The following is a 108,267-nucleotide window of genomic DNA, read 5'->3' on the forward strand; positions in this document are numbered from 1 at the left end:
TCTCCAGTTTCTCCGTGTTGTATCTGCTTATTATACAAAAAAGTACCCCATAGGTAGACTTTTTTTAATGTGTCTACTCTATAGGGTACATTTTAAAAAATGGGACAGCCTTTTTTTTCACTTAGTATTCTTTCACAATATTGTAGAAGGTATCTCTTTCTACTGCTTTTCTTCCTGCCCCTTCGATCAGCCAAACAAGTTCTTCACGTGTTAGTGCGCTTTGTGTTAAGGCTCCAACCGCATGGCTGATTCGTTCTTCCGTCAATGTTCCATGGATATCGGAAGAACCAAAGTTCATAGCTAATTGGGTTAATTGGGTACCAATGTTAATCCAGTAAGCTTTAATATGTGGGAAGTTATCGAGCATCAAACGGCTGATGGCGATGGTTTTTAGGTCATCGAAAGCAGAGGTTCTCCGCTTAATTCCGGCATTTTTGCTTTTGGGCTGAATAGCCAAAGGGATAAACACCAAGAATCCATTGGTCTCATCCTGCAGTTTCCGTACACGATCCATATGGATCAGACGTTCTTCGTAGGATTCAATGGAACCATACAACATTGTGGAATGGGTTTTTAAACCGAGCTCGTGTGCAATTCGATGAGTATTTAACCATTCATCTGTGCTAGCCTTCTCCGGACTCATTTTCTCCCGGTAATTCTCGGTAAGAATTTCCGCACCGCCGCCAGTTAAAGACTCAAGACCTGCCTTCATTAGTTCTTGTATAACCTCTTTTACGCTTAGACCGGAAATTTGGCTAAAAAAGACAATTTCTGCTGCCGTATAAGCCTTGATGGTTACATCCGGATAATGTTTTTTCAAGGTTCGAACAGTATTCACATAATACTCAAAAGGGACTGTGTGATTATGTCCGCCGACAATATGAAACTCCCGAATCGATGATTGGAAGTTCTTTTCCACGTAATGAAGAAGTTCTTCTTCATTCATTGTGTAGGCACCCTCTTCACCAGGGTCGCGACGGAAACCACAAAATTTGCAATGGGCTTCACAAACATTCGTAGGGTTAATGTACATATTTTGAATGAAGAAAACACGGTTGCCATTTCTCTTTAAATTAAAAGTGTTGGCTAATTGCCCAATGGTTAGTAAATCATTCGAATGATAGAGGGTTAGCCCGTCATCGATCGTTAGGCGTTCCCCAATTTTGACCTTTTCGATGATTGGTAATAGTGCTTTATCAGCAGCTTCTTGTAATAATAGGCTCATTTACCTTTTTCACCTCAATATTCTTTATAAATTGTCCTGTCTAGTTTTTAATCACTTACTCATTATAAGTTTAAATGGTGGGGGAGACAAGGAAAATACATGTTGGCGGATAATGGGTAATATATATATCAACGGTATTCACCTTGAGGAAAGGGGAAATTACCTGTATACTTTTAAGTATAGAGGTGTAAGATATTGATTAGTTTTTGGCCTCAGACGAGGAGGGGTAAAATGATTAAAATCAGTGAAGATGCAGTAGGTAAGATTAAGGAAATACTTGCTGAGCAGAATAACGAGAATTTGTTTTTGCGCGTTGCTGTGAATCAGGGGGGCTGTAGTGGTTTTACCTATGGCATGGGATTTGATGAAGAAGAACGCACCGGTGACAAGGATTTTGTTATAGATGGATTAAGGGTTGTAGTCGACGAGGATAGTGCAAAATATTTATATGGTGTGGAAATTGATTATAAAGAATCAATGGTGGGCGGCGGGTTTACCATTGAAAATCCCAACGCAATTGCCACATGCGGTTGTGGTTCCAGTTTCCGTACGGCAACAGATGAAGGAAAAGCGGAGAAGTGTGATTAATGATAAAAAAAAAACCGGCCAGCGGAAATGCTGGCCGGTTTTTTTCAGGAATTCCTTGCTCCGAGAAGCATGGTGTAGGCAACATAGCTTGCCATCGCAATGAAGGATAATACCGCACCAATCATCCCTTCAATTGAACCACCTGTTCCGACTAACAATAGGATTGGTATGGCAAAAGTTACAACGACAAGAAAAGCGATGTAAATGATATTTGTTGTTGTTCGTGACATGTTCATGTCCTCCTAAACAGAATCTGTATCCTTACTTTTTGTTTAGAAAAACATTACTATGCCATGAAAAAAACACCAGTCCTTAAAGATTCATCGAACTACTGTGTCCAGGTTGTAGCTTGGCTTCTGGATCAATATAGGATTTTGCGTTGTTAACAGCTGTAGGGGCTTCCCCAAAGCCAACGGCAATTAATTTTACTTTTCCCGGATAGGTAGCGATATCGCCTGCAGCATAGATTCCTGGAATATTGGTTTCCATCTTGGAGTTGACCAGAATGCTTCCTTTCTCCAATTCCAGCCCCCAGCTTTTAATTGGACCAAGAGAGGAAACAAATCCAAAGTTAACAATGACTGAATCTACTGCTAATGTTTGTTTTTCCTGTGTTTTGTTTTGCATAACAGTCAGTGTTTCTATCGTATCTTTCCCGTTAAGATCCTTGATTTCATACGGGGTTAAAACCTTCACCCTGGAGTTCATCAAAGTTTCTACACTATGCTCATGCGCACGGAATTTATCTCGACGATGAATAATATGGACTTCTTTGGCAATCGGTTCTAACATCAAAGCCCAGTCCACAGCCGAATCGCCTCCACCGATTACAGCTACCTTTTGACCAGCAAACAAATTAAGGTCATTGACAAAGTAGTGAAGGTTTTTCCCTTCATATATTGAAGCTTTCGGATGCTCCAGGCGCCGTGGTTCAAAAGCACCCACCCCCGCTGTAATAATCACCGCTTTTGCCAGGTGAATACCTTTATCCGTGGTAACCACGAATTGATCTCCTTGTTTTTCAAGATTTAAAACTCGTTCTTCTAAAGAAATGGTTGGTTCAAAGTACATAGCCTGTTCTTTAAGTGCATTCACCAATTCCTGGGCGCGGATTTTTGGGAATCCAGCTACATCATAAATATATTTTTCAGGATAAAGAGCGGCAAGCTGTCCACCTAATTGAGGCATGCTTTCAATGATTTTTACTGAGCATTGGCGCATTCCGCCGTAAAAAGCAGTGAAAATCCCCGTTGGTCCACCGCCAACGATTAAAAGGTCATAAACTTTTTCATCACGATAAAGATTCATCATCTGACACCTCCGGAATAATCCTACTAAAGCTCTTTACTTTATCTAGGGCAACGTTAAAGAGGTAAAAAGAATATGAATTTTTCTATCTTTATGATTTCATTGATTCTAATTATAACTTCGGTAACATTTTCTGGAAAGACTAAAATGTAATCCAAGTCTGATTTCCTTGTTTTAATAGTGAAAATACATCTAATTAGTTGTTAATATTCTGAATATAACTTTGTGCAATTTTTCACTTGAAAACTCTGCCAAAAGGTTTTATGATTAGATTGTGAACGAATTGTGAAAAAATGAGCATAGGATTTTCGGTAAAAAAGGAAAAACCTTTTAGGGTTTCATTTCACTCTTTGTAAAATACTATACAAAAAGGTATGGGGTTAAGTGAAATAGAATACCTTAACAAACAATATATAGAAACTGGATGTGATGGGATGAATAAGAGGATCGTAATTTTAGGTGCCGGTTACGGTGGGATGATGACAGCTACAAGGCTTCAAAAGATGTTGAACTACAACGAAGCAGAAGTTACATTGGTAAACAAGCATGATTATCATTATTTAACAACCTGGTTACATGAGCCAGCTGCAGGTACCCTTGATGCTGAACGCTGTCAGATTGAAATTGAATCCGTGATCGATACCAACCGGATTAACTTTGTAAAAGGAACTGCTGAGTCTATTGATCCCAACGCGAAATCCGTAAAATTAACGGATGGGCAAACGCTTGAATATGATTATCTAGTAGTGGGCCTCGGTGCAGACCCAGAAACATTCGGAATCCAAGGATTAAAAGAATATGCTCTAGGTATTCGAAGCATCAACAGCGTCCGTTTAATCAAAGAACACATTGAATATATGTTTGCGAAATATCGCAGTGAACCAGATAAATTGGAATATTTAACAATTATTGTAGGTGGTGCAGGATTTACAGGTATCGAATTTGTCGGAGAATTAGGTGATCGCATTCCTGAACTATGCAATCAATTTGATATCGATCCTTCCCTCGTAAAAATATACAGCATTGAAGCAGCTCCAACCGCATTGCCAGGATTTGATCCGGAATTAGTTGAGTATGCAATGAACATATTGGAGCGCAAGGGTGTTACCTTCAAAATTAATACACCAATTAAAGAATGTAATCCAGATGGCGTTATTTTGGCAACTGGTGAAGAAATTAAAGCTGGAACTATCGTATGGACCGGTGGCGTACGCGGAAACGCAATCGTAGAAAATTCCGGTTTCGAAACGATGAGAGGTCGGGTAAAAGTCGATGATTTCCTTCGTGCACCTGGGCATGATAATGTATTCATCCTTGGTGACTGTGCATTGATCATCAACGAAGAAACCAATCGTCCATACCCTCCAACAGCACAAATTGCGATGCAACAAGGGCAAACCTGTGCGGAGAACCTCACCTCATTAATTCGTGGAGGAGAATTGAAGAAATTTACTCCAGAAATTAAAGGGACTGTAGCTTCTCTTGGTAAAGGCGAAGCAATGGGGATTGTAGGTTCTAAGAAAATTTATGGTTCCACAGCATCTGTTATGAAGAAAGTCATCGATAACCGTTACTTGTATCTATTAGGCGGAATGGGACTATTGTTGAAAAAATCTAAACTTTAGGTGATGTCGAATGCGGCATGCAAGTGTTCAGGTTAGAGCGAAGCTGACGAAAGAAGAGCAAGAAAGGTACGAGCAGCTCTTTGAAGTAGGAAAATTCCTTGAGGATTCAAATCGTTACGATTTGGCCTATGCAGTACAAAAGGAAATAGAGTATCTAATCCTCCCAGCGATCGAACGGCTAAAAGAAGGCAGCAAAGAAAGAGACCGCATCAATCAAGCCTATTTGCATCAGATGAATAATCAATAAAAAACAGCCCTTTTGGGCTGTTTTTTCGTGGATTGGTGAGGGGGCGTAGAGTCTGTCTTTTGAGTGGAACTTAGGAGCTAAGTTGACCAGTCTATCGGATTCAAGTAAACTAGTTCTTATGAAGAAAAATGGAAGGTGATTTACGGTGAACATTGCCCAACTTATTATTTCGGTTCCTTTATTTTTGGTATTGGCGTTCGGAATAGGATTTATTATAAATATGTTAATTAAAACAACATGGCTGCCTTTGGCCGTTTATGTTTTAGTTCTCATTTACTTATTTGTTAAAATGGGTGCGCTGCTTCCGGTAGATTATATAGTGCTCACTTCGGGTCTGCTTGGTGCGATCTTAAGTGGAGTTACAATTAAAACTCTCAGAGCAAAAGGGTATCGGATGTTTTAAAGATAGAAGAAGGGCTTCTTCTCAACTGTATCTAAGTTGATGAAGAGGCTCTTTTTTTATTTCACCAGTTCGATTTGGACTGAAAATCTAAGATCCCTACGAGTTGAGTCCTAAAAACGTCTCTGTTCCCTCCTACATCCCCAGAACTAGTATATATTCCTGAAAAATGGAGACCATGAAATTATGGAGAGGAACTAAGAAGGGGAGTAGAGAATGAAACTCGTACATACAACGTATGTTGTAACCACGATTTTATTTGTTTTGGCTGCTTCGTTTTTACTAACGGAGCAATCTGTGCCAAACCAGGATATACAAGTGAAGGTTGAGGAACCAGCGGAAAAGCCGGTGGTGCCTGAACAAACTGAACAAATGCCTGAAGTGGCGAGCGAGCATGATTTATTGGCCCACTTACCAAGTGTGGATGTTGTGGCTACAGGTTATTATGCAGGCCCGGAGTCGACGGGGAAGGATGTAGGCCATCCCCAATATGGGATTACATACTCGGGAGTTAAGGTTGTTCGGGATGTGTACTCGACTATTGCGGCCGATTTAACCATGTTTCCGTTAGGAACGATTCTCTATATTCCCGGATATGGGTATGGGGTCGTAGCTGACATTGGTTCAGCTATCAAAGGAAACAAGATTGACCTATATTTTGATACGATTGACGATGTTTATAATAAGTGGGGAAAAAAGTCCCTTGATGTCTATGTCGTCAAACGTGGTGAGGGGATCCTCACAGAAGCGATGATGAAGGACCTAAACAATAAACAATTAGTCCGCGCTAACGTTCAGTTGAATTAATAGGAAAAGGCTGTTCGAGATCGATAAACCGATGGAGACAGCCTTTTTTCTTCTATAGATCAAAACAAGTGGACAAAGCAAGTGCCATTATAATTCCAACACTGCCGCCCACTAACACTTCTGCAGGCTGGTGGCCGAGAAGCTCTTTTAATTTTTGGCGGTTTTGCTCGCGAAAAGGTTTGATACGAAAATGTTTTAGATCTTCTTGAAGGGATCGGAAATCCTCGAGTAAACTATTTAACAAGGCTGCGTGCTCGCCAGCATGTCGTCTTACCCCAGCAGCATCAAACATGACTATGACGGCGAAGACAACGGATAATGCGAAAAAAGCACTATGAAATCCCTCTGTCATCCCGATCGCTGTGGCCAGACCTGTCACCGCAGCAGAATGGGAACTTGGCATCCCGCCTGTACTAAATAATAGGCCCCATTGCCAGGTACGATGGGTGATAAAGTGTAAAGGAACTTTGATAGCTTGGGCAATGCCAATTGAGGCCAGAGAGGCCCACAGAGGGTAGTTCTCAAGTAATGACATGGATATAAAATCTTCCTTTCTGTAACCTGTCCTCTTCTTATTTTATCAAAAAACGCTAACAATCCTCTAGTTTTCTTTCTAATCTCCAAAATATGAATGATAAACAATAAAACAAAGGTAAAGTTCGCCTTTTAAATATTTTTTCTTTCCTTTTGTCCGGTATTATCGTATAATGTTCCTACAAAACGAATATGATGAACTCGTATAATAACAGGAATAGGGCCTGTGAGTCTCTACCTTTCCACCGTAAATGGAAAGACTACGAGTGAATACCAATAATTTTGGGGAAATGGACCCGGAATATTTGTTTTCACTCGAAACAGATATTCCGGGTTTCCTTTTTTCTAAAAAGCTTTGGAGGATTGAACAGTGAAACTACTGAAAGAAAAAATTCAACAAGAAGGCATCATTTTGTCTGAATCAGTTTTAAAGGTCGATTCCTTTTTGAATCATCAAATTGATCCAGATTTAACAGTGGCCATGGGGAAAGATTTTTATCAGCACTTTTCCAAAGGAAAAAAGGTGACAAAAGTTTTAACCATTGAGTCCTCTGGGATTGCAGTAGGACTTACAACGGCTTTAGAATTTGGAGTTCCCTTGGTATTCGCTCGTAAGAAGAAATCATTAACCATGAACAATGAAGTTTTTGTATCAAAGGTTTACTCCTTTACTAAACAAGAAACGAATGAAATTACGGTCAGCAAGAAGTTTCTTTCTGCCGATGACCATGTACTGATTATTGATGATTTTTTGGCTAATGGCGAAGCGGCGTTGGGACTAGTATCTATCGTTCAACAAGCTGGAGCGAGTCTGGCGGGAATGGGGATCGTGATTGAAAAGGCCTTTCAAGATGGGGGTCAAAAGCTAAGAAATGCTGGATTTCATGTTTATTCCTTAGCACAGATCATCCGTTTGGACCATGAGAAAAAGAAAATCGAATTCCGTGAGGAGGCTTTAGTATAATGGGCAAAAACAATCCGGGAAAGGTGTTTTCACTGGGATTACAGCATGTATTGGCCATGTATGGGGGAGCGATTATTGTTCCTTTGATTGTTGGCGGAGCATTAAAACTAAATATGGAACAAATGGCTTATCTGGTTGCTATTGATTTGCTGATGTGTGGTGTAGCGACATTGTTGCAGGTTTGGAAGAATAAGTATTTTGGTATTGGTTTGCCCGTTGTGTTAGGCTGTGCCTTTCAATCAGTGGCTCCGATGATCGCCATCGGCTCTTCGTATGGCATGTCTGCCATTTATGGCGCCATCATCGGATCTGGAATCTTCGTGTTGCTTATATCTGGTGTATTTGGGAAATTAATGAGATTTTTTCCGCCAGTTGTCACTGGGTCCGTTGTGACGATTATTGGAGTTACCTTGATTCCTGTTGCTTTTAACAACGCAGCGGGTGGAGTGGGAAGCCCAGACTTCGGAAATATCGAAAATCTATTGCTTGCTTTTGGAGTATTAGCCTTTATTATTGTTATTAATCGTTATTTTAATGGTTTTATCCAGGCAATCTCTGTGTTGTTAGGGATGATTATTGGAACTGTTGCTGCTTATCTTATGGGGAAGGTGGATTTATCCCCTGTCGCCGATGCATCTTGGTTTTCCGTTCCACATCCGCTTTACTTCGGGACCCCAACCTTTGAGTGGGGGGCTGTACTCACAATGTGCCTTGTCATGATTGTTACCATGGTTGAATCCACGGGCGTATTTTTAGCCTTGGGGAAAATCTGCGAACGTGACTTGAACTCAGCAGATTTAACTAAAGGGTATCGTGCGGAAGGATTAGCGATCGTTCTTGGGGGGATTTTTAATGCCTTTCCTTATACAACTTTCTCGCAAAACGTAGGATTAGTTCAACTTTCAAAAGTAAGAACGCGAGACGTAATTGTCGTCGCCGGATTCATTTTAGTTGTTTTAGGATTCCTGCCAAAGTTTGCAACACTGGCTACTCTCATACCGAATCCGGTTTTGGGTGGAGCAATGGTAGCGATGTTTGGCATGGTGGCTGCTTCAGGGATTAAGATGCTTGGTGCTGTAGATTTCAACCGCAATGAGAATCTTCTAGTAATCGCTTGTTCAGTTGGAATGGGATTAGGGGTGTCCGTTGTACCGGATTTCTTTGCTCAGTTGCCATCAAGCATCCGAATTCTTGTGGATAATGGGATTGTCGCAGGAAGTTTAACTGCTATTATTTTAAATATCTTCTTTAATATGGGACTTTCAGAAAAAAAAAGTACGGTATCGAACAGTAAACATGTCAAAGCAAGTTAAATATCGATAGAGGTCGGCTTCATTATGAAGCCGACTTTTTTATTCGATATCTTCTTCAACGAGGACTTGATGGGTAAATTCCCCCAAAATATTCGATACATAATAGGTTTATGTGTTACGATAAACTTATCTAAAACGATACAAGAGGAGGGCGCATATGTCATTTCAAAACCCCGGTTTGGAGGAACGCAGGGATATTTTAGTAAACGCCAAAACGATTGCGGTTGTTGGTCTCTCAGATAACCCTTATCGCGCCAGTTACATGATTAGTCAAGCCATGCAGCAAAGCGGTTACCGGATCATTCCAGTGAACCCATCAATCACAGAGGCTCTTGGTGAAAAAGCAGTCCCATCACTAACAGATATAGAAGAGCCGGTAGATGTTATAAATGTTTTTCGCCGCAGTGAACATATCATGCCCATTGCAGAAGATGCAGTAAAGTACGGGAAATGTAAAATCTTTTGGCTTCAATCCGGGATTTACAATGAAGAGGCGGCAAATTATTTAAAGCAACATGGATTCACAGTAATTATGGACCAGTGTATTAAGGTGGATCACGCGATTTTGGTTCGTCCAAATAAGAATCGTTGATTTAATCGGAAGTCATTCAAAATCAGGTTAGGGGCTAATATAATTAGCAATTCCCCTTTTCTTATGTCCGAAGAAACAGTAAACTTAAGATATCTAAACATTATAGAATTGTGAGGGATTCTTATGAAAAAATATGAAATTGCTGTGTTGCCTGGGGATGGGATCGGTAAAGAAGTGGTTCCTCCTGCCTTGGAAGTCTTACAGACGGTAGCTGATATTCATGGTGGTTTTCAATTTGAATTTACTGAATTCCCGTGGAGTTGTGACTATTACGCAGAACATGGAAAGATGCTGCCTGACGATGGTTTGGAAATTTTAAAAGGGTTTGAAGGAATCTTTCTTGGTGCGGTAGGGAATCCCAAAATTATTCCGGACCACGTGTCTTTATGGGGGCTTTTAATTAAAATTCGCCGGGAATTCGAGCAGGTTATTAACATTCGTCCAGCAAAGTTCTTTAAAGGATTAAGATCTCCTTTACTAAATCCTAGTGACTTCGACCTCATTGTTGTCCGTGAAAATAGTGAAGGGGAGTATAGTGAAGTAGGTGGTCGTATTCACAAAGGTGAAAACGAAATGGCCATTCAAAATGCTATTTTCACCAGAATTGGATCTGAAAGAGCGATGCGCTTTGCTTTTGAATTAGCGAAAAAACGTCGCGGACATGTAACCTCGGCAACGAAATCAAATGGAATTTTCCACTCTATGCCTTTTTGGGACGAAGTATTTAGCGATGTAAAAGCAGACTATCCGGATATTAAAACAGATGCTTATCACATTGATGCGTTGGCAGCGTTTTTTGTGACTCGTCCACAGATTTTTGATGTCATCGTCGCCAGTAATTTATTTGGGGATATCCTCACGGATATTGGTGGGGCCATTATGGGAAGTATCGGTATAGCTCCTGCTGCCAATATTAATTTGAACGGAAAATATCCATCGATGTTTGAACCGGTTCATGGCTCCGCCCCAGATATATACGGAAAAAACATCGCTAATCCGATCGGACAGATCTGGACAGCGAAAATGATGCTAGACCACTTCGGGTATGATGAAGCTGGTAAGCTGTTGCTCGATGCCATCGGGGACAGTATCAAGTCGGGCCACATCACACGAGACATTGGTGGGCAGCTCTCTACACGTGAGGCAGCAGATGCAATTATTAATAACTTTAAGAAAAGAGCAAACTAAGATTTCATCATAATAGGGAAGTGTAGGAAATGCAAAATAGAACGATCTTTATGGCTGGACATGCCAAATTGCCGCAGGGAATGGCAGCGAAAAGCGTATTCGAAACGTTAACCATTACAGCTGAGTTGGACTGCAAATACGGGGTAATTATTGATGCTTCATGCACTTTGGCTACCGAGCATGGCCGCGATTTTGTGGGTCGTTTGTTAAGAGGATATAGCTTAAGGGACGATTACGAAACATTGGTTAAAAACTTTCAGGAACATTATAAAGGAAAAGCGCAAAATGCTCTCCTTGCAGCATTGAAAGATTTACACGCACAATTCGAAATCCATGACGCTAAGAAAAATTAATCGCACTTAAACTTATCAACCCCCTGGTAGCATTAAATACCAGGGGGTTATTTACGCACTTGCAAAATATTTTTAGAATGTTTCCAGTTTTCTTGTATAATGATTATATAATCTATTATTGGAGGGGAAGATATGCTTTCATTAGATGGAAAGGTCGTATTAATTACAGGAGCAAGTTCCGGGATTGGACGAGCTTCGGCGGAGCTCATGGCAAGTCTTGGAGCGAAAGTTGTATTAAATTATTTGCATAACGAACAAGGGGTGCATGAAGCACAGGATAGAATTAAAGCAAACGGAGGGACCGCCCTGGTGATCAGAGCAGATGTTACGAAAAAAGCGGAGGTTGATCGGATGGTAGCGGAAGCTTTAGAAGCTTTTGGTGCCATTCATGTACTGGTGAATAATGCAGGAGCGGCTATCAAAAGGAGCCCGTTTATGGAAATAACCGAAGAGCTGTGGGATCAAACCTATGATTTAAATGTGAAAAGCATTCTCCTTTGCTCGCAGGCTGTCTTGAAGGATATGCTTGCCAGGGGCAGCGGAAAAATCATTAATGTGTCCTCTGTTGCAGCAAGAATCGGAGGTGGGGGAGAGAGTGTTCATTACGCTTCAGCAAAGGGGGCTGTGAGTACGATGACAGTCGGCATGTCAAGAGAATTTGCTGCCAAAGGCATCATCGTGAATGGCGTCGCACCCGGCGTCATTGAGACCCCTTTTCAAGAAAAATATTCGACGAAAGAGCGTCTCGACCGGATTATTCCTACGATTCCTTTGAAGCGTTCCGGGACATCAGAAGAAATTGCACAGTCGATTGCTTTCCTGGCATCAGATGCTTCAAATTACATATTAGGAGAAATCATAACTGTCAGTGGGGGCAGATAATGAAAAACATAGAGTAGTCAAACTAGGAGGAGGGGTGGAGATGGAGCAAAAACCAGTTCTTTTGGAGAAGTACGGACATATAGGAATCATTAAATTAAACAGACCCAATGAGCTCAATGCCCTCAATTTTTCCTTGTTGGTTGAATTAGGAGAGATCATTGAACAGTTGAAACAGAGCACGAAGGAAATTCGAGTTGTCTTAATTACTGCAGAAGGGCGGGCGTTTTGTGCAGGAGCGGATTTAAAAGAACGCAGAACATTGAACGAACAGGAGGTTCGGCGAAATCTGCGAACGACAAAGGACGTATTTTCGGCGTTGGAAAAACTGGAACAACCCACAATTGCTGCCATCAATGGATATGCCTTTGGAGGGGGGCTCGAGATGGCGCTTGCCTGCGACTTTCGCTTTGCTGTTAAGGAAGTGAAACTAGGATTGCCAGAAGTGAGTTTGGGGATTATTCCGGGAGCAGGCGGGACCCAGCGATTGGCACGTTTAATTGGTGTATCCAAAGCGAAAGAATTGATCCTGACGGCTAGAAAAATATCAGCTGAACAGGCGCTTTCATACGGAATCCTTACTGGTACAGCAGATTCACACGCGAGTCTTTTAGAAATGTGTACCGAATTGGCCAACGAAATTGCCAGAAATGCACCATTGGCAGTATATCAGGCGAAATTTGCGATCAGCAAAGGAATCGACACCGATTTACAAACAGGTTTAGATCTGGAAGCAAAGGCTTACGAGGTCATTATACCGACAAAGGATCGGATGGAGGCTTTGGAAGCTTTTAAAGAGAAGAGAAAACCAAATTTTCGTGGTGAATAAACTTAAAAGGGAGCCAAAGGTGTCATACCTTGGCTCCCTTTTTTCTTACTTTTCCTTAACTACATAAGTACTTTCCAAAAGTTACAATATCTTTACTTAGTTTCGTTTTAATACGAACCTTTAGAAATATTGTATAATTTGAACAAGAGTAAATTATTTAAACAGAGGGGGAAGTTTAATGTTAAAAAGAAAGACACGCCTGTATTCGACAGCATTTCTTACACTATCTTTAGCTTTATCTTTAACCGCATGCGGAGGTGGCAGTGAACCATCCTCTACTGAAGCACCAAAAGACTCAGGAAATTCAGGGAATCAAGCTTCCTCGAGTAGTTCCTCTGAAAAAAGTGGTGAGCCTCGCTTATCCTTCCGGATTGCTTTCCCTTCTGGTAAGGGGTCTATGCTGTATGAAGCAGCTGATTTGTACAAAAAGAAAGTCGAGGAAAAATCCAATGGAGCCATTGAGGTTAAGATATTTCCCGATGGTCAGTTAGGAAAGGATTTGGCTGTATTAGATGCGCTGAAACTTGGTTCCATTGAAATGTCTGTTCCTTCTTCAGTTATGGCGACAAAATCCCCTGAATTTGGGGTGTTTGATATTCCGTTCTTGTTTGAGGACCGTACAAAGGTAGCACAGATTGCTCATGGAGAGATTTGGGAGAAAGATCTAAAAGGATTACTTCCACAGCATGGACTTGTTGGTTTAGGCTTCTGGGAGAATGGTTTCCGCCAAATTACGAATAACAAGCATCCAATCAACACCCCAGCCGATCTTGCTGGACTAAAGATTCGTGTGCCAGATAGTAAAGTTCGCGTAGCGATGTTTAAAGAAATTGGCGCTAACCCGACGCCGATGGACTTTAGTGAAGTATTTACAGCCTTACAGCAAGGTGTTGTAGATGGACAAGAGAATCCACTTCCAACAATCAAGGGCGGGAAACTTGAAGAAGTGCAAAAGTATATGTCGATTACCAATCATACTTACACACCGGCCTTCCTAGTAGCGAGTAAAGTATGGTTTGACAAATTATCCCCTGAGGACCAAAAGTTTTTAACTGATGTGGCTAATGAAGTTGGTGATGATATTCGTAAGCTCGGCGAAGAAGAAGATACAAAACTGCTTGACTACTTCAAGGAAAAAGGGCTAGAGATTAATACTGCTAATATTAAGTCTTTCAAGGAAGAAACAAAACCGGTTGTTAAATTGCTTGAAGACAAGATCGACCCAGCATTTATTGAGAAAGTGGTCAAGGCAGCCGAATAGGAACTGATTGGAAATATCCAAGGTCACCCTAAGCAGAAAAAGGGTGGCCTTGGTACTAGGGGAGGTTATGTGAAAGATGGAATCCTTGGTTCAAGGAATTCTCAAATGTGTTAAAGCAATTATTGTTGTTCTAATGTTTGGCATGATTATTACGGTAAGTTATGGGGTGTTCACTCGCTATGTTTTGCATGATGCAGCGGTTTGGACAGGGGAAATATCAGGGTATATTCTAGTTTGGATTACCTTTCTCGGTTCTGCTTGGGCGGTGTTTGAAAAGAGTCATATCTCTTTCGATGCCCTTCTTGAAAAAATGCCAAGAACGATCAACATCATTATTCAACTAGTCTTTAACCTAAGTATGATTACTTTTGTAGCTATTCTTACTTATTATGGATTTATTGTTACAGGAAATGCGCTGCATGATGAAATGCTGACATTACCTTTCACTAAGGCATTAGTTTATGGGATTGTACCGGTTAGCGGAATACTGATGATTTTAGCCTTTTTAATCCAAATTGCGCAGCTCTTTTCGGTTAAGGCTGACGAAAGCGCTACCAAATCCACAACCGAGTTCAAGATTGATACATTACAGTAGAAGGGAGAATAAGATATGGCCTTAACGATGATTGGCGGTTTGCTAGCCTTGGTTATTTTTGGAATGCCAATTGGATTTGCACTTGCAGTAATTGGCCTCATTCTACTGTTGATCGCAGGCACGGTCCCACTTAATATTATTCCTGTTGTGGTCACAGAAGGGGCGAATAATTTTCCCTTGCTTGCCATTCCATTATTTATGGTTGCTGGGGAATTGATGAATGCTTGTGATCTTTCTAGAAGATTAATAAATTTTGCTTCTAGTTTAATCGGTTTTGTAAGAGGAGGCTTAGCCCATGTGACCGTTGTTACCTCGATGTTCTTCGCTGAGATTTCCGGATCCGCTGTTGCCGACGCGGCAGCCTTAGGTAGTGTCATTATTCCAGAGATGAAGAAAAAGGGGTATCCGGCAGGATTTGCAGCTGCCCTCGTATCATGTGCCTCAACGATGGCGATTTTGATCCCTCCGAGTATTTCCATGATTTTGTACGGGGTAATTGCCCAGGTAAACGTAGCCAAGATGTTTATGGCAGGGATCATTCCTGGTCTGATGGTTGGGATATCCTTGATGGTTTTGTCCTATATATTTGCGGTCAAGAAGGGATTCCAAGTAGAAACAAAGTTTTCTCCTAAAAATGTGTGGGTTTCATTTAAAGAGGCTTTCTGGGCATTAAGTTTGCCGATCGTTATTTTGGGAGGGATTCTTGGCGGGATCTTCACCCCAACAGAAGCGGCAGCAGCAGCTGTTGTAACTGCATTATTTGTAGGTATGGTCATCTATAGAAAATTGACTTTTAAAGAATTGCCACATGTAATGTTAGAGGCAGCGAAGCAAACCGCGATCGTTATGTTCATCATTGCGACCTCAGCACTTGTCGGATGGTTTTTGACCAACGAGCAGATACCGCAAGCGTTGGCAGAATCTATTATGTCCGTAACGCAAAATAAATGGCTTATTCTGGCTTTGTTTAACATTTTATTCCTAATTGTTGGAATGGTCCTTCATGCCTCAGCTGCGATCATCATGCTTGTTCCGATCTTAATGCCTTTGGTTCACGAGGTTGGCATTGATCCGATCCACTTTGGGATTGTTTTGACTATGAATCTAGGAATCGGTCAGCAGACACCGCCTGTTGCTTCCGTGCTACTGACAACATGTTCAGTGGGAAATGTAACATTGATGCAAGTATTGCCTTATTTAAAATATTTCCTTGCTGCAATGCTTCTAGTACTTGCGCTTATAACCTATATTCCATGGCTAAGTTTGGTTGTACCTGATATAATAGGAATGAGTAATTAGAATAGGAGGAAAATGATGAATTATTCGTATGAGGGAAAGAAACCAAAGCTTGATGAAACTGTATACGTTGCACCAGGAGCACAGTTGATTGGGGATATTGTTGCCGGAAAAGAATCTAGTATTTGGTTTAATACTGTACTTCGCGGTGATAACGCTACTATAACGATAGGTGAAAGAGTTAATATCCAAGATGGATCAATCTGTCATGTTGATCCGGGTATGCCCCTTACTCTCGAAGATGATGTTTCGGTAGGGCATCAGGTTATTCTTCACGGTTGCACAGTAAGAAAGGGTGCTCTTATTGGAATGGGAGCTACCATCCTTAACAATGCTGAAATAGGAGAGTATGCGTTGGTTGCAGCGGGTTCACTGGTGTCCGAAGGGAAGAAAATTCCCCCTCGTACACTTGTAATGGGTGTACCGGCGAAGGTTGTGCGTGAACTTACGGAAAAGGATTTAGAAATGTTAAAGTCAACGACTAGACATTACGCGGAAAAAGGAAAAAAATATATTGCCGAAGAAATTTTTTAAAAAAAGCTGCAGCTTAATTTAAGCTGCAGCTTTTTTTTAAGTGCGAATCACCCGATAAAGCTTCGTCGGCCGGCCCTGGCTTGAATACTTTAAATCTAAAATAATTTCATTAATTTCAGCGAGGTATTCTAGGTACTTCCGCGTAGTAATCCGTGATAACTGCACGTAATTGGAAATATCTTGTGCGGAAAGGGGCTGATCGGAACCTTGCAGGGTTTCGCGAATAAGATTAAGAGTTATTGGGTCAATTCCTTTCGGTAATGATTCTTCTTCTTCCTTTTCCTTTTCCTTTTCTTTTTCTTTATCCGCAAAAGATTGAAGGGAATCAATTCCCCTTTGATTTAACGGCTGCATGGTACGAAACATTGTGTAACGTTTCTTATATATAAGCAGGGCGTTATGTAAGCGGTTAAAATCATAGGGTTTCAAAATAAAATCAACAACCCCAAGACGCATTGCTTCTTCAACAATTTCCGGTGAATCAGCAGCTGTTATCATAATGACGTCACATTTGATTCCAGCAGCTCGAATTTTTCTAAGCAACTCCACTCCATTGAAAGATGGCATGTATACATCCAATAAGAGCAGGTCAACGGGTTCTTCCTCTAAGATATGTAATGCGTCAGTACCGTTCCTAGCTACTCCGGCAAGCTGAAAGGAATCTATCTTTTCCAAAAACTTACGATTAATGTTCAATACCATAGGGTCATCTTCAACGATTAGTGTACGTATTAACATAATCTCCCCCCTTAATTCTATCTATTAGCTTGATTTTTTAAGATGTTTTGGTAGTCGGACAACAAAGGTTGAGCCTTCCCCAACAATTGAATGAACGTCTATTTTACCTTTTGCCACTTGTTTAACTTGATTCATAATGAGATGAAGACCATAGCCTCTATCCATTCCCTTTGAAGAGAAACCTTTTTGGAATATACCTGGTAATAGTTCTTCAGGGATGCCAGGTCCATTGTCTTCTACGATTACAATAATTTCGTTTGGCTTATCTAGGAAAGTTACATTAATTTCTCCGCCGCCTTCATTTAAGGCTTCCATTGCATTTTCAAGCAGATTCCCCAGAACAAGGACCAACATTTCACTAGGTATTTCTTTGGGGAGCGGATTAAGGTGACTTGCCGGGTCGATCGTAATTTTAATATTTAATTCTTCTGCCTGTTGAATTTTCCCTAGAAGCAATCCCGATGTTTTGGGGTCTCGAACATGGCGATTAAGAAATTGTAGAAGTTTTTGTTGTTTACCGGTTGTTTGGATAATATATTGTTTTGCTTCCTCATATTCTTGTAGTTCTAATAAACCTGATAGTGTTTGTAGTTTGTTCATAAACTCGTGGGTTTTGGCCCGAAGTCCGTCCACATATTTTTTAACACCAGTTAGTTCCTCGGCAAGCTCGCGGATATCTGTCATGTCACGAAAGGTAGCAACCGCCCCGAAAGACACCGAATTCACCTTAATTGGTGTACGATTCGTAAGTATGGGAATTCCGTTTACTACAATTTTAATATCTTTCTCTGATTCCTCTGTCATAATGACTCGCGGAAGCGCGGAATCCTCTATGACTTCAGTAATCTTTTTGCCTACGGGATTTTCTGTAATTGAAAGCATGTTTCTTGCGGCCTGGTTAACAAGCGTAATACGGGCATTCCGGTCAACTGCTATGACTCCCTCACGCAACGACTCTAACATCGCTTCCCGTTCTTGAAACAGCTTGGCAATTTCGTCGGGTTCAAGACCATGTAGAATTGCCTTAATCTTTCTGGCGAGGAGAATAGATGCAAGAATTCCGAAACTTAAAGCGATGATCAGCCAAAATAAAAGAGGGTTCACATATTGCTTGGCAATGGTAAAAATGTTTTTTTCAAACATTCCAACAACAACAACCCCCAATTGTTCATTAAGTACGGGATCAATAACCGGGACAAAGGCGCGAATGGAGGGGCCTGATACTCCCACTGCTTTTGAAATATATTCTTCTCCTTTTAGTGCGGGGGCTTCATCGCCACCTGTGATGGTCTTTCCTATAAGATCCTGATTGGGGTGGGTGTAGCGAATACCTTGATTATTAATAACGACAATAAATTTTGCATGTGTTCTTTGCTGAAGTACTTCTACGATTGGCTGCAGCGTGAAGGATGGATTATTGCTCTTCAGTCCTTCCCGTACTGCTGGCATCAAAGCGATGAAGTGGGCAATTTCCATGGCGTTGTTGCCGACCTCATATTCAACCGACTTAATGACAATTTGTTTGAATGAAAAACCAATAATTAATAGGATTAGAATAATTACGAAAATGAAGATCACTGAAATCCTCAGCTGTAAGGACGGATGTAAAAACCTATTGCTTAGCATAAGCCCCTCCAAACTGTTTTTGTAACTTAAATCTATTAAAGATAAGTAATTTTCTATGGAGAAAATTAAGACTCTTATTTATAATCAAAACATACACTAGAATGGGTGATAAATCAAGAAAGTTATGAGGAGGGATCGACTTGAATCAAAAAACGAAACCGGTTATGGGCTTGCTTCATGGCGAGGCTACGGGAATTGGGTCTGAATTAGTAGCAAGAGCTTTGCAAGAAAAGGAAGTACGAGAATTAGCAACATGGGTGCTAATTGGGGATGAACGAGTGTTTCAGTTAGGTGAAAAAATTGCCGGAGCCCCCATCGGCTATCAAAAGGTAGAGAGCTTCGATGAAATAGACCTAACCCAAGACGCGGTATGGTTGATTGATAAGCCAAGCATAGACCCGAATGACATTGAACTTGGAAAACTATCGGCAGAATCAGGACGAGCTACCGGAGAAACATTAACTTTTGCTGTACGATTGGCACAGGATAATAAGTTGGATGGTGTTGTCTACGCACCTCTAAATAAAGATGCCCTTTACAAAGGTGGATTCCGCTTCCAAGATGACATTCATTTGCTAGCATCCCTCTTCGGATACGAATCTGGATTTGGAGAAGTGAATGTGATGGAGAACCTTTGGGTTACACGAGCTACTTCTCACATTCCTATAAAAGATGTGGCAGAAAAGATTACGAAAGAGAGAGTGTTGGAAGTTATTCAATTTGCCAATGGAGTTTTGCGGAAAGCAGGATTTTCTAATCCTAGAATTGCTGTTGCCGCACTTAATCCACATGCGGGTGATGGTGGGCTAATCGGTAGGGAAGAAATTGAAGAGATTACGCCTGCTGTGAAGATCGCGCAAGAACAAGGATTAAATGTAGAAGGTCCCTATCCGGCAGATACGATTTTTCTTCGCTTAAAGAACAACCCCTTTGATTGTTTCCTGGCTATGTATCATGACCAGGCCCAAACCGGCATGAAACTGATGGGGTTCCACAAAGGGGTAACGGTTAGTGCAGGGTTGCCTGTCGTTCTAACGACACCGGCTCATGGAACGGCATTCGATATAGCTGGAAAAGGATCGGCCAATCCGGGAGCAATGACCCACGCAATGAAATTAGCCGTCAGACTAGCAACATTGTAATTGTTCTAAAAATTGCTATAATTAAAACAAGAGGTTAAAAGAGTTGTATAAAAAATTATGGTTATCAAATAGGAGGTGGATTTCATGCTTCCATTGGAAGGCATGCGTGTCTTAGATATGACACAAATTATGGCGGGCCCTTACTGCACCATGGTGTTAGGTGACCTTGGAGCCGATGTAATGAAGATTGAAAGAATCCCTGGCGGCGATGACACAAGGCGAATGGGGCCTTTTGTTGAAAATGAAAGTGTCAGCTTTATGATGATTAATCGAAATAAGAAGAGTTTGACTTTAAATCTAAAAACTGAAAAAGGAAAACAAATTTTCTATGAACTAGCAAAAAAAGCAGATGTAATCGTAGAGAATTATAAACCCGGGGTTGTAAAGTCTCTAGGTATTGATTATGAAACAATCGAGGCTATGAATCCGGGAATTATTTATTGTTCTGTATCTGGATATGGACAAACAGGACCCTATAGCCATAAGGGCGGATTTGACATTATGGCCCAGGGGATGACAGGACTAATGAGCATGACAGGTGAGCCTGGCGGGCGGCCAGTGAAGGCTGGCATTGCCATGAATGATATCTCTGCCGGTGTAACAGCTCTATATTCCATTTTGGCAGCGTATGTTCATAAAATGAAAACAGGGGTTGGGCAATATATTGATGTTTCCCTGGTAGAATCAGGATTGGCCTGGAGTGTCTGGGAATCCGCAGCCTATTTTGGCGCGGGTGAAGTGCCAACCGCGACTGGATCACGACATCGGATGAATGCCCCTTATCAGGCTTATAAAACAAAAGACGGCTATGTATTGGTGGGTGGCGCAAACCAGAGAAATTGGGAGAAATTCTGTAAAGGTGTTGTGGAAAAACCGGAATGGATCGATGATCCTCGTTTTCTCACAACGGTAGAACGGGTGAAGAATGTCGAAGAACTAGAACAGTGTATAGAAGAAATCTTTATTCATGAAACGACCGCATATTGGGTTAATAAATTAGATCAGGCTGAGGTCCCAGGTGGACCGATAAATACCTATGATCAAACACTTAATGATCCCCATATTTTGGCTCGAGGAATGGTTCAAGAATTTGAGCACCCGCGAGCAGGGAAGATGAAGACCCTTGGCATTCCTGCAAAATTGTCCAAAACCCCGGGGCAAATCCGAATGGCTGCACCGATGCTTGGACAGCATGCGGAAAAAATTCTAAGCGAAGATTTAGGGTACACACCGGAAGAAATACAACAACTTCGTGAAAATGGTGTCATTTAATTAGACTGATTATTTAAATTGGATTTTATTATTTTTTAATTATCAATAATCAATAAACCAAGTGAATCAAAAAGGAGGAACTATGGGAGCGCTTGACGGATTAAAGATATTAGATTTGTCGCAAATTTTGGCTGGACCCTATTGTACGATGGTTCTTGGGGATCTTGGGGCAGAGGTAATTAAGCTGGAAAAGTTGAATGGCGGTGATGATACCCGTCAGATGGGACCGTTCGTTAATGGGGAATCAACATCATTCTTTCAGATCAATCGGAATAAGAAGAGTATTACTGTAAATTTAAAGACAGATGAGGGAAAAGAAGTTTTCTACCGATTGGCGAAAGAAGTGGATGTGATCGTAGAAAATTATCGACCTGGTGTTGCTGCATCCTTAAAAATCGGCTATGAGGATATCAAGAAGATCAATCCGGGAATTATCTACTGTTCTATTTCCGGATACGGTCAAACAGGGCCGTATTCTCATAAGGGCGGGTTTGATTTAGTTGCCCAAGGAATGTCAAGTCTTATGAGCATCACGGGAGAAAAAGGGGGGCGTCCATTAAAGTCAGGTGTAGCGGTTTATGATATTGGAGCGGGAATCACTGCTGCCTACGCAATTTTGGCTGCCTATGTTCATAAGCTAAAAACAGGAAATGGCCAGCATGTGGACCTATCCTTGGCAGAAATAGGATTACCGTGGTTTGCCTGGGAAGCCGCGGCATATTTTGCAAACGGGACCATTCCCACAGCAACTGGGCATCGTCACCGGGCACTTGCACCATACCAAGCATTTAGAACAAAGAGCTCCTATTTCATGTTAGGGTGTGGCAATCAGCGCAATTGGGAGAAGTTTTGTATAGAAGTCATTGATCGTCCGGGATGGATCCGTGATCCAAGGTTTATTGATAATAAAATGCGCATAGAAAATATAGAGATTTTAGAGAAAGAAATTGAGAGTATTCTGATCGAACATGACACTAAGTATTGGACAGAACGGTGTGAAAAAGCCGGCGTTCCTGCTGGTCCAATTAACAACTTCGATGAAGCGATGAATGATCCACATTATTTAGCACGTGACATGGTACAAGAAGTGGACCATCCTGTGATAGGGAAGATGAAGATGATCGGGATTCCAACCAAGCTATCTGAAACACCAGGTGAGATCCGATCCGCATCCCCTGTATTGGGGCAACATACCCTGGAAGTCCTTAGGTCGCTTGGTTACACGGAAGAAGAAATTAATCAATTAGAGGGAAACAAGGTAATAAGTAAAGCTAATGTCAACGAAACACTATGATCATAAACAAAAGGGGGCCTTTGGGTCCTCTTTGTTTTATAGAATAAACTTTACAATTCAAAAAATAATGCGTTAATAAACTATTGACATTCGACAAAAAACATCATATATTTTTAATATAATCTGATATACCAAACATCATATTTGAAGTTTTAAGGAGAACATCATGGCAATTAAGAGAATTGAACCGGGAGAGATTAAGTCTTTACGGGATATTGTGCTGGAGTCTTTAAGAGATGCGATCATTAGTGGGGAGCTAAAGCCTGGTGAACATCTCAAAGAAAGAGATTTGGCCGGGCAAATGGGGATTAGTACCACACCGATCAAGGAGGCACTAAGGATTCTCGGTCATGAAGGTTTGGTTGAAACAGTGCCTAGGAGAGGGACCTTCGTTTCTACAATGGTTGATTCATCTGTGGAAGAATTATTGATGCTTAAAGCATCCCTTGAAGGTTTATCAGCGAGACTAGCAGCTATGAAGATGTCTGAGGAGGAAATGGAAGACCTTCGCAGGCAAATTCAATTGATGGAAAAGCTCTCCTGTGCCAAGGAAGAGAAACGAGAACAGTTAACGGAAGAAAATGAGAATTTCCATGTGATGATCCGTGCGGGGGCAAAGAATTCAATCATTACTCAAATGATTATGAATGTCGTTGCCTATGATCAGGCCATTCGTAAAAGAGCATTGCAATTCAACGTCGAAGTTGAGGAAGGGTTCAGCGAACATCGGCAAATTTATGAGGCCATTCAGGAAAGAAATGCGGAGTTGGCTGAACAAAGAATGAAGAATCATATTATGAGAACGGCTGAAAATGTTTTAAAAAATTTAAAAAATAGATAGTTGCTTTTTGCTTTGAAGGAGGTGAACGTTGGGCAAAAAGTGGAAGCGGTTGCAAGGAATATTTGATAGGAATATTTATATCAAACAGAAGGGGGATTAGAACAATGAAAAAACTATCCGGAGTTATTCTAGCTACTATTTTAACATTTTCGGCAGCATTGGTTGGTTGTGGTTCACAGCCTGCAGAACAAACATCTGCACAACAACCTGCAGCGCAGCAGGAGAAAAAAGAAGAAAAGAAAGAAGAAAATAAGGATTTTCCTAAATTTGTGAAGATTGCAGGGGCAACAAGTGGCGGTACATACTTCCTAATGGCCAATGCCATGTCCCAATTATTAAATGAGAAAATCCCTGGAATTAATGCTACAGCTCAATCAACAGCTGGTTCTCCAAAAATCTTGGAATTGCTTGACACGAACGGTGGAGAACTTGGTGTTGCCCAAGCAGGTGTAGCAGATGAAGCCTTCAATGGTAAGGGTCAGTTTGAAGGGAAAGCGATGAAGAATATCTCACAGGTTGCCTTCATGTATCCAAATGTTATGCAATTAGTGGTGAGAAAAGACGCTGGAATTAAGACCCCGGCTGACTTGAAGGGTAAAGCGGTAGCTGTAGGGGCTGTAGGAAGCGCTACGGAAATCAACTCCAAGGATTTGTTTGTAGGGGCTGGCTTTAATTACCCAGATGATATTACCCCGGAATATACGAGTGAATCCCAATCAGCAGACTTACTAAAAAACAAGCAAGTAGTTGCGGGGAACATGATTGCTTCGTTAGGCTCGTCCGCAATGTTGGATATTATGAGTACGGGGGAATTTGAAGTTTTGCCAATTCCTGAGGACATGATTAAGAAACTTCATGACGAAGTAAATGTTGCTTACTTCCCATATGAAATCCCAGCCAACACATATCCAAACCAAACAGAACCGATTAAAACCTACGCTGTAGCAAACTGGTTGCACGCGCGTGCTGATGTTTCGGAAGATTTTATTTATGAAGTGGTGAAGCAATTATATGAAAACCACGATTACTTAGTTAATGCACATAAAGTAATGGAAAACATGACTCTTGAGACCGCTTTAAATGGACAAACCATTCCGTTACATCCAGGTGCTGTGAAATACTTTAAGGAACAGGGGATTGAGGTAAAACAATAGACCCGATCACTGAACTAGATATTGAAAAAGAGGACCTTACTATTCGTAGTAAGGTCCTATCAAAACTCTGTATATAAAGATAGATCACGTAATAGACCTCGAATTGAAAGAAGGTGTTTCTAATGAGCATGAGAGAAAATAACAGCAAAGAGGATGCAGTTGTAGAAGAAAAACCTTTGGGTACTGTTGACGTTGAAGAGATTGCGAAGAAGTTTGACGTCGAATCCAGATATCGAAATCTGACAGGAAAAATTGGTTTAATGGTTGCCTGGATTGCTGTTGCTATGTCGGTATTCCACCTTATTACTGCCGGGCTTATCCCAATGGTAACAAGTAAACACCGAGCGATCCACCTTGCTTTTGGACTTGTCCTCATCTTCTTAATGTATCCGGCAAGAAAAAAATCGGATCAGAGTAAACCAACCATTTTTGATTATTTATTGGCCATCCTTGGTGCAGTGGGTGCCGGATACTTGGCTGTTATGTTTGATAGCATAGCACAAAGAGGAATGTCATCTACAACGATGGACTTAGCCATGGGATTACTTACTATGGTGATCATATTGGAAGCCGCACGCCGTTCGATTGGTAAAGAGCTTCCTATTTTATCTTTAATTTTTCTTGCTTACGCTTATTTAGGACCTTACTTACCCGGACCTCTCGCTCATCGTGGATATTCCATAAAAACATTAATTGAACAAATGTATCTTGGAAGTGAAGGGATTTTCGGGATTGCATTAGGTGTTTCTGCTAGTTATATCTTCTTATTTATACTGTTTGGCGCATTTTTAAATGGTACAGGAATGTCTGCTTTTTTTACAAACGGATCGATGGCTTTGGCTGGCCATAAGCCAGGAGGACCAGCGAAAGTTGCTATTCTAGCCAGTGGATCACTGGGGATGATTAATGGAAGTGCGGTAGCGAACGTGGCTACGACGGGAGTGTTTACAATTCCTCTGATGCACAGCGTTGGTTACAGAAAATCGTTTGCCTCGGGTGTGGAGGCAGTAGCTTCGACTGGTGGACAAATTATGCCACCGATTATGGGTACAGCCGCATTCATTATGGCGGAATTTCTTGGAATTCCCTATTCTGAAGTAGTTATTGCAGCAATCATTCCTGCTGCGCTCTATTATGTAGCTCTTTGGTTTATGGTTCATTATGAAGCGATGAAGTCAGGGTTAAGAGGTATTCCAAAGGATCAGCTTCCTGATTTCAAAAAATTATTTGTTCAAAGGGCACACTTACTGCTTCCTATTTTTCTCCTAATGTATATGCTGTTTGATGGGTATACACCTGTATATGCTGCTTTCTACTCGATTATCTCCACTTATGTGATTAGTTTCTTGCGTAAAGATACAAGAATGGATTTAAAAACCTTGTTCCAAACACTAGAAAGTGGTGCAAAAGGTGCGATAGGTATAGTAGCGGCTACGGCGGTAGTAGGGTACATTGTAGGTGTCGTTTCACTTACAGGAATTGGATTGCAGTTAGCTAATATGATTCTGGTTGCATCGAATGGTATTTTGTTCCTAACCCTATTTATGACGATGGTTGCATGTATTATTTTGGGGATGGGCCTTCCTACCTCAGCATGTTATATCGTGGGAGCAACAGTTGCTGCACCAGCTCTTACTCAACTGGGAATTGAACCCATTACAGCGCATATGTTTGTTTTGTATTTTGCTTGTCTTTCAGCGATTACTCCTCCTGTTGCACTTGCTGCTTATGCCGGTGCAGGGATTTCCGGCTCCAATCCTTCGAAGGTGGGATGGATTGCATTTCGATTAGGGATTACCGGGTTCTTGGTTCCTTTTATCTTTGTTTATTCACCAGGCCTTCTGTTGCAAAATCCGAATTATTTGGTTGTTGGATGGGCCATTATTACAGCAATGGTCGGGGTGTTTGCGCTAGGTACTTCTGTTGTCGGGTTCTGGCGTGACAATTTGAACATGGTAGAAAGAATCTTGCTCTTTGCCGCTGCGATCCTGATGATCAAGAGTGGAATTAAAACGGATGCGGCTGGTATAGCAATTCTGGCACTTGTTTTATTCCTTCAATTAAAAAGATTAAAAGGATCTGCTTCGTTTGCAAAGAATGCATCCGAAGATACGACACGTGCAACTTAAATTTATTATCAAGTTAAATGAGCGGGATGAATACTTCCATCCCGCTTCACACAAACATATATTTAGTTAGAAGACAAGGGAGTGAGAGAGTTTGAATGGAGTAAAGGTGACGGCAACTGAGTTAAAAGGACTTAGCAGTGCGATCCTCGCTAAATCCCTTCCACAAGAAGAAGCAACAATCATTGCAGAGACATTGGTTGATGCTGACCTATGCGGGGTTAATTCACATGGGGTATCGCGCATCGCAGATTATTTGAGACGATTGGAAGATGGACTGATTGAAAGAAAAACAGAACTTACCGTTGTTCATGAAACAGCTACGACGGCTTTGCTTGATGCCGCTAATGGGTGGGGACAAGTAGCTTCATATAGAGCGATGAATACTGCCATTGATAAGGCTATTGAATATGGAACTGGTTTTGTAGGGGTCAAGGGCTCCAACCATAATGGGATTGCTGCTTACTATACACGATTGGCAGCTGAACGTGGATGTATTGGAATCGCAATGACGAATACATCTGCTACAATGGTTCCTTGGGGGGCGAAAGAACCTTCTTTGGGAACAAACCCGATCTCAATTGCTGTTCCGGTTGGGCCAGGGAAGGATCCGGTTGTGTTGGATATGGCAACAAGTAATGTTGCCCGTGGGAAAATTATTTTAGCGCAAAAGAAAGGGCAAACCATTCCTGAAGGATGGGCTATTACGAAGGATGGTGAAAATACAACGGATCCAAATCTAGCGATCGAAGGATATATGCTTCCTATGGGACCGAAAGGATCAGGATTGGCAATTATCGTAGATATCCTTTCCGGTGTATTAACTGGTGCCTTGTTCGGAAAACAAGTCCCACGTATGTATGAGGATCCTATACCACAGCAAATTGGGCATTTCTTTGGTGCCATTCAGGTTGGAGGATTTATCGATCCTTCTTTATTCTATGAGAGAATGGAAAAAAAGGTGGATGAAACGATTACTAGTGAACCAATAAAGGGCTTTGATAGAGTCTACATGCCCGGGGAAATCGAATTAACTAGGAAAAGAAAACAAGAGGTGGAAGGAATTCAACTGCCTATAGAAATTTATCAAGAATTGAAAAAAACAGCAGAAAAATATAGCGTAAATATAGATGATTTTATAAAGACTTAATAGTATAATATATTTAGTGATATATCAGATATCAATATAGTTAACATGAAATTACTTACTTGAAAAAAGTGAGTTTAGGAGGAAAATGGATGGCTGTTAATTACCGCGAGTTTGCCAAACGTTTCGAAACGATTTCGGCGATTAGTATGACCCCGTTCTTCCCAGATACAAAGGAAATTGATTGGGATGGCGTGAAAGAAAATATTAATTTTCTGCTTGATCATGGTGCCCAAGTGATTGTTCCATGCGGAAATACAAGTGAATTTTATGCTTTGACACTAGCTGAGGCAAAGGAAGAAATTCGTAGGGTTGTAGAATGGGTTGACGGAAGAGCACTTGTCTTGGCGGGGATTGGGTATTCAGCTGAAACAGCTATAGAACTTGGGAAGTACGCCCAGGAGGTTGGAGCAGATGCTGTAATGATCCACCAACCGATACAGCCGTATGTAACAGATCGCGGAGCAGTTTCCTACTTTAAGAAGATCATTGAATCTCTTGATATCCCATCTGTCCTGTATTTCAAAGACCCTCATCTGAGTGATCAGGTATTAAAAGAGCTGGCTTCTTTAGAAAAGCTTGTGGCAGTAAAGTATGCAATTAATGATCTGCCGCGTTTTGCCAAAGTGACTCGCGACATTCCGGCCGACGAATATAATCTCACATGGGTCTGCGGAACAGCAGAGAAATGGGCACCCTTCTATTTTCATGCTGGTGCAAAGGGATTCACATCTGGTTTAATTAACGTATATCCAGAAAAATCCTTTGAGATGCTGCTGGGACTCCAACAGGGGGATACCGAAGCGGTTTGGCGAGTATGGGAAGAAACATTGGAATTTGAGAATCTACGCGGTAAGTACAATAACGGAAATAACGTTGTTGTTGTAAAGGAAGCCATGAACCAGATTGGATTGACAGCGGGAGTTACCCGCGAACCTGTTGATCCGCTTGATGAAGGAGATAAGCAGGCGGTGACACAACTGCTTCAAAAATGGGGTTTACTGAAAGTTCAAGTTTAATCGGTGAAAACCAAAAATGAGGAGGAATATGTAATGAAGATGACGGCAGCAAAAGCAATTGTCGAGGTAATGGCTCAGGAAGGTGTAACAAAGGCGTTTTGTGTTCCAGGAGAAAGTTATTTAAGTGTAATGAACGAGTTGTATGAACATCCGCAAATTGAATTGATCCATGGACGTCATGAAGGTGGTGTTTCCTTTATGGCAGAGGGATACGCAAAGGCCAGTGGAAAAGTAGGCGTATGCTTTGCAACACGTGGACCTGGAGCAACGAATCTATCAATCGGGTTACATACCGCGAACCAGGATTCAACACCATTGGTTGCTTTCATTGGTCAAGTAGAAAGAGAATTTTTGGGCCGTGAAGGATTCCAGGAGATTGACCTTGCTGCTTATTTCAGCCATTTAGTGAAATGGACTGTTGAACTAGATAATGCATCCCGTGTACCGGAACTCGTTCATCGCGCATTCCACATGGCAAGGTCTGGCAGACCAGGACCTGTTTTGGTTTCCTTGCCCCAGGATGTATTAGATGAAGTAGCTGAAATGTCGTTCCAGGATGCTGTGGTTTATTCCGCTCCACGTCCAGACCGCGAGGCTGTTTTGGAAGCGAAGAAATTATTGGAATCTGCGCAAAGACCTGTCATTATTGCAGGAGGCGGGGTGACTGGGACAAAATCGGCACCTGAATTAGTAGCCTTGTCGGAAAGGCTTAATGTTCCTGTAACTGTATCATTCCGGCGTTTTGACGCTTTTCCTAACCAACATCCGCATTATGCCGGACACGTGGGGATCGGACCAGCAGAGAGCCTTCTAAAACTTATTAAAGAGGCTGATGTTGTTTTGGCCATCGGAACCAGATTTTCTCAAATTACATCCCAGGATTACACCTTGTTAAATCCAAAATCAAAGTTAATCCATGTTGATATTTCCCAAGATGAACTGAACAAAGTCTATCGCCCTGCTCTTGGGATAGTAGCTGATTCAAAACGCTTTATGCAAGATTTAATGTCAGAATTGGATGCAGATAATACGTACCCAGAGCGGACAGCGTATGTCCAGCAGGCACATCAAAACTATCTAGCAACAGCTACGCCTCAGAGAAAGAATGTGGAAGGGTTTGTTTCACTAGATAATATGATCATTGATTTAATGGAACAATTACCTTCCGATGCAATCCTAACTAGTGATGCGGGTAATTTCTTTGGCTGGATGGCACGCTATTACAGCTTCCGTGAAGAGGGAACCTTCGTAGGGCCTACATCCGGAGCAATGGGTTATGGACTTCCTGCCGCCATTGGTGCAAAGGTAGCCAAGCCGGAGCGTACGGTTGTTTCCTTCTCAGGTGATGGAGGCTTCATGATGACGATGCAGGAATTGGAGACAGCAGTACGTCACCAAATTCCGGTGATTGCGATCGTTGCTAACAATAACCGGTTTGGAACGATACGTATGCACCAGGAGAAGATCTTCCCCGACAGAGTAATTGCAACAGAGCTTTCTAATCCAAACTTTGGAGAGTTCATGAGGAATGTGGGGGGGCATGGTGAAGTCGTACAAAAGAGTGAGGATTTCCCTGCTGCCCTACAGAGAGCAATCGCTTCCGGAAAGCCTGCTGTCATTGAAGTAATGATTGACCCTAACCAAATTACAGCAACAAAAACAGTCGATGAGCTGCGTGGTGCTGTGGTTAAAAATTGAATAATTCGCTATAATCAGGGTGATCAATCATCATATTTAAAGGATGGGAAAAGATATGATTAAAAAAGTTGAACACGTAGCCATTATGGTAAAAGACATGGATGAGGCGATTGCCTATTATTCGGAAATGTTTGGTTTTAAGCTTCGCGATCGCGGTCAAAGTCCAACAAAGGATATGGCTTTTATCTATCATGAGAATCAACCGGGATTTGAAATTGAATTAATTCAAGACCTTGTTCCGTTAGGTGATTACTCCGATAAGGGGATTGTCAATCACTTGGCTTTCACTGTGGATGATATTGAAAAAGCCATGGCTTACTATGGAGAGAAGGGAATTCAATTCACTACCGAAACTCCGAACACAGGGGTTGGCGGTTCAAAAACGCTCTTCTTTTATGGACCAAGTCGGGAATTGCTGCAATTTGTCCAACCAGCAAAAAGATAATAGAATCTCTTGAAGGGAAGGCCAACCTTGTGTTGGTCTTTTCTTGAAAAAAGAAAGTCGATGGAGTGGAGGGATTATCCATGCAAGTGCAGCCGAGATTGCTTCACAGTGCGAAGGAGAAAGCGGCGGTAAAAAGTTGGTTAATTCTTGCCATGTGTTTCGCCTATTTAATCTACTTTTTCTCGTCCTCCTATTATTTTCAGATCTTTTTAACCGTATTAAGCATAGTCGTATTTTTTACCAGTTTGACTTCCGCTAAGCCTGCTCCACGGGTCTTAGGGTTTATCATGATGCTTGTCGGCGTGATCTTGAATTTTATTAAGGGTAGTGGTGTGGAGGGAACCATGGATGGAATTCTATCCAATCTTCCATTATTAACCCTTGTCATTCTAGTTCCACTAATCTCCATTCCATTCAAGATCGGAGGATTTTTTCATTCCGTTCATTATTTTTTGGAGATCCTGGCGCAGGATTCAAGAAAAATGTTCGGTAGCATTACGGTATTTCTTTTTTGTATGGGTCCAATTCTTAACATTGGGTCGATTCGCGTCTTGCACGAGATGATTCAGGATTTAAAATTACGTTCAATTCTTCTAGCTAAAGCGTATTTGGTCGGTTTCTCAACGGTTATCCTTTGGTCGCCGTATTTTGCCTCCGTGGCTATGGTCCTTTATTATCTGGACTTATCTGTCACCGAGTATTTGCCTTATGGTTTGACTTTGGCTTTTATCCAACTTCTTGTAGGAAATGGGCTCTTTCAAATCTGGTACCGAAACCATAAAGAAGAGGCAAATAGCAAATCAGATCAAGAAGCAACCAATCCAAAGCAGATCGACATTCACCAAAACAAGATTCATCGTAAGAAGATGATGAAATTATTTCTGATTGTCGTTGGGCTATTCTGTTCCATTTTTCTAATCGAACATTTGACGAAATGGCCAATGCTTGTCCTGGTCAGTTTAACTTCCCTTTTGTTTCCGCTTCTATGGGGTCTATTTCAAAGGGAGTGGGGGGAAATGAGGTATTATTTTGGGTTGTTTAGGGATTTTTCTGTTCCAACCATGAATAATGAAATTGTCATGTTTATCGGTGCCGGAGTGTTCGGGAAGGCGCTAGTGGGAACCACCATCGCGGATGGTATTCAAGTTTTCCTCAATCAAGTGGCTGGTACTTCATTTATGCTCTTTATTTACACCGTTTTACTCATCCTTCTGGTTTTTACTTTTATTGGACTCCATCAAATTGTGGTTGTCACGGTGTTGCTGACACAATTTGATCCAGTTGCTCTTGGTACAACACCACAGGTGTTAGCGTTACTCTTAATGGTAGGTTGGTCGATGTCAGCCGTTCTAAGTCCTGTAAACCCGTTGAATTTGCTTGTTAGCTCTTCTGTGAATGAGCCTTCCCTAGCAGTTGGGATGAAATGGAATGGCGTCTATCTATTTTCCATGTTTGTCATAGGATCCTTGTTCATTTATTTCTTGCATTGAGGATTAGATTGACTGTTGGACTTCTTCTCTACTAATATATGTTTTAAACAGTCTAGCGGTATAAGGGGTAGTGGGAATCCATAGAGAGAACTCTCCCCTTGGAAAAGGAGTCATACTCAATGGCGTTAAAACCAATTAAAAAAAGGCGACTATTTGAAGAAATTATTGTTGCAATTGAGCAATACATTCGTGAAGAAAATATACAGCCCGGCGAAAGACTGCCGTCGGAAAATGAATTAGCCGCCATCTTCAATGTGAGTAAAACGGCAGTAAGGGAAGCAATGAGCGTACTGAATGCAAACGGGATTATTGAAACACGCCCAGGTGCTGGGATCTTCCTTAAGGATATTCATGGTGAAACGATTGTAAATCGGGTCACTGTGAACTTAATGGAGAAGGGGCAACTGCAAGAGATCCTTGAGTTTCGCCGAGGACTTGAAGTTGAGGCTACTGCCTTAGCCACCTTACGCGGAACGGAAGAGGATTTTCAGGAGATTAAAAAGGCGCATGAAAATCTGGTTACTGCTAACAGAGAAGGAAGGATTGGTGTGCGTGAGGATTATCTTTTTCATTACTCGATCATTCTTGCTTCCCATAACTCCATTTATAAAGATGTTTTTGATGCTGTCTCTGAAAAGCTAGAGGAAGGAATTCGAATTAGTAAGATGCAATCCATGCAGATACCGGGTCGATTCACGCAGGGTTATAAAGAGCATGAGGAGATTATTAACAGCTTGCTTTTGCGAGATCCTGAATTAGCCTCCAAGGCAATGCGAAACCACCTCGTACGAAATGAGCAGAAAATTTGGAGTAACTTTAACAGATTATAGTTGTGGTATTTTTGGAAATTTAATATACTATTCATATAATGTGGACTGTTCATTTGGTCAGACCACCATAAAATAATGCTAACTGAACTATAGGTGAAACTTTACAACTGGAAACGGATAAAGGCAGGTGTGGTGATGGAAACCAGGAAAATTCTCTATTTTGATAAGGTATTCCCAGAGTTTAAGCAAGTATTGGATGAGAACAAGCCTGAAGGGTTTGAGCTTTGGTATTGGGCAGAAATGACCGAAGAACAAAGAAATGAAAAACTGCCACTAGCGGATTACCTGCTTGTCGCTACAGAGAAGTTAAATGAACATCTTCTCGAACAGGCCAAAAATGCAAGGTACATTCAAAAGACGGGGATTGGCTACGATAATATCGATCTTGCCGCCACTGAAAAATTACAACTACCCGTCGCGAATACGCCTGGCGGAAATGCGACAGGTGTTGCGGAGTTAACCATTCTATTAATTCTTGCTCTCTATCGAAAATTGCCTACTTTAAACAAAGCAACCAAAGAGGGACAGTGGCTGATGTGGGAATTAAGACCAACTTCCTTTGAAATGGAAGGCAAGACACATGGTTTCATTGGATTCGGAAATATTGGGCGAGAAGTTGCTAGACGTTCACGTGCATTTGGTACGAAGATTGTCTACTATGATAAATTCAGAGTTTCTGAAGACAAGGAAAAGGAGCTAGATGCTACCTATATGTCCATGGAAGAGGTGCTGGAAACCTCTGATATGATCAGCCTGCATATCCCACTTTTACCAGATACAAGGGGAATCATCGGATCGAAGGAACTACAGATGATGAAGTCTTCCGCGATTCTGATTAATGTTTCAAGAGGCGGAATTGTGGAAGAAGAGGCACTGTACCATGCTCTAAAGGATCGTGTGATTGCAGGGGCAGGAATTGATGTATGGGAAAGTGAGCCAACCAATTCTGATAATCCTTTACTTACGCTAGATCAGGTCATCGCAACCCCACATATTGGTGCAGGAACAAAAGATACTTTAGATCGAGTTTTGCAAATTGCCTTTGGAAATATGGTGAAAGTAGAGCAAGGGGAACATCCAAATCATGTGGTCAACGGAATTCAGGAAGCAAGAAGCTTGAGATAAACGAACAAATAAAGGGGAGAAAAAACATGCGTCTAGCTACGATTAAGAAAAATGGTGTCGAACAGGCTGCTATTGTTACCGAAAGCGGTGTCGTTCTTGTAGAAAGCCTAAATCAAAAGGTTGGTTCAAATTGGTCTACTCAGCTGTTTGACATCATTAAAAATGGTGAATTGAATGATCTAAATGCCTGGTATCAAAATGAGGGCAAACAGGTTCTTGAAACCTTAAAAGATCAAGAAATTCCTACTGCAGAAGTTGATTTTGCACCATTATACCGTCATCCTCGCAAGATTTGGGGTATCGGATTGAACTATGTTGAGCATGCTGCAGACTTGCATGAAAAGGCACCAAATACCGAACCAGCTAGTTTTATGAAGCCAGATACGTCCATTATCGGTCCAAACGACACGATTGAAATTCCTCACCAGTCTGCACGGACAACGGCGGAGTCTGAACTGGGCGTTATTATTGGGAAGGTCTGCAAGGACGTTTCTGAAGAAGATGCTCCTAACGTGATTGCCGGTTTTACAACCATCATTGATATGACCGCAGAAGATATTTTGGAAAAAAATCCAAGATATTTAACGCGTTCCAAGAGTTTTGATACATTCTTCAGTTTTGGTCCGCATCTTGTAACTCCGGATGAAGTAGATGAAGTATTGGATCTGAATGTTTCCACTGTAATTAATGGGCAGATTCATCGCAAGAACGTCGTATCCAATATGACCTTCAGACCTTGGCACTTGGTTTCTTTTCATTCGAAAGTAATGACGCTTCTTCCTGGGGATATTATCTCAACCGGGACACCAGGTGCTGTTGTGATTCGTGATGGGGATATTGTAGAATGTCAAATTGATGGTTTTGAAAAACTAGTAAACTCTGTAAGAGATCTGAAAATAAACCGTTAATTATTTCTAGCTTTTGAAGTAGAATGAATCTATTACTGATATAAGGTAGTAAACGAGACTCTTGGCTATGTTAACTACCCATTAAAAGGAGGATTTATCGATGGATTTAAACCTGCAAAATAAAGTGGCGCTTGTTATTGCGTCCAGTCAAGGATTGGGAAAGGCAATTGCTAAGCAATTGGTTTCTGAAGGTGCAAATGTCATGCTGACAAGCCGTGACGAGACCAAATTAGCAGCAGTTCAAGAAGAACTGCAAAGCCTTGGAAAAGGAAAAGTATCCTATTTTCCATCAGATATTACAAAAGTTGAGGATATCCAGGCACTTGTACAGAAAACGCGCGATACCTTTGGGAAAATTGATATTTTGATCAATAATGCCGGAGGCCCTCCTGGAGGAACCTTTGAACAATTCTCAGATGAACAGTGGCAGAAAGCTTTTGAATTGAATTTGCTCAGCTATATTCGCATCATTCGTGAAGTGCTTCCAGACTTGAAAAAAGAAGGCGGAAGAATTATTAATATTGCCTCTACATCTATCAAGGTGCCTATTCCTGGATTAATTCTTTCCAATACCTTCAGAACGGGTATTGTTGGATTAGCTAAGTCATTGGCTGAAGAATTGGCTCCATATAATATCCTTGTCAACACTGTGGCTCCTGGTCGTATTGCGACAGATCGCGTGGCTTATTTGGATCAGCTTAAGGCCGACAAGCAAGGTGTTAGCTTTGAACAAATTCAAGAACAATCCCGCAAGACGATTCCACTTGGTCGTTATGGGGAGCCAGAAGAATTTGCAAAAGTCGTTACGTTCCTAGTTTCCGATGCATCTACATATATGACTGGAAGTTCATTCGTAGTAGACGGCGGAATGGTGAAATCAATCTAAATTTAAAGTAGGTGATTAAAGAATGGAAAATATCAAAAACATTTATTGTGTAGGGCGTAATTATAGATTGCATGCTGCGGAACTTGGGAATGCTGTTCCCACCTCTCCTTTTCTTTTTGCTAAGCCAAGCTATGCATTGGTTGAAGCAAACGGAGAAGAAATCGTCCTGCCAGGCAATCGAGGAGAAGTGCATTTTGAGCTAGAGCTTGTTGTGCGGATTGGCAAAGCTTATGAAAAAGGGATGACAGTCGATGAACTAGTTGACCAATTTGCCCTAGGGATCGACTTCACATTACGCGATGTGCAAAGTGAATTGAAGAAAAAGGGACTTCCATGGCTACTTGCGAAGGGGTTCCCAAATTCTGCCGTGTTGACAAAGTTCCAACCGTTCAACGGTGTGGATGAAACGAAGAAGACTGATTTTTCCATGTTGAAAAACGGGGAACAGGTTCAACGAGGAAACATCAAGGACATGATTTTTGATCTACAGACGATCATTGATTTTTCCGCGGAGCATTTCGGTCTTGGAGAAGGGGATATTCTCTTCACTGGAACACCTGAAGGGGTAGGACCTATTGCCTCTGGTGACCAAGTGGCGCTTCTCTGGGGAGATAGCGTATTGGGCGAAGCAAAAATTAAATTAGGTTAATGGAAAAGGGTGTCCCGAGAGGTCGGGGCACCTTTTTTTATGTCATGATGACCAAAATGCCTTTAGGAAGAAGTGAAAATGGTCATCATAACCAAGTCTCATGCCAGCCTAGAAAACCACTCTCTCAATCCCAACTGATTCCCTTGACGATAAAGCATAATCAATTCTTCAAGATCCGGTACCATATCAGAAGAAAAATAATCATTCCCCCATAACAAATCAAAGATATCTGTGAAAAGTGATACATAATATGGATTTTCTATTTGCGTACTAATGGAAACAATCCATTCTTTCAAAGACATCCAAGGATTGTCTGTTTTCCTCATCTCACCATCAATCTGCTTTTGAAGCGACAAAAAAACAATGGTTTCGGCGCACATGATCAGTACTCCGAAATAATGTCTCTGAGCAGCCTCATGTAGTGGTTGTGCGATGACTAAGTGAGGAATTAAAAAGGGAGGTGGCTCAGCTACAAAGGTACCTTCACCTTGTTTGGATTCCAAAAATCGCAGTAACTCCAGAACGCGCAAGCCTTCCCGAACGGAGGAGCGACTAACCTCCAAGAGTTCGCTAAGGTTCCGTTCCGTAGGGATTTTCGAGCCCTCAGGTAACTGTTCTGCCGCTATATAAGAAACGATTTGTTTTGCAACTTGCTCAAACATCCGTGGTAAGGTTTCGATTTGATAGCGGTCTTTCACTAGCATTCCTCCCGAATTATTTTACTAATTATATTATAGCAGATAGTTTATGTTTACAAAAATATGTATTTAGAATACTTTTAAAACAGTGTATAAAATGTAAATTAGAAAGATTGGGAGTGATTAGATTGCCTCTAGTTGGCCTTCTACGTTGGATTCATGCTCATCGGAAAGAATCGTTTTATATATTGATTAACCTTTTGTCATGGATGATGGTTTTTTATTTTCCCCTGCAGCATGCCAAAATGTTTGTTGTTCTTGTATTTGCCTTGTCTGGCTGGGCATTAGGTGTTCTCCCTCAACCTATTGTTTCTCTATCAATCATCGCCCTTATTCCCTTACTTATGCTAGGGACGTTTGAAGAAGCCTTGTCCGGATATGCGCAATCCTTTATCTGGCTACTAGTTTCCACCTTTATCTTAGCGGCTGCTGTAGAAGGGACGGGGTTGGGGAAAAGAATTGCCCTCTACCTATTAATGAAAGCGAAGGGAAGAACAAATACTACCATCTTATACTTGTTATTTGCAATTATTATCCTAGGCTTTTTAATTCCCACGGCAGCTGGACGCAGTGCAATGATTATGCCAGTCTGTGTCGGAGTTTTCAAGGTGATTACCTCAAAGGAACTGCTGCCTTCTTTTTCAAAATCAGTCATGCTGGGTGTCGCTTTTACTTCGAGCTTTATGTCTTGGGCGATCATCACGGGTTCCAGCTCATCGATCTATGCCGTTTCTGCCCTGGAAACAATGATTGGGTATAAATGGACCTACCTTTATTGGTTATTGTGTAATTTCCCGCTATTAGTTCTTCTGATCTTTCTGTTTTGGTTTGTATTGGGGAGAAAATATCCTCTTCGGATGAAGGAAATCCCCGGGGGATACGATTTTATCCGTGCAGAATTTCAGGCGTTGGGAAAGATTTCACAGGCAGAAAAAAACATCTTGACGATTGGCACTTTCACCGTATTGATGTGGATGAGCGAGCCTTTTCACGGTTTATCTGTCTCCTATATAGCTCTTGTTGCTGCGATCTTTTCCTGCTTGCCTGTGTTTGGTATTCAAAGCTGGAAAGATGCCTCCAAACATATCGCATGGGATGTGATCATTCTATTTGGGGCAGGATTTGCCTTAGCAGAGGCGTTACAAAGAAATGAGACAGCGACTTGGTTGGCCTTGCAGTTGACACAGGTGATTCCCCACGTAGGCCCGTTTATAGCGGGGTTATTCATGATGGTTATGGTACTTTTTCTTCGCCTGGGGTTTGCCAATATGCTTGCAATTACCGCATCGCTTCTTCCGATCACGATTAACCTGGCAGAAATGTGGGGAATTAATCCGTTATGGCTTTCACAAATTGTCATCATTGCTTGTTCTTTTGGCTATTTTCTTCCAGTTCAATCCCCATCAAATCTCATTACTTATAGCTACGGCTATTACGATGAGAAGGAATTAGCTGAAATGGGCATATATGTTTCGTTGATTACGATCGTGGTTATTTTACTCGGTGCCTTTTTCTACTGGCCGTACATCGGATTACCACCGTTATAAAATTTAGAAAAATATGTATTGTCATATTTTGCTGAACACGTTATAATACAAATGTGTTCAGTGTTTTGTATGCAATTATAATATTCTGATAATTATTCAAGAGGAGGTATTCATGCTACCGTTAGATGGAGTGAAGGTCCTAGATTTAACTCAATTTTTGGCTGGCCCGTACTGTACAATGGTTCTTTCTGATATGGGGGCTGATGTAATTAAGATCGAAAGATTCCCCAGTGGAGAAGATTCGAGAAGATTAGGCCCTTTTATTAACGGAGAAGGCTATCCATTTGCGATGCCAAATCGAAACAAGAAAAGTGTTGGCCTTGACTTGAAAAGTGAAAAAGGAAAAGAGATCTTTCTGAAATTAGCGGAAAATGCGGATATTATTATCGAAAATTTCCGTCCGGGGGTTACAAAAAAGCTAGGAATTGATTATGAATCGATTCAAGCCTTGAATTCGGGGGTTATCTACTGTTCTATTTCCGGATTTGGGCAAACAGGTCCATACAGCCACAAGGGCGGATTCGATATCATCGCCCAGGGAGTCACCGGATTTATGAGAATGACTGGTGAACCAGGCGGAAGACCGGCGAAGGTCGGGATTGCTATTAACGATATCGCAGCAGGGGCTACGGCACTGTATGGTATTTTGGGCGCCTATGTTCACAAAATGAGAACAGGTGAGGGTCAATATTTAGATACCTCACTTGTTGAGTCCGGGCTGGCATGGACGGTTTGGGAATCGGCTGCTTATTTTGCCACTGGGGAAATTCCCATGCCAACAGGAACCAGACATAGACGTTCTACCCCATACCAGGCTTACCGGACACTGGACGGCTATGTGACGATTGGTGCAGGGAATCAGAAGCTTTGGGAAAACCTGTGCAAAGTTGCGCTGAATCGTCCGGAATGGATTGATTTCCCGCAATTTAAAGATTTGAACAAGAGAATGGAGAACATTGAACTCATTCAAGAGATGATCGAAGAAGTACTTGCTGAACACCCTACATCCTATTGGGTTGAGAAATTGGATGAAGCAGGTGTTCCGGGTGGGCCTGTCTACACCTACGATCAAACACTGAATGATCCACATATTCAGGCAAGAGACATGATCGTAGAAATGCAGCATCCGAAACTTGGGGATATAAAAACGATTGGTATTCCCATTAAGTTTTCTAAAACCCCTTTACAGATTCGGACTCCTGCGCCTTGGCTTGGCCAACATACGAACCAGGTACTGCAAGACTTGGGACTTTCCGAGGAGGAAGTAAAAGAGCTTTACCAGGAAGGCGTCGTTTATGACAAATACGGAGAAGAAGCGGGGGTAAACCATGCAAAGTAAAGAAGATATTTTTCTAGAGAAAAGTGGGCAAATCGCAACGATTTACTTTAATCGTCCTGAGAAGAGAAATGCCTTGACCCATGAGATGTGGAAGGCTATTCCGGGGTTCTTGGAAGATGTGGAACAAGATAAAAATATCAAAGTACTCATTTTAAGAGGGGTAAACGAAGTTGCCTTTGCTGCCGGAGCGGATATTAGTGAATTTCGTACCCTCCGCTCAAACTCGGAAGGGGCAAGAATTTATAATGAAGCCACACATCGGGCGGAAAGAATGTTGGCGAAGTTCAAAAAGCCGACAATCGCGATGATTCAAGGATCTTGTATTGGCGGTGGCTGTGAATTAGCTGTTGCTTGCGATTTTCGTTTTTCTGACACGACTGGAAGATTTGGGATTACTCCGGCAAGACTTGGATTAGTTTACAGCTTAAGCGCTACGAAAACTTTGGTAGATTTGGTAGGCCCGCAAAATGCAAAATATATTCTATTTTCCGGGAATCATCTCGACGTTAATCGGGCTCGTGAAATCGGTTTGGTTGATTTTATCTATTCTCCCGAAGAATTAGAGCAGAAGACAATGGAGTTTGCTGAACAACTCTGTCGTAATGCACAATTTACGGTTCGCAGCATGAAGCATATTATCTCCCTCATTGCTAGCGGAGTTACTGAAGATACGGAAGAAACGATGGCACTGCGTAACGGTTCCTTCGACACGGAAGATTACCAAGAGGGCGTCAGAGCATTTATGGAAAAACGGAAGCCGGTATTTAAGTATTCATAAGAAATTCACCAGAAATTCATAAGAACATCTCAAAAGACAACGGACGAAGTACAGAAGGTAGCCATTGAATGTGGAGGGAGAACGAAAAAGTTCTTCCTCTAAAGATAATTATTAGAAAAATACCTATTAATAAAATAATTATAAAATTGGGGGATTTAAATGAAAAAACTATTTTCCATGTCCGTTGCCTTGATTCTTCTGTTAGCGGTTACAGCCTGCGGAAGCAAGCCAGCCGCAAACGATGCAAAGCCTGCTGATCAGCCGCAACAAGCAGCAACACAGCCTGCTGCTGAGAAGAAAGAGGAACAAAAGGCAGAATTCAATTACCCAGAAAAGAACCTGAATTGGACGATTGCCTTTGGACCTGGCGGTGGAAATGACATCATGTCGAGGACCATCATTGACATCTTGAAGAAGCACGACCTGTATTCGAAGGATATTATCGCAGAAAACAGACAAGGTGGGAGTGGTGCCGTAGGCTGGGGCTACTTAAACAGTCATAAGGGGGATCCATACCAAATTTCTTCCACCAGCGGAAGCTTTATTACAACGCCGCTCGTTTCTGATCCAGGGTTTAATTATGAATCCTTTACACCGGTTGCCTTAATGGCCACAGATGACATGGTTTTAGTAGTAAAAGGGGATGCACCTTATAATACGCTTGAAGAGTTTATCGAGGCGGCTAAAACGAGAGATAAAAAGATGGCCATTGGTGGAATTGGAGCTGTAAACGTTGACGCAATCCTTCCATGGCTGTTGGCTAAGGAAGCTGGATTTGAAATTGAATATGTACCATTCCAAGGCGATGGAGAAAATACCAGTGCACTATTATCGAACAGCATTGATGCGATGATGGCGAATCCTGCAGAGGCACTTGGGCAAATTCAAGCCGGACAAATGAAACCGCTCGCATTTAGCGGACAGGTGCGGATTCCACAGCTGCCAGATGTACCAACATTTATTGAAAAAGGGTATAAGAGTGTAACCCTGCCAATGCCGCGCGGGGTAGTCTTGGCTGGCGATGTGCCGAAAGAGGTACAAGACTGGTGGGTAGATACCATGAAGAAGGTTACGGAAACTGAAGAATGGAAAAAATATATCAATGATAACAGCTTAACAGAATACTTACTATTTGGGGATGACTTTACCAAATACCTTGAAGAAACCAATAAAGTCTTCAGAGATGTTCTGATTGAAACAGGTGCTTTAAAACAGTAATTTAACTTTATTCAGCAGAAGTTCCCCACTTACATAAGTGGGGGGATGAATGCTTGCTAAATAAAGTTAAAGCCTCTGGCGGATGCCACAGATTTTGAAAGGTAGTTATTCGAGCAAGCTCGAATAAATCTGGGCACAAATACGCCAAGGCGCATTTGGTTTAATGCAAGAAGCATGTGAAAGCTCACATGCTTCTTGTGCCATAGAGGTGGTCTTCAGTTGTAAATGATTTTGAAGGGGGGAGAATTGAAGATGAAGCTTGCTTTTTCCTTGTTTTTCTTTCTATTTTCTGTAGTCTTTACGGCATTGAGCCTAAAATTTAACTTTCTTACAGATTCAGGCAGACCCGATACTGGTTTTTTTCCATTGATTATCGGGTTCGGTCTTCTATTATTTACGGGCTTGAGTGTCTATCATGACTTCAAAGAGAGAATGAAGGCGTCTGAGAAGTCCATTTATGGAAAAGAAATGGTTTGGGTCGCAGTATTCATGACTGTCTTTATTTTTCTATTAAATATCTTAGGATCCTTAATCTCTATGATTCTCTTTATATTCTCGATTCTTCTCCTATTTAATCGAGAAAAGATGCTGCAGAATATATCCATTAGTTTAGTAATTCCAATCATTATTGTGGTGATGTTTGACTTTTGGCTGAACGCCAGTTTGCCGAAAGGATTTTTAGGATTTGTTTAAATTTATTCAGTAGTTCCCCACTGCATAAGTGGTGGGATGAATGCCTACTGAATAAAGTTAGAGCCTCCGGCGGATGCCACAGATTTTTAGAGGTAGTTTTTCGAGCAAGCTCGAAAAAAAATCTGGGCACAAATACGCCAAGGCGCATTTGATCTAATCACGAGAAAGGAGGCAATAGGATGGATCTATTATCAAACTTAGCTCTAGGATTTTCCGTAGCTGTAACACCGCTTAATCTACTCTTTGTCACTGTTGGTGCATTTATTGGAATGCTCGTCGGGGTTATTCCTGGATTCGGGCCATCTGCTGGGATCGCCATATTGCTTCCAATCACCCTGTCGCTTGACCCTACATCAGCGATCATTATGCTAGCCGGGATTTATTACGGCTCGATGTATGGGGGAACGATTACCTCGATTTTGATTAATACACCGGGGGAGTCTGCTACAGTTGCTTCTACCCTTGATGGATATCCGTTAGCAAGGCAAGGAAGAGCGGGCCCTGCGTTAGTCATGCAGGCAATTGCATCTTTCGTTGGAGGAACTGTAGGTGTCATCCTTATCTGTTCGCTTGCACCCTGGTTTGCAAAAGTTGCGATGTCTTTCGGTCCTTCCGAATACTTCATGCTCGTAGTACTGGGGCTTTTGATGCTGACGGTTATGATGGGGGAAAACCAACGATATGGGATTGTATCTGCGCTGTTTGGTTTTGCTATCGCGATGGTTGGGGTTGATGTTGTTTCTGGACAACAACGCTTTACTTTTGGTTCAGCGGAATTAATCAACGGGATTGATTTCATCCCAGTCGCTATCGGTTTATTTGGAATTGGCGAACTACTCTCGTGTGTTTATGAAGGTAACCATCGGGAAAAGCCGCAGGACATGATGAAGGTAAAGATGTTCGGAAAGGGCTTCTGGCCCAATGCTGTGGACTATATCGAAACAAAATGGACAATGTTCAGGGGGTCCGTGCTCGGCTTTGTGGTAGGCGTCTTACCAGGAGCAGGAGCAACGATCGCTTCATTGATGTCTTATTCATTGGAAAAGAAAATGTCTAAGACACCGGAAAAATTCGGAAAAGGGGCGATGGCTGGACTTGTTGCACCAGAAGCCGCAAATAATGCTGCTTCCTCTGGTGCAATGATTCCTTTGCTTACGCTGGGGATTCCAGGCTCTGGATCGACAGCTGTTTTGTTGGGTGCTTTTTTAATGTGGGGACTTCAGCCAGGTCCATTACTAATGATTGAACATCCTGAGTTTAGCTGGGGTTTAATCACGAGTATGTACATGGGAAATATTGTTTTGTTGCTCGTTAACATCGTTGCCATCCCTATTTTTGTTAAAGCGTTGCAAGTTCCATATAAGCTATTACTTCCTGTGATCGTTGTGCTTTGTGTAATCGGAACCTACAGTCTTCACGGCAGTATTATAGAAACATGGATCATGCTAATTTGCGGGGTTTTAGGCTTCTTTATGAAACTGTATGGCTATTCACCTGCAGCCACTGTCTTAGCCCTCGTCTTAGGACCGATGGCAGAAAACACATTAAGACAAACTCTAATTGCATCCTCTGGCAGTTTTTCCGTTTTTGTGCAAAGACCTGTAACCCTTTCATTGCTAATCATTGTACTTATCGCAATTGTTTTCCCGATCATTATGAGGATAATCAATAAGAGTAGAAAAAATAACCGGGATATTGTGGCGTAAGTGGACGTTTCCGTTGAAGTAATCAATAATAGAGGGTGAGATCCACAAGAGTAAGGAATGATAGGATGACAATCAAACGGCCAGTGACAGTAAGGGAATATGTATATGAACAATTAAAGAGCAATATTTTGTCCGGAGTGTATCGACCAGGGCAAAGGTTAATTGAAGCAACCCTTGCTGAAGAACTAGAGGTTAGTAGAACTCCGATCCGAGATGCTTTAAATCGCTTAGAAATAGATGGTCTGATTACTACTTCTCCACATAAAGGGATTTTCGTTACGAAGATTACCAAAAGAGATGTGCAGGATTTTTATCAGACAAGGGCAGTTCTTGAAGGACTCTCAGCAAAGCTTGCAGCCGAAGTTGCAGAAGAGAAGGAGCTAGAGGAATTTAAACTGCTTTTAACCGAAATGGAACATATTTTTGAACGGGATCGAGAACAAATCAATTATAAGGAGATTGCGCAATCCAATGTAAAGTTTCATCAAAAAATATGCAAAATGTCTAAGAATGATGTGTTATTCCGGATGCTAGGTAGTTTGGATAGCGCGATTACACTGATTCGGTCCACCTCGTGGACGAATTATAACCGGAAATTTCAAACCTACTTGGAACATCAGGAAATAGCAAAGGCCATCTTGGAGAGAAACGGAGAATTGGCGCAGCGAAAGGCGGAGGAACATATTTTCAGTGCTTGGAAATCTGCTGAAATAGCTCTACAGAAGCAGGAAGAAGAGGAATGACTAACAAAAGGACCTAGTCTAACGACTGGGTCCTTTTGTTTTAAGTTTATTTTTTCTCAGGTACCAAAAAGTCAAAGTCACAGCCTTCATCTGCTTGCAATACATGTTCTTGGTATAAGCGAGTATAGCCTCTGCTTTCGATAACAGGCGATTTAAATTCCGCGCGTCTTCTTTCGAGCTCATCTTCAGGCACATGTAATTCCAGTTTACGTTTTTCTACATCAAGTTCTACAGTGTCCCCTGTTCTTACCAATCCAAGTGGGCCTCCGATTGCTGATTCCGGCGCTACATGGAGAACGACTGTACCGAAAGCAGTTCCACTCATGCGTGCATCCGAGATCCGCACCATATCGCGAACGCCTTGTCTTAATAGTTTTTCTGGAATTGGCAGCATGCCGGCTTCTGGCATACCAGGTGCACCTACCGGACCAGCATTTTGCAGAATCATGATGTCATTCTCTGTGATATCCAGTTCAGGATCATGCACTCTTTTCTCCATATCTTGTGGGGAGGTGAACACGATAGCTCGTCCCTTATGCTTTAATAAATGCTTCGATGCGGCTTTTGGTTTAATGACGGCACCATTCGGGGCCAGGTTCCCTCTTAGAACAGCAATTCCACCGTCCTTGTGAAGCGGGTCATCGAAAGGCCGAACAATATCCCGATATACCTCAGAAACTTTTACATCCTTGATGTTTTCACCAACTGTTTTTCCAGTTACCGTTATTTCATCCAAGTGTAGTAAGGTTTCCAATTCCTTCATAACAGCTGGGGTGCCTCCTGCGCGAGCGAATTCTTCCATTTGATATTTCCCGGCTGGGCGCAAGTTAGCGATGAACGGTGTCGTTTGTCCTAGTTCATCAAACCATTCAAGCGGTAGTTCAATACCTAAACGGCCGGCAACAGCAGTCAAATGGATCACGGCATTAGTTGAACCACCGACAGCCATGAGGGTACGAATCGCATTTTCAAAGGCATTTTTAGTCATGATTTTGGAAGGTGTAAGGCCTTTTTCAACAAGTTCCACAATCATTCTTCCTGTTTCTTTTGCAAGGTAAAGCCGACGATTATCTGTAGCGAGAACAGCGGCTCCTTCTGGGATCATCATACCCAGCGCTTCTGTACAAACTGCAATCGTACTGGCGCTTCCCATAACCATGCAGTGGCCAGCGGTTGGTGCTAAGGATGCATTAATTTTGGAAAGTTCATCTTCGTCTATTTTCCCAGCGCGGTATTCCTGCCAGTAAAAACGGCAGTCGGAACATGCACCGAGGGTTTTTCCTTCATATTCCCCGTTCGCCATAGGACCACCGGTAAACATAATCGTTGGAATATCGGCACTGGCAGCCCCCATAAGCTGTGCAGGTGTCATTTTGTCACAACCGCCGAGAAGAACAACGCCATCCAAAGGCTGCGCGCGAATCATTTCTTCTGTATCCATAGCTGCCAGATTGCGGTAGAGCATGGTTGTTGGGCTCGTGAAAATTTCACCTAATGAAATAGTCGGAAATTCTAAAGGGATTCCGCCAGCCATTAAAACGCCGCGTTTAATCGCGTCAACAATGGGACCGAAATGAGTATGACAGCGGTTGATTTCACTTTCCGTGTTACAAATTCCAATCACCGGTTTTTCAAAATCTTTTTCATCGTATCCTAAATGGCGATTAAACGCCTGCCGGATAAACCGGCTAAAGCCCGCATCACCGTATGAAGTCAGCTTTTGTTTCCCCCGTTCGTTTCCCATAAGCACACCCCTTTTTATATGTAAAACTAAAATGAAATTAATATGGTCCTACCAATCACTCTACCATAAAAATGCAAAAAGTTAAATTTCTTTTTAGCCACTTAGGAAAGTTCCTAATTAACATAAAAACGCATATATTCTAAAAATAATATTGACGAAAATAGGGAGCTGGGATAATATTTTTGTATATATATCTATCTTTCTCTTTTGTATATTGGTCTGACCATAGTAAAACATGAATGTTTTTCTGAAAGGATGATGGCTTTGAGTGATTTGAAGCTAGTTGTTGACAACAAACAGAAAGCCGCCCTAGTAATTGATGCAAAAGACAATGTAGCAGTTGCACTAGAGGATTTGAAAATGGGTGAAACTTGTTTGATTCGATTTGAGGATTTAGTTGAACAATTGGAAGTCATCGAAGATATAGGGTTTGGACACAAGATCGCATTAAAGGACCTGCAGCAGGATGAATGTGTTTATAAATATGGTGAAGAAATTGGGAGAATGAAAGAACCCTTACAAAGAGGGGGATGGATTCACAGCCATAACATGTATTGTGAGAGGGGGTTGAAAAATGGGTGATAAATTTATGGGCTATTGGCGTAAAGATGGCTCTGTCGGTGTAAGGAACCAGATTGCGATCATTCCTTCCGTTTTTTGCTCTGCCAAAGTTGCTGAAAGAATAGCATATCAAGTTCCAGGATCTGTTTATTTTCGGCATCCCGTAGGCTGCAGCCAAGTTGGGGAAGATTTGGAAGTTACAGCAAAAACTTTAATTCAAATTGGAAAGAATCCTAATTTTGCTGGTGTGGTGGTTGTCGGACTAGGTTGTGAACGATTTTCTCCCTATGAATTAGCTCAAGGAATTGCGCCAACTAACAAAATGCTTGAAACCGTTGTCATTCAAGAAGAAGGGGATTCGCTAGGGGCCATTTCGCAAGGTGTGAAATATGCTCGGGAAATGCAGCAGATTGCGTCCCGTCAACAGCGTGAAGAAGCGGATGTCAGCGAGTTAGTTATTGGGTTGAATTGCGGAGGATCTGATATGACTTCAGGTTTAATCGCCAACCCGGCACTGGGGATTGCTTCCGACAAACTGGTTTCCCAAGGTGGATCTTCCATCCTAAGTGAGATAACAGAATTAATCGGGACGGAGGAAATCCTTGCAAGGCGTGCAATTAATGAAACTGTTGCAGAGGAAATCAGACAAACCATATATCGGACAGAGCAAAAGCTGGAAAGACAGACGGCAGCTTCCAGCAACAAAAATCGCACACACCTCATCTCCAAGGGGAATTACGATGGTGGATTATCTAGTGTTGTTGAAAAGTCATTAGGAAGTATGAAAAAGTCCGGAAATGCTCCTTTCAGCGGGGTGGTCCAATATGGGCACCGGTTGACTAGCAAGGGATTATTTTTGCTAGATTCTCCTGGCCATGATGGGGAAGTGACGACTGGTGAAGTAGCTGCAGGTGCACAGATCGTCGTATTTCCAACAGGTCGAGGCACTCCAACCGGTTTCCCAGGTGTTCCAGTAATCAAAATAACCGGGAATCCAAGAACCTATGAAAAAATGAAAGAAAATATTGATATTAACGTAGGTCAGGTAATGACCGGCGAAAAAACAATGCAGCAGATGGGTGAAGAAATTTACCGGGAAATCCTGGAGGTTGCTTCAGGTAAATTAGCGAAGGCAGAAATCCTAGGGCACGATGAGCAATTCTGTATTACAAGATTACCATAAGAGAAAGAGTGGGAAGAAAATTATGGCTAATGTAGGCTTTCGAATTGTAAATCATTTTGAGCGTGTAAATCAGGAAATCATTGATGGATTTAAAGGCATCGCTACTCCGAATATTGGCGATGTGATGGGGCGCATGTTTGCCATGGATTATTCGATCAAAACAGTGAATAAACCAGGCATTCATGTTGTGGGAAGCGCCTTTACTGTTCGAACACATCCTTCAGATAACCTAATGGTGCATAAGGCTATGGATATGGCCAAGCCTGGAGACATCATCGTGATAGATGCTTGCGGGGATATGGGGAATGCAATCCTTGGCGAATTGATGTGCCATTATGCAAAAACAAAGGGAATCGCAGGTTACATTGTAGATGGACCTGTTCGAGACCTGCATGCGATAGCGGAAATGGAATTTCCTGTATTTGCTAAAGGTGGCTCTCCCCGCGGACCATATAAAGAAGGACCAGGAGAAATTAACACCTTAATTAGCTGTGGAAATGTTCCTGTTAGACCAGGAGATGTGATTGTGGCCGACGATGATGGGGTTGTGGTGATCCCGCGTGAGGATGCTGAGAATGTCTTAAAAAAGGCAAAAGCAATCCAGGAAAAGGAACAAGAAATTATCAGCGCAATTTACGATGGACGTTGGGATCGTAAATGGGTTGACGAAACCCTTCGTCAGAAAGGGTGTGATGGGCTTGACTAATCAGCCTATCCGTGTATCCAAGAGCCTGTTAGAAGATTATGTGAACCGCGTGTTTTTAGCTGCTGGCTTGGATCAAGAGCAAGCCGCGATCACAGCGCGCCACTTGGTCCATGCCAATCTACGTGGTGTTGATTCCCATGGGGTGAGCCGGGTGGATGTCTATACGAAACGTCTAGAGATCGGGATTGTAAACCGCGACCTTCATTTTGAATTGGAAAGGGAAACCCCTGCAAGTGCTTTGGTTGATGGTGGCAACAGTTCCGGAATTGCTCTTGCAACAAAAGGGATTGAGCTTGCTGTTAAAAAGGCCCTGCAAACAGGTGTGGGAATTGTTGGGATTAAGAATTCCAACCATTGTGGAATGCTCGGCGATTACACCATGTATGCCGCCAAGCATGGATGCATTGCCTTGGCAACGACGAATGCACCGCCGAACATGGCACCATGGGGTGGCCGGGAAAGATTTTTTGGGACTAATCCGTTTTCTTATGGTGTTCCTGCTGGTGAAGAGGATGACATTGTCTTCGATATGGCAACAAGCTTAGTAGCCCGTGGGAAGATTATTGTTGCCCAGAAAAACAATCAGCAAATCCCACTAGGCTGGGCGATTTCTAAAGATGGTAAACCTACGAACGATCCTAATGTAGCACTTGACGGTCTTGTACTTCCTGCGGGTGGATATAAGGGGTACGGGATTACATTCCTTGTGGAAGTGTTGTCGTCCTTGTTTACGGGTGCTGCCTTTGGACCGCAAATTGCTGACTTGTATAAGAACTTTGAGCAGGCACAAAATGTGGGGCAATGTTTCATTGTCATCAGGGCCGACTTGTTCCAAAGCATGGATCAATTTAGATCACGAATGGATCAGTTAATTCGTGAAATCCGAGAGGTTCCGCGTATGGATGGAGTAGAACGAATATATCTGCCTGGTGAGATTGAGCGGGAAAAGACAGCGGACCGAATGAAGAACGGCATCCCTATATCAGTGGAAATTCTTCAAGAGATTCGAGGAGTCGGTCAGCGGTATAGCATTGTAGATGATCCGTTATTTAAAGAAATTGGATAGTTAAAATGCAAGGGGATCCCCCGAAAAGTTTTTATAAAACAACTAAGGGTAGGATCCTTTTGTGTATGAAGAAAAGGTTTTAGGATACATCAACAAGATAAAGAATATTAAAAAAAGTAAATTGAATTGTATTTGAAATTAGCATAAAATGAAGACCAAGTGGCGATCAGTGGAAGATTGGTTTACCTTGGTTTTCATCCAGGAATTGCCCATATCACATGTAAAGGAGTTCATTCCGATGGAACTAAAAGGTCGCGTAGTGTTAGTAACAGGGGGCGCAACTGGACTGGGACGTGAAATTTCACTTGATCTAGCAAAACAGGGGATGTCCGTTGTGGTCAATTATTCCCGTTCTGAACAGGATGCAAAGGATACCGTCGAACAAATACAAGCTTTGGGTGGGGAAGCGTTTGCGATTCGGGCAGATGTGTCCACTAGGTTAGAAGTTAATAATATGGTTGATAGTATCATAGAAAAGCTAGGAAGATTGGATGCCATTGTTGCGAATGCAGGAACCACTGTATTCCGTGCCTTTGAAGATATTGATGGAGTGAGTGAAGAGGATTGGGACCGAATCATGAACGTCAATGTAAAAGGGGCATGGCTTTTAGCTAAAGCAGCCACGCCTTATATGAAAAAACAAGGTGCAGGAAGAATTGTAATCACCACCTCGGTTGCAGGGATAAGGCCTACTGGAAGCTCACTGCCCTATTCTGTTTCCAAAGCAGCTGCAATCCACCTAACAAAAGGCCTGGCTAAAGGGCTTGGACCTGAAATTTTAGTCAATGCCATTGCCCCGGGATTATTGGATACAAGGTGGACCCGTGGACATGATCCGAAAACGATTGATGCTTTTATTAAAAATTCCCCCCTTCAAAACATTCCATCTTTGGAGGATAACGCGAAACAGGTAAGAGGATTAATAGAAACGGATTCGATGACGGGGTCCATTATCGTTGTAGACAGTGGTACAACATTGTAGAAGTAATATTTGAACTGCAGCGAGCAGGGCAGAGTGTTAATGTGGAGGATGACTTGCTGTCTGAAGAATTCTAGGTAAGTCAAATGAGAGGACCGGGCTACGCCCGGTTTTTCTAACTTCTAAGAAACTAATATGGAGTAGGGCTCATTCATATGCGGGTAAGTCTTGTCGCTGCCCCACTATTAGAGGTGGGAAGGACGGACCGTTAGACGAGTAAAAAATAACGGAGGATTTTTCAGTATTGAGAGCAACCATGTTTGGATAATTGATTTACCACCCCCCAATTCCTAAATACATGGAATAACAAAAATTAATTGACAATTACCATGTGGAAATCTACAATGAATGTAAGGGACATCAGGTGGCCGGACCACCTAAGATCGGGGGTGGGATGTTTAGTGAATTTAAGTCCAATAAAAAAGGTAAGAGTATATGAACAGGTAATCGAGCAGATCAAAGATTTGATCGAGCAGGGTGTGATCCAGCCGGGGCAGAAGTTGCCATCAGAAAGGGACCTTGCCGCGGAATTATCCGTCTCCAGAAGTGTTGTTCGAGAGGCTATGAGTGTGTTGAACACTAGTGGAATTATTCAAATTCGACCGGGAATAGGCGTTTTCCTCATGGAAGAAGAGGAACAGGGACTGATTCACCGCATCAACCGCATTTTAAACAAAGATGAAGTTAATCTCTCAGAAGTTTTAGAATTACGGCAGGGGTTGGAAGTGCAAGCGGCATTTTTGGCTGCCCAAAGGGCGACTGAAAAAGATCTACAATTGATCGAAGCAGCATTGAAGGAACTGGAACAGGCAGTTTATAAAAAGAAGTTAGCCGCCGAGGAGGATTTTGCATTCCATCTTGCTATTATTAGGGCCAGCAAAAATGCGATGATCCAGGAAATGATGAATCTATTAACCGAAGCGATTCAATCCGGGATGAAAAAGAGCCGTCGTAGAACACTGCAAATGCCAAAGAAACCAGAGGAAGTAGTCAACGAGCATTTTGAAATTTTTCAAGCAATCAGAGACAAGGACGGACAAACAGCGAGAGAACTGATGTTGATTCATCTGGATAATGTAATTAAGAGATCATATCTTGTACAATAATATTTTTTCCAATAAAAGGAGGATAAGGCATGTCCATAGCAAACTCAGTTTCCCTTTACCATATCCAGGTTCACACTCAAGCTCCCGTTGTGGAGGATATACCCGCAGCAATAGATGAGGCAGTAGAAAAAATAATGCAAGGGGAACGTTTTCAGAATTTAAAACCCGGTGCATCCATTGCGGTGACGGCAGGAAGCAGAGGGATTGCAAATTATGTTGAAATTTTGCGTTCGGTCGTTTCTTCTTTAAAAAGAAAGGGATATACCCCCTTTTTATTCTCAGCTATGGGAAGCCATGGTAGAGGCGAAGCGGAAGGTCAAAAAGAAGTCCTGGATAGTATGGGAATTACAGAAGCGACTGTGGGCTGTCCTATCTCCTACTCTAGTGAACTTAAAGTAATTCATGAGCTTGAAGCATTTGGGAAGACCCTTCCGGTTTATTGCGCAAAGGAAGCGGTAGAGGCTGACGGGGTGGTCGTGGTCAATCGGGTTAAACCACATACTTCTTTCCGTGGAGATTACGAAAGCGGATTATTTAAGATGATGACAGTTGGTATGGGGAGAGCCAAGGGGGCAGATATGTTCCATAGCGCAGGAGCTAGCCGTTTGGCGGATATGATCCCTTTGATTGGCGGAAGTGTATTGGAACACGCTCCTGTTGTAGGAGGGATTGCCGTCGTAGAGAACGCGATGGAAAAGACGGCAATTATTGAAGGGATTCCACATGACCAATTTTTCCCTAGGGAGAAGGCATTGCTCGAAACAGCAAAAGAGTTTATGCCGAAGCTTCCCGTCGATCGTGCCGACCTTTGCGTGGTTGGAGAGATGGGTAAAAATTACAGTGGAACGGGAATGGACACAAATATTATTGGCAGATTGCGCATTCAAGGGGTACCTGAACCTGTAAAGCCGTACTTTACCTATCTTGCTGTTCTAAGGCTGTCTGAACCATCACATGGAAATGCTACGGGAATCGGACTCGCGGACATGACAACCGAAACACTTGCAAATGGCATCGACAAAACCGCGACCTATTTGAATTGTTCGACAAGCGGCTTTATCATCCGCGCAGCAATCCCGATGACGTTTCCGACAGATCAGGCTTTGCTAGAGGGAGCAGTAAAAATGCTAAGAACAGAAGATGCTGATCAATTGCGGATGATAGCCATTCGAAATACACTTCATATAGATAAACTTTGGGTGACGAAGGCGATTTATGAAGAGATCAAGGATCAATCAAATATTAAACTATTAGAAGAGCCAAAAGCGATTCAATTTGACACCCAAGGCAATTGGATTTGGGAATAATAGGAGAGAGACAACATGATAGATAAACAAGCGATTGAAGATATTAAAAAGATTGTTAAAACAGGCCGTGTTTTAACCGAAGAGAGCGATCGGTACAGCTATTCTTTTGATGCTTCCTTTGGTACACATTTACCAGATGTAGTCATTCAAACACAAGAGGTTCAGGAACTTGCTGAGTTGGTTCGCTATGCGAATGAGTACAAAATTCCGGTTTATCCGCGAGGACAATCGACCAGCTTAAGCGGAGGGCCGCTGCCCGTCAAAGGCGGAATGGTCTTTGATTTGTCCGTAATGGATAACATACTTGAAGTGGATGATGAGGATTTAGTAGCCATTGTGTCACCTGGCGTCCTGACCTCTGCGATTCATGCAGCTGCGGAGAAAAAAGGCCTGATGTATCCACCAGACCCCAGCAGTTCTCACGTGTCAACGATCGGCGGCAATCTTGCGGAAAATTCCGGTGGACCTCGTGGTCTGAAGTACGGCGTAACAAAAGATTATGTCATTGGTCTGGAAGTCATTACTCCGCAAGGGGAGATTATCAAGACCGGTGGAAGAACGGTAAAAAATGTGACCGGTTATGATCTTACAAAGCTTATCGTTGGCTCCGAAGGAACACTGGGAATTATTACTAAAGCAATTTTGCGCCTAATTCCGAAGCCACCATCCTCCGAAACAGTCATGGCTGTATTTAACAGCCTGGTGGATTCTGGGCGGGCCATTTCCAAAGTTTTGTCCAGCGGGATCTTACCGGCAAAGATGGAATTGATGGACCAAGCGTCGATTGTCGCTGTGGAAAACTATCAACCTTCCAATTTGCCTGTCGATGCGGAAGCGATCATTTTAATAGAGCTAGATGGTCACCCGGCAGCGGTGAAGGAAGAGGCGGAACAGGTAGCCAAAGTATGCCGTGAGGTGGGGGCGCGTGAGGTAATCGTACCTCAGACGCCACAGGAAAAAGCCGAGGTATGGAAAGCGAGAAAACTCGTCTCTCCGGCGATTGTGCGGATTAAACCAACCAAAATCTCTGAAGATGCCACCGTGCCAAGAAGTCAAATTCCAGAAATGTGCCGTCGCCTTCAGCAAATTAAGGAGAAATATAATATCCATCTTGTTGTTTTTGGGCATGCGGGTGATGGGAATTTGCACCCTAATATTATTGCGGATAAGAGTGACATAGAAGAAATGCAGCGGGTTGAGCAAGCCGTAGCAGAAATTTTCCAGGCTGCCATTGAATTGGGAGGAACCTTGTCTGGCGAACATGGAATTGGCACCATGAAGGCTCCTTTTATGGAAATGGAGTTAGGCGCATCTGGCTTGGATATGATGAAACGGATTAAAGAGGCTTGGGACCCCAATAATATTATGAACCCTGGGAAAATCTTTGCTGAACCGGGTCAAAAGTTGGTGTTGAGATAATGAATCAAATGCTAGAAGATCTAAAAAAAGAGCTGAAATATGAAAAAACAAACAGTTGCGTGCAATGTGGTTATTGTTTGCCAGTGTGTCCGACCTATATGACCATGGGGAAAGAAACCCATTCTCCTAGAGGACGAATCAATTTGGTGAAGATGGTCGGGGAAGGAAGAATTACCGATCTGTCTGTATTGGAAGAGCCGATGAATTTATGTCTTGGCTGCCGGGCATGTGAAACAGCTTGCCCGACAGGGGTGGAATACGGGACGATTCTTGAAGCCGCGAGAGCAGCGATCACCCGACGGAAAAAGTTTTCCTTCCCAGTAAAGACCCTAAGAAATACGATTTTCAAAAAGGTATTTCCTAGTAAAAGCAAATTAAATCTGTTGACAGACGGATTGTGGCTCTATCAAAAGACCGGGTTGCAAAAGGTAGCGCAGAAAACAGGTATAACGAGAGCCCTTCCTTTTAATCTAGGACAATTTGAAGCAATCACCCCAACGGTCACTTCGCCATCCGAGCGTCGGAATCGCTTCAAACGAATACCAGCAAAAGGAGAAAAGAAATATACCGTTGCCTTCTTTACAGGGTGTATTATGGATGCGATGTTCCAACGCATTAATGATTTATCCATTGCGCTTTTATCTCATGTTGGCTGCGAAGTGCTAATCGTGGAAAACGAAACCTGCTGTGGTGCCTTACATGCCCACTCAGGAGAAATGGATGAAGCGAAAGTACTTGCGAAGAAAAACATTGCTGCCTTTGAAAAGGAAGATGTGGAATTTATTATCAATAATGCTGGCGGTTGTGGCGCCATGCTGCATGAATATGACCATTTGCTTGCTGACGAGCCAGAGTGGCATGAGCGGGCGAAGGAATTTGTTAGGAAATCCAAGGACATCAGTCAGATTCTTGTCGCATGTGGCGGAGTTCCAATGAACAAAGAGCTGCCAGGCAGGGTTACCTATCAACGCTCTTGCCATTTAACGAACGTTCAGAAGGTAACCAAAGAACCCGTCCAATTGATCGAATCCATTCCAGGAATTGATTTTATCGAAATGAAGGATAAGGACATGTGTTGCGGTTCTGCCGGTATTTACAACATCGTCAACTATGACGCTTCCATGGAAATCCTTGATGAAAAGATGAAAAACGTGAAAGATACACATGCCACAACGATCATCACCACCAATCCAGGATGCTTGCTGCAGATGAAGCTCGGCATTGAAAGAGAAAAGATGGGCAAAGAGGCTAGGGCGCTGCACTTGGTGGAGTATCTGGCTGAAGCTGCTGGGATTGTGTAGGATAAACTATAACCCGCAAGGAGGACTCTCCATGCGGGTTATATAATTGTAAATATCCAATTAATATATTTACAATTTGAAACAATATATATATAATAAATTATATATTGATTGGTACATCTTGATGATGCCATGAAAGAACTGCCTATATTCGTCAGATCTTTCTTACCGGAAGACGTTACGCGGATAAAAAGCCAGTTTAACTGCGGGAGATCTATGCAGTTTTTCTGGCTTTTTTTGCGTCAATTATGGTTTCGACAAATTTCGAACGGGGTCTGACCCCTGTCGAGGGGAGGGGGAGTCGCTTGGCTGGTGCCTTGGAAGGAATCAAAATTGTGGATTTAACGCGTGTGTTGGCTGGGCCTTTTTGTACGATGACGCTTGCCGATCTAGGCGCAGATGTCATTAAGATTGAGGGAACAGCAACAAAGGATGATACCCGTTTTTGGGGACCGCCCTATGCAGGGGGGGAGAGTGCTTACTACCTGTGCGCGAATCGAAATAAACGAGCTATCCGGTTAAACCTAAAGTCAGATAAAGGCAAGGAAGTTTTTAAAAGATTAGTAGCTGAATCAGATGTTGTCGTGCAGAATTTCAAAACGGGTACGCTTGAGCGAATGGGACTTGGCTACGAGCAATTGAAAGCGGTTAATCCGCGAATCATCCTTGCTTCAATTACAGGATTTGGTAGCAATGGACCCTATAAAGATTTGGCTGGTTACGACTACATCATTCAGGCCATGAGTGGCCTGATGGAGATTACCGGGGATCAGCAATCGGGCCCGATGAAGGTTGGCGTGGCGATTGCGGATGTGTTGACAGGTCTTTATACAACGGTTGGGATCCTTGCTGCGATTCAGGAACGTAATCATTCAGGAGTTGGTCAATCGATCGACATTTCTCTGTTTGATTCACAAATTTCCGCTCTTGTAAATGTTGCCAGCAACTATCTAGTTTCCGGCATCATCCCGAAACGGCTGGGCAATCAACATCCTAACATTGTCCCTTATCAGGTTTTCCCTACGGCTGATCAGGAGATGGTGGTTGCAGTGGGAAATGATGCGCAGTTTCGCAAGTTTGTGCAGGTCCTCGGTGTTGAGGAATGGGCGGATGATCATCGATTCGCAACAAATCCAAAGCGGGTGGAAAACCGTGAACTGTTGATCGGTATGATTTCCGAAAGAATGAAGACTATGCCATCAAGGCATTTGAGAGAACAACTTGAGGCAGTCGGGGTGCCCAATGGACCGATTAACAATATGAAAGAGCTGTTCGCAGATCCTCAGGTTCAGGCCAGGGAAATGGTTGTAGAAATGGCACACCCTACCGCGGAAAAAATCAAATTAGTGGGCAGCCCATTAAAACTATCCCGGACACCTGTTGAAATGAAACAACATCCCCCATTATATGGGGAGCATACCGAGCAAGTCTTAGTTAGCCTCGGCTATACAATCGAGGAAATAGAAGAAATGCAAAAAAATCAGGAAGTTCAATAAGGGAGGAAATAGAAGATGATGAATTTTGCGCTAACAGAGGAACAAGAAGCCGTAAGAAAAATGTTACGATCATTTGTTGATAAGGAAATCATTCCTTATATTCAAGAATGGGATGCAAACTGGCATTTTGAAACATCGATCATGAAACGTCTAGCTGAATTGGACCTGATGGGTGTCTGTATTCCTGAACAATATGGCGGAGCAGGCATGGACTATAATACGCTGGCGATCGTTTGTGAAGAGTTGGAGCGTGGGGATACTGCTTTTAGAACGGCTGTATCGGTTCACACCGGTTTAAATAGCATGACCCTGCTGCAATGGGGAAATGAATTCCAGAAAGAGAAATATCTTGTTCCCCAGGCGAAAGGGGAGAAAATTGGGGCTTTTGGCTTAACAGAGCCGAATGCAGGATCTGATGTGGCAGCGATGCAGACCACAGCGCGTCGTGATGGGGATGAGTACATCATCAATGGATCGAAAACATGGATTTCTTTATGTGATGTAGCCGATCACTTCCTCATCTTCGCGAAAACTGATAAAGATAAAGGGCATCATGGGATCAGCTGTTTCATTGTGGAAAGAACTTATCCGGGTGTGAGCACCAAGGCAATTAAAGGAAAATTGGGGATTCGTGCAGGTAATACAGGGGAAGTGTTCCTGGAAGAAGTTCGTGTACCTGCTGAAAACATGTTGGGTGATGAAGGCGAGGGCTTTAAAATTGCGATGTCCGCATTGGACAATGGTCGTTTTACCGTAGCGGCTGGTGCTTGTGGATTAATCAATGCATCATTGGAAGCTAGCGTAAAGTATTGTCATGAAAGAAAGACATTTGGGAAGGAAATAGGAAAACATCAATTGGTTCAACAAATGATCGCCAAAATGTCTTCTAATCTTGAAATTTCCCGTCTATTGGTTTATCGCGCAGGCTGGTTAAAAAACGAAGGGAAACGAAATACAAGAGAAACCTCCCTTGCGAAATGGATTGCTTGTGACGCAGCATTTGAAGCGGCTAGTGATGCCGTACAGGTTCACGGTGCCTATGGATACTCCAACGAATATCCAGTAGAGAGATTCCTACGAAATGCAAAAGCCCCAGTTATTTACGAAGGAACAAGAGAAATTCACACCATCATGCAAGCGGAATATGCATTAGGCTATCGTTCAGATAAAGCTTTACGTCAAATGCTTCCATCCTGGCCTTTTGAAGAAGAATAGAATTTTAAAAGGAGGGGCCTTGACCCCTCCTTTAATTTTTTACCATCCGTTCGCTCAATGGTTGGAAGGCAATGGAGCAGTCACCGTTCTCTTGAACATACTCAAAATTACCCAGGTATTCTTGGTCTTCGAAAGGATAATCTACCCTCCAATGACTCCCCCGGCTTTCTTTTCTTTCCAAAGCCCCCCGAAAAACTAAGCTCCCGACAGTCAGCATATTCTTCAGTTCAAAATAGGAGAAGAGCTCCTTTCCATGCTGGATGGAAACCTGCTCCAATTGCTCAGCAATCTCTTCAAGCATCTGTAGCCCTTGGCAGAGATGTTTCTCTTCCCTTACGACAGAAGCATAATTCCACATAATCCCTTGAACCGCTTCTTTACACGCCTTAATCGATGTTTTTCCATCTGTATTCAGGGATAGGCAGGGAACTTCATCATCCCAAGGAACGGTTGCTCGTTCGCTTTCCGTAGAATATTGTGCAGCGGATTCACCAGATATGATTCCAAAAACTACCGTATCGGCGATGGAGCTACCCGATAGACGATTCGCGCCATGTGGACCCGTAGCCGCTTCCCCTGCTGCATAGAGCCCGGGAATGCTGCTTTCGCATTTGGTATTGATTTTGACCCCGCCCAAATAATAATGGGTAGTGGGTGTCACGATCATCCAATCTTTTAGTGGATCGGTTCCTTTCTTTCTGAGCTGTTCACAAAAATGGGAATAAGTTGTTTCCATCGTTTCTTTCGGAATGCCAGTGCAGTCAAAGTAAACACCGCCGTCGACGCCGTTGCCCAACTGTACTTCTTGAAAAATGGCTTGGGACATTTTATCCCGCGTAGCAGCCATCTCACCACCGTCAACGTATTTTTGGACAAATAATTCGCCATGCGTATTTCTCAGTACCGCTCCATCTCCAAATAGCGCATTTTCTGCGGGCATTTTTAGCGGTTTAATCATCATAGTAGGGTAGAACTGAATCAGTTCCATATCTTTTAAGATAGCCCCTGCTTCATAAGCTAAGGCATAAGAGTCCCCTGTAATGCCAGCCGTGTTATTATTTTGCGCAAAGAGATTGCCGGCACCACCGTTCGCCAGGATCACAGCTTTACAGGAGATCTCTAGTACCTCTTGGTTATCCATATTAATGGCGAGGGCCCCCGCAATTTTTCCTTCCTTTATTATCAATTTCGTAACCATTGTTTTTTCGATGATCCTTATATTCTTTTCGATAATGCTCGCTAAAAGGGGATCCAAAAAGGATAACCCTCGCGCTAGATAGGAATAACCATCCCAGACGGTAGGAACGGAGCGAGGAAAAGAATGACCAGGTGGTTGTCTTTTCACGTATCGATCTTCACGGATAAAAAATTTCATTCCATAATCTTCTAACCATTTGATCGTTTTCCCCGATTCATGGGCTAAGAGACTAGTTAACTCTTTTTGATTAATCCCTTTTCCCGATTTGATTAGATCTTGGTAATAGGCCTCTATGGAATCGGGATTATCCTCTTCCGGGACGACAACGCAAAATTGAGAGCCGGAAACAATCGTATTTCCACTCTTTCCTGCTTTCTGTTTACAAATAACTGTGACGTCGGCACCCTGCTTTTCCGCAGCCAATGCCGCAATTAATCCCGCGGAACCGCCACCGATGACCAACACATCGGTTTCCACACGAACTCTTTTTAGCATGAAGTCAACTCCTTTTAATAGGAAAAAAGGGAGATATGCTCTCCCTTTAATAGTTTAATTAGATTCGTGCAAAGAAGCCTCTCTGACGCATCAATTCACGGAACAACTCCGGGTGTTTTTCGAAAGCTTCCCGACCATGGAGCCAGAAGTGGTTATTGAGCATCACCAATTGACCAACGGGCAAGGAAACAGGCAGGGTTGCCGGACTATTTTCCATCGAAATTTGAAGCTGTTTTAAATACATCGCTTGCTCGATGTTTTGTGGATGTGTCGCTTGGTGATTATATCGCATACAAGTCGCATTATTTTGTTCATAGAAGGTAGAATGATAGACGACATCCTTCGTATTTTTCGTTCCTCTGTCAGCGTAGCTATATTTAAATTGGTGTGAAGCAAGAGGATGGCTGCGGAATTTCGAAAAGTCTTCCCAATCATCCAAATGAAGCAGGCGTGATTCTCCACCGATGGCATTTTGCTCTATAAATTTCATCATAATTAGCCAATCGGTTGGTTCATCGACGAAGGTGCCATCTGTATGCAGTTCAAGGATCCGGTATGCTTGGCGCAGATACGTATCACTATTATCGGTATGCTTTACGGTGAATCGTGCATAGTACTTTCCAGACATGGAATCAAAATTAGGAATCCCAATCAGATGGGTCACAGCGGTTGCAAAACGAATATAATCATCTGCATTTTCTGTTAGCCCTTGGACACCGATGGTAAAGCCGCCTGTACTGCGGTCGTGAATAATTTGGCGGAGTGTCTGCTGCAAGGAATCGCCGGCAATTTCCTTTAGCTTTTCGGCTACATAAAATCTTTCAAAAGGTACATATTCTAGTCTTTCTACATTGATGTCAGAGATTTCGGTGAAAAATTGTTGGAGCATGCTTGGATCTAATTGGATTTGACGCAAGCGCTCATGGTCAGGATGTGCCTTTACTTCATAGGTTAATGTTTTTACTTGATTCATTGTTGTTCCTCCTTTAATTGTTAAGATTAAATACTTGCAAAGTAACCTCTCTGCCGCAATAGTTCCCTGTAAAGGTTTTCATTTCTATCAAAAGCGTCTCTTCCATGCAGCCAGAATGTATTATTGAGCATAATCAAATCCCCAACCGGTAATGAGACCGCTTTAACATTCGGACTTTTCTCCAAGGATTGAGAAATATCCCGATGGTATTTCGCTTGTTCTATGGAATAAGGAACACTGCACTGATCATTGAAGCGGATGCAGGGCGCGTGATTGTGCTCGTAGAAGGTCGTATTGTAGACGACATCCTCCACGTTTTTGCTGGCCCGCCCTTTTTGGGTAAATTCATAGGGGTGGTTGGCCAAAGGATGGTTGCGGAATTGCTCAAGGTCTTCCCAATCATCCAAATGCAGTAACAAGGACTCTCCACCGACTGCATTTTGTTCCTCTAATTTCATCATAATTAGCCAGTCGGTTTGTTCGTTAACAAATGTACCATCTGTGTGTAGATAGAATCGCCGATAGGCTTGACGCAGATAGGTATCACTCTCAAAAGAGTGCTTCACGTTGAATCTGGCATAATATTTTCCTGACATGCCATCAAAGTTGGGAACCCCGACCAAATGACTTAGAGCAGTGGAAAATTTAACATAATCATCGAGATTATCAGTTAAGCCCTGAACCCCAATGGTAAACCCACCCGTGTTTCGATCATGCAAGATCTTTCTTACGCTGGCTTGAAAATTTCCTCCAAGGATTTCATTTAATTGCTGGGCCAAATAGAATCTTTCAAATGGTACGTATTCAATTCTTTCAACATTTATTTCTTTTACCGCCTCAAAGAATAGTTTCAGTGACTCCTGATCCAATTCAATGTGGTGCAGGCGGTGATAGGTCGGATGTGTTGTTAGGTTAAATTTGGGCTTAGTTCCCACGCTACTCACGATGAATCGCTCCCTTTTATTTGGTTTACATTGTCAGTTTTATAATAAGCAAAATTCATGCCAAATTGATTATTTAGAAAATACGTAGTATATTACGGTTAATAACTTAAAAACATATCAAAATCGGGAAAGTTGTTTCAAATTTGGAATGAACAGATTAGGAGGATGGGGATGGATTGTAAAATTGCTGTGTTAGGTTATAAGAATTTTATCGAATTGGCAAGGGATCTTTTTAAGGACATCAATCAAAATGTCACGATCGATTTTTATGAAACCTTACTTGAAGAAAACCTGGAGCATCTTCCAAAGCTAGAGAAGAACGGAACGGATATCATTATTTCGGGAAGAGCGAACAAGGCATTAATGGCAAGTAAAACGCATATCCCCGTGATTGCCTTTGAAATCACCCTAATTGATATTCTTTCAGCGATTAAAAAATCAATCCCCATTTCTAAACACATTGCCATTGTCCTCGCCAACTTTGAGGAACTCGAATATGATCTATCGATCTTACAAGACCTTCTGGATATCGAGCTAAATTTTATCGCCTATGAAACAAAGAATGATTTGCAGGAAAAACTACAACCGTTTACAAAAACAGAGGGTGTTGTGATCGGGACCAGTATTGCTATGAATATAGCTGATGAATTTGGCTTAAAAAGTATCTTGGTCTATTCGGAAAACAGTGTCCTTCGATCGATTGAACGTGCGCTTGAAATTATCCATTTTAAAAGGGAAGAGGAACAACAGCATCAAAAATTTAAAGCGATTATCCACTCAGTCAGCGATGGGATTATCGCCACCAATGATCGCAATGAAATTACGATTATCAATGATTCTGCCTGGAATTTACTGCGAAACCCAAAGGAAAAGAGCGCCATCCATAAACTATCTGATTTTCTCCCAGCACAAACCCTGCAGGAATTAACCACGGATGAATACAATTTTCAGGATAAGATGATCAAATTGGAAAAGACAACTTTAAATACAAACCGAACATCGATTTTGGTGAAGGGGAAGAAGGCAGGGAATGTGTTTACCTTTCAAGACATCACTAAAATTAAAAAAATTGAACAAAAATATCGTTTGGAAAATGAAGGAAAAGGGTTAGTCGCCAAAAATCACTTTGCAGACATGATAGGTTCTAGTCCTTTAATGAAACAAATCATTGTGCGCGCGAAAAGATTTGCAGGGACCGATTCGACGATTCTCATTACCGGTGAAACAGGCACAGGGAAAGAGATTCTAGCGCAAAGTATTCATAATTTTAGCAACCGAAAATCCTTTCCCTTTGTTGCCATCAATTGTGCGGCTCTTCCTGAAACTTTGCTAGAAAGTGAACTTTTTGGATATGAAGATGGCGCATTCACTGGGGCAGCCAAGAAAGGAAAAAAAGGGCTTTTTGAGCTTGCGCATAATGGAACTGTTTTTTTAGATGAGATTAACTCCGTTTCCCTTCATTTTCAGGCAAGACTTTTGCGTGTTGTTCAAGAACGGGAAATTGTTAGAATTGGCGGGGGAAGGGTGATCCCTATTGATGTGAGAATAATTGCCGCCTCAAATCAAGACCTAATGAAATTGGTCGCATCCAATGCATTCAGGGCAGATCTGTTTTATCGGTTAAATCTATTAAAAATAAATTTGCCCCCTTTACGAAATAGGAAGGAAGATATCATTCCGTTAGCTAGACAATTCATTTTGGGCCGAAATAAAGAACTCTATCATTTCATTGAACCGTATTTTGAGAGTCTATTCCACGGATTGCTAGATTATAGTTTTCCAGGGAACATTCGTGAGCTTTTTAATATTCTTGAACGCTTTGTCATTCTCTGTGACCTGGATCATGGGAATACATTCGAATACTATAAAGATTTGGTTTCTGAATGTATGGATGATTACTCCGAATTATTAATTCATCACGAGGAAAAAATTGAATTCCCACTGAAGGATAATTACAAAGATAGTTTAATGGAGGCGGAGAGGTCGATGATCAGGAAATATATGCAAATGGTTGGCGGCGATAAAACGGTATTATCTGAAAAACTGGGAATGGGAAGAACGACCTTATATAGGAAATTGAAGGAGTTGAATATAAATTAAGCTAATGTTTTATACATTGAAGGGTGGCCACCTAAGTTGTGATCACCCTAAAGAAGGATGCATCTTCTTCAAAGAGGCCTCAATAGAAGCCTGTTTATCGGAAAATCGAAAAAAAGGGAAGGACGATCATGGTGAGGGTAAGAAAGAAAACAGCCACTGCACCTAATTTTCGTTTTTCCTTCCACATCGAGACAGCAAATCCAAAGGTATAAATGGTTATGATTAGTAGAACAAGAAAAGCAACAGTATTCATTTAGTCCCTCACTTTTTTGGACGTAATTGCTTACCATAATCAATAATTTGAATATCCGGTTTTATAATAATCTCCGCTTCAAGATAAGATTTTTCCCAATTAAAATGTTCAAACTCCTGATTCGTTGCAAAATATTTCAGGGCATACCTGGACAAAGGGAGTGGAGAACCTTTTAATTCCGTTTGTGTTTTCCTTAAAAACTTTTCAAACGATATTTTCGTATCTTCAGCTATATGTTTCTTTAGAATTTGTCGATTTTCTTCGCTGTCTGCAAAGTTAACCATGGACGGATTTGACATGATTTCAAATTTTAGAGGTATGGTGATTGTAATCTTGGGTTTTGCGCCCTTTAGGTTCATTTTAAATGTATTATTTTCCGTTTTCAGTATGCGGACTGCGATTTGTTGGCGCTTGTCTGAAAATGGATCAGGCAAATTGATTAATATATCCCCTATGTTTACAGTATCATCTAGAATATTCACGATCCGTGTTTCTTGACCAGTAAGTATATCCGTCATGACACCATTTCTAAACACTGCTGACCCGATAAATTGGGTATCATCAAGCTCACCGAAGACATTCAATTGTCCTGCTATATATTCATCTTCTCCTCGATTAGGAGGGTTTTTTTCTTTTTCAGCCGTTGTATACATGGCCAAAGCCAGATCTGTTCCTCTTTCTATTGTTTTTATAAATCGGAAGAGCGTGGAGTCGGCAATATAACCATTTTGAATCCCATGGTCAATCATGTATTGAAAGTACTTATGGGGGCGTGTTTCCATCCTGGGACGGTTTTTTTGAAAATACTCATATGCCTTTTCTTTACAGACAACTAAAAAGGTATCCAAACGAATTTCTTTATCTTGTATAGAAGTGAATAAGGTTGGCAAGAACTCCTTGTCTTTTGCAAATTCCTCAGAAACGATAATTACTTTTAATAATTCATAACTGATTTCACGGGAAATGACTGCATTCGCGGTACTTTTTGCTGTGATGATATCAATAGCTTCTAAAGTAATAATTTCCCTTGGTTTTTCCGACGATCCCCCGCCCCCTTGCATGCTGCCCACTTCAGGATTGGCAATTAACATGGTGACCTTAATTTTCCCTTCATACTTTGAGCGATCAATTCCGAGACCGATGACATAGGCTTTATTTTCCAATTCAGAACGATCCCAACAACCTGATAATAAAAATACTATAGCTAAAAACAATAATAGGTTACATGTTATTTTTATTTTTGGCATGTTTAAACTCCCCTTTAAACCATGCAGTCAACCATAAAATAATGGATATAGCTGCAAATGTTGGGCCGGCTATATATCGAAGTGGTTCCTTTAATTGCGCCACGTCATTTGGTGTTTCTGGAATCATCCCAATCAATAAATAAATTGTTGCAAGGGACGGAATTAAATATTGGTACTCTTTAATTTTAAATAAATGGCCAAAAATTAACGCATTGATAAATAAAAAGGCAGCAAAGCGAATAAAAGCAGCGGACAGCCAGATGGGGAAGAATAAGGTTTCGATATTTGGGAGAAATTCTCCTAAGGAAATGTAACGAATGGCTACGTGAAATGGATAACCGATCACTACTAAACCTTTATCAAATAAGGCAATAAAAAGCATGGTGGCTAAACTAAGCTGGATGACGACACATCCGAAGGCGATCCATGTTCCATTCCGGAAATCTTTAAAGGATGTCATAAATGAATACAGTGAGGTTAGTATGAAAAATTCACCCCAAAGGCCTAGCCCGGAAGGAGCAGCTTTTAATAGTTCAAGTTTTCCAGGTCCCCATATTGGAAAGATAGATGCAAATTGACTATCATCCAAACTTAACCAAAAGGCAATGAAAAAGGATAGTGCTACATAGAAAATGAGAATATAGGAAATGGATCCAATTCGCTGGATCCCCTTTTTGGCAGCATAGACACAAACAACCATTAAGATGCCGTAAAGAACGAGTCTCGGCGTTGTTGTAAAGTAATAGGCTCGAATGATATTTGTATACGTTCTTGTATCTAACGAGATGGCATAGGAATTCATGATGAATATGATGAAGGAAACGAAAAAAGCAATATATTTTCCAAGTAATTGTTGAATGACCTCAAATACATTTTTATCCTGGAACAGGGATAATGTTTTTAATAATAAAAAGAACGGGATAAAAAAGAGTCCACCTGATAGAAGGGGGACCATCCACGCTGCATTTTGCACATGGCTAAAGAGCATCGATGGGGTATCTTCTGTTCCCTTCATACCTATCATTAAAAATGCGATGCATACATATTCTCGAATTCCCAGTTTGACCTGTTGCTGTTTCATAAGATTTATCCCTTTCTCCGTCTAACCATATCTTTTGGTTTTAAATATCCAGGGCGAAATCTATCCTTCATTGGAACATGACGGATCAGTAGATCTTTTGACGAGAGGAAATATGGTGTCATAGGTGCAAAGTAAGGTATGCCAAATGATTTTAATGAACTTAAATAAAATAAGCCGATAATAAGTACAGCAGTAATTCCATAGATGCCTAAAAACCCGGCACTTAAAATCAATAAAAAACGGGTCATTCGAATGGCGAAATTGAAGCTCACATCAATGATAATAAAAGAGCTTAATCCACTTAGGGCAACGACAATGATGATGATTGGACTAATAATGTTAGCCTGGACAGCCGCTTGCCCAAGGATTAAGGCACCGACAATCCCGATGGTTGGCCCGATCGGTGAGGGCACGCGTAAACCGGCCTCACGAATCAGTTCAAAGGCAAGTTCCATCATTAAGACTTCAATTAAGGATGGGAATGGGACTCGTTCCCTTGTCCCAGCAATGGCCATTAACAAATCGGGGGGGATCATCCCCACATGATAATTGGTTACGGCAATATAAAAAGCAGAAGTAAACAGAGCGACAAACAAGGCAATGACTCGCAAAAGGCGGATAAAATTACCATAAGGGGTGCGCAAGTAATGATCTTCCGGTGAATGAAATATAGACCAAAAGGTTGCGGGAAGAACAAGACAGCTTGGCGAATTATCCATTAGCAAAGTAATGTGTCCTTCTTCAATGAAAGAAGCAGCCCGATCGGGGCGTTCCGTATATAAAAGCGTTGGGAAAAATGACCTTGGCCTTTCTTCTATATATTGTTCTAATATACTTAAATCAGAGATCGAATCGGTATCTAACGACTCTAATTTGTCTTTAATGGTTTGAAGCAGTTCGCTATTTACTAAATCCTTTTCATAGACAAGAAAAACGTCATTTCTTGATCGTTTGGATATGACTTTAAATTCGACAATCAGGTTTTCATTTTTAATTTTTTTGCGGATTAGGGCAATATTATCGATGACCTTTTCGGTAAATGCCTCTTTTGCCCCTTTTACAATGACCTCATTTTGTGGTGGTTCAATTCCTCTGCTTTTGATTTCTACGGTGTCAAATAAATAGCATTTATTGTCCCCATCTACAAAAAGGGCTGCTGAACCGGCATTAATCCCTAGAAGAATATCTTCGATGACTTCAACATTTCGAACTAAAGGGTGTGATACGATATCTTGGATGTTTCGGTCTGGATCCTTGTTTTCAACTAAATCATCAATGATTCCTGTTTGAATATAGGCAAGCTTTGTCATTGTACTTAAATAGATAATAAAAGCCCGGCGATTAAGTGAACTGATTGTAAATTCCCTTATTTTCACATCGATGTTGTCCGGAATGCTGTACAAGTCTTTAAATGTCTCTAAATTCCTTTTATAATTTCGGCTAATTTTCTGCTTTTTTATCTCAATCTCTTGCTGGTTTGATTGTTCAACAAAGTGTGGTTGGGTACTCAATTTCTTGGATAGGATCTTTAAAGGTTTAATTAGGGAATTTTTTTTTCTCATGGCAGACCACCATTTTTTTATTTAGTTTTCCAGAAAAAGGGCTATTTATGTACCCGGAAAAAAGAGGCCTAACCCGAAAGACCAGTAAAAACAGTCCTATGGGTTAGACCTCTTTTCCTCATGCCATTGTCCACTTTTTAATCAATTCAACCACCAGCGCGATCGCTAGAGAAGTGTAGCCAACAAAAAAACTGACAATCCCTAATCCAAAATAATTTTCCGCACGAATTGGGCGATTATGGGATAATCCCTTTTCCCGGAAGATTAAAAGGACTAGACAGATGATCGTGGCTAGGCTACCTCCTAAAACGATTGGGTATAAGGGTTTGTCCATGAAAAAACGTAGAATCATAAATGTGGCATTGGAAAGGATCAGTGTGATTAAGAATATTCTTGTTAGCTTCATGCAATCATCCTCCGTATTATATTATTGCTATCTTACCATAATTTATAGTCTAGTTGGAAAATTGAAACTGTAAAAAGTGACGGATTTTGTTTTATCCTTATATAAATATCCCTTTTATTTTTCGCACAAGAAAACTTGTTGTTTGGAATAAACATTTATGGAAGACAGACGACAGGAGGTCTTCTTTAAATGACCGATAAACTTTTGGAAGTGAAAGGGCTACGAATCCACTTTCTTACAGAACAAGGTGAAATACCTGCGGTTGATGAGGTTGACTTGGAAATAAAAAAAGGGGAGATCCTTGGGATTGTAGGGGAATCTGGTTGTGGGAAAAGTGTCACATCACTTTCGATCATGAAACTTGTTCCAAGCCCACCGGGAAAAATAGTGGAAGGTGCTATTCTATTCAAGGGGGAGGACTTAATTTCTGCTTCAGAAAAAAGGTTGCGCCAGATTAGGGGAAAGGAAATTGCGATGATTTTTCAGGAGCCGATGACATCCCTTAATCCAGTGTATACCATTGGTAATCAAATCAGAGAAACTGTAAAACTTCATCATAGATACAGCAAAAAAAAGGCAAATCAACATGCAATCGATATGCTTAAAAAAGTGGGAATCCCTCGTCCGGAACAAATCATCCATGAATATCCACATCAGCTTTCAGGCGGTATGCGGCAGCGGGTGATGATTGCGATGGCGATGTCCTGCGACCCAGAACTGTTGATCGCAGATGAACCGACAACAGCTCTCGATGTAACCATCCAAGCGCAAATCCTTGATCTGATGAGAGAATTAAATCAGAGTCAAGGCACAGCCATTATGCTCATTACGCATGACCTAGGCGTTGTCGCAGAACTTTGCGATCGAGTGATCGTCATGTACGCAGGAAAGGTAGTCGAACAAGGGGGGGTTCGTGCTATCCTGAAAAATCCGCAGCATCCCTATACCAAGGGGCTCATCCAATCGATTCCCCATTGGAATAACCAGCGTGAGCGATTGTACTCTATTCCCGGGAATGTTCCTACACCAGGGGAGTGGGGGAATGGATGCCGATTTGCCCCGCGGTGTGAATTGGCCATGAACAAGTGTCTAAAACAAATGCCCGAATTGACAGAGGTGGAACTTGCACACCATTCCAGGTGTTGGCTTTCTTCTTAGAGGGGGATTTCCATGGTGCAGACATTCTTTCAAGTGGAAAATTTAAAAAAGTATTTCCCTATTAGGGGAGGGATCCTGGGTAGGGAAATGGGAGTAGTGAGAGCCGTTGATGATGTTACCTTTTCTATTAAAAAGGGAGAAACGCTTGGTTTGGTGGGGGAAAGTGGCTGTGGGAAATCGACAACAGGGAGAGCACTTTTACGTCTTATCGAACCAACAGCGGGGCGTATTAGTTTTGAGGGAAAGGAGATCACTTCCCTGTCCCAAGAAGAAATGCGAAAGATGCGCAGGGATATGCAAATGGTTTTCCAGGACCCGTTCGCTTCACTAAATCCGCGCCATACGGTGGAACGAATTTTGGAAGAGCCTTTGATTGTCCATGGAATAGGGGATCGAAAAGAACGAAAAAAAAGGGTGAGGGAGCTATTGGACGTTGTGGGTTTAACGGCATACCATGCCAAGCGGTATCCCCATCAATTTTCCGGAGGCCAACGGCAGCGGATTGTTATTGCTCGAGCTTTGGCACTAAACCCAAAATTGATTATCGCCGATGAACCTGTATCTGCGTTGGATGTTTCGATTCAAGCTCAGGTGCTAAATCTTTTGCAGGATCTGCAAAAGGAATTTCAATTAACCTACCTATTCATTGCCCATGACTTAAGTGTAGTGAAGCATATCAGTGATCGTGTCGGTGTCATGTATTTGGGCCGTCTGATAGAACTGGCCGAGAAGAAAATACTTTATCAGTACCCGAGACATCCGTATACACAGGCGTTACTATCATCGGTTCCCTTTCCTGACCCGGATTACAAAAAGGAAAGAATCATCCTTCAGGGTGACGTCCCAAGCCCAGCGAATGTCCCCCAAGGCTGTGCTTTTCATACGCGTTGTTCGCTGGTGATGGAGCGGTGCAAAACACAAAGACCTGAGTTGAAAGAAAGTGGTCCAGGACATTTCGTAGCCTGTCACCTTTATGATAAAATTTAAGTAATGGTAACGAAAATTTGGAAAAAGGGAGCCGAGACAAATGTCAGGTGAATACAAAAGCCGTATTCAGCAATTTATGGACTATTTGGAACAACAATCCCTGGATATGGCAATCATTACATCCCCCGTCCATATCTATTTCTTTACCGGCTACTACTCTGACCCCCATGAACGTTTTCTGGCTTTACTTCTCGATCGGAGGGCAGAGGAAGTAACCCTTTTTGTCCCCTCCTTGGATTTGGAATCCGCCAGGCAAGCGTCCATTATTCAAGAGATGATCCCTGTTTCCGATACAGAAAATCCCTATCAACTGCTTAGTCAAAAAATGGGGAGGCAGGTTGTCAAACTTGGAATTGAAAAAAAGGCAGTGAATCTATTTCAATATGAACAACTAAATCAATGTGCTGCCATTGGGGAATTTGTTGATTTGGAGCCTTTTATTCTTTCTTTAAGATTAATTAAGTCTGCCTCCGAGATCGAGTCAGTTCGAAAAGCCGTTGCCGTCGTTGAGCGTGTACTTGCAGAGGGAGTAAAGAGGGTGAAACCAAGGGTATCCGAGTTAGAATTAGTAGCTGAGTTGGAATATCAGATGAAATTATTTGGAGCTGAAAGGCCTGCCTTTGAAACAACGGTATTGACAGGATCCCGTTCGGCACTGCCGCATGGTCGTCCCAATCAAACTCGTATCAACCAAGGCGATTTTCTCCTATTTGATCTAGGAGTTTTTGTGAATGGATATTGTTCTGATATAACGCGAACCTTTGTGATTGGCGAAGCAACAAAAGAACAGCAACGAATCTATGAAACAGTCCTGCGCGCTAACCTGAAGGCGATTGAATCCGTGCAAAGGAATCAGGAGATCGGGATGCTTGACCAGGAAGCCAGAAAAGTGATTGAGCATGAAGGCTTTGGGGACTACTTTATTCACCGTGTGGGCCACGGGTTAGGCTTGGAGATCCACGAAAATCCATCCATTCATCAGCAAAATAAATTAATGATCGAGCCAGGCATGCTGTTTACGATTGAACCAGGTATCTACATCCCTGGGATGGGCGGGGTCCGGATTGAGGATGATATCGTGGTTAATGCGGAAGGGAAGGCCGAGGTTCTCACAACTTACCCAAAAACTATTCAATACCTGTGTTAGCATAAACACAGGTATTGTTGGCTTCTTACCCAACCAATCCTTGAAGTTCCAGATTCCACTTATTTAGAACGCAGCTGATGGCTGTGTTGGCACGGTAAACCATTGGTTTTCTTCCAGTTTTTGTTGTCTTGTAGGAAGGGCGTTCTTCAAAAACGAGGTTTGCCTGTTCTAATGTTTTTAAATGTTCGCGCATGACATTTTGGTGAATGCAAAAAATAGCTGCAAGATCCTGACAATTATAAGAGGCATCATTTTCAGCTAGAAAATGGTATAATTTAATTCTTGTTTCATCCTGTAAGGATTTAAAAATGGGAAGCAGACTATCTAATTTCATACCTTTCATCCTTTCTCTTTATCTTCCTCATACGTTAATACCTTTAACATGATGTTAACATGTGCTTTACACCCCCACTATGACAAAAATCACACTCGTTTAAATCTTTTATAGTCCAGGTAGACATCCGTGATTATTTTTAATGAAAATCGTCCATACTGATTGATAGATTATTGTTTGTATATGTTACGGAGATAGAATAAAGGAGAGCCGCGGAACATGAATCCATTGTCAACCGAATATTATCTTGAGAAGTGTGTGCAAGGGGAACGGATCGTAAGATGTCCAAATTGTCAAAGAATCAATGTTGGACAAGTTGCCCCCAAGTATTTTTATTGTTCGGATTGTTTTATTGAAATGAAACTTCATGATGATCAAATTTCCTTTTTTGAATTGGATGAAAATGGTGAATTAGCTTGCCTGGATGATATCTTTTATACGTAAGTAAAAAACAGCCTAGTTTAGTTCTAGGCTGTTTGTTTTTTTGTTGTCAAGTTGGATGATCCAATTGTTAATCATTTGCACTTGCTGATAAAGAACCATTCGCTCATCCCAACGCAATTCGGGATCTGTCACCTTATCTTTAATCGCATTTTTTATCTGTAGCAATTGTACCGTATTTCTAATCGCATATAGTTCCTTTTCAAAAACACCCATCTTCGTTCCCCCTTTTACTCCTTATCACAAGATATCTGTCAAAGGTTAAAAATATGACAAAAAAATACAAGTTTTTAATTATAAAAAATGGCACGAAACGAAAGGGAGGGCAAAAGATGTCGGAAGACAATTAAAGGGTTGACAATTTAATTAATAATGATTATCATTTATAACGAAGTTAATAATCGTTTTCAATTAAGGGGATTAAGGAGAGATATGATGATAAAAAAGGGGATTGGCATCGTACTTATATCTTTATTAGCATTTAATTTAACTGCTTGTGGGAACACTGGATCAACCAGTGAGCCGGCGCCTACTCAGGCAGAGACACCAAAAGCACAAGATGAAAAGAAGGACCAAGCTGAGGAACAAAAAGGACCACAAGACTTCACAACTGCTGTTAAAACTGTCGTGGATGAATTGGCAAAGTCCTCCAACGGGGAAAAAGTTGATTTTGCACTTGTAGAAAAAACTTATATAGAAAAAATTAAACCTGCTGTTGAAGCAAGGGATACTGAATTTAACGAACAGGTAAGTGTTCAGCTTGACGGAGCCCTTACTGCAGGAAAAGAAGGCTCCTTAGATACTCAAATTGTAAAACAGGTATTTGATAAACTCCTACAGAAGGTTGCTTTCCTCTCTGTTCGTCATGAATTAAATGAAGTAGGCGAGCATTGGGATGATAAGGAGAAGGTAAAAGCAGAAATTGAGGAAGCAAAGCAGTTTTATGATCCAATTCTGAAATCAACGTTAGAAAAGCGGGATACCGCCTATGAAACACAATTAGTAAGTGCTGTTGAAGGGGCTTTTTCCGCAATGGAAAGTGCAACAGAAGTTTTAGATTTCCAACTTGCTAAGCAGGTTGTTGATAAAACCATGATGAAAGGATTTTATCTTGCAGCTGGTGCCAGTCCCAATGGATATGCCTATAAAATAGAGAAGGCAGTCAAGGAAGATCCAGAACATGCGGGGATTGCGCAGGCAGAAGGATGGGCCTTTTATCAATCACTTCATCCATACATTTCAAAGCATGCAAGTGAAGAGGCAGAATTCATTAACAGCCAATTTGATCTGACCAATGATGCTGCCAAAATTAAAGCGGATGAGATCAATCAAGCGTTCATTCGCGGAGTGGCAAAGGTAGCCCTCGATGAGTATGCTGAATCATTTGAAAGCTGGGGGAAGGATAAATCAGTCATTACTGCATTAGAAGGTGCACTGTTCATTCAGATGATGGAAATTGACCTCAAGCGGGTATTGGGTGAGGAACCAACTGCTCAAGTGATTGAAAAAGCTGGACTGCTTCTAGAGGCAGTTAAGTCTGGGGATAAAGAACAAGCCGAAACATTGTTTAAAGATGTAAAAAATGTGTTGGATCAGCTTTCTGTTTTAGGTAAGTAATATGATAGGATAGAGGGGGGAGGGTTGCTCCCCTTCTTTTTTCATTTTTTTGAATGGGAATTTTTACATATTCTAATAATGAGGTGCTCTATGTTTAAAAAATGGTTAATCTCACTTTTTTCGTTGGTCCTTGTCGTGACAGGTGTCCAGTCTACGGGATACGCCTATTCTTATGGAGATCCGAATAAAGAAGCTGTAGCAGATGCATACGAGTTGATGGTTGCTGCATTGATGAAAGAACCCCCTAATTTTTCAGAGGCACAGGCTGCATTTGATCCAGTCAAGGAAGAACTGGCAATGCATATGGGAGAAGAGCCCGTGGCCATCGTTCAAAAGGCCTTGGATAATCAGCAGAAGGAAGAAACGATCAGTTTAATGCAGCGAGTGCTTGTGCTGAATATAGCGCGACGTTTTGAAGGGATTCATTTGGACGACTATGCTAATGCAAAACTAATTTTGGCAAAGGGATATGCAACTTATAAATCCCTTTCCCCTGCAGTTGCTCACAAAGATGAGGAACTTGATAAGAAGATCCATGATAGCTTTAATCAGGCCCTTCAAGCATTGGGGAATCCGGGGTTATTCGGTGTAGGGAAGAAGGACGCGGATCCTGCTCTATTTGATGAGTCCAAAAACTTTATCTTAACTTCTTTGCAAAATTTCTTTGGGATGAAAAGCTTGGAGGTTGGGCATTTCGTGGAAGGTGTCGGGGGATCTGCTGAAGGATCTGCGGGACACGATACAGAGCAGGGGAGTAATACATATGTATGGATTTTAGTGGGTGTCGTCGTCATTCTGTTAGCAACTTTCTTTTTTTGGCGTAGGAAAAAAGCATAAGGTATAGTAAAAAAAACAACCAGGTATTCGTTACCTGGTTGTTTCTTTCTTTCTGGCATTTGCTCGTTCAATAATTTTCTTTAAACGTTGATGATGCTTTAACACGGCCAAGCGCATTTCTTCAGCTTCTGGTTCTGTAGGCTGAAGATTAGCAACATCCCAAAACTCAACTAATACATCAAGAACTTGCATAAAATATTGTTCAGGTCCATAGTTTGCTTCTTGACCGATCATTTTCATCCGCTCATCAAAATCAGGCATTTTACGTCCCGGCATTCCGAAGTTTAAAATAACATGTCCAACGTGATAAATATAATTAGGTTCCAGTTCCAAATGGGCCTTCACTGCATCACGGTAAAAGGCGTAGTGGAGACTTTCATCCTTCGCTAAGCGGCGAAGTAATGCGGCCAGGTCCTTGTCGTAGGGTTGAGCAACTTTTGCAACATTATTATAATAAACTAAAGTCGCAAGTTCCTGCATGGCCGTATAGGCCATAACTTGTGTGGGTGCAGTGAATTCAGACTCAAAGCCTTGTTCTACTACTTGTTTACGCAATGCCTTAAGCTGATGGGGGTTAGCATTGCGAGTGATAATTAGATAGGTCTCAAGTAAGGTTGAGTGCTGGTCTTCCTCAGCAGTCCAGGTATGAATAAATTCTTTTAAAACTTCTAGAGCACCTTTGAATGTAATGGAAAGATGTGTAGTGAACCATGGAAGGTTTACCTCGGTGAGCAATGCAGTCTCGATTGCAGTGTAAATAGGTAAAGGAAGGGTTCGTTGACTTTCGTCCCAAGGTTCCTTTTTGAAACAACGTGCTTTTTCCCAAGGAATAAACTCGTGGTAACTCCAATCGATATTAGCCGCCCTTGCCTTATGGCTGGTATACAGCTCGTTTAAAAGTTCTTCAAGTCGTGCATCAACATTGTTATATTGTAGCATTAATTTTCCTCCTTATGAAACGAAAAACACTTAGAACTTATTATACATGTTATTGACGTAGAAATGCATTTATTTTATTAGAAAAATGTTAAAGGAAGTGACAAATTTGAGAACGTATACACAGTTTTTTCCTAGTCCGTGTGATAGCAAAGGGGCGGTTCTTTTAGTTCATGGTGCAGGGGAGCATTTGGACCGCTATCAATGGTTAATCGATCGGTGGAATCAGGTGGGGTTTGATGTGTACGGCGGAGATCTCCCGGGGTATGGACGTTCCGAAGGGAAACGCGGACACATCAACAGCTTTGAAGATTATTTGCAGGCCGTGGATGATTGGTTTCAGGCACTAACAAAGAAAACGGATTCGGAACCTTTCCTCTTTGGACATAGTTTAGGTGGATTGATTTCTGCCCGTTTCATGGAAACAAGGAAAAGGAAGGTGAAAGGGGTTGTCCTTTCGTCTCCCTGTTTTGGTATCTCCATGAAAGTGCCCCCTTGGAAACAGCAAATTGCAAAAGGCTTGAACATGATTTATCCTTCGCTTGTGATGTCGGCAGGAATTAAGCCGGAATTTGTAAGTCGGAATCAAAGCATTTTGCAGGTTTATTCCACAGATCCTTTAAATACGAAGGGAGCAAGTGTCAGGTGGTACATGGAATTAGAAAAAAATATGTTGGTAAATAGGCAGGAAAATCATTGTTTTCCAGATGTTCCTTTGTTGATCCATCAGGCTGGACATGATTTGGTCGTTGATGCTGCAGAGGTGAGATCCTGGTTTGATCAATCCCAAATAAAGGATAAGACATATAAGGAATGGCCAGGGCTTTACCATGAGATTTTGAATGAGCCTGAAAGAGATTTGGTATTTACAGAAATATACCGTTGGATGAAGCAACGAAATGAGTAGTGAAACCTTTTGATCCCTTTTTACGTTCAATTAAATAGGGAAGGTTAGCTGTTAATTCTACTAAATACATCCTATTGATTTATTATAATGAGTAGATTATCCTTTAGAGTGGCACCTGTTTGGGGCATTCTATGACTCTATCTCCACACAGGAAATCGTAAAGATATCTTACCAGTGGAAAGGAAAAGTGGAGGTAAAACATGCAGACGCAATTAAATCGTCAACAACGTTACGCCAAATCCGGAAAAAATAAGCCAAAAAAGAAATGGATGAAATGGGCTTTGCTTTGCCTTGTTCTTCTTGTTGCAACGGGCGCAGGGGCAGTATGGTGGGAATTCGATGATCTTTTAAATAAAGTTACCGTATCAACAGAACCAGGAACTTCCGATGAGAATCCAGTTGCCAAGGAATATAACCAAGAACCGATTTCGGTTGTTATCTTAGGGAAAGATACGCGCGAAGGACTTGGTATGTTGAATACTGATGTAATCATTGTCGCGGCGTTAAATCCGAAGACAAAACATGTGACGATGATGTCCATTCCTCGGGACACGGGTGTTCAAATTGAGGGCTATAGCGGCTGGCACAAGATCAATTCTGTGTATGCCAAAGGCGAATCAGAAAGACGTACAGCTGAAAGAAATAAACAACCAGTCACAGAAACAGGGATTAGCTTGTTGAAGAAAACGATTGAAGGGGCAGTCGGAATTCCAATTCAACATTATGTGACCGTTGACTTTGAGGGATTTACGAGTGTTATTGATAAGCTTGGTGGAGTCGAAATCGACGTGGAAAAAAGCATGAGATATGATGATCCTCACGATGGGACACATATTAATCTAGATGAAGGATTACAGACCCTAGGTGGAAAAGAAGCATTAGGTTATGTTCGACATCGTTTGGATAACCGTGGCCCGAAATATTATTCCAATGACTTTGATCGAGGAAGAAGACAACAGGCCGTAATCAAGGCTGTCGTTGATAAGATGAAGTCTTTCTCTGGAATTTCCAGCTTCTTTGGAGTAATGGAGGTTGCGGGGGATCATATTCGAACAGATCTTTCGAAAGAACAAATTAAAGGGCTAATTTATGATTTTAAATCCGTAGGTTCGGAGAATATCGCTAGTATTGAAACTGGAGGATACTGGGACCGGGCATCATCACATACCATTATTCCGAAAGAAAATATGGAACAAATTCAATCAGCTTTTCATCAGGAAATGGGAATAACAGGAACAGATAGTGAGGGGACTTTCCGCGAAGAACCGGCTCGCGCTTCCCAGCCAACCCAAGTTAGACAGACCCAGCCGAAAGCAGTAGAGCCAGTCACACCAGAAAAACCAAAGGAGCCTACAAAAGAGGCAGCGGAAAAAACATCTAACGAACAGGGGCAGGCGGATCCAACAGAGAAGTTAGATCAACCAACGCCTGATAACGATGGCGTTACAAATGAATCACAACCTGAGGCTCAGACACCAGCTGAAAGTAATACGCCAAAGGAACCTGTAGAACCGGTCAAAGGTCAGGATCAGCAGAATCAGGGCGGAAAAACATCCGCACCTGAAATACAGCCACCCATTGTAGCACCACAACCTGAGCCACTGAAGGTGATGGAACAATAAAATGACAAAGGAGCGGACCGAAGGTCTGCTCCTTTACTTTTCAACGGAAAATGTTTCCGTTATTTAGTGTTTCAGTTCGACTCTAGTTGGATAACGGAAAAGTTTACCGTCTCATTAATAAAAAAGAAAAACCCGGTGCAATCCGGGTTTTTCTTTTTTATGATGTAACACCAAACTTATAGTTCTTTTCGGCACGTTCCCGCTCATTCTTTTTCAAATACTTTTTACGGAGACGAACGGATTTTGGTGTGACTTCGCAGTATTCATTGTCATTTAGATATTCCAATGCTTCCTCAAGACTAAGTGTACGAGGAGTTTTAAGTTTGACGGTTTCGTCCTTTGTTGCACTACGGACGTTTGTCGCATGTTTTTCTTTACATACATTGACCACCAAGTCATTGTCGCGGTTATGTTCACCGACAATCATTCCCTCGTAAACATCAGTACCCGCAGGTATGAACATGATGCCGCGGTCTTCAACAGAGAGCAGTCCATATGTCGTCGCCAGGCCTGTTTCGTGGGAGACAAGCACGCCTGCTCTTCTTCCTCCAACAGCACCATGAATAAGGGGTTTATAGCTGTCAAAGGAATGATTTAAAATGCCAAACCCCCGAGTCATTGTCATAAATTCCGTTCGATATCCGATCAAGCCCCTAGAAGGAACAAGAAATTCCATTCGCACAGAACCAAATCCATTATTGACCATGTTAGTCATTTCAGCTTTTCTTGCCCCAAGGGATTCCATGACGGCACCAGTCGATTCTTCAGGTACATCAATAATTACCCTTTCTACCGGCTCCATTTTTTTACCATCGATTTCTCGTACAATAACCTCTGGTTTAGAAACTAATAGCTCATACCCCTCACGGCGCATGTTTTCAATCAAGATGGATAGGTGAAGTTCACCGCGTCCAGAGACAACGAAGGACTCACCACCCTCAGAGTCTTCAACACGTAAGCTTACATCAGTCTCCAACTCTTGGTATAGACGATCTCTGATTTTCCTTGATGTTACATGTTTTCCTTCTCTTCCGGCGAAAGGCCCGTTATTTACGGAGAAAGTCATTTGCAGCGTAGGTTCGTCAATTTTTAATAATGGAAGCGCCTCAGGATGTTCAACATCTGCGATTGTTTCCCCTACATTGATTTCTTCCAGTCCAGGAACGGCAACCAAGTCACCTGCTTTTGCCTCTTCAATTTCAATTCTTTTTAATCCAGAGAATCCAAATAATTTCGCAATCCGAACCTGTTTAATCGATCCGTCGCGTTTAATTTGTGCAACCGTTTGGCCTCTACGAATCATTCCTCGATGAACACGGCCAATTCCGATCCGTCCAAGGTAATCATTGTAATCAAGGATGGTTGCCTGCATTTGTAAAGGTCCATCTAAGTCAACTTCCGGTGCTGGAATATGTTCGATAATTGCCTGGAATAGGGCTTCAAGGTTTTCATCCTGGTGGTGGGGATCCGTACTCGCCGTACCGTTTATTCCTGATGCATAGATGACTGGGAATTCAAGTTGGTCTTCTGTCGCATCCAAATCAATAAACAAATCGTATACGTCATTAACCACCTCTTCTGGGCGGGCATTTTCGCGGTCAATTTTATTTATGACAAGAATGGGGGTAAGATGTTGTTCAAGAGCCTTTTTCAGAACAAATCGCGTTTGCGGCATGCAACCTTCAAAAGCATCGACTATCAGGATAACACCGTCAACCATTTTCATGATCCGTTCCACTTCACCACCAAAGTCTGCGTGTCCCGGCGTGTCCATAATATTGATGATGACATCGTTATATTTTACCGCAGTATTTTTGGCAAGGATGGTAATTCCACGTTCTCTTTCTATATCATTCGAGTCCATGACACGCTCTTGAACGGTTTCATTCGCTCGAAAAATACCGGATTGTTGAAGCATTTTATCAACCAGGGTTGTTTTTCCATGGTCAACGTGAGCAATAATTGCAATATTTCTTAAGTCTTCTCTTCTCATCACAAATTTTTTCTCCTTCTTCTTTTGTTTGCGAACTACGTCGAGTATGCTTTCTTCCGCAAACGATTTAGTTGTCCTTTAGGGCTTCTTCTTTTGTTTGCGAACTATGATGCACAGGATGTGCAAACTTCTGCGTTGCGACAGGACGTCGCGTTCTTAGCAGAAGATCCTTTATAGCTTCCGCAAACGATTTAGTTGTCCTTTAGGGCTTCTTCTTTGTTTTCGCCTTCGCAAACAATTTAGTGTCCTCTAGAAAATTAACTTATTTATTATACTATATAAAGTGTTGATTACCTAAAGGTTTTTTATTATTTTTTTCACCGTTTTATTGCTGCTAATTAGTGCCAAGGATAAAAGGGGGTTTTGAAATTAAATACTATGGTTAAAGGATAGGAGTGTGATGGAAATGCAAAAAGGTTTTTTGATGTTGCTTTTAGGAGGAGTTTTCTTATTGGCTGGTCTATTCACTATGCCGATGAGAAGGGTGAATCCGCGGCAAAATTTAGTTGATAATCCTTTTGGTTGGGGATTGTTTGGTTTCGGGCTTTCCAGTTTAATCATTGGCATCGCAACAAATCGAAGAAGTTCCTACTCCGAGGAAAATGGTTCTGACGATGTAGTTTATGTTTCAACAAAGGAAAAATCTCAAGAAGAGGAATTACCAGTAATACAATAAACGATTAGGAGCGGACAACCGCTCCTCTTTAGGTTATCAGTGCTGCCGCTCTTCCGGAAACAAATCCCGTTGTAAAAGCGGCAGTAATATTAAAACCACCTGTATACCCATGAATATCTAAAATCTCTCCACAAAAGAAAAGCCCATTCATTTTTTTTGAATGTAAAGTCTTTGGGTCAAGCTCTTTCAAATGGACGCCGCCCCCTGTGACAAAGGCTTCCTCGATGGATAGAGTCCCATCCCCTTCAAGGGGAAACTGCTTTATTATTTCTGCCAATTGTTTTAAAGCCTCTCGGGGAAGGTGATCATACGTTGTTTCTTCCTTTAAATTTATTTTATCTAATAAAATGGGGATCATCCGCTCTGGAACGTAGCCCTTTAGGACATTTTTGATCGCTTTCTTTGGTTCGTTTTTAACCAAATCCGAAAGATCAGCTTGTACCTCATCTATCCGTCTTTCGGGGAACAGATCAATTAACAAGCCAATTTTTTTTGTTTGGAATTTCTTTAAGGCTTTGACGACGAACTGACTGCAGCGCAGTGCCGCTGGTCCGGAAATTCCATAGTGTGTAAAGATCATATCGCCCCGGTGTTCAATGATTTTTTTATGGTTTTTGGGATTCAAGACAGACAAATGGATGTTTCGAAGGGAAAGCCCCTGCAAGCTTCGATCCTTTATAAAGGTGTCAATGCAAGTGATAGGGACTTCCGTTGGAAATAACTCGGTAATGGTATGTCCCGCGTCTTTCGCCCATTCATAGCCATCCCCCGTAGAACCCGTTTGGGGAACCGATTTCCCCCCTACGGCGACAACTACAGCTTTCGCTTCAATGGATTCACCGTCCTTTAACAAGACACCAGTGACTTTTCCGTTATTATATAAAACCTTTCGCACCGGGGTATTGGTTCGTATGGTTACGTTGAGGGATTTTACTTTTTGGATTAAGGCATTTACCACGTCTTTTGCCTTATTTGAAACTGGAAACATTCGCCCGCGATCCTCTTCCTTTAAGGCAATCCCTAACCCTTCGAAAAAACGAATAATGTCCAGGTTATTAAAGGTAGAAAAAGCACTATAGAGGAATCGCCCATTACCAGGAATATTTTTGATAATAAAATCGATATCCCCGGCATTGGTGACATTGCATCGACCTCCGCCGGAAATGGCTAATTTGCGGCCCAACTTATCCCCTTTATCAAGCAGAAGGACTTTGGCCCCTTCTGTTCCTGCCGAAGTGGCAGCCATTAATCCAGCTGGACCGCCACCTATAATAATGACATCAAAGTTCATTTTTACACATCCTATTTTTTTCGCATGCTGCCAAGCTCTGTCACAATAGCTTCCATTTCACTAATACTAAACCGATCTTTTTTGCTAATCATTTGATACAAATAAAGAAGATCCTCGTATACTTCAAGCTCAAAAGAATCGGGATTCATGACAGAAGTATTTACCATCGTTAGTTTCTTTTTAATTCCATCCATGATAAAAGCTATATTTTCGCGGCTAGGGTTTTCCAGATTCATTATGTATCAGCTCCCATTGCATTTTTAACGATATTGTACCACAATTATATGGATATACTATGACAATAATTGATGGGTGCTGTAGCTCCGGACGATGGGCTATCCGGATGAATAGGGGGAAAACATGAATGACAGAGATGCTTCAACAACAGGTATCTCCATGTTTATGGGGAGATAAACGTTACCATACATGGAATTATCATCTTCGGGAAAAATTTGGCGATAAGGTTTTTAAAGTCATGTTGGATGCTGGATTTACTTGTCCCAATCGAGATGGAAAAGTAGCGATTGGTGGCTGTACATTTTGCAGCGCAAGAGGGTCGGGAGATTTTGCCGGTAGCAGGCGAGACGATTTAAAAAAACAGTTTCATGAGATTGCCGGGCGCATGCATCAGAAATGGCCCAAGGCGAAATACATTGGCTATTTTCAAGCGTACACGAATACTTACGCTCCTCTTGAAGAGCTTCGAGAGTCCTATGAAAGCATTTTGGAAGAGGATGTTGTCGGACTTTCCATCGCGACGAGACCCGATTGTCTTCCGGACGATGTCGTCGAATATTTGGCTGAAATTAATCAGAGGACTTATCTCTGGGTGGAACTTGGGTTGCAAACGGTGCATGAATCAACGGCACAGCTCATTAACCGCGCTCATGATTTTTCCACATATGTGGAAGGAGTCGAAAAACTAAGAAAGCATAATATCAATGTATGCTCGCATATTATCCTTGGCCTCCCAGGTGAAACGGAAGAAATGATGATGGAGACGGCTAAGGCAGTAGCAAAGCTTGACGTTCAAGGGATTAAAATCCATCTGCTGCATCTATTAAAAAAGACCCCTTTAGTTAAATTATGGGAACAGGGTGATCTTGAATTTTTGAGCCAAGAGGCCTACACCAAACTCGTTGTGGATATTTTGGAGATTCTTCCACCGGAGATGATTATTCATCGCCTAACGGGTGATGGACCTCCTGATTTGCTGATTGGCCCCTTATGGAGTCGAAAAAAGTGGGAAGTTCTAAATGGCATAGATAAGCTGTTGGTAAAAAGGAATACCTGGCAGGGCAGGCTTTATGGAAAATAAAATTTAAAAAGGAATAGCCTGTTTTTTTAACTGCAGCATGGTCTCGCTATCGATCAGTTCTGGAGTGATTTGCGCGATACCTTTTTGTAAGAGGAAAGCCTGTAAGGGAATGAGCGGATCTGGACCAGCGATAATCATAAGCGGATTGGTAGTTCCGTAATGTGTTAGGGACTTCACTTTGAAGGAGTATTTGTCTATTTTGCTTGGTTTTAATTTGGAGAAGGGATGACTGTGCCAGTCGCCGATATATTTAAAAACTTTTCCTTGTCGTTGCAATTGTTTCACCCTGCGGTTGCAATAAGCTTCGTCGAATTGAATGGAGAAGGGCATGTGAATGGCGGAAGGGCCAGGTCCTGATACACTGGAAACAATTAATGCCATTGGGGTACGAAAACCCACCATAATTCCTCCCGTTTCTCTCCCGGGATGTCGTTTCACTTCCGCTTGAATCTGTTGGTATGCTTTTTCGGATACAAATACTTTAAAGTTCAAGAGTTACACCCTCCATCTGAGAGTTAGAAGTTGAAAAGCTGCACTTAGGATCGGAAATCACTTGTGATATACCAATTCACATGTGATTTCCGACTGCTCTCTATCGATCCATTATACGTTCACTTCATAAAAAGGGAGTATCCGTTAAAGCCCAAATTCACTCTTTCACAAACCTTCTTTTAAATGAATTCCACTCTTCCTCCGTTTCTAAATTCATCATTTCATCATAAAGCTCTTCCATCACTTCTTCATCGCTAAAAGAGATGGGTTGGTCATCACCGCTAAGACTTTGTTCGATTTTTGCGATCTGTTCCATTTCCTTTCGGTAGACCGCCAGGAGCGGTTTCGAGTATTCCACTAGGAGTCTCCGTTCTGCCGCAGGATCTCTTTCCAATTGACTTTCATAGTGTTCTGTATATTCTTCTTGCGTTAACATGTTATCCAGTTGAGAAGGATCTTGTCCAATAAAAATAGCGTATCTCAATTGCTCTAGTTGTTGATTCAAATCCATGGGTTCCATTTCCCCTTTAGTGTGATATAAAAATTTAACAAAGAAATTCGTTTCTGTTATGATCTAATTATACATAATTATGGCTAGTAGTGGGGGCAAGTACACCGATGAAGGATCCGATTGATCGAGCAATACCTTGGACGGAACATTTAGAAGAACTAAGAAAACGAATCATCTTTTCTGCTATCTACTTTTTTATTGCCACTATCATTGGGTTTGTTTACTCGGCTGATGTGGTTAATTTACTAAAAAGCGGGCCAGTAGCCAATCAGATGGATTGGCACGTATTTGCGATATCTGATGCCCTTTCCGTATATATTAAAGTCTCGATTGTGATTGGTGTCATCTTGTCATTACCTTTTTTACTTTATCAGCTTTGGGCATTTGTAAGACCAGGGCTACGGATTGACGAGCAGAAAGTTGCCCTTCGCTTTATACCAGCAGCTACCCTATTGTTTTTGGTTGGGATTTCCTTTGCTTACTTCGTACTTTTTCCGATGGTCTTAAATTTTATGCTTGTCATGACGAAAACGCTGCAAGCAGAAGAAACCTATGGGATTATGCAGTTTTTTAGTTTTTTGTTTTCCATTGTTATGCCTTTTGGCGTGTTGTTTGAGCTACCAATTATCGTGATGTTTTTGACACGAATTCGCATTTTAAATCCGATGCGCTTGGCAAAGGCAAGGAAAATCGCCTATTTTCTTCTCGTTATTATTGCCGTGACGATTACGCCACCAGAGTTTGTCTCTGATTTCCTTGTCACTATTCCTCTGTTGTTGTTATATGAATTTAGCATTTGGTTATCAAAAGGGGTTTATAAAAAGCAATTAAAAGAGGATGAAGAATTCATGAAGGAAGAAAGGGCAGCGGAGTGACAGTAAAATGAAGAAACCAGTGGTCATTCAAATTGTAGGCTTTAAGAATAGTGGCAAAACAACAACGACCTGTAACTTGATCGAGAGGTTTTCTGCTCTTGGCTGGAAAGTCGGCAGTATTAAGCATGATGCACATCACTTTGAAATCGATCACCCAGGGAAAGATACATGGCGTCACCGAGAAGCTGGAGCACAGGTAGTAGCGATTGCTTCACAAAATAAAACAGCGATTATGAAGCAGGAAGGTACGAGCCTTCCTGATCTTTTAGGGCAGATGGAAGGTATGGATATCGTCCTAGTAGAGGGCTATAAATATTCGAAGTATCCCAAAATTGTGATTTTGCGAAATGAAATGGATATTTCTTTGTTAAACGAAACCGAGGGGATTTTCTTAATTTCCAGTTGGTTTCCTTATCAACATGAAGATATTCCGGTTGTATCCTGTCGTGACTATGAAGCGATCTTTGCAAAAATCCAGGACTATATAAAAGAATAGTGGGAGGTTCAAATGAAAAACTTCTATCTAACGAAGGAAAAAATAGAAATACAGCCGTTGATCGATCTAGTTACGGATCGGAATGCCGGGGCTATTTGTACCTTTATCGGAACGGTTAGAGAAATGACAAAAGGAAAAAAGACGCTTTATCTTGAATATCAGGCATATATAGAAATGGCTGAAAAGAAGTTGCAACAGATCGGGGAGGAAATTAAAGCGGATCATCTGGATGCTGATGTCGCGATCGCACACCGAATTGGACGATTGGATATTTCCGATGTCGCGGTGGCCATTGCTGTGTCTACCCCACATCGAGCCGCATCTTTTGAAGCTTGTCGTTATGCGATAGAACGAATCAAGGAAATTGTTCCCATTTGGAAACAGGAAAACTGGGAGGATGGTCAGCAATGGGTTGGCGACCAGAAAGAACAAATTGCTTATCCTTCAGGAAAACCGGAACTGGGAGGGGATAAAAAATGAATATTGACGTGCTTTTATTTGCCGGGTTAGCGGAAAATGCCGGGGATTCAAAGATTTCTTTATCTTTTGCTGATGAACAGGTAAATGTACAAGCAGTTAGGAATGAACTGAAGAACCTTCTGCCGAATATGGAAGATTTGATTGAAAAAAGTATGGTAGCAGTGAACCAGGAATATGCTACAAATGATGTGATCTTATCTGTTGGTGACGAAATTGCCTTGATCCCGCCAGTAAGTGGGGGATGATCCGCAAATTCGCGCGTTCGCGTTGATTTATGATCGGTATATCCTTGCCGTCTTTTTCCAACAATAGAGGAAGAGGTTTAATAATAGGCAAGGAGTTGGAATCATGAGCGATATTCAAATTCAACCAGAACTTCGTACAGCTGGGGGAGAAGCACTCTCCATTCATCGCGATGGTGAATGGATTGGAGATGTTTATCTCATTTATAGGGAGAGCGATTGGCTAACTGGAACCATCCATCTTGATGAAGAATATGTGGATGAAGAGGAAATAGAGGAGATCGCCAGTGAAATTCAACCCTATATTACCAATCTCTCCTTTGCATTAAATATTGTTGATTATGCCATACATTTATACCATGGACAATATTCCCTTTTAGAGGATTACTTTGACGAAGGTTTGGATGACGATGAGATCGAGATACTCGTCGAGGATGAAAAAGAATATGAACGATGGATTGTAGGGCAAGGAGAGCAGGGAATCGAATATCAAATTTACGACGAAGAAAAAAACCTCGTTGCGGAAGCGGTTGTTGATATTCAAGGGACTCGGATCGTGGGAGAAATCAATTTTTCGGAAGATCCTTCCGAAGAAGAAATGGAGAATATTGAAGCTCTCCTCCTTAAGGATTATGATCATGAACTCATTGATCAATATAATTTCACCTATTTCATAAACGGTACGGAATACCAGGAAGTAGAAATCGAAACAGACGTAGACGAAATTCCGATAGAGGAAGTTCAGTTACTGGAGCGAATTGGGCTTGAAAGTGATGATGAAGTTGAGGAGAACGAAAAGGTAGAGGTCGTCTACGACCTCGTTGACCCGCAGGATCATCAATTGGCAGAGGCTACCTTTATTTATTCCGAAGATGGGGTCGATATTAACGTAGAACTGATGATTAAACCGACAGAAGATACAACCTACCATCTCATGCAACAAGTGTTTAAAGAAGCCTTGACCGCTCCGATCGAATGGGTGAATATCCGGATGTACCACAATGGGAAAGTAGTGGATGGATTCCATTTTGAACGAGGAAAGGAAATGTCACCGTTCAAGTAAAATCAAGAAAAGTCCTTCATCTAGGTTGTGAAGGACTTTTCTTATAGATTTTGTGAGGAATTTGTCCCTCATCCTACAAATTTTCAATATCAATACTGATAATCCCATCAATATCCCGAATATCGTGGTAAACGTCTGCTGTAAACCTTTTTTCGTTGACGGTAATAATCAAATTGACGCGATGAGTTTCCTTTTTTTCAGGCTCGTGCCCTAAGTCTCGGATACGGATATTTTTTATCTTAATACCCTTTGCCTTGATCTGGTCCATGACTTCGATAATCCGGTTATCGGCCTTTTCCATAATTAAATCAAGTCGTATTTCCTTTTCGCTCAAGGCTTTTGGGCCAATAATCTTGAGGATACGAGGCAAGAGTTCAACGCTAATAATAATCAATAAAAGTCCCACGCTTGCCTCAATAAAAAAGCCCGCTCCGGCTGCGATCCCTAATCCAGAAGCCGCCCAAATCATCGCTGCTGTGGTTAGCCCCATGATCACGTCGTTGCTTTTTCTTAGAATTACCCCCGCCCCAAGGAAACCTACCCCAGAGACGATCTGCGCAGCCAAACGCATGGGATCCATTACGTGTACATAAGGTACAGCAAAGCGATCTGCCGATTCAATGGAAACAATGGTAAGAAGACAGCTGCTTACACAAATTACAAGGGAGGTTTTTAATCCTAACGGTTTTTTACGCAATTCCCGTTCTAAGCCGATAACCATCCCTAATACAACAGATACTGCAAGTTTGATTAAGATAATACTATTTACCATAAACATGAAGACATTCAACCTTTCACAGTGAACGTTTCTTACTTGATCGGATTATAGCATATATACTAAGTTCTAAAATAGTCCCTAAATCTTATGCCGTATGACGGATTGTTGCTGTTAAGAAGGAAATACTATGCAAAAGATCACTTCAGATGGGATTTCTTGCTTTCACTGGGAATTAAGGTACAATAAGATGTTGTAACTAAACGGTTTAAGAAGGAGAAATATATGTCGGGTTTTACAAAATTTGGATTAAAGAAAGAACTGCTGGACGGTATCAAAGATTTATATTATACGGAGCCAACCCCTATTCAAGAACGCACAATTCCGCTAGCTTTGGAAGGGAAGGATTTGATTGGGCAGGCACAGACTGGGACAGGAAAAACGGCTGCTTTTGTTATTCCGTTGCTGCAAACAATGGAGCTTAACTCCCGCTCCATCCAGGGGTTAATCATGACACCCACAAGGGAATTGGCGATTCAAATCGGCAATGATGTGGCTGAGCTCGGAAAGCATATGGGGGTCCATGTGCTCACACTTCATGGCGGTAAGGATATTCAAGCGCAAATCAATCGATTAAAAGACCAAACCCATATTGTTGTGGGAACGCCGGGAAGAATTCTTGATCATATGAAACGGGGAACCCTCCACTTTGGAAGAATAAAAATGTTGGTATTGGATGAAGCGGATAAAATGTTAGAAATGGGATTTCTTGAAGATGTTGAGGAAATAATTCTGCAATCGAATAAAGACCGGCAAACCTTGCTTTTTTCCGCTACGATGAACGACCAGGTGAAGCAGCTGGCCCGACGTTTTATGTTCCAACCACCCCATATTAAAATTGAAGCAAAACAAGCCACTGCGGAAAAAACGAAACAATATTACTATGTAATGAACCAAAGCGATAAAATAGAAGCCTTACCATCTCTCCTTAAGGTATTGAAGCCCTATTTGGCTATTATTTTTGTCAATACACAGGACCGGGTGGAGCATGTCACAGAGAAGCTGCAAATGCAAGGATTTGAAGCAAAGGCCCTGCATGGTGGTTTATCACAAAAGAAACGCGAACAGCTAATGGATGAATTTCGCAATATTAAATTTCAATATCTTGTTTGCACGGATATTGCTGCGCGCGGTGTAGATGTCGAAGGGGTTACACATGTGATCAATTTTGATCTACCGTCAGATCCTGAAAGCTATATCCATCGTGTTGGACGTACAGGTAGGGCAGGCCAAGAGGGAACCGCGATTACGTTTGTTTCCCCACGTCAAAAAGCGATTATGCAAAAAATTGAAAAGGCGATTAAACAAACGATTGAAGAGAAAGTCCTAACAGGTGTCAAAGGATTTGTTGAGGTTCCAGGACGAGAGAAGTCAAAAAGAAAACCGACTGAAAAGGTGGAACGACGCGCCAAAACAAATGAAAACCAGACGATTGCTTCCCAAGAAAAACCGGGAAAGAAGCAAAAAGTAAAGCCTGGGTATAAGAAGAAAGCCATGTTGGAGCAAGTCCGCCAGGAGAAGAGAGAAAAGCAGAAACAAATCAGAGAGAGAATTGTGAAGGAAATCCGCTCTAGAAAAGCTAAAAGCAAAGCGTAACAGAGAGTCTCTCTCCGTTACGCTTTTTTATTTTCTAAAGCCACCTTAACCCCTTTGGGTAATGGTTCTTCATTTGACCGTTGGCCACCTTCCCCCAACCAAGCGGATAGCCATCCACACAGACGACCGTCCAGCCTTTTTCTGTCGAATCATTGATTAAGGATTCTCCTTTTAGGTACCGCAGAATTTGTTCACTGTCCTGGGAAAATGATTGGGATTGTCCTATTTCCCATGGCCGTAGGGCGAGTGCCAATGCGTGGCTAGGCTCGAATCTCCCTTTTTTTAAGGTGCCTAAGTGTAAACCAGGTCTGACAACCTTCAGTCTGTTTAGCTCAGGACTGTGTGGTGGCAATAAATAAAGCTGATCACCAAATTGGATATAACCTGTTTCGGGGAACGAGGATTGAAGAAATTCCTTTTGGTATGCTTTCCATAATTGAAGTGATTCTTTTGCAATGGGAGAAGATGCTGCCTTCCGCTGGGAAATAATTTCTCCATCCTTTTTTTGCAGTTTGGCTATGAAATGCCCTTCCCCTTTGAGATGGTGCGGCCATAATCTGACGGTATGCTGGAGATCATCCCTGTTGTTTCCCCATTGCGGATTTCCGGAAGACATACCGTGCTCCTTTTCAATTCCAAGCAGTTCAAATTCAGGCTGCCTCTTCAAAAATTGGGCAATCGACGACTCGTTCTCATTAGGGGAAAAGGTACAGGTTGAGTACACCAGTACGCCTCCCGGCTTTAGCATTTGTGCTGCATCATCCAAGATTTCAGCTTGGACGTCAGCACATTCCTGTACTTTTTGCGTTGACCAATCAGTACAAGCTTCCGCTAATTTCCGAAACATTCCTTCACCGGAACAAGGTGCATCGACCAGGATCCGATCGAAGAATGCGGGGAAACGCTCCGCCAGACGTGCAGGGGTTTCGTTCGTAACGAGTGTATTTTTAATTCCGCAGCGCTCGATATTTTCGGAAAGAGATTTGACCCGATTCCCATAGATTTCATTGGCGATTAGTAATCCTTCTCCTTGCAGATAGGCAGCAATCTGTGTTGATTTGCCTCCGGGTGCTGCACAGAGGTCTAGCACTTTTTCACCCGGTTCAGGCTGCAAAACCTCCACAACCGACATGGCACTGGGCTCCTGGATATAATATAAACCCGCTGCATGATAGGGATGTTTTCCTGGTCGATTCTGTTCAGTATAATAGAAACCAGATGGGCACCATGGAATTGGTTCTAACGAAAAGGAAGTTTGTGATAAAAACTGCTCCACACTCAATTTTAATGTATTTACGCGGAGGCCTTGATAGGCGGTCTCCTGGTACGACTGCTCGAATTCCGGAAACTCTGAATCCAGCATGTTTTTCATGCGTTCTAAAAACATTTCAGGTATTTTGTTCATTCCTTGCACCTCTACTAAGAATTAACAATATTTTACCCTTGAAAGACGATTGTTAGAAGCCTCAAAATAGAAGGAGGATGAAAAAGGGAAACCAGTGATAAAGGTAGAATAAAAAACATAGGGTTAGATGGAAAGTAGGTGAATGGGTGGAGGTTCTATCACGAGTTGAAAAAAATAGGCAGATGAAACATTCAGAGCCGGGAATTGTGGAAGGAATCCCCTGGATGATTCTTTATATCGCCGTTGTTTACGCGATGCTTAACTACCTACGAATTCCCACGGAGATTCGTTTTTTGCAAACCATGGAGATCAGTTTGTTTTTTAGTTGTATTTTATTTTTAGACCTTTATTTGTTAGCCTTTGCTTTTATCACCGGAAAATCAACCCATGATATAAACAAGGTTGCCCAAGCTAAAATATTCATCATCTTCCTTTGGGTTATTTGCCTGATTTATCACTTTGCACTTTGGATTTTGATACAGGCTGGCTTATCCCAGGTTTATTTCTACTTTGGACTAGCTCTAACCCTGGGCGCTCTGATGATGACCTTAAGTCATTTTACTTCTTACTTTTACTTTGTGAAACGAAATTCGTTCTATTTGGCAAAAGGAAGAATAGTGGAAAATCGAAAAGAAGCCTATGAAAACTTGAAACAGATTTTATATATGTATCACCTTGTTCAAGACGTATCCTACAAAAGTCCAGAAGTTAAGCAAATGCTGCGCTGGAATCACTTTGATACAAGGCTGGAGCATTTTATTTCCGAGGTAGGCGTTTTTGTTCAGGAAACTTCCTTTACACAAGAGGATTTGGACAAGCTTACAGAAATCAAGGCCTGGGTAGAGAATTTGGTGATGATTATTGGACAGCATCCTTTGCATAAGGATCTTATGAAACAAATGATTTGATGGAAGGTCCCTTTGTCGTTTTTGCGATGGGGGATTTTTTTGCTTTGTAAAGATTTTAAGGGGAAAATGAAGTATAGTAAAATAATGAGAGAATAGCAGCTATGAAATGAAAACGAAAAAGGAGCTTATTATGGGAGTGAATGTTGAACAAATATTGGAAATGGTTCGGAGCGGTTCCATCAGTGTGGCCGAAGCCGCGGAAAAGCTTAAAGGATATGAAGAAATGGGCTATGCGAAATTGGATCACCGCAGACAAAAACGAAAGGGTTTTCCTGAAGTTATTTTTGGCGAAGGGAAAACGGTGGACCAATTATACGAGATTTTTCTTCGGTTAAAAGAAAAGAATGATACCGTCCTTGCGACAAGGGTCGATGCAGAAAAAGCGGACAGAGTCCAGCAAACCGTTGCAGATGTGCAATACAATCGCGATGCGCGGACACTTCTTTGGAAAAGGCAGGAGGGTCCTCGGTACCCGGGGTATGTTGCCATTGTTTGTGCTGGTACTTCCGATTTCCCTGTGGCAGAAGAGGCGGCAGTAACTGCTGAAGCCTTCGGCTGCAATACAGAGCGTATTTATGACGTTGGCGTTGCCGGGATCCACAGACTGTTTGATCAGCTTGATAAAATCCAGCAGGCAGATGTTGTCGTAGTTGCCGCCGGAATGGAAGGGGCATTGGCCAGTGTTGTGGGGGGACTTGTTTCACGACCGATCATCGCGATTCCAACGAGTATTGGATATGGGGCTAATTTCGGCGGGCTTTCCGCACTACTAACCATGCTGAATTCATGCTCAACAGGTGTTTCTGTTGTTAACATTGATAACGGTTTCGGAGCAGGTTATAGTGCTGGGGTTATTATTAAAAACAAATATGAAAAGGGGATCTAGCAGTGAGAGTTCTCTATTTTGACTGTTTTTCCGGGATCAGTGGGGATATGACATTGGGAGCTTTGGTTGACGCCGGAGCCAATCCAAAGAAAATTGAAAAAGGGTTAGAGCAATTGCTCGGTCAACGCGTGCAACTTACTTTTGAACCAGTGGTGAAAAAGGGAGTTTCCGCGAAGAAATTACGAATTTATATTGGGGATCAGGAAGTTGTGGACGGACAGGCACATGGGCATAGTCATGGTGAGGGGCATAGCCACAGTCATGAACATGGTCATGGTGAGGGGCATAGCCACAGTCATGAACATGGTCATGGGGAAGGGCATAGCCACAGTCATGAGCATAGTCATGGTGAAGGGCATAGCCATGATCATGAGCATAGTCATGGTGAAGGGCATAGCCATGATCATGAGCATAGTCATGGTGAAGGGCATAGCCACGACCATAGTCACAGTCATGGACATGAGCATCGCCATTATAGTGACATTGTGAGAATGATTGAAAAGGCGGAATTCTCTCCTTACATAGAAAAAAAATCCTTAGCCATTTTTAAAGAAATTGGCTTGGCAGAATCGAAGATTCATAATATCCCATTGGATCATGTTCATTTTCATGAAGTCGGGGCATTGGATTCGATCGTTGATATCGTTGGAGCATGCCTTGCCCTTGAAGATCTAGAGATTGAGCGGATTTTTGCTTCAGCTGTAGCTGTTGGAAATGGGTACATAAAATGTGATCACGGAATCTACCCCATTCCAGCCCCGGCTACATTGGAAATGATGAAAGATATTCCGATTCGCTATACAGAGGAAAAAGGGGAATTAACAACTCCAACAGGTGCTGGTATTCTGGCAGCTTTGGTCGACCAATTTTGCCCTATGCCCCCTTTTACAGTGAAACAAATCGGCTATGGTGCAGGGAGTAAGGATTTAGCTCAGCAGCCTAATGTTTTGCGGGTAGTCATTGGGGAGATGGAATAATAGTTTAGAGCAGGTAAAGGGAAGGATTAATGGCTTCCACGCTCATTGACTTCCACTGAAGAAGTCAAAATTCCTCTTGGAAATGGAGCGGAATGAACTCCACCAGGCCTATGAAGTTCAAAATCTCCTTTGGAAACGGTTGAAATGGTCATCATTGGGTCGATGATGACCAAAATCCTTTTGGAAACGGTTGAAATGGTCATCATCGGGTTGATGATGACCAAAATTCCCTTTGGAAACGGTTGAAATGGTCATCATCGGGTTGATGATGACCAAAATTCCCTTTGGAAACGGTTGAAATGGTCATCATTGGGTCGATGATGACCAAAATTCCTTTTGGAAACGGTTGAAATGGTCATCATCGGGTTGATGATGACCAAAATTCCCTTTGGAAACGGTTGAAATGGTCATCATCGGATTCCATGGACCAGGATCCCTTCTAGGGATCGTCCCCCTTGTGGTTTGAACATTTCTAATCACGATCTTTCCGCAGCACAAACAACCACATAAAACTCAAGGCCTGCCGTAATTCTAAGGATAGTGCTCCCGCCATTCGATCCGTCACTCCGCGCTTATAAACTCCCTCTTGGTCGATGATCAAGAAGCCGTTTTCTTCAACGAGTCGGGCGAATTCCCAGGGCATCATGCCATTGCATATCACATTTTTTCCGTAAAGTCTTTGGTAACTATGCTGTCTCGGGGCCGCGGTGGGGCCGAGAATGCCGATGCAAGCCACTCCGCCTGAAAGCAGTACCCGTTTTAATTCCAGCAATCCTGCCAGAGGTGATTCAATCCACTCCAGGCAATTAATCGAGAGGATTCCTGCGAAGATTCCATCATCAAAGGGAAGTCGAACGACATCAGCCTGCATGAATTGTAGAGCCAATCCTTCCTTCATTCTGCTGCTCGCTTTTTTTACCATTTCATCGGAAAGATCAATTCCAGATACATTGAATCCTTGTGAGGCTAATTTCCACGCGCCATATCCATCACCACACCCTGCATCGAGGATGGGGCCATTTGTTGCATCAACGTGTTTCGTAAATAATGGAAGAATTGTTTTGCGACTGCCCCTTTCCCACATTTCTTCACTGTTTTGCTGCCAGCGATCTGACATGCTATTCCACTGTAGATGACTTTCCTTATGCCATTCGAAGGACATTAAACCCACCCCTCCTCCTTTGAAATAGGGGTTAGCCCCCGTAATACTTGCTCTATTCGTTATTTATTCCCTCCCCTAATCCTTTATCCTGCAATAATTCCCCCGAAAGGGAGGATTTTTTAATCCCATGAGGAATAAACTAGGAATGATACTTGGGAAAAGGTGAGAACTGATGTTAGACATTCAGGAACTATCGAAAAAGGCTGTTGATTGGGCAAAAGAGGCCGGGAAAAAGAGTATAGAACTTCGAAAAAAACAAATAAAGATAAAATATAAAAGCTCACCATCGGATCTTGTCACGGAGGTTGATCAGGAGATCGAGAAATTTTTAATCGGTCAGATTCTTTCCTCTTATTCAGATCACGGGATTGTCGGAGAAGAAGGATTTTTTAAAGGAGATCCGAAGGAATACGATACACTTTGGATTATCGATCCGATTGATGGAACAACAAATTTTGTACACCAACAAGTAAACTATGTCATTTCGATTGCGGTAGTACATAAAGGAGAAGGGCTGATTGGGGTTGTTTATGACCCTACCCGAGACGAGCTGTTTTTTGCAAAAAAGGGGGAAGGGGCCACTTTAAATGATCGTCCTATCCATCTGCAAACCCCTGTCCCTCTTAGAGAGGGACTCATTTGCACAAGTCTTTTCTGGAATCAAAGGACGGAGAAGTTGGGATTGGACCATTTGGTTGATGAGTTGCCAAGAAGCTGCCGAGGAATTCGTATATATGGTTGTGCTGCATTGGAGATGGCGTATGTTGCGGCGGGACGTGTTGATGCCTACATAAGCCTTTCTTTAAACCCGTGGGATTTTGCTGCTAGCAAAATCATTTTGGAGGAAGCCGGTGGAATTACCTCAACCATCGATGGAAGCACTCTTACCTTCGAAAAAGCCAATTCAGTAGTCGCCAGTAACCCCTTTCTCTATAAGGAATTAATGGAATTCGTGGCAAGAAACTAATCTCTTCCATAAAAAATAGCTTGCATAGGGAATCGAAATGTTTCATAATTACTACGGTGTAAAATATTGCGTTGTTTTATGTGGGGGAACCAACGAAAAAAATATCCACATTTCCAAAGATGACAATTGGCACCACTCCCCTCTGGTGAATGTTTTTTCACCTGCCAGGAATGAGTGGTGTTTTCTTGAGTCTCCTCATGTCAACGTAAATAGGAGGTTTTTACTTTGGCAGCAGTAGAACATGATTATGGGAAATACACAGGGATTCGCTTTGATACACAGGATGAAACGGCGATTATGACCGACATTCTTGAAACGATTCCTTACGAATATGTAGGGAAAAGGACTGAAGTTGTGATACCAACCAATGAGTTCACATCCGTTTGTCCCTGGTCTGGACTCCCTGATTTTGCGGATATCAAGATAACTTTTATTCCGAATCAATTGCTTATTGAAATGAAATCTCTAAAATACTATTTAACATCCTATCGAAATGTTGGGATTTATCAAGAGCATGCGACGAACCGGATTTTAAAGGAACTTGTTGCTGTTTGTGATCCACTCTACATGAAAATTGAAGCAGATTGGAACGCACGCGGGGGTCTGGGAACAAAAGTCGTGGTTGAATATACCAAAGAAGGGTAAAAGAATATGCAAGGTCCGATGACTTTTATTGAGGTGAAGGACTTTTTACGCCGCTTTGGGGTGGTCATTTATACGGGGGATGCCCTCGGCGATTGCTTACTCATGGAAGAAGAGTTAAAGGAGCTTTACGAGGCTGGATTAGCAGATGATGACATGTATCGCAACGCCTTGATGGGGATTCGCAGAAGAGTATCCGAATTGAATAATCCTTAGGTCGGAAGGTGCATTTTGCACCTTTTGCTCGTTGTTATGAAACTTTTTGCTGGTTTTATGAGTATTAAATAGATAAAGAGAGAAAAATAGTTTTCCAAATTAAGTGGGGGAGAAAAATGAAAAAACGCAAAAAAAGCAAGAAAAGCAGGACGAGGCGCTGGCTGTTTTTGTTCACGATTTTATTGCTCGTTGCGCTGATGGCTGGCTGTACAGCAATCCTATCAGCTGGAAATGCGTTGATAGATAAGGGGAAGGTAAAAGAACAGGTTGAAGGATCCGTTATTTATGATAAAGACGGAAAAGAAATGGCTAAGCTTTATGTGGAAAATAGGGAATATGTCGAGTTCAAAGAGATCCCGCCCTTATTGGTAAAGGCTTTTGTCAATACAGAGGATGAGCGCTTTTTCACTCATAAAGGGGTAGACTTGATCTCCATTGGTAGAGCCTTGTACAAGGATATACGTGCAGGAGCAGCGGTTGAAGGTGCGAGTACCATCACGCAGCAGCTGGCAGGAAATGTATACCTTGATCGACGGGAAATGTCACTATTAAGAAAAACCAAAGAAGCACTTATCGCGATGAACCTGGAGCGTAACTACTCCAAGGAAGAAATATTGGAATTTTATTTGAATGAAATCTATCTAGGTGGAGGGGCATACGGAATTCAGGCGGCTTCTAAGCTTTATTTTGGAAAAGACGTGAAGGATCTGAATCTGGCTGAGATTGCCACCCTTGCTGCCCTTCCTAAAGCACCTAACAATTATTCTCCGATAAACAACTATGAAAAATCGGCAGAAAGACGTAAGGTCGTTTTGAAATTGATGGAGAAAAATGGAAGCATTTCGGCGGAACAACGAGAAGAAGCAAGCAATGCCGAGCTTCAGATTGTTGGTAACCAGAATAAGGCAAATCAAGCATACAGGTCTTTTATTGATTATGTCCTCAAAGAGGCAGAAGAGAAATACGGCATTAGCGAAAGCGAGCTGTATCGGGGCGGTTACCATATTTATACGGAAATGGATACGCAGGCTCAACAGGCTATGGCGAATGCTTTTAATGACCCGAACCTGTTCCCGTCCAGTCAGTCGGCGGACCCTGTGCAAGGAAGCATGGTCATTACTGATCCCCATACTGGTGGAATTGCAGCCATGATGGGGGGAAGAGACTATGTGGCGAAGGGAATGAACCGGGCATTGGCAAAACGGAGTCCTGGATCCACCTTTAAACCTTTAGCTGTGTATGCTCCGGCATTAGAGAATGGTTGGGAACCCTATAGCTTGCTGAAAGACGAGAAAATGACTTTTCCAGGTAACTATTCACCAAGCAATTGGTATGGGGATGGATACCTTGGAAAAGTAACCATGATTTATGCATTAGAACAATCCAAAAACGTCCCTGCAGTTTGGTTACTGAATGAAATTGGGATCGATACGAGTTTCCGCTACTTAGATCGATTTGGGATCCCTTATGATAAACAGGCGGATCGAAAACTGGGAATTGCGCTCGGAGGAATGACTTACGGTGTTTCACCTTTAGATATGGCACAGGCTTATGGTGCTTTTGCGAATCGGGGTGTGATGATGGAAGCCCATGCGATTCGCAAGATCGAAGTGGATGGAGAAACGGTTGTTGAGGCGAAGCCAGCTGCATCTACCGTTGTCAGCGAGCAAACAGCGTATTATATGACAGGCATGCTCCGTTCGGTTGTTGACAACGGAATAGGAAAAAGGGCGGCAATGAACCGGCCAGTGGCCGGAAAAACCGGAACGACACAAGAACCCGGTACAAACGGCAACCGTGACGCTTGGTTTGTGGGTTATACACCCGAATATGTCGGGGCGGTATGGATGGGATATGATCAATCCAATTCCACTACCAATTACTTGCGAGAGGGAAGCGGTTTTCCTGCTAACTTCTTCCGTGTGGTGATGACGGAAGCACTAAAAGGAAGAAAGATTCAGGACTTTACCAAACCAAAAGGAGTGCAGAAAATAGAACCGCCTGTAGAGATTCAGGAGATTCAGGATTTATCAGCGGAAAAGGTAGAAGATGCAGTTCAACTGCATTGGACGGGAACACCCGATGAACAGATCCAATATCAGGTTTACCGTTACTTTGAGGATCCTGAGCAGAAGGAAATGATTGGGGAAACAGATTATCAGGAATGGGTTGATCTCGAGGTTCCTGCAGACCGAATTGTTCATTATTATGTGATTCAGATCGATTCTGTAACGGGCAAGGAAAGTGAGCGCTCGAATATCGTGGAATTAGTCCCGGAACAAGAAATTTCCGACGAAGAAGAAGATCTGTTAACACCTCCATTGAGCGATGAAGAATCAGATTTGGATATCCCAATACCAGAAGATGGGGATGTAGAACAAACGGATCCGAATGTTCCAGACGACAATCTACAGGAAAACAGCGAAAATGGGGAACAATCACAACTAGATCAGCTATTGGATCCGAGAGCCCCATCTGAGCAGGGGACGGAGCCTGCACCGGATAAAAAAGACAAGAGGCACAATAAAAACGAGACTCAGAACTAGCCGGGTAAATTTGTTAAGCAGTAATTTTCAAAAACATTCGATTTTCCCTATTCAAATATACTATAATAAGATTAAAGACACACAGGAGGGGAAACGACATGACAATCCGTATAGATCAAGACATTACCAATTATTTTCAAGAGAAACTTAACCGGGCAAAGATAACCTTCGAACGTGCTATTGATTGTAAACATACGGAATTTGATGATCTTTACCCTTATATGAGTGAACATCCGCAATTTTTTTGGTATAAACGTTATGTCGCTTGGCAAGAACTATTAACGATTGCAAATTTGGCTGAAGAGCTAGGTTTGGATTGGAAGACGAATTTCAGCGAACAACAGGTTGGCTTTATCAAAGGAAAAGTAATGGAAGCAAAGGTTCTAGATCAATGGTTTGAAGACCGCGAATAGACTTTAGTAAGGGTATTCCACGGAATACCCTTTTTTTGTATCAAAGGAAAAGGTGTGAAGGTAAAGATGGCCAAAATGAGGGTAGACAAGCTATTAGCAAATATGGGGTACGGGACGAGAAAGGACCTAAAGAAGTTTGCTAAAGAAGGGATTATCCGTGTGGATGGTGAGATTATGAAAGATCTTAGCCAGCATGTGGATACCGAAAGGAACGAGGTCGAATTTGACGGCGAAATCGTAAGGTATCGAGAGTTTGTTTACTTAATGCTAAACAAACCGAAGGGGGTCATCTCAGCAACGGAAGATCATGTGGATAGAACGGTCGTTGATCTTTTGGATCCGATGTACCTGCCCTTTCAGGTTTTTCCCGTCGGAAGATTGGATAAGGATACAGAAGGTTTGCTGATTTTAACAAACGATGGGAAAACAGCTCATGAATTGTTATCCCCTAAGAAACATGTTCCGAAAAGGTACTATGCAGACGTGCAAGGTGAAGTGACAGAAAAGGACCAGAAACTATTTAAAAAAGGAATTACCCTTGATGATGGATATCAAACTTTGCCTGCTAAACTTGAGATTTTGCAAACTGGTCCCGTTTCCAAAATTGAACTGACGATCTTTGAAGGGAAATTCCATCAAGTAAAACGAATGTTTGAATCAGTTGGGAAAAAGGTTGTTTACCTGAAGAGGATTAAGATGGGAAGACTGGAACTTGATCCGCAATTAGCTCTGGGAGAATCAAGAGAACTGACAGATGAAGAATTAGATTTATTAAAAAGGAACGATGACGAATAATTCATGGCATTTTACCCGAAACTAAATGACACTTGACCAAACTGTAACGAGAGGGACTTCTTGTGAAAAAAGTGATTTTCTTCATGATTGATTCGTTGATGCCGCATGTGTTAGACGAATGCATCAGGAAACGTTTGGTACCCGGGTTGAAGTTTCTAATAGAAAAAGGTGTTTATTGGGATCAGTGTACAACCGTATTTCCCACCATGACGGCAACGGTAGATTGTTCGCTAATAACGGGCGAATATGCAGACATCCATAAGATTCCTGCGCTCATTTGGTACAATCCCGAGGAAAAACGGCTAGTTAACTATATAAACGGCATGATGCCTGTCTTAAAGTTGGGGATGTATACTTGTGCACATGATGTCATTTGTTCCTTAAATGAATCCCACTTAAGCAAAAATGTCCATACCATTTACGAGGATTTAGAAAAAGCAGGAAAAACATCTGGATCGATTAATTTGATTGCCCACCGTTCCTCACAAAAGTATCCTGTGAAAATGCCTTTCTTATTGAAGCTGGGAACAATGTTTCGTCCATTTGAAGACGTGAGTGGCCCAGATGTCTTCACTTTAGGAAGGGTGGCTCGAAGCAAGTTGGATCCACCTCTGCCGTGGAGCTGGGATGAAACGCTGATTGGGCACTATGGAATCAATGATCATTTCGCCACGCGGGTTCTTTGCCACTTAATCCGACATCAGATTCTGCCTGATTTTACGATGGTTTATCTGCCTGATAATGATCATAAAGTACATAGAAAACCTAAAGAGGCTTGCCAGATCCTTAAAAAAGTGGATGATAAGATCCAGAAGGTTTTAAACATGTTTTCCTCGTGGGAAGATGCCATTCAAAAGCATGTTTTTATTCTAACAGGAGATCATGGGCAAACCTTAATCGGTCAAGCCAAGGACCATAATATTGATCTGGATGATCATCTAAAGGGTTTAAAAATAGCAGATTATGCAGGACCTGTAAAAGAATCGGATGATCTGGTGATAGCCAATAATGAACGAATGACTAATATTTATCCATTGAAACCCCATGTTGATACAGAAATCATCTATCGACTGCAGCAGGATCCAAGGATCGATCTAATTGCCTACAAGTCTGACCAATGGGTCGAGGTGCGTTCCGGTGGAAAACAAGAAAGCCTTCGCTTTTGTCCAGAGGGAAGCAGCGTGGACATCTATGGAAGAAGCTGGACTTTAGAAGGAAATCCAGCCATCCTGGATTTAGAAATATCAGGGAGTGTGACAGGGGAAAAAGTTTCTTTTGGTGATTACCCCGATGTCTTATCGCGTTTATATGGTGCATTATTCTCCCAATCCTGTCCGATCATTAGCTGTACAGCGAAACCAGGATATGATTTTAAATCTGCGTATTCTCCAACACATCTCGGTGGCGGAAGCCACGGGTCTCTTCATTACATAGATTCGACGGTCCCGCTCATTATTGCGGGCGCCGGCCAAGACAGCCCTTTTGAAAATCCGCGGCTGGTTGATTTAAAGGGGTATATTCTAGACTTATTAACTAAAACGAAGCACGGCTTTTAGCGGATAATGATCAGAATATGGGATTTTTACTACTTCATAACTTACAAGATGGACCTTGGAAGTAGCGTACATATAATCAATTCTTCGATTTAAGGGAAAGACTGTGGAAATAGAGTCTTTCCCTAATTTTTTTGCTGCATCATCAAGTTTAGGGAAAATAGGTGATTCTGTTGTATTAAGATCACCAGCCAAAAGGATTGGTCCTGAAAGGGATGAAACAAGGGAAGATAACATTTGGATTTGCTGTCTTCGTTCATTCTTTGATAGTCCAAGGTGGGTATTTAAAATGGTGAATGCTTGGGAATGGATATTTATCATACACTGGAGAACACCACGCGGCTCTGCGTGACCGGGAAGGGCAATATTCTTCTCCAGTTCAATCGGAAATTTGGAAAAAATGGCATTTCCATAATAACCTGTTCCAATCCTCAGGTTTCCCCCAAAAGAACCAAACATAGATAAAGAATCCCTAATGATTTGAAATTGGTGTCCATGTTTTGGATTATCATGTACTTCTTGAACGGCAAGGATGTCTGGGGGGTTTTTCAAAAAATAGTCAATCATGTTTTGTAGGGATTTACGAAAAAAAATATTTCTGCCGCTATGTATGTTATAAGAATAAATGCAAATCTCCAAAAGAAACCACCCTTTCCTAAGATAAAAACGGATCAACTCTTATTATACGTTTAAAGTTATCCACTTACCCACAGCCATTCTTTATCCACTTACACACATAATGTGGATGATGAAGAACAGGTGGTAAGTAAGGCGCTGGTGATATAGGGAAGAAAAAATGTCGAAGTTAATCACAAATTATTAACATAGATATGTGGACAAATATAGAAATATCTGGTATCCTTAAATTACTAAAATATTGGGAAAAATTCTTGTTTAGGAGGTTTCTATGGAATGGTTCGAAATGGAAATTGAATCTTTGAGGGACATAGGTCTTCTGCAAGAAAAGAAAAAGCAAATTAAGGATTCTGTCATTAATCCTGACTTGAATTGGAATTCGCGAATGGAGCTATATAAACAAGTACAGCTGATCAATATGCGCATCGAGAAATTAAGCTATCGAGCGACATCGTGTTAAATTAAAAGCAGACCAACATTCGGTTTGCTTTTTTCATGCAGAAAAAAGGAAAAGGTCAGCATTTAGGGCTGACCTTTAAGAAATACAATTTTACTTAGATCTTCATAACTCCACCAGTGCTTGCGGATGTAACAAGCTTCGAGTAGCGGGCTAAATAGCCCGTTTTAATTTTTGGCTCAAAGCCAGACCACTGCGCTTTGCGTGCTGCCATTTCTTCTTCAGAAATTTTCGCTTCAAGTATATTCTCATCCATATCAATGACAATGATATCCCCATCTTTAACAAAGGCAAGAGGACCACCCTCAGCAGCTTCTGGTGAAATGTGACCAACGCTTAATCCGCGAGAAGCCCCGGAGAAACGACCATCGGTAATAAGAGCAACCTTTGTTCCAAGTCCCATTCCTACAATCTGTGAGGTAGGAGCAAGCATTTCGGGCATTCCAGGTCCGCCTTTTGGTCCTTCATAACGAATGACAACAACATGTCCTTCCTTAACTTTCCCAGTTGAGATTCCTTCAAGAGCCTCATCTTGAGAATCAAATACAATAGCTGGTCCCTCATGGCGGCGAATTCCAGCATCGACCGCCCCCGACTTAATAACAGCTCCATCAGGTGCAATGTTTCCGAACAGAATTGTTAACCCACCCTTTACAGTATGAGGGTTGTCCAACGGACGGATAACATCTTTATTTAGAACTTCATGTCCAGCAATGTTTTCAGCTAAAGTTTTGCCAGTAACAGAAAGCGTATCAAGGTGTAGGGCACCTTCTTTTTTGCTTAGCTCATTCAGGATTGCCGATACACCACCTGCATTGTGAACATCTTCCATATGGTATTCAGAAGCAGGCGCAATTTTAGATAAATGCGGAACGCGTTGCGCAACTTCGTTAATTCTTTCCAAGGAATAATCAATCCCAGCTTCATGGGCAAGAGCAAGGGTATGGAGAACTGTATTGGTTGAACCACCCATAGCCATATCCAAGGCAAAAGCATTGTCGATTGACTTTATATTAACAATATCCCGAGGTTTCAGGTCCATATCAATTAAGTTCATGATTTGTTTTGCAGCACGTTTAACTAATTCTTTTCTTTCTTCGGAAATAGCAAGAATGGTACCATTTCCAGGTAAAGCAAGACCAAGTACTTCGGCTAGGCAGTTCATGGAGTTGGCTGTGAACATCCCGGAGCAAGATCCACAGGTAGGGCAACCATATTTTTCAAGTTCCTCTAAACCTTTATCGTCGATCTTACCAGATTGATAAGCACCTACCCCTTCAAAAATCGAGGAAAGAGAGATCGAACGGCCGTCTGAAGTTTTACCAGCTTGCATTGGACCGCCTGTTACTACAATACTAGGAATGTTAACGCGCAATGCAGCCATCATCATCCCCGGGGTGATCTTATCACAGTTCGGGATACAAATTAATCCGTCGAACTGGTGTGCAGATACTACGGTTTCAATGGAGTCAGCAATTAATTCACGGCTCGGCAAAGAATAACGCATTCCAATATGGCCCATAGCAATACCGTCGTCTACACCGATCGTATTGAATTCGAAAGGAACTCCCCCAGCTTCGCGGATCGCTTCTTTAACGATCTTCCCAAACTCTTGTAAATGAACATGTCCAGGAATGATGTCGATATAGGAGTTGGCAACAGCAATAAACGGTTTATCCCAATCAGAATCGTCTTGAATGACCCCTGTTGCACGCAATAAACTGCGGTGAGGAGCGCGGTCAAAACCGCGTTTTACTATATCGCTACGCATTCTCTTTCTCATTTTAACTTCCCCCACTTCAAAATTTATTTTCATACCATTCTAACATTTTTTGTCCAAAATGTGTATTGGTTTTATCGTACGACTATCAGATTACTATATTGTGCTATATGTTCCAGCATTTTCTCGCTCAAAGGAATAATGAAGTCTGTTCTTCCTTTTTCAAAAACACCACTTCTATTATAAATCCTTGTTGTCTCCGTTGTAACCTTGTAATAAGAGGAACCGAATGAAGCGGTTACCTTTTCTTCAATATTTGATTGAGGAGAAAAAACCATCTTCCCGGGTTCTAATTCATAAGGAATAATACTTATAATATCAGCGAGACGGATATGGTAGGAATGATGCGGCTTTTGAAAAATGAGCTCCTTCGTTGTAATGGAGCATCCGTATCTTGTCTTGATCTGCGATAATTTAAGTTCACCTTCCAAGGCTTTGATTCGAATGAAGTCTCTATTCAAGCCAATTCACCTCCGTTTTTTAGGGTTAGGGACCAAGGACAGGCTAGGCAAAAGTTTAATTTAGTTTATATGAAGCAGTACTAAGGTTATATAATAAATTTAGTGAAACGAAAGATCAATGGAAACTGTATTTTATTATTCTATTCTAGGTGGAAGATAAAATGACTTTGTACGTGATGAACGCTTAGGAGTTTGGTAAAGTGTCTCCATGATGGAATTTACAGGGGGCGTTGGCTGAAAAAGAGGGCGCCAACCATAACAAGACAGATGTCAAAAAATGTTTGTATAGAAAGAACAATTTTGAGATTGCCACCACCGTATTTGCATGGTATTATAATTCAAGCTGTTTGAGATAAGTTTTTTTCATGTGAAGTGAATTTTTTATGAAAAAGCACTTGATCGCAGCAGTGAAATATGATAGATTATTACTTGTCGCTTCGGGCGGCAGATTGTTCTTTGAAAACTAGATAACGAAATGTAAGTTTTCACCAAATGCGTTTAGTGAGATCTTATGGATTTATCCATTAGAGATCACTTATCCAGCGACCTGTTTTAAGTTAATTAAAGAAACAGGAAGCCGGGATTAGGAAACAAATCCTAACAAAAAAACCTAGTAGGTTAAGCTACAAAGGGCGCACGGTGGATGCCTTGGCACTAGGAGCCGAAGAAGGACGCGG

Annotated in this window: 110 protein-coding genes and 1 riboswitch; of the genes, 79 read left to right on the top strand and 31 right to left on the bottom strand. The window is 41.9% G+C overall.

Features of this window, described 5'->3' with window-relative positions; all coding sequences use genetic code 11:
• Nucleotides 1–121: 121 nt before the first annotated feature.
• Entirely contained in the window at nucleotides 122–1,225 is a 1,104-nt protein-coding gene (mqnE, locus tag J2Z37_RS18865) for an aminofutalosine synthase MqnE (protein WP_209811863.1), read from the bottom strand.
• Between the two features lie 231 nt (nucleotides 1,226–1,456).
• Here mqnE and erpA point away from each other — a divergent pair, with 231 nt between their 5' ends.
• Nucleotides 1,457–1,813, top strand: coding sequence for an iron-sulfur cluster insertion protein ErpA (gene erpA, locus J2Z37_RS18870; protein WP_209811864.1), 357 nt, complete (start codon nucleotides 1,457–1,459; stop codon nucleotides 1,811–1,813).
• A gap of 44 nt (nucleotides 1,814–1,857) precedes the next feature.
• Here the strand turns inward: erpA and J2Z37_RS18875 are convergent, their stop codons facing one another.
• Together J2Z37_RS18875 and J2Z37_RS18880 are read right to left on the bottom strand one after the other, a co-directional pair.
• On the bottom strand, nucleotides 1,858–2,043 hold the full coding sequence (locus J2Z37_RS18875) for a hypothetical protein (protein ID WP_209811865.1): 186 nt from the start codon (nucleotides 2,041–2,043) through the stop codon (nucleotides 1,858–1,860).
• Between the two features lie 82 nt (nucleotides 2,044–2,125).
• Entirely contained in the window at nucleotides 2,126–3,124 is a 999-nt protein-coding gene (locus J2Z37_RS18880; protein WP_209811866.1) for an NAD(P)/FAD-dependent oxidoreductase, read from the bottom strand.
• A 431-nt stretch (nucleotides 3,125–3,555) separates the two neighbouring features.
• On the opposite strand from J2Z37_RS18880, the gene J2Z37_RS18885 reads away from it, so the two are divergent.
• The 4 genes from J2Z37_RS18885 to J2Z37_RS18900 all read left to right on the top strand — a co-directional run bounded on the left by J2Z37_RS18885 (nucleotide 3,556) and on the right by J2Z37_RS18900 (nucleotide 6,200).
• Nucleotides 3,556–4,746 (top strand): NAD(P)/FAD-dependent oxidoreductase, encoded by a 1,191-nt coding sequence (locus J2Z37_RS18885; protein WP_209811867.1) that lies wholly within the window; start codon nucleotides 3,556–3,558, stop codon nucleotides 4,744–4,746.
• Between the two features lie 10 nt (nucleotides 4,747–4,756).
• Entirely contained in the window at nucleotides 4,757–4,993 is a 237-nt protein-coding gene (locus J2Z37_RS18890) for a hypothetical protein (protein WP_209811868.1), read from the top strand.
• A 145-nt stretch (nucleotides 4,994–5,138) separates the two neighbouring features.
• Nucleotides 5,139–5,396, top strand: coding sequence for a YuiB family protein (locus tag J2Z37_RS18895; protein WP_209811869.1), 258 nt, complete (start codon nucleotides 5,139–5,141; stop codon nucleotides 5,394–5,396).
• 213 nt (nucleotides 5,397–5,609) lie between these two features.
• On the top strand, nucleotides 5,610–6,200 hold the full coding sequence (locus tag J2Z37_RS18900) for a 3D domain-containing protein (protein WP_209811870.1): 591 nt from the start codon (nucleotides 5,610–5,612) through the stop codon (nucleotides 6,198–6,200).
• Between the two features lie 52 nt (nucleotides 6,201–6,252).
• Here the strand turns inward: J2Z37_RS18900 and J2Z37_RS18905 are convergent, their stop codons facing one another.
• Nucleotides 6,253–6,735, bottom strand: coding sequence for a divergent PAP2 family protein (locus J2Z37_RS18905; protein WP_209811871.1), 483 nt, complete (start codon nucleotides 6,733–6,735; stop codon nucleotides 6,253–6,255).
• A gap of 180 nt (nucleotides 6,736–6,915) precedes the next feature.
• Nucleotides 6,916–7,017: riboswitch (purine riboswitch) on the top strand.
• An 87-nt stretch (nucleotides 7,018–7,104) separates the two neighbouring features.
• Between J2Z37_RS18905 and J2Z37_RS18910 the strand changes: the two genes are divergently transcribed.
• The 11 genes from J2Z37_RS18910 (at nucleotide 7,105) to J2Z37_RS18960 (ending at nucleotide 16,538) form a co-directional block, all read left to right on the top strand.
• Entirely contained in the window at nucleotides 7,105–7,698 is a 594-nt protein-coding gene (locus tag J2Z37_RS18910) for a xanthine phosphoribosyltransferase (RefSeq protein ID WP_209811872.1), read from the top strand.
• The gene (locus tag J2Z37_RS18915; RefSeq protein ID WP_209811873.1) at nucleotides 7,698–9,011 is read left to right on the top strand and encodes a nucleobase:cation symporter-2 family protein; all 1,314 of its coding nucleotides are present in this window, start codon (nucleotides 7,698–7,700) and stop codon (nucleotides 9,009–9,011) included. Before J2Z37_RS18910 ends, J2Z37_RS18915 begins: the two co-directional genes overlap by 1 nt.
• A gap of 157 nt (nucleotides 9,012–9,168) precedes the next feature.
• Nucleotides 9,169–9,603: a CoA-binding protein gene (locus J2Z37_RS18920; RefSeq protein WP_209811874.1), complete on the top strand. Its 435-nt coding sequence runs from the start codon at nucleotides 9,169–9,171 to the stop codon at nucleotides 9,601–9,603.
• A gap of 123 nt (nucleotides 9,604–9,726) precedes the next feature.
• A complete protein-coding gene (locus tag J2Z37_RS18925) occupies nucleotides 9,727–10,791 on the top strand; it encodes a tartrate dehydrogenase (RefSeq protein WP_209811875.1) in 1,065 nt (354 codons plus the stop codon).
• Nucleotides 10,792–10,820: 29 nt separating this feature from the next.
• Nucleotides 10,821–11,144, top strand: coding sequence for a DUF3870 domain-containing protein (locus tag J2Z37_RS18930; protein WP_209811876.1), 324 nt, complete (start codon nucleotides 10,821–10,823; stop codon nucleotides 11,142–11,144).
• Nucleotides 11,145–11,276: 132 nt separating this feature from the next.
• A complete protein-coding gene (locus J2Z37_RS18935; RefSeq protein WP_209811877.1) occupies nucleotides 11,277–12,026 on the top strand; it encodes an SDR family NAD(P)-dependent oxidoreductase in 750 nt (249 codons plus the stop codon).
• 40 nt (nucleotides 12,027–12,066) lie between these two features.
• Nucleotides 12,067–12,852, top strand: coding sequence for an enoyl-CoA hydratase-related protein (locus J2Z37_RS18940; protein ID WP_209811878.1), 786 nt, complete (start codon nucleotides 12,067–12,069; stop codon nucleotides 12,850–12,852).
• Between the two features lie 178 nt (nucleotides 12,853–13,030).
• Nucleotides 13,031–14,113 (top strand): TRAP transporter substrate-binding protein, encoded by a 1,083-nt coding sequence (locus J2Z37_RS18945; protein WP_209811879.1) that lies wholly within the window; start codon nucleotides 13,031–13,033, stop codon nucleotides 14,111–14,113.
• A 76-nt stretch (nucleotides 14,114–14,189) separates the two neighbouring features.
• Nucleotides 14,190–14,708, top strand: coding sequence for a TRAP transporter small permease (locus J2Z37_RS18950; RefSeq protein ID WP_209811880.1), 519 nt, complete (start codon nucleotides 14,190–14,192; stop codon nucleotides 14,706–14,708).
• A 15-nt stretch (nucleotides 14,709–14,723) separates the two neighbouring features.
• The gene (locus tag J2Z37_RS18955) at nucleotides 14,724–16,007 is read left to right on the top strand and encodes a TRAP transporter large permease (RefSeq protein WP_209811881.1); all 1,284 of its coding nucleotides are present in this window, start codon (nucleotides 14,724–14,726) and stop codon (nucleotides 16,005–16,007) included.
• Between the two features lie 15 nt (nucleotides 16,008–16,022).
• The gene (locus J2Z37_RS18960) at nucleotides 16,023–16,538 is read left to right on the top strand and encodes a gamma carbonic anhydrase family protein (RefSeq protein WP_209811882.1); all 516 of its coding nucleotides are present in this window, start codon (nucleotides 16,023–16,025) and stop codon (nucleotides 16,536–16,538) included.
• 36 nt (nucleotides 16,539–16,574) lie between these two features.
• On the opposite strand, the gene J2Z37_RS18965 is transcribed toward J2Z37_RS18960, so the two are convergent.
• Entirely contained in the window at nucleotides 16,575–17,276 is a 702-nt protein-coding gene (locus J2Z37_RS18965) for a response regulator (RefSeq protein WP_209811883.1), read from the bottom strand.
• A 24-nt stretch (nucleotides 17,277–17,300) separates the two neighbouring features.
• Nucleotides 17,301–18,902 (bottom strand): ATP-binding protein, encoded by a 1,602-nt coding sequence (locus J2Z37_RS18970; RefSeq protein WP_209811884.1) that lies wholly within the window; start codon nucleotides 18,900–18,902, stop codon nucleotides 17,301–17,303.
• A gap of 140 nt (nucleotides 18,903–19,042) precedes the next feature.
• Here J2Z37_RS18970 and J2Z37_RS18975 point away from each other — a divergent pair, with 140 nt between their 5' ends.
• The 16 genes from J2Z37_RS18975 to J2Z37_RS19050 all read left to right on the top strand — a co-directional run bounded on the left by J2Z37_RS18975 (nucleotide 19,043) and on the right by J2Z37_RS19050 (nucleotide 36,928).
• Nucleotides 19,043–20,044 (top strand): PdxA family dehydrogenase, encoded by a 1,002-nt coding sequence (locus tag J2Z37_RS18975; RefSeq protein WP_209811885.1) that lies wholly within the window; start codon nucleotides 19,043–19,045, stop codon nucleotides 20,042–20,044.
• An 84-nt stretch (nucleotides 20,045–20,128) separates the two neighbouring features.
• Nucleotides 20,129–21,316, top strand: coding sequence for a CaiB/BaiF CoA transferase family protein (locus J2Z37_RS18980; protein WP_209811886.1), 1,188 nt, complete (start codon nucleotides 20,129–20,131; stop codon nucleotides 21,314–21,316).
• Between the two features lie 82 nt (nucleotides 21,317–21,398).
• The gene (locus J2Z37_RS18985) at nucleotides 21,399–22,610 is read left to right on the top strand and encodes a CaiB/BaiF CoA transferase family protein (protein WP_209811887.1); all 1,212 of its coding nucleotides are present in this window, start codon (nucleotides 21,399–21,401) and stop codon (nucleotides 22,608–22,610) included.
• A 166-nt stretch (nucleotides 22,611–22,776) separates the two neighbouring features.
• Entirely contained in the window at nucleotides 22,777–23,451 is a 675-nt protein-coding gene (locus J2Z37_RS18990) for a GntR family transcriptional regulator (RefSeq protein ID WP_209811888.1), read from the top strand.
• A 104-nt stretch (nucleotides 23,452–23,555) separates the two neighbouring features.
• Nucleotides 23,556–24,605, top strand: coding sequence for a TAXI family TRAP transporter solute-binding subunit (locus J2Z37_RS18995; protein ID WP_209811889.1), 1,050 nt, complete (start codon nucleotides 23,556–23,558; stop codon nucleotides 24,603–24,605).
• A gap of 122 nt (nucleotides 24,606–24,727) precedes the next feature.
• Nucleotides 24,728–26,734 (top strand): TRAP transporter permease, encoded by a 2,007-nt coding sequence (locus J2Z37_RS19000; RefSeq protein WP_209811890.1) that lies wholly within the window; start codon nucleotides 24,728–24,730, stop codon nucleotides 26,732–26,734.
• A 91-nt stretch (nucleotides 26,735–26,825) separates the two neighbouring features.
• Nucleotides 26,826–27,881 carry an Ldh family oxidoreductase gene (locus J2Z37_RS19005; protein ID WP_209811891.1) on the top strand — a complete coding sequence of 352 codons (1,056 nt, stop codon included), beginning with the start codon at nucleotides 26,826–26,828 and terminating at the stop codon, nucleotides 27,879–27,881.
• Nucleotides 27,882–27,970: 89 nt separating this feature from the next.
• Nucleotides 27,971–28,897 carry a dihydrodipicolinate synthase family protein gene (locus J2Z37_RS19010; protein WP_209811892.1) on the top strand — a complete coding sequence of 309 codons (927 nt, stop codon included), beginning with the start codon at nucleotides 27,971–27,973 and terminating at the stop codon, nucleotides 28,895–28,897.
• Between the two features lie 33 nt (nucleotides 28,898–28,930).
• On the top strand, nucleotides 28,931–30,595 hold the full coding sequence (locus J2Z37_RS19015; RefSeq protein WP_209811893.1) for a thiamine pyrophosphate-dependent enzyme: 1,665 nt from the start codon (nucleotides 28,931–28,933) through the stop codon (nucleotides 30,593–30,595).
• 55 nt (nucleotides 30,596–30,650) lie between these two features.
• On the top strand, nucleotides 30,651–31,040 hold the full coding sequence (locus J2Z37_RS19020; RefSeq protein ID WP_209811894.1) for a VOC family protein: 390 nt from the start codon (nucleotides 30,651–30,653) through the stop codon (nucleotides 31,038–31,040).
• 80 nt (nucleotides 31,041–31,120) lie between these two features.
• Nucleotides 31,121–32,530, top strand: a complete 1,410-nt coding sequence (locus J2Z37_RS19025; protein WP_209811895.1) for a hypothetical protein — start codon at nucleotides 31,121–31,123, stop codon at nucleotides 32,528–32,530.
• A 119-nt stretch (nucleotides 32,531–32,649) separates the two neighbouring features.
• The gene (locus J2Z37_RS19030; RefSeq protein WP_209811896.1) at nucleotides 32,650–33,360 is read left to right on the top strand and encodes a FadR/GntR family transcriptional regulator; all 711 of its coding nucleotides are present in this window, start codon (nucleotides 32,650–32,652) and stop codon (nucleotides 33,358–33,360) included.
• 135 nt (nucleotides 33,361–33,495) lie between these two features.
• On the top strand, nucleotides 33,496–34,485 hold the full coding sequence (locus tag J2Z37_RS19035; RefSeq protein ID WP_209811897.1) for a 2-hydroxyacid dehydrogenase: 990 nt from the start codon (nucleotides 33,496–33,498) through the stop codon (nucleotides 34,483–34,485).
• A gap of 26 nt (nucleotides 34,486–34,511) precedes the next feature.
• Nucleotides 34,512–35,393 carry a fumarylacetoacetate hydrolase family protein gene (locus J2Z37_RS19040; RefSeq protein WP_209811898.1) on the top strand — a complete coding sequence of 294 codons (882 nt, stop codon included), beginning with the start codon at nucleotides 34,512–34,514 and terminating at the stop codon, nucleotides 35,391–35,393.
• Nucleotides 35,394–35,493: 100 nt separating this feature from the next.
• Nucleotides 35,494–36,279, top strand: coding sequence for an SDR family oxidoreductase (locus J2Z37_RS19045; RefSeq protein WP_209811899.1), 786 nt, complete (start codon nucleotides 35,494–35,496; stop codon nucleotides 36,277–36,279).
• A 22-nt stretch (nucleotides 36,280–36,301) separates the two neighbouring features.
• Nucleotides 36,302–36,928: a fumarylacetoacetate hydrolase family protein gene (locus J2Z37_RS19050; RefSeq protein WP_209811900.1), complete on the top strand. Its 627-nt coding sequence runs from the start codon at nucleotides 36,302–36,304 to the stop codon at nucleotides 36,926–36,928.
• A 98-nt stretch (nucleotides 36,929–37,026) separates the two neighbouring features.
• On the opposite strand, the gene J2Z37_RS19055 is transcribed toward J2Z37_RS19050, so the two are convergent.
• Nucleotides 37,027–37,626 carry a FadR/GntR family transcriptional regulator gene (locus tag J2Z37_RS19055; protein WP_209811901.1) on the bottom strand — a complete coding sequence of 200 codons (600 nt, stop codon included), beginning with the start codon at nucleotides 37,624–37,626 and terminating at the stop codon, nucleotides 37,027–37,029.
• Nucleotides 37,627–37,754: 128 nt separating this feature from the next.
• On the opposite strand from J2Z37_RS19055, the gene J2Z37_RS19060 reads away from it, so the two are divergent.
• The 7 genes from J2Z37_RS19060 to J2Z37_RS19090 all read left to right on the top strand — a co-directional run bounded on the left by J2Z37_RS19060 (nucleotide 37,755) and on the right by J2Z37_RS19090 (nucleotide 45,650).
• Nucleotides 37,755–39,173, top strand: coding sequence for an SLC13 family permease (locus J2Z37_RS19060; RefSeq protein ID WP_209811902.1), 1,419 nt, complete (start codon nucleotides 37,755–37,757; stop codon nucleotides 39,171–39,173).
• A gap of 112 nt (nucleotides 39,174–39,285) precedes the next feature.
• On the top strand, nucleotides 39,286–40,512 hold the full coding sequence (locus J2Z37_RS19065) for a CaiB/BaiF CoA transferase family protein (protein ID WP_209811903.1): 1,227 nt from the start codon (nucleotides 39,286–39,288) through the stop codon (nucleotides 40,510–40,512).
• The gene (locus J2Z37_RS19070) at nucleotides 40,502–41,290 is read left to right on the top strand and encodes an enoyl-CoA hydratase-related protein (RefSeq protein ID WP_209811904.1); all 789 of its coding nucleotides are present in this window, start codon (nucleotides 40,502–40,504) and stop codon (nucleotides 41,288–41,290) included. The genes J2Z37_RS19065 and J2Z37_RS19070 overlap by 11 nt, the downstream gene beginning before the upstream one ends.
• 159 nt (nucleotides 41,291–41,449) lie before the next feature.
• A complete protein-coding gene (locus J2Z37_RS19075; protein ID WP_209811905.1) occupies nucleotides 41,450–42,508 on the top strand; it encodes a tripartite tricarboxylate transporter substrate-binding protein in 1,059 nt (352 codons plus the stop codon).
• A gap of 252 nt (nucleotides 42,509–42,760) precedes the next feature.
• Nucleotides 42,761–43,201 (top strand): tripartite tricarboxylate transporter TctB family protein, encoded by a 441-nt coding sequence (locus J2Z37_RS19080; RefSeq protein ID WP_245203964.1) that lies wholly within the window; start codon nucleotides 42,761–42,763, stop codon nucleotides 43,199–43,201.
• A 179-nt stretch (nucleotides 43,202–43,380) separates the two neighbouring features.
• On the top strand, nucleotides 43,381–44,907 hold the full coding sequence (locus J2Z37_RS19085; protein WP_209811907.1) for a tripartite tricarboxylate transporter permease: 1,527 nt from the start codon (nucleotides 43,381–43,383) through the stop codon (nucleotides 44,905–44,907).
• A 65-nt stretch (nucleotides 44,908–44,972) separates the two neighbouring features.
• Nucleotides 44,973–45,650, top strand: a complete 678-nt coding sequence (locus J2Z37_RS19090; RefSeq protein WP_209811908.1) for a GntR family transcriptional regulator — start codon at nucleotides 44,973–44,975, stop codon at nucleotides 45,648–45,650.
• A gap of 46 nt (nucleotides 45,651–45,696) precedes the next feature.
• Here J2Z37_RS19090 and J2Z37_RS19095 read toward each other — a convergent pair whose 3' ends face one another.
• The gene (locus J2Z37_RS19095) at nucleotides 45,697–47,394 is read right to left on the bottom strand and encodes an IlvD/Edd family dehydratase (protein ID WP_209811909.1); all 1,698 of its coding nucleotides are present in this window, start codon (nucleotides 47,392–47,394) and stop codon (nucleotides 45,697–45,699) included.
• 264 nt (nucleotides 47,395–47,658) lie between these two features.
• Between J2Z37_RS19095 and J2Z37_RS19100 the strand changes: the two genes are divergently transcribed.
• The 11 genes from J2Z37_RS19100 to J2Z37_RS19150 all read left to right on the top strand — a co-directional run bounded on the left by J2Z37_RS19100 (nucleotide 47,659) and on the right by J2Z37_RS19150 (nucleotide 59,733).
• A complete protein-coding gene (locus J2Z37_RS19100) occupies nucleotides 47,659–47,976 on the top strand; it encodes a UxaA family hydrolase (protein ID WP_209811910.1) in 318 nt (105 codons plus the stop codon).
• Entirely contained in the window at nucleotides 47,969–49,138 is a 1,170-nt protein-coding gene (locus J2Z37_RS19105; protein ID WP_209811911.1) for a UxaA family hydrolase, read from the top strand. The genes J2Z37_RS19100 and J2Z37_RS19105 overlap by 8 nt, the downstream gene beginning before the upstream one ends.
• Before the next feature lie 22 nt (nucleotides 49,139–49,160).
• Nucleotides 49,161–49,844 carry an RraA family protein gene (locus tag J2Z37_RS19110; protein WP_209811912.1) on the top strand — a complete coding sequence of 228 codons (684 nt, stop codon included), beginning with the start codon at nucleotides 49,161–49,163 and terminating at the stop codon, nucleotides 49,842–49,844.
• Nucleotides 49,837–50,910 (top strand): Ldh family oxidoreductase, encoded by a 1,074-nt coding sequence (locus J2Z37_RS19115; protein ID WP_209811913.1) that lies wholly within the window; start codon nucleotides 49,837–49,839, stop codon nucleotides 50,908–50,910. The genes J2Z37_RS19110 and J2Z37_RS19115 overlap by 8 nt, the downstream gene beginning before the upstream one ends.
• A gap of 238 nt (nucleotides 50,911–51,148) precedes the next feature.
• Complete coding sequence (locus J2Z37_RS19120; protein ID WP_209811914.1) at nucleotides 51,149–51,892, top strand: SDR family NAD(P)-dependent oxidoreductase; 744 nt, start codon at nucleotides 51,149–51,151, stop codon at nucleotides 51,890–51,892.
• A 398-nt stretch (nucleotides 51,893–52,290) separates the two neighbouring features.
• A complete protein-coding gene (locus J2Z37_RS19125) occupies nucleotides 52,291–52,995 on the top strand; it encodes a FadR/GntR family transcriptional regulator (RefSeq protein ID WP_209811915.1) in 705 nt (234 codons plus the stop codon).
• Nucleotides 52,996–53,024: 29 nt separating this feature from the next.
• Complete coding sequence (locus J2Z37_RS19130; RefSeq protein ID WP_209811916.1) at nucleotides 53,025–54,302, top strand: nickel pincer cofactor-dependent isomerase, group 22; 1,278 nt, start codon at nucleotides 53,025–53,027, stop codon at nucleotides 54,300–54,302.
• Between the two features lie 15 nt (nucleotides 54,303–54,317).
• Nucleotides 54,318–55,721: an FAD-binding oxidoreductase gene (locus J2Z37_RS19135; RefSeq protein WP_209811917.1), complete on the top strand. Its 1,404-nt coding sequence runs from the start codon at nucleotides 54,318–54,320 to the stop codon at nucleotides 55,719–55,721.
• Nucleotides 55,721–57,022, top strand: coding sequence for a (Fe-S)-binding protein (locus J2Z37_RS19140; protein ID WP_209811918.1), 1,302 nt, complete (start codon nucleotides 55,721–55,723; stop codon nucleotides 57,020–57,022). The genes J2Z37_RS19135 and J2Z37_RS19140 overlap by 1 nt, the downstream gene beginning before the upstream one ends.
• 305 nt (nucleotides 57,023–57,327) lie before the next feature.
• The gene (locus J2Z37_RS19145) at nucleotides 57,328–58,518 is read left to right on the top strand and encodes a CaiB/BaiF CoA transferase family protein (RefSeq protein ID WP_209811919.1); all 1,191 of its coding nucleotides are present in this window, start codon (nucleotides 57,328–57,330) and stop codon (nucleotides 58,516–58,518) included.
• Between the two features lie 18 nt (nucleotides 58,519–58,536).
• On the top strand, nucleotides 58,537–59,733 hold the full coding sequence (locus J2Z37_RS19150) for an acyl-CoA dehydrogenase family protein (protein WP_209811968.1): 1,197 nt from the start codon (nucleotides 58,537–58,539) through the stop codon (nucleotides 59,731–59,733).
• A 31-nt stretch (nucleotides 59,734–59,764) separates the two neighbouring features.
• On the opposite strand, the gene J2Z37_RS19155 is transcribed toward J2Z37_RS19150, so the two are convergent.
• Genes J2Z37_RS19155 through glaH (J2Z37_RS19165) form a run of 3 tightly spaced genes read right to left on the bottom strand, consistent with a single transcriptional unit; the run spans nucleotide 59,765 to nucleotide 63,346 of the window.
• Nucleotides 59,765–61,426: an L-aspartate oxidase gene (locus tag J2Z37_RS19155; protein ID WP_209811920.1), complete on the bottom strand. Its 1,662-nt coding sequence runs from the start codon at nucleotides 61,424–61,426 to the stop codon at nucleotides 59,765–59,767.
• A 58-nt stretch (nucleotides 61,427–61,484) separates the two neighbouring features.
• Nucleotides 61,485–62,399: a glutarate dioxygenase GlaH gene (gene glaH / locus J2Z37_RS19160; protein ID WP_209811921.1), complete on the bottom strand. Its 915-nt coding sequence runs from the start codon at nucleotides 62,397–62,399 to the stop codon at nucleotides 61,485–61,487.
• Between the two features lie 26 nt (nucleotides 62,400–62,425).
• The gene (glaH, locus tag J2Z37_RS19165; RefSeq protein ID WP_209811969.1) at nucleotides 62,426–63,346 is read right to left on the bottom strand and encodes a glutarate dioxygenase GlaH; all 921 of its coding nucleotides are present in this window, start codon (nucleotides 63,344–63,346) and stop codon (nucleotides 62,426–62,428) included.
• 168 nt (nucleotides 63,347–63,514) lie between these two features.
• Between glaH (J2Z37_RS19165) and J2Z37_RS19170 the strand changes: the two genes are divergently transcribed.
• A complete protein-coding gene (locus J2Z37_RS19170; protein ID WP_209811922.1) occupies nucleotides 63,515–65,443 on the top strand; it encodes a sigma-54-dependent Fis family transcriptional regulator in 1,929 nt (642 codons plus the stop codon).
• Between the two features lie 94 nt (nucleotides 65,444–65,537).
• Here the strand turns inward: J2Z37_RS19170 and J2Z37_RS19175 are convergent, their stop codons facing one another.
• From J2Z37_RS19175 to J2Z37_RS19195, 5 genes are all read right to left on the bottom strand, one after another.
• Nucleotides 65,538–65,696, bottom strand: a complete 159-nt coding sequence (locus J2Z37_RS19175; protein WP_209811923.1) for a hypothetical protein — start codon at nucleotides 65,694–65,696, stop codon at nucleotides 65,538–65,540.
• 8 nt (nucleotides 65,697–65,704) lie between these two features.
• Nucleotides 65,705–66,943 (bottom strand): Ger(x)C family spore germination protein, encoded by a 1,239-nt coding sequence (locus tag J2Z37_RS19180; protein ID WP_209811924.1) that lies wholly within the window; start codon nucleotides 66,941–66,943, stop codon nucleotides 65,705–65,707.
• Nucleotides 66,918–68,024, bottom strand: coding sequence for a GerAB/ArcD/ProY family transporter (locus tag J2Z37_RS19185; protein WP_209811925.1), 1,107 nt, complete (start codon nucleotides 68,022–68,024; stop codon nucleotides 66,918–66,920). The genes J2Z37_RS19180 and J2Z37_RS19185 overlap by 26 nt, the downstream gene beginning before the upstream one ends.
• A gap of 5 nt (nucleotides 68,025–68,029) precedes the next feature.
• Nucleotides 68,030–69,586 (bottom strand): spore germination protein, encoded by a 1,557-nt coding sequence (locus tag J2Z37_RS19190; protein ID WP_209811926.1) that lies wholly within the window; start codon nucleotides 69,584–69,586, stop codon nucleotides 68,030–68,032.
• A gap of 118 nt (nucleotides 69,587–69,704) precedes the next feature.
• The gene (locus J2Z37_RS19195; RefSeq protein ID WP_209811927.1) at nucleotides 69,705–69,992 is read right to left on the bottom strand and encodes a hypothetical protein; all 288 of its coding nucleotides are present in this window, start codon (nucleotides 69,990–69,992) and stop codon (nucleotides 69,705–69,707) included.
• A gap of 189 nt (nucleotides 69,993–70,181) precedes the next feature.
• Here J2Z37_RS19195 and J2Z37_RS19200 point away from each other — a divergent pair, with 189 nt between their 5' ends.
• Genes J2Z37_RS19200 through J2Z37_RS19210 form a run of 3 tightly spaced genes read left to right on the top strand, consistent with a single transcriptional unit; the run spans nucleotide 70,182 to nucleotide 73,284 of the window.
• Nucleotides 70,182–71,150: an ABC transporter ATP-binding protein gene (locus tag J2Z37_RS19200; protein WP_209811928.1), complete on the top strand. Its 969-nt coding sequence runs from the start codon at nucleotides 70,182–70,184 to the stop codon at nucleotides 71,148–71,150.
• A 12-nt stretch (nucleotides 71,151–71,162) separates the two neighbouring features.
• On the top strand, nucleotides 71,163–72,137 hold the full coding sequence (locus tag J2Z37_RS19205) for an ABC transporter ATP-binding protein (protein ID WP_209811929.1): 975 nt from the start codon (nucleotides 71,163–71,165) through the stop codon (nucleotides 72,135–72,137).
• A gap of 40 nt (nucleotides 72,138–72,177) precedes the next feature.
• Entirely contained in the window at nucleotides 72,178–73,284 is a 1,107-nt protein-coding gene (locus J2Z37_RS19210; protein ID WP_209811930.1) for a M24 family metallopeptidase, read from the top strand.
• A gap of 25 nt (nucleotides 73,285–73,309) precedes the next feature.
• On the opposite strand, the gene J2Z37_RS19215 is transcribed toward J2Z37_RS19210, so the two are convergent.
• A complete protein-coding gene (locus J2Z37_RS19215) occupies nucleotides 73,310–73,618 on the bottom strand; it encodes an ArsR/SmtB family transcription factor (RefSeq protein ID WP_209811931.1) in 309 nt (102 codons plus the stop codon).
• A gap of 219 nt (nucleotides 73,619–73,837) precedes the next feature.
• Here J2Z37_RS19215 and J2Z37_RS19220 point away from each other — a divergent pair, with 219 nt between their 5' ends.
• Complete coding sequence (locus J2Z37_RS19220) at nucleotides 73,838–74,062, top strand: hypothetical protein (RefSeq protein WP_209811932.1); 225 nt, start codon at nucleotides 73,838–73,840, stop codon at nucleotides 74,060–74,062.
• Nucleotides 74,063–74,074: 12 nt separating this feature from the next.
• Here the strand turns inward: J2Z37_RS19220 and J2Z37_RS19225 are convergent, their stop codons facing one another.
• The gene (locus tag J2Z37_RS19225) at nucleotides 74,075–74,275 is read right to left on the bottom strand and encodes a hypothetical protein (protein ID WP_209811933.1); all 201 of its coding nucleotides are present in this window, start codon (nucleotides 74,273–74,275) and stop codon (nucleotides 74,075–74,077) included.
• Between the two features lie 219 nt (nucleotides 74,276–74,494).
• Here J2Z37_RS19225 and J2Z37_RS19230 point away from each other — a divergent pair, with 219 nt between their 5' ends.
• A complete protein-coding gene (locus J2Z37_RS19230) occupies nucleotides 74,495–75,676 on the top strand; it encodes a hypothetical protein (protein WP_209811934.1) in 1,182 nt (393 codons plus the stop codon).
• 90 nt (nucleotides 75,677–75,766) lie between these two features.
• Nucleotides 75,767–76,513, top strand: a complete 747-nt coding sequence (locus tag J2Z37_RS19235; RefSeq protein WP_209811935.1) for an LPXTG cell wall anchor domain-containing protein — start codon at nucleotides 75,767–75,769, stop codon at nucleotides 76,511–76,513.
• Between the two features lie 30 nt (nucleotides 76,514–76,543).
• On the opposite strand, the gene J2Z37_RS19240 is transcribed toward J2Z37_RS19235, so the two are convergent.
• Nucleotides 76,544–77,452: an acyl-ACP desaturase gene (locus tag J2Z37_RS19240; protein ID WP_209811936.1), complete on the bottom strand. Its 909-nt coding sequence runs from the start codon at nucleotides 77,450–77,452 to the stop codon at nucleotides 76,544–76,546.
• A gap of 106 nt (nucleotides 77,453–77,558) precedes the next feature.
• Here J2Z37_RS19240 and J2Z37_RS19245 point away from each other — a divergent pair, with 106 nt between their 5' ends.
• Both J2Z37_RS19245 and J2Z37_RS19250 read left to right on the top strand, forming a co-directional pair.
• On the top strand, nucleotides 77,559–78,356 hold the full coding sequence (locus J2Z37_RS19245) for an alpha/beta hydrolase (protein ID WP_209811937.1): 798 nt from the start codon (nucleotides 77,559–77,561) through the stop codon (nucleotides 78,354–78,356).
• A gap of 200 nt (nucleotides 78,357–78,556) precedes the next feature.
• Complete coding sequence (locus tag J2Z37_RS19250) at nucleotides 78,557–79,978, top strand: LCP family protein (protein ID WP_209811938.1); 1,422 nt, start codon at nucleotides 78,557–78,559, stop codon at nucleotides 79,976–79,978.
• Between the two features lie 157 nt (nucleotides 79,979–80,135).
• Here J2Z37_RS19250 and typA read toward each other — a convergent pair whose 3' ends face one another.
• Nucleotides 80,136–81,971, bottom strand: coding sequence for a translational GTPase TypA (gene typA / locus J2Z37_RS19255; protein WP_209811970.1), 1,836 nt, complete (start codon nucleotides 81,969–81,971; stop codon nucleotides 80,136–80,138).
• Between the two features lie 24 nt (nucleotides 81,972–81,995).
• On the opposite strand from typA, the gene J2Z37_RS19260 reads away from it, so the two are divergent.
• Both J2Z37_RS19260 and J2Z37_RS19265 read left to right on the top strand, forming a co-directional pair.
• Nucleotides 81,996–82,148: a hypothetical protein gene (locus J2Z37_RS19260; protein ID WP_209811939.1), complete on the top strand. Its 153-nt coding sequence runs from the start codon at nucleotides 81,996–81,998 to the stop codon at nucleotides 82,146–82,148.
• 229 nt (nucleotides 82,149–82,377) lie between these two features.
• The gene (locus tag J2Z37_RS19265) at nucleotides 82,378–82,647 is read left to right on the top strand and encodes a hypothetical protein (RefSeq protein WP_209811940.1); all 270 of its coding nucleotides are present in this window, start codon (nucleotides 82,378–82,380) and stop codon (nucleotides 82,645–82,647) included.
• Nucleotides 82,648–82,675: 28 nt separating this feature from the next.
• Here the strand turns inward: J2Z37_RS19265 and J2Z37_RS19270 are convergent, their stop codons facing one another.
• Together J2Z37_RS19270 and J2Z37_RS19275 are read right to left on the bottom strand one after the other, a co-directional pair.
• Nucleotides 82,676–83,938 carry a BaiN/RdsA family NAD(P)/FAD-dependent oxidoreductase gene (locus J2Z37_RS19270; protein ID WP_209811941.1) on the bottom strand — a complete coding sequence of 421 codons (1,263 nt, stop codon included), beginning with the start codon at nucleotides 83,936–83,938 and terminating at the stop codon, nucleotides 82,676–82,678.
• Between the two features lie 11 nt (nucleotides 83,939–83,949).
• Entirely contained in the window at nucleotides 83,950–84,174 is a 225-nt protein-coding gene (locus J2Z37_RS19275) for a DUF1128 domain-containing protein (protein WP_209811942.1), read from the bottom strand.
• Between the two features lie 128 nt (nucleotides 84,175–84,302).
• Here J2Z37_RS19275 and mnmL point away from each other — a divergent pair, with 128 nt between their 5' ends.
• Complete coding sequence (gene mnmL, locus J2Z37_RS19280; protein WP_209811943.1) at nucleotides 84,303–85,256, top strand: tRNA modification radical SAM protein MnmL/YtqA; 954 nt, start codon at nucleotides 84,303–84,305, stop codon at nucleotides 85,254–85,256.
• A gap of 3 nt (nucleotides 85,257–85,259) precedes the next feature.
• Here the strand turns inward: mnmL and J2Z37_RS19285 are convergent, their stop codons facing one another.
• Nucleotides 85,260–85,748: a Mov34/MPN/PAD-1 family protein gene (locus tag J2Z37_RS19285; RefSeq protein WP_209811944.1), complete on the bottom strand. Its 489-nt coding sequence runs from the start codon at nucleotides 85,746–85,748 to the stop codon at nucleotides 85,260–85,262.
• Between the two features lie 157 nt (nucleotides 85,749–85,905).
• Nucleotides 85,906–86,259: a hypothetical protein gene (locus J2Z37_RS19290; RefSeq protein ID WP_209811945.1), complete on the bottom strand. Its 354-nt coding sequence runs from the start codon at nucleotides 86,257–86,259 to the stop codon at nucleotides 85,906–85,908.
• 107 nt (nucleotides 86,260–86,366) lie between these two features.
• On the opposite strand from J2Z37_RS19290, the gene tatC reads away from it, so the two are divergent.
• The 5 genes from tatC (at nucleotide 86,367) to J2Z37_RS19315 (ending at nucleotide 89,415) form a co-directional block, all read left to right on the top strand.
• Nucleotides 86,367–87,134 (top strand): twin-arginine translocase subunit TatC, encoded by a 768-nt coding sequence (gene tatC, locus J2Z37_RS19295; RefSeq protein WP_209811946.1) that lies wholly within the window; start codon nucleotides 86,367–86,369, stop codon nucleotides 87,132–87,134.
• Between the two features lie 7 nt (nucleotides 87,135–87,141).
• Nucleotides 87,142–87,630 (top strand): molybdopterin-guanine dinucleotide biosynthesis protein B, encoded by a 489-nt coding sequence (mobB, locus tag J2Z37_RS19300; protein WP_209811947.1) that lies wholly within the window; start codon nucleotides 87,142–87,144, stop codon nucleotides 87,628–87,630.
• 12 nt (nucleotides 87,631–87,642) lie between these two features.
• The gene (locus tag J2Z37_RS19305) at nucleotides 87,643–88,110 is read left to right on the top strand and encodes a molybdenum cofactor biosynthesis protein MoaE (RefSeq protein WP_209811948.1); all 468 of its coding nucleotides are present in this window, start codon (nucleotides 87,643–87,645) and stop codon (nucleotides 88,108–88,110) included.
• Entirely contained in the window at nucleotides 88,107–88,355 is a 249-nt protein-coding gene (moaD, locus tag J2Z37_RS19310) for a molybdopterin converting factor subunit 1 (RefSeq protein WP_209811949.1), read from the top strand. The genes J2Z37_RS19305 and moaD overlap by 4 nt, the downstream gene beginning before the upstream one ends.
• Before the next feature lie 103 nt (nucleotides 88,356–88,458).
• The gene (locus J2Z37_RS19315; RefSeq protein WP_209811950.1) at nucleotides 88,459–89,415 is read left to right on the top strand and encodes a hypothetical protein; all 957 of its coding nucleotides are present in this window, start codon (nucleotides 88,459–88,461) and stop codon (nucleotides 89,413–89,415) included.
• A gap of 73 nt (nucleotides 89,416–89,488) precedes the next feature.
• Here J2Z37_RS19315 and J2Z37_RS19320 read toward each other — a convergent pair whose 3' ends face one another.
• The gene (locus J2Z37_RS19320; protein ID WP_209811951.1) at nucleotides 89,489–90,193 is read right to left on the bottom strand and encodes an MgtC/SapB family protein; all 705 of its coding nucleotides are present in this window, start codon (nucleotides 90,191–90,193) and stop codon (nucleotides 89,489–89,491) included.
• Between the two features lie 222 nt (nucleotides 90,194–90,415).
• Between J2Z37_RS19320 and J2Z37_RS19325 the strand changes: the two genes are divergently transcribed.
• The gene (locus J2Z37_RS19325) at nucleotides 90,416–91,786 is read left to right on the top strand and encodes a DEAD/DEAH box helicase (protein WP_209811952.1); all 1,371 of its coding nucleotides are present in this window, start codon (nucleotides 90,416–90,418) and stop codon (nucleotides 91,784–91,786) included.
• A gap of 34 nt (nucleotides 91,787–91,820) precedes the next feature.
• On the opposite strand, the gene J2Z37_RS19330 is transcribed toward J2Z37_RS19325, so the two are convergent.
• Nucleotides 91,821–93,191 (bottom strand): RsmF rRNA methyltransferase first C-terminal domain-containing protein, encoded by a 1,371-nt coding sequence (locus J2Z37_RS19330; RefSeq protein ID WP_209811953.1) that lies wholly within the window; start codon nucleotides 93,189–93,191, stop codon nucleotides 91,821–91,823.
• A 146-nt stretch (nucleotides 93,192–93,337) separates the two neighbouring features.
• On the opposite strand from J2Z37_RS19330, the gene J2Z37_RS19335 reads away from it, so the two are divergent.
• From J2Z37_RS19335 to larC, 3 genes are all read left to right on the top strand, one after another.
• The gene (locus tag J2Z37_RS19335; RefSeq protein ID WP_209811954.1) at nucleotides 93,338–94,099 is read left to right on the top strand and encodes a hypothetical protein; all 762 of its coding nucleotides are present in this window, start codon (nucleotides 93,338–93,340) and stop codon (nucleotides 94,097–94,099) included.
• A 106-nt stretch (nucleotides 94,100–94,205) separates the two neighbouring features.
• On the top strand, nucleotides 94,206–94,985 hold the full coding sequence (gene larB, locus J2Z37_RS19340) for a nickel pincer cofactor biosynthesis protein LarB (RefSeq protein ID WP_245203954.1): 780 nt from the start codon (nucleotides 94,206–94,208) through the stop codon (nucleotides 94,983–94,985).
• Between the two features lie 2 nt (nucleotides 94,986–94,987).
• Entirely contained in the window at nucleotides 94,988–95,962 is a 975-nt protein-coding gene (gene larC, locus J2Z37_RS19345) for a nickel pincer cofactor biosynthesis protein LarC (protein ID WP_209811955.1), read from the top strand.
• A gap of 26 nt (nucleotides 95,963–95,988) precedes the next feature.
• Here the strand turns inward: larC and J2Z37_RS19350 are convergent, their stop codons facing one another.
• Nucleotides 95,989–96,168: a hypothetical protein gene (locus J2Z37_RS19350; protein ID WP_209811956.1), complete on the bottom strand. Its 180-nt coding sequence runs from the start codon at nucleotides 96,166–96,168 to the stop codon at nucleotides 95,989–95,991.
• Between the two features lie 266 nt (nucleotides 96,169–96,434).
• Nucleotides 96,435–97,124: a class I SAM-dependent methyltransferase gene (locus J2Z37_RS19355; protein WP_209811957.1), complete on the bottom strand. Its 690-nt coding sequence runs from the start codon at nucleotides 97,122–97,124 to the stop codon at nucleotides 96,435–96,437.
• A 172-nt stretch (nucleotides 97,125–97,296) separates the two neighbouring features.
• On the opposite strand from J2Z37_RS19355, the gene J2Z37_RS19360 reads away from it, so the two are divergent.
• From J2Z37_RS19360 to J2Z37_RS19390, 7 genes are all read left to right on the top strand, one after another.
• A complete protein-coding gene (locus J2Z37_RS19360) occupies nucleotides 97,297–98,091 on the top strand; it encodes an inositol monophosphatase family protein (RefSeq protein WP_209811958.1) in 795 nt (264 codons plus the stop codon).
• A 225-nt stretch (nucleotides 98,092–98,316) separates the two neighbouring features.
• Nucleotides 98,317–98,736, top strand: a complete 420-nt coding sequence (gene queF, locus J2Z37_RS19365; protein WP_209811959.1) for a preQ(1) synthase — start codon at nucleotides 98,317–98,319, stop codon at nucleotides 98,734–98,736.
• 6 nt (nucleotides 98,737–98,742) lie between these two features.
• A complete protein-coding gene (locus J2Z37_RS19370) occupies nucleotides 98,743–98,949 on the top strand; it encodes a YqgQ family protein (RefSeq protein WP_209811960.1) in 207 nt (68 codons plus the stop codon).
• Nucleotides 98,950–99,065: 116 nt separating this feature from the next.
• Entirely contained in the window at nucleotides 99,066–101,495 is a 2,430-nt protein-coding gene (locus tag J2Z37_RS19375) for a transglycosylase domain-containing protein (RefSeq protein ID WP_209811961.1), read from the top strand.
• 98 nt (nucleotides 101,496–101,593) lie between these two features.
• The gene (locus tag J2Z37_RS19380) at nucleotides 101,594–101,908 is read left to right on the top strand and encodes a hypothetical protein (RefSeq protein WP_209811962.1); all 315 of its coding nucleotides are present in this window, start codon (nucleotides 101,594–101,596) and stop codon (nucleotides 101,906–101,908) included.
• A gap of 75 nt (nucleotides 101,909–101,983) precedes the next feature.
• Complete coding sequence (locus tag J2Z37_RS19385) at nucleotides 101,984–102,703, top strand: pseudouridine synthase (protein ID WP_209811972.1); 720 nt, start codon at nucleotides 101,984–101,986, stop codon at nucleotides 102,701–102,703.
• 62 nt (nucleotides 102,704–102,765) lie between these two features.
• Entirely contained in the window at nucleotides 102,766–104,259 is a 1,494-nt protein-coding gene (locus J2Z37_RS19390) for an alkaline phosphatase family protein (protein ID WP_209811963.1), read from the top strand.
• On the opposite strand, the gene J2Z37_RS19395 is transcribed toward J2Z37_RS19390, so the two are convergent.
• Nucleotides 104,233–104,931, bottom strand: a complete 699-nt coding sequence (locus tag J2Z37_RS19395) for an endonuclease/exonuclease/phosphatase family protein (protein WP_342453857.1) — start codon at nucleotides 104,929–104,931, stop codon at nucleotides 104,233–104,235. The genes J2Z37_RS19390 and J2Z37_RS19395 overlap by 27 nt on opposite strands.
• Before the next feature lie 232 nt (nucleotides 104,932–105,163).
• On the opposite strand from J2Z37_RS19395, the gene J2Z37_RS19400 reads away from it, so the two are divergent.
• Nucleotides 105,164–105,352: a hypothetical protein gene (locus J2Z37_RS19400; RefSeq protein WP_209811965.1), complete on the top strand. Its 189-nt coding sequence runs from the start codon at nucleotides 105,164–105,166 to the stop codon at nucleotides 105,350–105,352.
• A 94-nt stretch (nucleotides 105,353–105,446) separates the two neighbouring features.
• On the opposite strand, the gene ilvD is transcribed toward J2Z37_RS19400, so the two are convergent.
• Together ilvD and J2Z37_RS19410 are read right to left on the bottom strand one after the other, a co-directional pair.
• Nucleotides 105,447–107,132, bottom strand: a complete 1,686-nt coding sequence (gene ilvD, locus J2Z37_RS19405; RefSeq protein ID WP_209811966.1) for a dihydroxy-acid dehydratase — start codon at nucleotides 107,130–107,132, stop codon at nucleotides 105,447–105,449.
• A gap of 71 nt (nucleotides 107,133–107,203) precedes the next feature.
• Nucleotides 107,204–107,590: a hypothetical protein gene (locus J2Z37_RS19410; protein ID WP_209811967.1), complete on the bottom strand. Its 387-nt coding sequence runs from the start codon at nucleotides 107,588–107,590 to the stop codon at nucleotides 107,204–107,206.
• Nucleotides 107,591–108,267 lie beyond the last annotated feature (677 nt).

Origin of the sequence: Ammoniphilus resinae (assembly GCF_017873965.1) — a bacterium.
Lineage (GTDB): Bacteria > Bacillota > Bacilli > Aneurinibacillales > RAOX-1 > Ammoniphilus_A > Ammoniphilus_A resinae.

Bases quoted from the DNA above. Each gene is read 5' to 3' on its own strand.
- mqnE (WP_209811863.1), bottom strand. From the start codon at position 1,225: ATGAGCCTATTATTACAAGAAGCTGCTGATAAAGCACTATTACCAATC.
- erpA (WP_209811864.1), top strand. From the start codon at position 1,457: ATGATTAAAATCAGTGAAGATGCAGTAGGTAAGATTAAGGAAATACTT.
- J2Z37_RS18875 (WP_209811865.1), bottom strand. From the start codon at position 2,043: ATGTCACGAACAACAACAAATATCATTTACATCGCTTTTCTTGTCGTT.
- J2Z37_RS18880 (WP_209811866.1), bottom strand. From the start codon at position 3,124: ATGATGAATCTTTATCGTGATGAAAAAGTTTATGACCTTTTAATCGTT.
- J2Z37_RS18885 (WP_209811867.1), top strand. From the start codon at position 3,556: ATGAATAAGAGGATCGTAATTTTAGGTGCCGGTTACGGTGGGATGATG.
- J2Z37_RS18890 (WP_209811868.1), top strand. From the start codon at position 4,757: ATGCGGCATGCAAGTGTTCAGGTTAGAGCGAAGCTGACGAAAGAAGAG.
- J2Z37_RS18900 (WP_209811870.1), top strand. From the start codon at position 5,610: ATGAAACTCGTACATACAACGTATGTTGTAACCACGATTTTATTTGTT.
- J2Z37_RS18905 (WP_209811871.1), bottom strand. From the start codon at position 6,735: ATGTCATTACTTGAGAACTACCCTCTGTGGGCCTCTCTGGCCTCAATT.
- J2Z37_RS18915 (WP_209811873.1), top strand. From the start codon at position 7,698: ATGGGCAAAAACAATCCGGGAAAGGTGTTTTCACTGGGATTACAGCAT.
- J2Z37_RS18920 (WP_209811874.1), top strand. From the start codon at position 9,169: ATGTCATTTCAAAACCCCGGTTTGGAGGAACGCAGGGATATTTTAGTA.
- J2Z37_RS18925 (WP_209811875.1), top strand. From the start codon at position 9,727: ATGAAAAAATATGAAATTGCTGTGTTGCCTGGGGATGGGATCGGTAAA.
- J2Z37_RS18930 (WP_209811876.1), top strand. From the start codon at position 10,821: ATGCAAAATAGAACGATCTTTATGGCTGGACATGCCAAATTGCCGCAG.
- J2Z37_RS18935 (WP_209811877.1), top strand. From the start codon at position 11,277: ATGCTTTCATTAGATGGAAAGGTCGTATTAATTACAGGAGCAAGTTCC.
- J2Z37_RS18940 (WP_209811878.1), top strand. From the start codon at position 12,067: ATGGAGCAAAAACCAGTTCTTTTGGAGAAGTACGGACATATAGGAATC.
- J2Z37_RS18945 (WP_209811879.1), top strand. From the start codon at position 13,031: ATGTTAAAAAGAAAGACACGCCTGTATTCGACAGCATTTCTTACACTA.
- J2Z37_RS18950 (WP_209811880.1), top strand. From the start codon at position 14,190: ATGGAATCCTTGGTTCAAGGAATTCTCAAATGTGTTAAAGCAATTATT.
- J2Z37_RS18955 (WP_209811881.1), top strand. From the start codon at position 14,724: ATGGCCTTAACGATGATTGGCGGTTTGCTAGCCTTGGTTATTTTTGGA.
- J2Z37_RS18960 (WP_209811882.1), top strand. From the start codon at position 16,023: ATGAATTATTCGTATGAGGGAAAGAAACCAAAGCTTGATGAAACTGTA.
- J2Z37_RS18965 (WP_209811883.1), bottom strand. From the start codon at position 17,276: ATGTTAATACGTACACTAATCGTTGAAGATGACCCTATGGTATTGAAC.
- J2Z37_RS18970 (WP_209811884.1), bottom strand. From the start codon at position 18,902: ATGCTAAGCAATAGGTTTTTACATCCGTCCTTACAGCTGAGGATTTCA.
- J2Z37_RS18980 (WP_209811886.1), top strand. From the start codon at position 20,129: ATGCTTCCATTGGAAGGCATGCGTGTCTTAGATATGACACAAATTATG.
- J2Z37_RS18985 (WP_209811887.1), top strand. From the start codon at position 21,399: ATGGGAGCGCTTGACGGATTAAAGATATTAGATTTGTCGCAAATTTTG.
- J2Z37_RS18990 (WP_209811888.1), top strand. From the start codon at position 22,777: ATGGCAATTAAGAGAATTGAACCGGGAGAGATTAAGTCTTTACGGGAT.
- J2Z37_RS18995 (WP_209811889.1), top strand. From the start codon at position 23,556: ATGAAAAAACTATCCGGAGTTATTCTAGCTACTATTTTAACATTTTCG.
- J2Z37_RS19000 (WP_209811890.1), top strand. From the start codon at position 24,728: ATGAGCATGAGAGAAAATAACAGCAAAGAGGATGCAGTTGTAGAAGAA.
- J2Z37_RS19010 (WP_209811892.1), top strand. From the start codon at position 27,971: ATGGCTGTTAATTACCGCGAGTTTGCCAAACGTTTCGAAACGATTTCG.
- J2Z37_RS19015 (WP_209811893.1), top strand. From the start codon at position 28,931: ATGAAGATGACGGCAGCAAAAGCAATTGTCGAGGTAATGGCTCAGGAA.
- J2Z37_RS19020 (WP_209811894.1), top strand. From the start codon at position 30,651: ATGATTAAAAAAGTTGAACACGTAGCCATTATGGTAAAAGACATGGAT.
- J2Z37_RS19025 (WP_209811895.1), top strand. From the start codon at position 31,121: ATGCAAGTGCAGCCGAGATTGCTTCACAGTGCGAAGGAGAAAGCGGCG.
- J2Z37_RS19030 (WP_209811896.1), top strand. From the start codon at position 32,650: ATGGCGTTAAAACCAATTAAAAAAAGGCGACTATTTGAAGAAATTATT.
- J2Z37_RS19035 (WP_209811897.1), top strand. From the start codon at position 33,496: ATGGAAACCAGGAAAATTCTCTATTTTGATAAGGTATTCCCAGAGTTT.
- J2Z37_RS19040 (WP_209811898.1), top strand. From the start codon at position 34,512: ATGCGTCTAGCTACGATTAAGAAAAATGGTGTCGAACAGGCTGCTATT.
- J2Z37_RS19045 (WP_209811899.1), top strand. From the start codon at position 35,494: ATGGATTTAAACCTGCAAAATAAAGTGGCGCTTGTTATTGCGTCCAGT.
- J2Z37_RS19050 (WP_209811900.1), top strand. From the start codon at position 36,302: ATGGAAAATATCAAAAACATTTATTGTGTAGGGCGTAATTATAGATTG.
- J2Z37_RS19065 (WP_209811903.1), top strand. From the start codon at position 39,286: ATGCTACCGTTAGATGGAGTGAAGGTCCTAGATTTAACTCAATTTTTG.
- J2Z37_RS19070 (WP_209811904.1), top strand. From the start codon at position 40,502: ATGCAAAGTAAAGAAGATATTTTTCTAGAGAAAAGTGGGCAAATCGCA.
- J2Z37_RS19075 (WP_209811905.1), top strand. From the start codon at position 41,450: ATGAAAAAACTATTTTCCATGTCCGTTGCCTTGATTCTTCTGTTAGCG.
- J2Z37_RS19080 (WP_245203964.1), top strand. From the start codon at position 42,761: ATGAAGCTTGCTTTTTCCTTGTTTTTCTTTCTATTTTCTGTAGTCTTT.
- J2Z37_RS19085 (WP_209811907.1), top strand. From the start codon at position 43,381: ATGGATCTATTATCAAACTTAGCTCTAGGATTTTCCGTAGCTGTAACA.
- J2Z37_RS19090 (WP_209811908.1), top strand. From the start codon at position 44,973: ATGACAATCAAACGGCCAGTGACAGTAAGGGAATATGTATATGAACAA.
- J2Z37_RS19095 (WP_209811909.1), bottom strand. From the start codon at position 47,394: ATGGGAAACGAACGGGGGAAACAAAAGCTGACTTCATACGGTGATGCG.
- J2Z37_RS19105 (WP_209811911.1), top strand. From the start codon at position 47,969: ATGGGTGATAAATTTATGGGCTATTGGCGTAAAGATGGCTCTGTCGGT.
- J2Z37_RS19110 (WP_209811912.1), top strand. From the start codon at position 49,161: ATGGCTAATGTAGGCTTTCGAATTGTAAATCATTTTGAGCGTGTAAAT.
- J2Z37_RS19120 (WP_209811914.1), top strand. From the start codon at position 51,149: ATGGAACTAAAAGGTCGCGTAGTGTTAGTAACAGGGGGCGCAACTGGA.
- J2Z37_RS19130 (WP_209811916.1), top strand. From the start codon at position 53,025: ATGTCCATAGCAAACTCAGTTTCCCTTTACCATATCCAGGTTCACACT.
- J2Z37_RS19135 (WP_209811917.1), top strand. From the start codon at position 54,318: ATGATAGATAAACAAGCGATTGAAGATATTAAAAAGATTGTTAAAACA.
- J2Z37_RS19140 (WP_209811918.1), top strand. From the start codon at position 55,721: ATGAATCAAATGCTAGAAGATCTAAAAAAAGAGCTGAAATATGAAAAA.
- J2Z37_RS19150 (WP_209811968.1), top strand. From the start codon at position 58,537: ATGAATTTTGCGCTAACAGAGGAACAAGAAGCCGTAAGAAAAATGTTA.
- J2Z37_RS19155 (WP_209811920.1), bottom strand. From the start codon at position 61,426: ATGCTAAAAAGAGTTCGTGTGGAAACCGATGTGTTGGTCATCGGTGGC.
- glaH (WP_209811921.1), bottom strand. From the start codon at position 62,399: ATGAATCAAGTAAAAACATTAACCTATGAAGTAAAGGCACATCCTGAC.
- J2Z37_RS19170 (WP_209811922.1), top strand. From the start codon at position 63,515: ATGGATTGTAAAATTGCTGTGTTAGGTTATAAGAATTTTATCGAATTG.
- J2Z37_RS19175 (WP_209811923.1), bottom strand. From the start codon at position 65,696: ATGAATACTGTTGCTTTTCTTGTTCTACTAATCATAACCATTTATACC.
- J2Z37_RS19180 (WP_209811924.1), bottom strand. From the start codon at position 66,943: ATGCCAAAAATAAAAATAACATGTAACCTATTATTGTTTTTAGCTATA.
- J2Z37_RS19185 (WP_209811925.1), bottom strand. From the start codon at position 68,024: ATGAAACAGCAACAGGTCAAACTGGGAATTCGAGAATATGTATGCATC.
- J2Z37_RS19190 (WP_209811926.1), bottom strand. From the start codon at position 69,586: ATGAGAAAAAAAAATTCCCTAATTAAACCTTTAAAGATCCTATCCAAG.
- J2Z37_RS19195 (WP_209811927.1), bottom strand. From the start codon at position 69,992: ATGAAGCTAACAAGAATATTCTTAATCACACTGATCCTTTCCAATGCC.
- J2Z37_RS19200 (WP_209811928.1), top strand. From the start codon at position 70,182: ATGACCGATAAACTTTTGGAAGTGAAAGGGCTACGAATCCACTTTCTT.
- J2Z37_RS19205 (WP_209811929.1), top strand. From the start codon at position 71,163: ATGGTGCAGACATTCTTTCAAGTGGAAAATTTAAAAAAGTATTTCCCT.
- J2Z37_RS19210 (WP_209811930.1), top strand. From the start codon at position 72,178: ATGTCAGGTGAATACAAAAGCCGTATTCAGCAATTTATGGACTATTTG.
- J2Z37_RS19215 (WP_209811931.1), bottom strand. From the start codon at position 73,618: ATGAAATTAGATAGTCTGCTTCCCATTTTTAAATCCTTACAGGATGAA.
- J2Z37_RS19220 (WP_209811932.1), top strand. From the start codon at position 73,838: ATGAATCCATTGTCAACCGAATATTATCTTGAGAAGTGTGTGCAAGGG.
- J2Z37_RS19225 (WP_209811933.1), bottom strand. From the start codon at position 74,275: ATGGGTGTTTTTGAAAAGGAACTATATGCGATTAGAAATACGGTACAA.
- J2Z37_RS19230 (WP_209811934.1), top strand. From the start codon at position 74,495: ATGATAAAAAAGGGGATTGGCATCGTACTTATATCTTTATTAGCATTT.
- J2Z37_RS19235 (WP_209811935.1), top strand. From the start codon at position 75,767: ATGTTTAAAAAATGGTTAATCTCACTTTTTTCGTTGGTCCTTGTCGTG.
- J2Z37_RS19240 (WP_209811936.1), bottom strand. From the start codon at position 77,452: ATGCTACAATATAACAATGTTGATGCACGACTTGAAGAACTTTTAAAC.
- J2Z37_RS19250 (WP_209811938.1), top strand. From the start codon at position 78,557: ATGCAGACGCAATTAAATCGTCAACAACGTTACGCCAAATCCGGAAAA.
- typA (WP_209811970.1), bottom strand. From the start codon at position 81,971: ATGAGAAGAGAAGACTTAAGAAATATTGCAATTATTGCTCACGTTGAC.
- J2Z37_RS19265 (WP_209811940.1), top strand. From the start codon at position 82,378: ATGCAAAAAGGTTTTTTGATGTTGCTTTTAGGAGGAGTTTTCTTATTG.
- J2Z37_RS19270 (WP_209811941.1), bottom strand. From the start codon at position 83,938: ATGAACTTTGATGTCATTATTATAGGTGGCGGTCCAGCTGGATTAATG.
- J2Z37_RS19275 (WP_209811942.1), bottom strand. From the start codon at position 84,174: ATGAATCTGGAAAACCCTAGCCGCGAAAATATAGCTTTTATCATGGAT.
- mnmL (WP_209811943.1), top strand. From the start codon at position 84,303: ATGACAGAGATGCTTCAACAACAGGTATCTCCATGTTTATGGGGAGAT.
- J2Z37_RS19290 (WP_209811945.1), bottom strand. From the start codon at position 86,259: ATGGATTTGAATCAACAACTAGAGCAATTGAGATACGCTATTTTTATT.
- tatC (WP_209811946.1), top strand. From the start codon at position 86,367: ATGAAGGATCCGATTGATCGAGCAATACCTTGGACGGAACATTTAGAA.
- mobB (WP_209811947.1), top strand. From the start codon at position 87,142: ATGAAGAAACCAGTGGTCATTCAAATTGTAGGCTTTAAGAATAGTGGC.
- J2Z37_RS19305 (WP_209811948.1), top strand. From the start codon at position 87,643: ATGAAAAACTTCTATCTAACGAAGGAAAAAATAGAAATACAGCCGTTG.
- moaD (WP_209811949.1), top strand. From the start codon at position 88,107: ATGAATATTGACGTGCTTTTATTTGCCGGGTTAGCGGAAAATGCCGGG.
- J2Z37_RS19315 (WP_209811950.1), top strand. From the start codon at position 88,459: ATGAGCGATATTCAAATTCAACCAGAACTTCGTACAGCTGGGGGAGAA.
- J2Z37_RS19320 (WP_209811951.1), bottom strand. From the start codon at position 90,193: ATGTTTATGGTAAATAGTATTATCTTAATCAAACTTGCAGTATCTGTT.
- J2Z37_RS19325 (WP_209811952.1), top strand. From the start codon at position 90,416: ATGTCGGGTTTTACAAAATTTGGATTAAAGAAAGAACTGCTGGACGGT.
- J2Z37_RS19330 (WP_209811953.1), bottom strand. From the start codon at position 93,191: ATGAACAAAATACCTGAAATGTTTTTAGAACGCATGAAAAACATGCTG.
- larB (WP_245203954.1), top strand. From the start codon at position 94,206: ATGAAAACGAAAAAGGAGCTTATTATGGGAGTGAATGTTGAACAAATA.
- J2Z37_RS19350 (WP_209811956.1), bottom strand. From the start codon at position 96,168: ATGATGACCATTTCAACCGTTTCCAAAAGGATTTTGGTCATCATCGAC.
- J2Z37_RS19355 (WP_209811957.1), bottom strand. From the start codon at position 97,124: ATGTCCTTCGAATGGCATAAGGAAAGTCATCTACAGTGGAATAGCATG.
- J2Z37_RS19360 (WP_209811958.1), top strand. From the start codon at position 97,297: ATGTTAGACATTCAGGAACTATCGAAAAAGGCTGTTGATTGGGCAAAA.
- J2Z37_RS19370 (WP_209811960.1), top strand. From the start codon at position 98,743: ATGCAAGGTCCGATGACTTTTATTGAGGTGAAGGACTTTTTACGCCGC.
- J2Z37_RS19375 (WP_209811961.1), top strand. From the start codon at position 99,066: ATGAAAAAACGCAAAAAAAGCAAGAAAAGCAGGACGAGGCGCTGGCTG.
- J2Z37_RS19380 (WP_209811962.1), top strand. From the start codon at position 101,594: ATGACAATCCGTATAGATCAAGACATTACCAATTATTTTCAAGAGAAA.
- J2Z37_RS19385 (WP_209811972.1), top strand. From the start codon at position 101,984: ATGAGGGTAGACAAGCTATTAGCAAATATGGGGTACGGGACGAGAAAG.
- J2Z37_RS19400 (WP_209811965.1), top strand. From the start codon at position 105,164: ATGGAATGGTTCGAAATGGAAATTGAATCTTTGAGGGACATAGGTCTT.
- ilvD (WP_209811966.1), bottom strand. From the start codon at position 107,132: ATGAGAAAGAGAATGCGTAGCGATATAGTAAAACGCGGTTTTGACCGC.